At 44.0% G+C, this 115,343-nt stretch carries 112 protein-coding genes and 1 pseudogene (2 of these 113 only partly in view); 55 read left to right on the top strand and 58 right to left on the bottom strand.

The genetic code is table 11. The features are described from left to right. The 5 genes from BCU75_RS23705 to BCU75_RS23685 all read left to right on the top strand — a co-directional run. Window positions 1-116, top strand: the 3' end of a protein-coding gene (locus tag BCU75_RS23705; protein ID WP_102475263.1) for a TIGR01777 family oxidoreductase. It extends 799 nt beyond the left edge of the window; only the last 116 of its 915 coding nucleotides appear in the window; the start codon falls outside the window, past its left edge; its stop codon occupies window positions 114-116. 43 nt (window positions 117-159) lie between these two features. Then, entirely contained in the window at window positions 160-987 is an 828-nt protein-coding gene (locus BCU75_RS23700) for an SDR family oxidoreductase (protein WP_102475262.1), read from the top strand. Between the two features lie 397 nt (window positions 988-1,384). Further along, on the top strand, window positions 1,385-2,239 hold the full coding sequence (locus BCU75_RS23695) for a co-chaperone YbbN (RefSeq protein WP_065110944.1): 855 nt from the start codon (window positions 1,385-1,387) through the stop codon (window positions 2,237-2,239). Window positions 2,240-2,450: 211 nt separating this feature from the next. After that, window positions 2,451-3,380 carry an SPFH domain-containing protein gene (locus tag BCU75_RS23690; protein ID WP_102475261.1) on the top strand — a complete coding sequence of 310 codons (930 nt, stop codon included), beginning with the start codon at window positions 2,451-2,453 and terminating at the stop codon, window positions 3,378-3,380. A 3-nt stretch (window positions 3,381-3,383) separates the two neighbouring features. After that, entirely contained in the window at window positions 3,384-3,833 is a 450-nt protein-coding gene (locus BCU75_RS23685; protein WP_102475260.1) for an NfeD family protein, read from the top strand. Window positions 3,834-4,398: 565 nt separating this feature from the next. Here the strand turns inward: BCU75_RS23685 and cueR are convergent. From cueR to zipA, 5 genes are all read right to left on the bottom strand, one after another. Continuing rightward, on the bottom strand, window positions 4,399-4,791 hold the full coding sequence (cueR, locus tag BCU75_RS23675; protein ID WP_102475259.1) for a Cu(I)-responsive transcriptional regulator: 393 nt from the start codon (window positions 4,789-4,791) through the stop codon (window positions 4,399-4,401). Window positions 4,792-4,913: 122 nt separating this feature from the next. Further along, complete coding sequence (locus tag BCU75_RS23670) at window positions 4,914-5,717, bottom strand: DUF2057 family protein (protein WP_102467356.1); 804 nt, start codon at window positions 5,715-5,717, stop codon at window positions 4,914-4,916. 96 nt (window positions 5,718-5,813) lie between these two features. After that, on the bottom strand, window positions 5,814-6,959 hold the full coding sequence (locus BCU75_RS23665) for a porin (protein ID WP_102467355.1): 1,146 nt from the start codon (window positions 6,957-6,959) through the stop codon (window positions 5,814-5,816). A 524-nt stretch (window positions 6,960-7,483) separates the two neighbouring features. Next, window positions 7,484-9,496 carry an NAD-dependent DNA ligase LigA gene (ligA, locus tag BCU75_RS23655; protein ID WP_102475258.1) on the bottom strand — a complete coding sequence of 671 codons (2,013 nt, stop codon included), beginning with the start codon at window positions 9,494-9,496 and terminating at the stop codon, window positions 7,484-7,486. A gap of 92 nt (window positions 9,497-9,588) precedes the next feature. Continuing rightward, window positions 9,589-10,632: a cell division protein ZipA gene (gene zipA, locus BCU75_RS23650; RefSeq protein WP_102475257.1), complete on the bottom strand. Its 1,044-nt coding sequence runs from the start codon at window positions 10,630-10,632 to the stop codon at window positions 9,589-9,591. Between the two features lie 229 nt (window positions 10,633-10,861). On the opposite strand from zipA, the gene cysZ reads away from it, so the two are divergent. The 5 genes from cysZ to crr all read left to right on the top strand — a co-directional run bounded on the left by cysZ (window position 10,862) and on the right by crr (window position 15,848). Beyond that, window positions 10,862-11,620, top strand: coding sequence for a sulfate transporter CysZ (gene cysZ, locus BCU75_RS23645; RefSeq protein ID WP_102466568.1), 759 nt, complete (start codon window positions 10,862-10,864; stop codon window positions 11,618-11,620). A 223-nt stretch (window positions 11,621-11,843) separates the two neighbouring features. Continuing rightward, window positions 11,844-12,812 (top strand): cysteine synthase A, encoded by a 969-nt coding sequence (gene cysK, locus BCU75_RS23640; protein ID WP_102475256.1) that lies wholly within the window; start codon window positions 11,844-11,846, stop codon window positions 12,810-12,812. A 301-nt stretch (window positions 12,813-13,113) separates the two neighbouring features. Further along, the gene (locus tag BCU75_RS23635; RefSeq protein WP_004734263.1) at window positions 13,114-13,371 is read left to right on the top strand and encodes an HPr family phosphocarrier protein; all 258 of its coding nucleotides are present in this window, start codon (window positions 13,114-13,116) and stop codon (window positions 13,369-13,371) included. A 136-nt stretch (window positions 13,372-13,507) separates the two neighbouring features. Next, on the top strand, window positions 13,508-15,232 hold the full coding sequence (ptsI, locus tag BCU75_RS23630) for a phosphoenolpyruvate-protein phosphotransferase PtsI (protein ID WP_017079443.1): 1,725 nt from the start codon (window positions 13,508-13,510) through the stop codon (window positions 15,230-15,232). A gap of 106 nt (window positions 15,233-15,338) precedes the next feature. After that, on the top strand, window positions 15,339-15,848 hold the full coding sequence (gene crr, locus BCU75_RS23625; RefSeq protein WP_004737851.1) for a PTS glucose transporter subunit IIA: 510 nt from the start codon (window positions 15,339-15,341) through the stop codon (window positions 15,846-15,848). Between the two features lie 600 nt (window positions 15,849-16,448). Here the strand turns inward: crr and BCU75_RS23620 are convergent. The 4 genes from BCU75_RS23620 to BCU75_RS23605 all read right to left on the bottom strand — a co-directional run bounded on the left by BCU75_RS23620 (window position 16,449) and on the right by BCU75_RS23605 (window position 20,586). Beyond that, on the bottom strand, window positions 16,449-17,582 hold the full coding sequence (locus BCU75_RS23620; protein WP_004736189.1) for a flagellin: 1,134 nt from the start codon (window positions 17,580-17,582) through the stop codon (window positions 16,449-16,451). Window positions 17,583-17,879: 297 nt separating this feature from the next. Further along, the gene (locus BCU75_RS23615) at window positions 17,880-19,013 is read right to left on the bottom strand and encodes a flagellin (RefSeq protein WP_102475255.1); all 1,134 of its coding nucleotides are present in this window, start codon (window positions 19,011-19,013) and stop codon (window positions 17,880-17,882) included. Between the two features lie 122 nt (window positions 19,014-19,135). After that, window positions 19,136-20,059: a Dyp-type peroxidase gene (locus BCU75_RS23610; protein WP_102475254.1), complete on the bottom strand. Its 924-nt coding sequence runs from the start codon at window positions 20,057-20,059 to the stop codon at window positions 19,136-19,138. 65 nt (window positions 20,060-20,124) lie between these two features. Beyond that, window positions 20,125-20,586: a DUF2919 domain-containing protein gene (locus tag BCU75_RS23605; protein ID WP_065681339.1), complete on the bottom strand. Its 462-nt coding sequence runs from the start codon at window positions 20,584-20,586 to the stop codon at window positions 20,125-20,127. Window positions 20,587-20,695: 109 nt separating this feature from the next. On the opposite strand from BCU75_RS23605, the gene BCU75_RS23600 reads away from it, so the two are divergent. Continuing rightward, complete coding sequence (locus BCU75_RS23600) at window positions 20,696-21,040, top strand: DUF2956 domain-containing protein (protein WP_102475253.1); 345 nt, start codon at window positions 20,696-20,698, stop codon at window positions 21,038-21,040. Window positions 21,041-21,052: 12 nt separating this feature from the next. Continuing rightward, complete coding sequence (locus tag BCU75_RS23595) at window positions 21,053-21,397, top strand: DUF4156 domain-containing protein (RefSeq protein WP_076674287.1); 345 nt, start codon at window positions 21,053-21,055, stop codon at window positions 21,395-21,397. 90 nt (window positions 21,398-21,487) lie between these two features. On the opposite strand, the gene BCU75_RS23590 is transcribed toward BCU75_RS23595, so the two are convergent. Next, window positions 21,488-21,775 (bottom strand): winged helix-turn-helix domain-containing protein, encoded by a 288-nt coding sequence (locus BCU75_RS23590; RefSeq protein ID WP_004734273.1) that lies wholly within the window; start codon window positions 21,773-21,775, stop codon window positions 21,488-21,490. A gap of 205 nt (window positions 21,776-21,980) precedes the next feature. Here BCU75_RS23590 and BCU75_RS23585 point away from each other — a divergent pair, with 205 nt between their 5' ends. From BCU75_RS23585 to BCU75_RS23570, 4 genes are all read left to right on the top strand, one after another. Next, on the top strand, window positions 21,981-22,328 hold the full coding sequence (locus tag BCU75_RS23585; protein ID WP_102475252.1) for an ArsC family reductase: 348 nt from the start codon (window positions 21,981-21,983) through the stop codon (window positions 22,326-22,328). 96 nt (window positions 22,329-22,424) lie between these two features. Continuing rightward, the gene (gene dapE / locus BCU75_RS23580; RefSeq protein WP_102475251.1) at window positions 22,425-23,561 is read left to right on the top strand and encodes a succinyl-diaminopimelate desuccinylase; all 1,137 of its coding nucleotides are present in this window, start codon (window positions 22,425-22,427) and stop codon (window positions 23,559-23,561) included. Between the two features lie 46 nt (window positions 23,562-23,607). Beyond that, window positions 23,608-24,282, top strand: a complete 675-nt coding sequence (locus BCU75_RS23575) for a M15 family metallopeptidase (protein ID WP_102475250.1) — start codon at window positions 23,608-23,610, stop codon at window positions 24,280-24,282. Between the two features lie 8 nt (window positions 24,283-24,290). Beyond that, a complete protein-coding gene (locus BCU75_RS23570) occupies window positions 24,291-24,500 on the top strand; it encodes a DUF2897 family protein (protein WP_004734277.1) in 210 nt (69 codons plus the stop codon). Window positions 24,501-24,655: 155 nt separating this feature from the next. Here BCU75_RS23570 and bamC read toward each other — a convergent pair whose 3' ends face one another. Both bamC and dapA read right to left on the bottom strand, forming a co-directional pair. Further along, complete coding sequence (bamC, locus tag BCU75_RS23565; protein ID WP_076674282.1) at window positions 24,656-25,702, bottom strand: outer membrane protein assembly factor BamC; 1,047 nt, start codon at window positions 25,700-25,702, stop codon at window positions 24,656-24,658. A 49-nt stretch (window positions 25,703-25,751) separates the two neighbouring features. Beyond that, on the bottom strand, window positions 25,752-26,630 hold the full coding sequence (gene dapA, locus BCU75_RS23560; RefSeq protein ID WP_076674281.1) for a 4-hydroxy-tetrahydrodipicolinate synthase: 879 nt from the start codon (window positions 26,628-26,630) through the stop codon (window positions 25,752-25,754). A 374-nt stretch (window positions 26,631-27,004) separates the two neighbouring features. Here dapA and BCU75_RS23555 point away from each other — a divergent pair, with 374 nt between their 5' ends. Further along, window positions 27,005-27,547 (top strand): glycine cleavage system protein R, encoded by a 543-nt coding sequence (locus tag BCU75_RS23555; protein WP_102475249.1) that lies wholly within the window; start codon window positions 27,005-27,007, stop codon window positions 27,545-27,547. Between the two features lie 12 nt (window positions 27,548-27,559). Continuing rightward, window positions 27,560-28,030 carry a thioredoxin-dependent thiol peroxidase gene (bcp, locus tag BCU75_RS23550; RefSeq protein WP_017079430.1) on the top strand — a complete coding sequence of 157 codons (471 nt, stop codon included), beginning with the start codon at window positions 27,560-27,562 and terminating at the stop codon, window positions 28,028-28,030. A gap of 138 nt (window positions 28,031-28,168) precedes the next feature. Here bcp and BCU75_RS23545 read toward each other — a convergent pair whose 3' ends face one another. Continuing rightward, a complete protein-coding gene (locus BCU75_RS23545; RefSeq protein ID WP_102475248.1) occupies window positions 28,169-29,245 on the bottom strand; it encodes an AI-2E family transporter in 1,077 nt (358 codons plus the stop codon). Beyond that, complete coding sequence (locus BCU75_RS23540; protein ID WP_017107216.1) at window positions 29,238-29,477, bottom strand: sulfurtransferase TusA family protein; 240 nt, start codon at window positions 29,475-29,477, stop codon at window positions 29,238-29,240. Before BCU75_RS23540 ends, BCU75_RS23545 begins: the two co-directional genes overlap by 8 nt. Window positions 29,478-29,655: 178 nt before the next feature. Between BCU75_RS23540 and BCU75_RS23535 the strand changes: the two genes are divergently transcribed. The 4 genes from BCU75_RS23535 to BCU75_RS23520 all read left to right on the top strand — a co-directional run bounded on the left by BCU75_RS23535 (window position 29,656) and on the right by BCU75_RS23520 (window position 32,617). Then, window positions 29,656-31,110, top strand: coding sequence for a beta-barrel assembly-enhancing protease (locus BCU75_RS23535; RefSeq protein WP_102475247.1), 1,455 nt, complete (start codon window positions 29,656-29,658; stop codon window positions 31,108-31,110). Window positions 31,111-31,232: 122 nt separating this feature from the next. Continuing rightward, window positions 31,233-31,583 carry an arsenate reductase (glutaredoxin) gene (arsC, locus tag BCU75_RS23530; RefSeq protein WP_076674250.1) on the top strand — a complete coding sequence of 117 codons (351 nt, stop codon included), beginning with the start codon at window positions 31,233-31,235 and terminating at the stop codon, window positions 31,581-31,583. Between the two features lie 6 nt (window positions 31,584-31,589). Beyond that, on the top strand, window positions 31,590-32,183 hold the full coding sequence (gene wrbA, locus BCU75_RS23525; RefSeq protein WP_017084133.1) for an NAD(P)H:quinone oxidoreductase: 594 nt from the start codon (window positions 31,590-31,592) through the stop codon (window positions 32,181-32,183). Continuing rightward, window positions 32,180-32,617: a DUF2069 domain-containing protein gene (locus BCU75_RS23520; protein ID WP_102475246.1), complete on the top strand. Its 438-nt coding sequence runs from the start codon at window positions 32,180-32,182 to the stop codon at window positions 32,615-32,617. The genes wrbA and BCU75_RS23520 overlap by 4 nt, the downstream gene beginning before the upstream one ends. Before the next feature lie 123 nt (window positions 32,618-32,740). On the opposite strand, the gene BCU75_RS23515 is transcribed toward BCU75_RS23520, so the two are convergent. Continuing rightward, window positions 32,741-34,006 (bottom strand): DUF2066 domain-containing protein, encoded by a 1,266-nt coding sequence (locus BCU75_RS23515; protein ID WP_102475245.1) that lies wholly within the window; start codon window positions 34,004-34,006, stop codon window positions 32,741-32,743. Between the two features lie 278 nt (window positions 34,007-34,284). Here BCU75_RS23515 and BCU75_RS23510 point away from each other — a divergent pair, with 278 nt between their 5' ends. Next, window positions 34,285-35,523, top strand: coding sequence for a uracil-xanthine permease family protein (locus tag BCU75_RS23510; RefSeq protein WP_017107211.1), 1,239 nt, complete (start codon window positions 34,285-34,287; stop codon window positions 35,521-35,523). A 170-nt stretch (window positions 35,524-35,693) separates the two neighbouring features. Here the strand turns inward: BCU75_RS23510 and upp are convergent, their stop codons facing one another. After that, window positions 35,694-36,320 carry a uracil phosphoribosyltransferase gene (gene upp, locus BCU75_RS23505; protein ID WP_004734318.1) on the bottom strand — a complete coding sequence of 209 codons (627 nt, stop codon included), beginning with the start codon at window positions 36,318-36,320 and terminating at the stop codon, window positions 35,694-35,696. 169 nt (window positions 36,321-36,489) lie between these two features. Between upp and purM the strand changes: the two genes are divergently transcribed. Both purM and purN read left to right on the top strand, forming a co-directional pair. Continuing rightward, window positions 36,490-37,530: a phosphoribosylformylglycinamidine cyclo-ligase gene (gene purM / locus BCU75_RS23500; RefSeq protein ID WP_008222945.1), complete on the top strand. Its 1,041-nt coding sequence runs from the start codon at window positions 36,490-36,492 to the stop codon at window positions 37,528-37,530. A gap of 132 nt (window positions 37,531-37,662) precedes the next feature. Beyond that, window positions 37,663-38,337 (top strand): phosphoribosylglycinamide formyltransferase, encoded by a 675-nt coding sequence (purN, locus tag BCU75_RS23495; protein ID WP_102475244.1) that lies wholly within the window; start codon window positions 37,663-37,665, stop codon window positions 38,335-38,337. Window positions 38,338-38,415: 78 nt separating this feature from the next. Here purN and BCU75_RS23490 read toward each other — a convergent pair whose 3' ends face one another. Then, a complete protein-coding gene (locus tag BCU75_RS23490) occupies window positions 38,416-39,261 on the bottom strand; it encodes a class II glutamine amidotransferase (RefSeq protein ID WP_017084136.1) in 846 nt (281 codons plus the stop codon). A gap of 65 nt (window positions 39,262-39,326) precedes the next feature. Further along, entirely contained in the window at window positions 39,327-39,902 is a 576-nt protein-coding gene (gene lpcA / locus BCU75_RS23485) for a D-sedoheptulose 7-phosphate isomerase (RefSeq protein ID WP_004734322.1), read from the bottom strand. 327 nt (window positions 39,903-40,229) lie between these two features. Here lpcA and fadE point away from each other — a divergent pair, with 327 nt between their 5' ends. Next, window positions 40,230-42,695: an acyl-CoA dehydrogenase FadE gene (gene fadE, locus BCU75_RS23475; RefSeq protein WP_102475243.1), complete on the top strand. Its 2,466-nt coding sequence runs from the start codon at window positions 40,230-40,232 to the stop codon at window positions 42,693-42,695. Between the two features lie 146 nt (window positions 42,696-42,841). Here the strand turns inward: fadE and BCU75_RS23470 are convergent, their stop codons facing one another. Next, a complete protein-coding gene (locus BCU75_RS23470; protein ID WP_102475242.1) occupies window positions 42,842-44,089 on the bottom strand; it encodes a TIGR03503 family protein in 1,248 nt (415 codons plus the stop codon). Between the two features lie 9 nt (window positions 44,090-44,098). Then, complete coding sequence (gene dnaQ, locus BCU75_RS23465) at window positions 44,099-44,866, bottom strand: DNA polymerase III subunit epsilon (protein ID WP_017084141.1); 768 nt, start codon at window positions 44,864-44,866, stop codon at window positions 44,099-44,101. A 56-nt stretch (window positions 44,867-44,922) separates the two neighbouring features. On the opposite strand from dnaQ, the gene rnhA reads away from it, so the two are divergent. Continuing rightward, window positions 44,923-45,387: a ribonuclease HI gene (gene rnhA, locus BCU75_RS23460; protein ID WP_004734327.1), complete on the top strand. Its 465-nt coding sequence runs from the start codon at window positions 44,923-44,925 to the stop codon at window positions 45,385-45,387. Between the two features lie 154 nt (window positions 45,388-45,541). Here rnhA and BCU75_RS23455 read toward each other — a convergent pair whose 3' ends face one another. Continuing rightward, window positions 45,542-46,324 carry a class I SAM-dependent methyltransferase gene (locus tag BCU75_RS23455; RefSeq protein WP_102475241.1) on the bottom strand — a complete coding sequence of 261 codons (783 nt, stop codon included), beginning with the start codon at window positions 46,322-46,324 and terminating at the stop codon, window positions 45,542-45,544. Between the two features lie 53 nt (window positions 46,325-46,377). Between BCU75_RS23455 and gloB the strand changes: the two genes are divergently transcribed. The 3 genes from gloB (at window position 46,378) to BCU75_RS23440 (ending at window position 49,464) form a co-directional block, all read left to right on the top strand. Beyond that, the gene (gloB, locus tag BCU75_RS23450; protein WP_076674230.1) at window positions 46,378-47,136 is read left to right on the top strand and encodes a hydroxyacylglutathione hydrolase; all 759 of its coding nucleotides are present in this window, start codon (window positions 46,378-46,380) and stop codon (window positions 47,134-47,136) included. A 70-nt stretch (window positions 47,137-47,206) separates the two neighbouring features. Continuing rightward, the gene (locus tag BCU75_RS23445; RefSeq protein WP_102475240.1) at window positions 47,207-48,781 is read left to right on the top strand and encodes a LysM peptidoglycan-binding domain-containing protein; all 1,575 of its coding nucleotides are present in this window, start codon (window positions 47,207-47,209) and stop codon (window positions 48,779-48,781) included. After that, the gene (locus tag BCU75_RS23440) at window positions 48,778-49,464 is read left to right on the top strand and encodes a YIP1 family protein (protein ID WP_076674226.1); all 687 of its coding nucleotides are present in this window, start codon (window positions 48,778-48,780) and stop codon (window positions 49,462-49,464) included. The genes BCU75_RS23445 and BCU75_RS23440 overlap by 4 nt, the downstream gene beginning before the upstream one ends. Window positions 49,465-49,609: 145 nt before the next feature. Here the strand turns inward: BCU75_RS23440 and BCU75_RS23435 are convergent, their stop codons facing one another. From BCU75_RS23435 to rpsB, 21 genes are all read right to left on the bottom strand, one after another. Continuing rightward, a complete protein-coding gene (locus BCU75_RS23435) occupies window positions 49,610-50,452 on the bottom strand; it encodes an endonuclease/exonuclease/phosphatase family protein (protein WP_102475239.1) in 843 nt (280 codons plus the stop codon). Between the two features lie 61 nt (window positions 50,453-50,513). After that, window positions 50,514-50,852 (bottom strand): nitrogen regulatory protein P-II, encoded by a 339-nt coding sequence (gene glnB / locus BCU75_RS23430; RefSeq protein WP_004738609.1) that lies wholly within the window; start codon window positions 50,850-50,852, stop codon window positions 50,514-50,516. 130 nt (window positions 50,853-50,982) lie between these two features. Further along, a complete protein-coding gene (locus BCU75_RS23425; RefSeq protein ID WP_076656884.1) occupies window positions 50,983-51,294 on the bottom strand; it encodes a c-type cytochrome in 312 nt (103 codons plus the stop codon). A gap of 57 nt (window positions 51,295-51,351) precedes the next feature. Further along, a complete protein-coding gene (gene tilS / locus BCU75_RS23420) occupies window positions 51,352-52,692 on the bottom strand; it encodes a tRNA lysidine(34) synthetase TilS (RefSeq protein ID WP_102475238.1) in 1,341 nt (446 codons plus the stop codon). A gap of 126 nt (window positions 52,693-52,818) precedes the next feature. Next, window positions 52,819-53,778 carry an acetyl-CoA carboxylase carboxyl transferase subunit alpha gene (gene accA, locus BCU75_RS23415; protein ID WP_076674221.1) on the bottom strand — a complete coding sequence of 320 codons (960 nt, stop codon included), beginning with the start codon at window positions 53,776-53,778 and terminating at the stop codon, window positions 52,819-52,821. A 45-nt stretch (window positions 53,779-53,823) separates the two neighbouring features. Beyond that, window positions 53,824-57,303: a DNA polymerase III subunit alpha gene (gene dnaE / locus BCU75_RS23410; protein WP_102475237.1), complete on the bottom strand. Its 3,480-nt coding sequence runs from the start codon at window positions 57,301-57,303 to the stop codon at window positions 53,824-53,826. A gap of 176 nt (window positions 57,304-57,479) precedes the next feature. Then, window positions 57,480-58,100 carry a ribonuclease HII gene (gene rnhB, locus BCU75_RS23405; protein WP_102475236.1) on the bottom strand — a complete coding sequence of 207 codons (621 nt, stop codon included), beginning with the start codon at window positions 58,098-58,100 and terminating at the stop codon, window positions 57,480-57,482. A 33-nt stretch (window positions 58,101-58,133) separates the two neighbouring features. Next, entirely contained in the window at window positions 58,134-59,330 is a 1,197-nt protein-coding gene (lpxB, locus tag BCU75_RS23400; RefSeq protein WP_102475235.1) for a lipid-A-disaccharide synthase, read from the bottom strand. A gap of 129 nt (window positions 59,331-59,459) precedes the next feature. Next, window positions 59,460-60,248 (bottom strand): acyl-ACP--UDP-N-acetylglucosamine O-acyltransferase, encoded by a 789-nt coding sequence (gene lpxA, locus BCU75_RS23395; protein ID WP_102475234.1) that lies wholly within the window; start codon window positions 60,246-60,248, stop codon window positions 59,460-59,462. 1 nt (window position 60,249) lies between these two features. Next, window positions 60,250-60,702: a 3-hydroxyacyl-ACP dehydratase FabZ gene (gene fabZ, locus BCU75_RS23390; protein WP_076674214.1), complete on the bottom strand. Its 453-nt coding sequence runs from the start codon at window positions 60,700-60,702 to the stop codon at window positions 60,250-60,252. A gap of 93 nt (window positions 60,703-60,795) precedes the next feature. Then, window positions 60,796-61,827 (bottom strand): UDP-3-O-(3-hydroxymyristoyl)glucosamine N-acyltransferase, encoded by a 1,032-nt coding sequence (gene lpxD, locus BCU75_RS23385; RefSeq protein ID WP_017093244.1) that lies wholly within the window; start codon window positions 61,825-61,827, stop codon window positions 60,796-60,798. A 4-nt stretch (window positions 61,828-61,831) separates the two neighbouring features. Further along, entirely contained in the window at window positions 61,832-62,332 is a 501-nt protein-coding gene (locus BCU75_RS23380) for an OmpH family outer membrane protein (protein ID WP_004734343.1), read from the bottom strand. A gap of 27 nt (window positions 62,333-62,359) precedes the next feature. Further along, complete coding sequence (gene bamA, locus BCU75_RS23375) at window positions 62,360-64,765, bottom strand: outer membrane protein assembly factor BamA (protein WP_102475233.1); 2,406 nt, start codon at window positions 64,763-64,765, stop codon at window positions 62,360-62,362. Window positions 64,766-64,813: 48 nt separating this feature from the next. Further along, on the bottom strand, window positions 64,814-66,172 hold the full coding sequence (rseP, locus tag BCU75_RS23370) for a sigma E protease regulator RseP (protein WP_076674209.1): 1,359 nt from the start codon (window positions 66,170-66,172) through the stop codon (window positions 64,814-64,816). After that, complete coding sequence (gene ispC / locus BCU75_RS23365) at window positions 66,169-67,377, bottom strand: 1-deoxy-D-xylulose-5-phosphate reductoisomerase (RefSeq protein WP_102467002.1); 1,209 nt, start codon at window positions 67,375-67,377, stop codon at window positions 66,169-66,171. The genes rseP and ispC overlap by 4 nt, the downstream gene beginning before the upstream one ends. A gap of 50 nt (window positions 67,378-67,427) precedes the next feature. Next, the gene (locus BCU75_RS23360; RefSeq protein WP_102467003.1) at window positions 67,428-68,270 is read right to left on the bottom strand and encodes a phosphatidate cytidylyltransferase; all 843 of its coding nucleotides are present in this window, start codon (window positions 68,268-68,270) and stop codon (window positions 67,428-67,430) included. Window positions 68,271-68,285: 15 nt separating this feature from the next. Beyond that, the gene (locus BCU75_RS23355; RefSeq protein ID WP_029222668.1) at window positions 68,286-69,038 is read right to left on the bottom strand and encodes an isoprenyl transferase; all 753 of its coding nucleotides are present in this window, start codon (window positions 69,036-69,038) and stop codon (window positions 68,286-68,288) included. Between the two features lie 98 nt (window positions 69,039-69,136). After that, window positions 69,137-69,694, bottom strand: a complete 558-nt coding sequence (frr, locus tag BCU75_RS23350) for a ribosome recycling factor (RefSeq protein ID WP_076674205.1) — start codon at window positions 69,692-69,694, stop codon at window positions 69,137-69,139. A 98-nt stretch (window positions 69,695-69,792) separates the two neighbouring features. Beyond that, window positions 69,793-70,524 carry a UMP kinase gene (gene pyrH, locus BCU75_RS23345; protein ID WP_017072669.1) on the bottom strand — a complete coding sequence of 244 codons (732 nt, stop codon included), beginning with the start codon at window positions 70,522-70,524 and terminating at the stop codon, window positions 69,793-69,795. Window positions 70,525-70,679: 155 nt separating this feature from the next. After that, entirely contained in the window at window positions 70,680-71,525 is an 846-nt protein-coding gene (gene tsf / locus BCU75_RS23340; protein ID WP_102475232.1) for a translation elongation factor Ts, read from the bottom strand. A 137-nt stretch (window positions 71,526-71,662) separates the two neighbouring features. Beyond that, entirely contained in the window at window positions 71,663-72,394 is a 732-nt protein-coding gene (gene rpsB, locus BCU75_RS23335; protein ID WP_032500394.1) for a 30S ribosomal protein S2, read from the bottom strand. Between the two features lie 458 nt (window positions 72,395-72,852). Between rpsB and map the strand changes: the two genes are divergently transcribed. The 3 genes from map to BCU75_RS23320 all read left to right on the top strand — a co-directional run bounded on the left by map (window position 72,853) and on the right by BCU75_RS23320 (window position 77,094). Further along, window positions 72,853-73,731 (top strand): type I methionyl aminopeptidase, encoded by an 879-nt coding sequence (gene map / locus BCU75_RS23330; RefSeq protein ID WP_004734352.1) that lies wholly within the window; start codon window positions 72,853-72,855, stop codon window positions 73,729-73,731. A 139-nt stretch (window positions 73,732-73,870) separates the two neighbouring features. Next, window positions 73,871-76,492, top strand: coding sequence for a bifunctional uridylyltransferase/uridylyl-removing protein GlnD (gene glnD / locus BCU75_RS23325; protein ID WP_076674202.1), 2,622 nt, complete (start codon window positions 73,871-73,873; stop codon window positions 76,490-76,492). Between the two features lie 218 nt (window positions 76,493-76,710). Continuing rightward, window positions 76,711-77,094, top strand: a complete 384-nt coding sequence (locus BCU75_RS23320; protein WP_004734354.1) for a DUF3461 family protein — start codon at window positions 76,711-76,713, stop codon at window positions 77,092-77,094. Window positions 77,095-77,219: 125 nt separating this feature from the next. On the opposite strand, the gene truC is transcribed toward BCU75_RS23320, so the two are convergent. Next, the gene (truC, locus tag BCU75_RS23315) at window positions 77,220-77,969 is read right to left on the bottom strand and encodes a tRNA pseudouridine(65) synthase TruC (RefSeq protein ID WP_102467005.1); all 750 of its coding nucleotides are present in this window, start codon (window positions 77,967-77,969) and stop codon (window positions 77,220-77,222) included. Further along, on the bottom strand, window positions 77,969-78,283 hold the full coding sequence (locus BCU75_RS23310) for a YqcC family protein (protein ID WP_017107176.1): 315 nt from the start codon (window positions 78,281-78,283) through the stop codon (window positions 77,969-77,971). Before BCU75_RS23310 ends, truC begins: the two co-directional genes overlap by 1 nt. Before the next feature lie 87 nt (window positions 78,284-78,370). On the opposite strand from BCU75_RS23310, the gene BCU75_RS23305 reads away from it, so the two are divergent. Both BCU75_RS23305 and BCU75_RS23300 read left to right on the top strand, forming a co-directional pair. Then, window positions 78,371-79,411, top strand: a complete 1,041-nt coding sequence (locus BCU75_RS23305; RefSeq protein WP_102475231.1) for a DUF3549 family protein — start codon at window positions 78,371-78,373, stop codon at window positions 79,409-79,411. Between the two features lie 99 nt (window positions 79,412-79,510). Further along, complete coding sequence (locus tag BCU75_RS23300) at window positions 79,511-79,819, top strand: DUF3301 domain-containing protein (protein WP_004734358.1); 309 nt, start codon at window positions 79,511-79,513, stop codon at window positions 79,817-79,819. On the opposite strand, the gene BCU75_RS23295 is transcribed toward BCU75_RS23300, so the two are convergent. Further along, window positions 79,785-80,303, bottom strand: coding sequence for a GNAT family N-acetyltransferase (locus BCU75_RS23295; protein WP_102475230.1), 519 nt, complete (start codon window positions 80,301-80,303; stop codon window positions 79,785-79,787). The two genes, BCU75_RS23300 and BCU75_RS23295, sit on opposite strands and share 35 nt — an antisense overlap. A gap of 769 nt (window positions 80,304-81,072) precedes the next feature. Between BCU75_RS23295 and BCU75_RS23290 the strand changes: the two genes are divergently transcribed. From BCU75_RS23290 to BCU75_RS23280, 3 genes are all read left to right on the top strand, one after another. Beyond that, window positions 81,073-81,360, top strand: coding sequence for a hypothetical protein (locus BCU75_RS23290; protein WP_102475229.1), 288 nt, complete (start codon window positions 81,073-81,075; stop codon window positions 81,358-81,360). A gap of 86 nt (window positions 81,361-81,446) precedes the next feature. Continuing rightward, window positions 81,447-81,890 carry a YaiI/YqxD family protein gene (locus tag BCU75_RS23285; RefSeq protein WP_102475228.1) on the top strand — a complete coding sequence of 148 codons (444 nt, stop codon included), beginning with the start codon at window positions 81,447-81,449 and terminating at the stop codon, window positions 81,888-81,890. A gap of 118 nt (window positions 81,891-82,008) precedes the next feature. Then, on the top strand, window positions 82,009-82,764 hold the full coding sequence (locus BCU75_RS23280) for a MipA/OmpV family protein (RefSeq protein ID WP_102475227.1): 756 nt from the start codon (window positions 82,009-82,011) through the stop codon (window positions 82,762-82,764). Between the two features lie 104 nt (window positions 82,765-82,868). On the opposite strand, the gene BCU75_RS23275 is transcribed toward BCU75_RS23280, so the two are convergent. The 3 genes from BCU75_RS23275 to BCU75_RS23265 form a co-directional block, all read right to left on the bottom strand. Beyond that, window positions 82,869-84,455 (bottom strand): AbgT family transporter, encoded by a 1,587-nt coding sequence (locus BCU75_RS23275; RefSeq protein ID WP_102475226.1) that lies wholly within the window; start codon window positions 84,453-84,455, stop codon window positions 82,869-82,871. A 387-nt stretch (window positions 84,456-84,842) separates the two neighbouring features. Further along, entirely contained in the window at window positions 84,843-84,968 is a 126-nt protein-coding gene (gene ykgO, locus BCU75_RS23270; RefSeq protein ID WP_004734365.1) for a type B 50S ribosomal protein L36, read from the bottom strand. A gap of 1 nt (window position 84,969) precedes the next feature. Beyond that, the gene (locus BCU75_RS23265) at window positions 84,970-85,230 is read right to left on the bottom strand and encodes a type B 50S ribosomal protein L31 (RefSeq protein WP_004734366.1); all 261 of its coding nucleotides are present in this window, start codon (window positions 85,228-85,230) and stop codon (window positions 84,970-84,972) included. A 124-nt stretch (window positions 85,231-85,354) separates the two neighbouring features. On the opposite strand from BCU75_RS23265, the gene tsaA reads away from it, so the two are divergent. The 6 genes from tsaA (at window position 85,355) to BCU75_RS23235 (ending at window position 89,912) form a co-directional block, all read left to right on the top strand. Continuing rightward, the gene (tsaA, locus tag BCU75_RS23260; RefSeq protein ID WP_102475225.1) at window positions 85,355-86,050 is read left to right on the top strand and encodes a tRNA (N6-threonylcarbamoyladenosine(37)-N6)-methyltransferase TrmO; all 696 of its coding nucleotides are present in this window, start codon (window positions 85,355-85,357) and stop codon (window positions 86,048-86,050) included. Window positions 86,051-86,151: 101 nt separating this feature from the next. Further along, on the top strand, window positions 86,152-87,870 hold the full coding sequence (locus BCU75_RS23255; RefSeq protein WP_102475224.1) for a proline--tRNA ligase: 1,719 nt from the start codon (window positions 86,152-86,154) through the stop codon (window positions 87,868-87,870). A 202-nt stretch (window positions 87,871-88,072) separates the two neighbouring features. Further along, a complete protein-coding gene (locus BCU75_RS23250) occupies window positions 88,073-88,762 on the top strand; it encodes a tellurite resistance TerB family protein (RefSeq protein ID WP_102475223.1) in 690 nt (229 codons plus the stop codon). A 194-nt stretch (window positions 88,763-88,956) separates the two neighbouring features. Then, window positions 88,957-89,160, top strand: a complete 204-nt coding sequence (locus BCU75_RS23245) for a YaeP family protein (protein ID WP_009847436.1) — start codon at window positions 88,957-88,959, stop codon at window positions 89,158-89,160. Between the two features lies 1 nt (window position 89,161). After that, on the top strand, window positions 89,162-89,353 hold the full coding sequence (locus BCU75_RS23240; protein WP_076675600.1) for a DUF4250 domain-containing protein: 192 nt from the start codon (window positions 89,162-89,164) through the stop codon (window positions 89,351-89,353). Window positions 89,354-89,585: 232 nt separating this feature from the next. Beyond that, window positions 89,586-89,912, top strand: a complete 327-nt coding sequence (locus BCU75_RS23235) for a hypothetical protein (RefSeq protein WP_102475222.1) — start codon at window positions 89,586-89,588, stop codon at window positions 89,910-89,912. 360 nt (window positions 89,913-90,272) lie between these two features. On the opposite strand, the gene glyA is transcribed toward BCU75_RS23235, so the two are convergent. Further along, a complete protein-coding gene (gene glyA, locus BCU75_RS23230; protein ID WP_102475221.1) occupies window positions 90,273-91,523 on the bottom strand; it encodes a serine hydroxymethyltransferase in 1,251 nt (416 codons plus the stop codon). A gap of 347 nt (window positions 91,524-91,870) precedes the next feature. Here glyA and BCU75_RS23225 point away from each other — a divergent pair, with 347 nt between their 5' ends. The 3 genes and pseudogenes from BCU75_RS23225 (at window position 91,871) to BCU75_RS23215 (ending at window position 95,130) form a co-directional block, all read left to right on the top strand. Next, on the top strand, window positions 91,871-92,473 hold the full coding sequence (locus BCU75_RS23225) for a YitT family protein (protein WP_016784986.1): 603 nt from the start codon (window positions 91,871-91,873) through the stop codon (window positions 92,471-92,473). Between the two features lie 82 nt (window positions 92,474-92,555). Next, window positions 92,556-94,116: pseudogene (locus BCU75_RS23220) on the top strand (winged helix-turn-helix domain-containing protein). A gap of 102 nt (window positions 94,117-94,218) precedes the next feature. After that, window positions 94,219-95,130, top strand: a complete 912-nt coding sequence (locus tag BCU75_RS23215) for a hypothetical protein (protein ID WP_102475219.1) — start codon at window positions 94,219-94,221, stop codon at window positions 95,128-95,130. Between the two features lie 145 nt (window positions 95,131-95,275). Here BCU75_RS23215 and treC read toward each other — a convergent pair whose 3' ends face one another. From treC to gmhB, 5 genes are all read right to left on the bottom strand, one after another. Further along, entirely contained in the window at window positions 95,276-96,961 is a 1,686-nt protein-coding gene (gene treC / locus BCU75_RS23210; protein ID WP_102475218.1) for an alpha,alpha-phosphotrehalase, read from the bottom strand. Window positions 96,962-97,098: 137 nt separating this feature from the next. Beyond that, the gene (gene treB, locus BCU75_RS23205; RefSeq protein ID WP_032499611.1) at window positions 97,099-98,523 is read right to left on the bottom strand and encodes a PTS trehalose transporter subunit IIBC; all 1,425 of its coding nucleotides are present in this window, start codon (window positions 98,521-98,523) and stop codon (window positions 97,099-97,101) included. A gap of 204 nt (window positions 98,524-98,727) precedes the next feature. Next, window positions 98,728-99,672 (bottom strand): trehalose operon repressor TreR, encoded by a 945-nt coding sequence (gene treR / locus BCU75_RS23200; RefSeq protein ID WP_102475217.1) that lies wholly within the window; start codon window positions 99,670-99,672, stop codon window positions 98,728-98,730. 88 nt (window positions 99,673-99,760) lie between these two features. Then, on the bottom strand, window positions 99,761-100,102 hold the full coding sequence (locus BCU75_RS23195) for an MliC family protein (protein WP_017110401.1): 342 nt from the start codon (window positions 100,100-100,102) through the stop codon (window positions 99,761-99,763). A gap of 87 nt (window positions 100,103-100,189) precedes the next feature. Beyond that, complete coding sequence (gene gmhB / locus BCU75_RS23190; protein WP_017110402.1) at window positions 100,190-100,741, bottom strand: D-glycero-beta-D-manno-heptose 1,7-bisphosphate 7-phosphatase; 552 nt, start codon at window positions 100,739-100,741, stop codon at window positions 100,190-100,192. A 240-nt stretch (window positions 100,742-100,981) separates the two neighbouring features. On the opposite strand from gmhB, the gene metN reads away from it, so the two are divergent. From metN to BCU75_RS23175, 3 genes are all read left to right on the top strand, one after another. Further along, window positions 100,982-102,016 carry a methionine ABC transporter ATP-binding protein MetN gene (gene metN / locus BCU75_RS23185; protein ID WP_065103078.1) on the top strand — a complete coding sequence of 345 codons (1,035 nt, stop codon included), beginning with the start codon at window positions 100,982-100,984 and terminating at the stop codon, window positions 102,014-102,016. Further along, a complete protein-coding gene (locus BCU75_RS23180) occupies window positions 102,006-102,689 on the top strand; it encodes a methionine ABC transporter permease (RefSeq protein WP_004734372.1) in 684 nt (227 codons plus the stop codon). Before metN ends, BCU75_RS23180 begins: the two co-directional genes overlap by 11 nt. Window positions 102,690-102,755: 66 nt before the next feature. Continuing rightward, complete coding sequence (locus tag BCU75_RS23175; protein WP_102475216.1) at window positions 102,756-103,565, top strand: MetQ/NlpA family lipoprotein; 810 nt, start codon at window positions 102,756-102,758, stop codon at window positions 103,563-103,565. A gap of 120 nt (window positions 103,566-103,685) precedes the next feature. On the opposite strand, the gene BCU75_RS23170 is transcribed toward BCU75_RS23175, so the two are convergent. Further along, complete coding sequence (locus BCU75_RS23170) at window positions 103,686-104,462, bottom strand: Zn-ribbon-containing protein (RefSeq protein WP_102466218.1); 777 nt, start codon at window positions 104,460-104,462, stop codon at window positions 103,686-103,688. A 4-nt stretch (window positions 104,463-104,466) separates the two neighbouring features. Then, window positions 104,467-105,012, bottom strand: coding sequence for a SecY-interacting protein (syd, locus tag BCU75_RS23165; RefSeq protein WP_102475215.1), 546 nt, complete (start codon window positions 105,010-105,012; stop codon window positions 104,467-104,469). 131 nt (window positions 105,013-105,143) lie between these two features. Here syd and queF point away from each other — a divergent pair, with 131 nt between their 5' ends. From queF to xni, 5 genes are all read left to right on the top strand, one after another. After that, a complete protein-coding gene (gene queF / locus BCU75_RS23160) occupies window positions 105,144-105,989 on the top strand; it encodes an NADPH-dependent 7-cyano-7-deazaguanine reductase QueF (RefSeq protein ID WP_102475214.1) in 846 nt (281 codons plus the stop codon). A gap of 58 nt (window positions 105,990-106,047) precedes the next feature. Next, window positions 106,048-108,306, top strand: coding sequence for a tetratricopeptide repeat protein (locus BCU75_RS23155; protein WP_102475213.1), 2,259 nt, complete (start codon window positions 106,048-106,050; stop codon window positions 108,304-108,306). 118 nt (window positions 108,307-108,424) lie between these two features. After that, complete coding sequence (locus BCU75_RS23150) at window positions 108,425-109,990, top strand: GGDEF domain-containing protein (RefSeq protein WP_102475212.1); 1,566 nt, start codon at window positions 108,425-108,427, stop codon at window positions 109,988-109,990. Between the two features lie 376 nt (window positions 109,991-110,366). Continuing rightward, window positions 110,367-111,731: a nucleotide 5'-monophosphate nucleosidase PpnN gene (ppnN, locus tag BCU75_RS23145; protein WP_102475211.1), complete on the top strand. Its 1,365-nt coding sequence runs from the start codon at window positions 110,367-110,369 to the stop codon at window positions 111,729-111,731. Between the two features lie 144 nt (window positions 111,732-111,875). Further along, entirely contained in the window at window positions 111,876-112,649 is a 774-nt protein-coding gene (gene xni / locus BCU75_RS23140) for a flap endonuclease Xni (protein ID WP_076675626.1), read from the top strand. 154 nt (window positions 112,650-112,803) lie between these two features. Here xni and BCU75_RS23135 read toward each other — a convergent pair whose 3' ends face one another. Beyond that, on the bottom strand, window positions 112,804-114,834 hold the full coding sequence (locus BCU75_RS23135; protein ID WP_076675629.1) for a TonB-dependent receptor plug domain-containing protein: 2,031 nt from the start codon (window positions 114,832-114,834) through the stop codon (window positions 112,804-112,806). A gap of 388 nt (window positions 114,835-115,222) precedes the next feature. After that, window positions 115,223-115,343: the end of a 23S rRNA (cytidine(2498)-2'-O)-methyltransferase RlmM gene (gene rlmM / locus BCU75_RS23130; protein WP_004734383.1), read on the bottom strand. It continues 971 nt past the right edge of the window; only the last 121 of its 1,092 coding nucleotides appear in the window; its start codon lies off the right edge, out of view — the gene reads right to left on this strand; it ends in the stop codon at window positions 115,223-115,225.

Below are 115,343 nucleotides of genomic sequence, written 5' to 3'. Positions count from 1 at the left end.
GTTTGCTATTTGACAGCATTCGATCCAAACCCAAAAAGCTCACTGAAATGGGGTTTATCTTTAGTTACTCAAGAATCGAACCAGCACTAAAAAACTTGTTACAACATCAAGACTAATTCTTTACCCTAGAGCGGTAGAGACTCTAACAAAGGATTAAGCGTGAACAAGTCGATTCTAATTACTGGTTGCTCAACGGGTATTGGCTATACATGTGCTCATGCACTTCAAAAGCGCGGCTTTCATGTCATTGCATCTTGCCGAGACCCACAAGATGTTCAACGCCTTCAAGATGAAGGCCTCAATTGTATTCAATTAGATCTTTCCAACCAAGAAAGTATCGAGAATGGCGCCAAGCTTGCAATTGCACTCGCACCCAACGGATTGTATGGCTTATTCAATAACGGCGCTTACGGTCAAGCAGGCGCGCTAGAAGACTTACCGACCCAAGGCCTCAGAGAGCAATTCGAAACCAACTTCTTTGGTTGGCATCATCTTGTTTGTCAGATCCTCCCGCACATGCGCGAACGCGGTGAAGGCCGAATCGTCCAAAACAGTTCTGTATTAGGTTTTGCAGCGATGAAATATCGTGGCGCTTATAATGCGTCAAAATTCGCAATTGAAGGTTGGACGGATACCTTACGTTTAGAGCTACATGGTAGTGGTATAGATATATCGTTATTGCAGCCAGGTCCAATAGAAACCCAATTTAGAAATAACGCCCTGAAAGCTTTCAATAAATGGATCACCATTACTGGCAGCGCTCATCAAGACGCTTATCAACAACAAAAAGACCGACTTGAAAAAGAATCATCGAACAACGCTTTTGTTCTGCCACCTGAGAGTTGTATCGAACCTGTTTTTCACGCACTCACGGCTAATAAACCCAAGCTAAGATATCGAGTTACGACCCCCACCAAAGTGTTCGCGGTATTAAAAAGGATTCTGCCGAGTCGCTTGCTAGACCCTATTTTGAGAAAAGCTGCATAAATTGCTAACTTTGAATGCACGATCGCAAACTTTAATGTAACGATGTAATTTTTCCGTAACAATAAGATGTCATCATTTATCCTATCTCATCAATTATTCCCAATTGGTGAATCTAATCTGGATATTTCATGACTTTAAACCGCCTTAATTGGGTAGGTGTGAGTTTGGCGATTACGTTGTTTATTCTGTTTTGAGAATCTCACGCAATACCTCACAGACCACCTCAATAATAACGCTATGCCTTCTATGTAGAGATAAACATTCTACCAACATCGAAGCATAGCGTTTTTCTATTTTTGTCTCTTTTTATCTGAGATACCCCAGTTAGATCTTGAAGTTACCAAGTTATCCCCCCATATTTGCAACGTATCCATAAAACAAACTCCAAGGAACGTAAATGCAATCTCCGCATATTGTTGAACTTAATGAGCAGAACTTTCGTCAAGTATTAGAAACCTCAATGCAGACGCCTGTACTCATCCACTTTTGGGCACCAATGAGCCAAGAAAGTGCTCAGGTGATCCCTGAACTGCAAACATTAACTCAGCAATACAACGGCGCTTTTACCTTAGCTCTGTTGAATTGTGAACAAGAGCAGGCAATTGCTAGCCAATTTGGCGTACAAGCACTCCCTACTATTGCACTGTTTGTTAACGGTCAGCCTGTCGATGGTTTGGGTGGTCCACAAAGCATCGAAGCGATTGTTGAAATGTTAGGAAAGCATCTTCCTAGCCAAGACGAGCTCGCACTGCGTCAGGCTCTCGAGCAAATGCAAGCAGGCGAGCATGCACAAGCGCTCGCAGCAATGCAACAATTGCCAATAGAGCTGACGGGCAAAGGCGAGGTAAAACTGGCGATCGCAGAATGTTTACTAGAAACGCAACAGTTTGATCTAGCTGAAACTCAACTGTCGACTATCCCTCTAGAATATCAAGACAACTACTACAAAGGCTTAGTCGCTAAACTCGAACTGCACAAACAAGCGGCAGACAGCCCTGAAATTCAAGCGCTAGAAACAACGCTACAGCAAAATCCAAGTGATGCTAAAACGGCCTCAGACCTAGCACTTCAGTACCACCAAGTGAACCGCAGCGAAGAAGCAATGGATCTTCTATGGTCATTCTTGGCAAAAGACCTCAATACCCTCGATGGTGATATGAAAAAAGAATTCATGGATATCTTAAGCGCACTTGGACAAGGCAATGCAGTTGCAAGCAAATACCGCCGCCAATTGTACTCTCTGCTTTACTAATTCGAACGCTAACAAGTTGATAAGTACTGAGGAAAAGTCACGCTGATAAATGATAGAAACCTCAGCAATCTTATCGCATAACACAAAGTAAAATGGGTCATAAAATCAAGGTTTTATGGCCCATTTCTCGTTTATAAATTTGCTCGAATTTTAAATATGAGCCAGTATGAGTAAAGAACTATCAAAAACTCACACTTGCAAAGGATTTCGTATGCCTATTGATACATTGATTACTATTGGCGTCTTTACTGCCGTCGTACTGCTCTTTATTTTCGCTGGTGTCAAAACCGTTCCACAGGGCAATAACTGGACTGTCGAACGTTTCGGTCGCTACACACACACCCTCCAACCAGGCTTGAACCTAATCATTCCATTTATTGACAAAGTTGGTCAAAAAATCAGCATGATGGAACGTGTGCTGGATATTCCAGCTCAGGAAGTCATTTCAAAAGACAACGCCAATGTCATGATTGATGCAGTTTGTTTTGTTCAAGTTATTGATGCGCCCAAAGCAACCTACGAGGTCAACGACCTTGAACACGCTATCCGTAATTTGACCCTCACTAACATCCGTACCGTGCTCGGATCTATGGAGTTGGATGAGATGCTCAGCCAGCGTGACATGATCAATACTAAGCTGCTAAACATCGTCGATGAAGCAACAAACCCTTGGGGTGTCAAAGTTACACGTATCGAGATCAAAGACGTGCAGCCACCAGCGGATCTAACCGCAGCGATGAACGCTCAAATGAAAGCCGAACGTAACAAGCGTGCTGATATTTTAGAGGCAGAGGGCGTAAGACAAGCTGAGATCCTAAAAGCCGAAGGTCATAAGCAATCAGAAATCTTAAAAGCGGAAGGCCAAAAGCAAGCAGCAATCCTGCAAGCCGAAGCTCGTGAACGTGCAGCAGAAGCAGAAGCTAAAGCGACAGAGATGGTATCAAACGCGATTGCTCAAGGCGACATGCAAGCCGTCAACTACTTCATCGCACAAGGCTATACTGATGCTCTGAAATCGATTGGCCAAGCAGAAAACGGTAAGATCATTATGTTACCGTTAGAGGCGACAGGGCTAATGGGCTCAGTCGCAGGCATCGCCGAGATGTTTGCACAAAGCAATGACAAAGGCAGTAAGGACTAACTTATGGTCGAATTACTAGAACAAGTAAACCACTGGCATTGGTTGGCGTTTGGTCTAGCACTATTGGCTCTTGAGCTTATCGGAACGGCTGGTTACTTTCTTTGGATTGGTATATCAGCGATGCTCGTCGGGGCTCTTTTGGGTGCATTACCACTGGGTTGGCAGATGCAATGGCTATCATTCGCTAGCTTCTCGCTCATCACCACTTGGTTATGGTGGAGAAGGCAGTTATCTAATGATAAGCAGTCAGACGCTGGGCGAGAGCTAAATCAAAGAGAAAAACAACTTGTAGGGCAAACTGTTTTTCTTACCGAAGACGTCAAAAGAGGCAACTGTCGAATTAAGGTCGGAGACTCTTCTTGGTCAGCAAGAGCCAGCCAAGATATCCCATCAGGCACAGAAATTAAGATTGTGGCCTTAGACGGAATAATTCTAATAATCCATCCTTTATAGTCAATTGATATATAAAGCCTACATTATCGATCAATGTAGGCTTTGGCAGCCTTAGATGACAAAGAATATTCTATTTATCATTATGATAGATTGAATTGAAAAAAAAATAAGTTCTTATTTCGTAAAGCTAAAATGTTTGATTTAGCTAAAAAGGTATAAGAAAGTCTGATTTCCTATCCAATATGCATATGAATATGTTAGCCCGACTCTTGCTTAATTATAATTATTAAAAATGTTAAGTCCGTCCGGTTTTTGAAATTTTCTTTTCCTTGTCCATACTTTCATTTATCTCAATCAGAGATAAACCTAACGGAGTTCGTATGAGACATATTCTAATAATTTTAACAGCTATGTTCAGCCTGTCGTTTGGAAGCGCTATTGCAGGGACTCAGTCCCCGGGCAATGGAAATATGGGGCCAATTGTTAAGTGTTCAGATGGTAACTCGGTCACTCATGTGCCACTGTTGATCTGTAAACATTACGGCGGAAAAGTGCTGTGATAAGTGAGTAAAGTCAGGCTAATAATATAATTTGCGGCCTGACGACTATTTATAACTGAAACAGCCTAACTACGGCCAGATAGATTATTTAGAATCGGACATTCGGTAGAGGTATCTCCTGGGCAATCATGCACCCAAGATTGCAACTGAGCCTTCATCTTATTGAGTTCGGCAAGCTTCAACTCTATTTCATCTAACTTCTGCGTTGCTTTCTTTTTTACTTCGTAGCTTTCTCTGTTGGGATTCATTGCTAGCTCAACAAGCGCCTTACACTCATCAAGCGTAAATCCAACCATTTTAGCTCTAAGCACAAACTCTAACTGTTCGATGTGAATCTCGCCGTATTGCCTATAACCATTATCGGAACGATGCGGAGGGCTCATCATGCCTTTACTTTCATAAAAACGAATGGATTTCGCTGTTGTACCAACACGTTTAGCTACTTCACCAATATTCACTCTATTACCTACAATTAAAACGTTACCGAAAACAAAGAGCGCGACCTAAAACGAAAAACCGCAGTACTGCTGTTATACAATACTGCGGTTGAAAAACATAGCTAGAGACTCACGTTAGAGGCTTACTCTTGCTCTAACAGCCAAATCATAGTTTGAGATTTTTCTTCACTGTCTAGTTTATTGAACCAATATGAAACCATTTCGATTTCTTTTGAGCCTTCAATTGATGCTGGAGAAGCGTTCTTACGATTTTGGAATGCCCAATCTGTTACTGCAGACTGCTCTTCTTTTGTTGCTTGCCCATACCAGTAAGTCACCATATCTTGAGCTTGAGAAGCTTTTGGTTTTTCAGCAACAACCGTTGCTACAGGAAGTGCGACCGGGGCAACCGCGATCGCAGTATGATTATTTGCGCCGTTATAGATTGTGTCGATATACGCTTTCGGCACAATGAAAGTTGTACTCATGACTGAGTTTTGTCCATCAAGCGTAAATTCTAAGTTATTTTCTCTTGCTTGCTGGATGTCAGCTTCGCTCAATGGAAATTTAATGTATTGAGTCTTTGTGCAGTGTTCGCTGCAGCTCTCTCTTGGAACTTGTCTTTCTTCGAGCTCTATTGTCTTACCAAAAAAGCTAACGGTTTCGTACTCTTTGTAACTTTGAAAGTAACTAACGTCCATAGTGATTGAAGATTCTGGTGCTGTATTCTGTGTCAATTCTTTGTTGTATGTAAAATAGAGCGATGACTTAAGTATGTCCGCCCCTACATTTGATCTGTTTTCAGCTACGTAGGATTGACCCGTAACTTGGACGTAACCACCTTTGGGCTGCACATCAGCAACTGAGTCTGCAAAATTACTTTGTGAATCGAGTGAACTACAAGCTCCCAAAAATAATGATAATACAACTACACTAACTTTATTCATTATGACTAATTCCTTATGTTCACTATGGAAAAACGCTGGCAAAAAATTTACCAGCGTTTTGATTCTTATATAACAGTTTAAGCAGATAACTCTAGCTTAGAAACCGTATTCAAGACCGATACGAGTTACGATATCTGATGATACTTCACCACGGTCATTATCAGTAAAGCTACGGCTTGCTACACGTAGGTAAGGTACAAAACCATTGTTTACGTACATAAGCTGACCAGAAATAGTATCACTCTTATCTGTTGCACTAGCTTTTAGCGATGAATTTGAAGCAGTTTTACCAGATAACTCTGCATCATCATTCGCTGCGTAGCCTAGTTTAAAGCCCCATGGACCGTTCCAGTATTGACCAATAATTGAGTATGAATCTTGGGTATACTTACGAGTACCGTTATCAATTTCTTCGCCTTTGTATGCTGCTGCAATACCAAAGCCTGCCGGTAGGCTTGCTTCAAAGCCAACAATGTATGCAAACGTATCATCATCATAACCAGCTACAGCTGCTGTACAATCAGGCGTACCTGGAGCATCAGGGTCAAACACACAAGATTTTGCAGTGTCTGCGGTTACACGAGTCCCAGATTCAACTCCCCCCATGAAAGTTATCTTTTCAAAGCTGTATTTAGCACTTGCGCCCACGAAGCTAGCATCACGTGTCGCTGCACCACCACCGTTGTCATTATCATCACGACCGACAGAAGCTGCAAAAGAGAAACCACCGAATTTTGGCGAATCATAACGTACTTGGTTAGATTGACGATCGTAGTGACCGTTGATGCCGCCCCAATCGAATACAGAGCCTAGACCAGGGTTAGAGTATGGCCAGTCGACAATTTCGTATAGTGGCGTAAGAACACGACCTACACGAAGGTTACCCCAAGAGCCAGAAGCGCCAACGAACGTATCACGGAAACCAAGCACACCACCTGAAACGCCGCCATGACCCCAGTCTGTACTATCTACGTAACCTGACTCGATTTGCATTGTGATTAATACATCATCAAACATATCTTTATGAGCGCGGAAGCCGATACGAGATTCGTTTTCAACCACATAACCGCTGCTCTTGTCATCTTGATCTGTTGTGTTGTAGTTAACTAGAGAGATAGCTGCAACACCGTATACGTCAACGTTGAAATCAGAGTTGATACCAACTTCTTTCGCCATTACGCCTGTCGATAAAAGTGCAACCGTTGCACCTAATAGAGTACGTTTGAAAATTTTGTTTTCCATGGAATAAAACTCCTAAAAATGGATATAGCTGTTTGAATATTTCCCGCCTAAAGTTGGCCGCCGTAGAGAGAAATACCTTTTCTTGTTTGAGAACCCTAAACTCGAATTCTCTATTTCCTTTCTGGTTATACACATCGTGTGCATCCATGGCATTAAGACTAACTTCGCCCTCAAAAAGATCAATGAGAACTTAATTTTCATCTAAAAAAATATGAGTTGGTGCAAATTTATTAGGTACTTAGTGATCCAGATCGATAAATTGCAAAGCTCGCAGTTAAAAATAATAAAAACAATAAAAATCAAATATTTAATGACAACCACCCTTTATAAAGATAGAAGTGACTCGCATTTTTGATACAACTGGAACGACATTTCATTAATGTTGAACGCCATCACTGTCCTGATTTGATAGTTCGTATAGGTACAAAATTCTCAACAATTAAAAAGCCATCATTTTTATATCAGACACAAAAAAGGCACTCCCTTGTAAGAAGTGCCTTTGAGCTTTTTTTACCTTGATTTACTTACGAGATAAGAGCAATTAGATCTTCTTCCGTTCTTATTTCGATGCCTAAATCTTGTGCTTTAGTTAATTTAGAACCCGCGGCTTCACCAGCGAATAAGATATCCGTTTTCTTAGATACGCTACCGGTTACTTTTGCACCTAAAGCCTGTAAAGCAGCTTTCGCTTCACTACGACCTAATTGAGATAATGAACCCGTCAACACGACCACCTTACCTTCTAATGGCAGTTCTTGATCATCTGCAGCTTCTTCGATTGCAGGCCAGTTAACACCAAGCTCTAGCAACTGCTCGACTACGGCTCTATTTTTCTCTTGTGAGAAGAAGCTCGTGAGGTGACTTGCTACGATGTCACCAATATCTGACACTTCAACCAACTGTTCATGGGTTGCAGCTTGAACCAACTCCAGCGTCTTAAAGTGCTGAGCTAAATTCATAGCCGTCGCTTCACCCACTTCTCGAATCCCTAGAGAATAAAGGAAACGCGCTAATGTCGTGTCTTTGGCTTTATTAAGCGCACTCACTACATTCTGTGCCGATTTAGGCCCCATACGATCAAGAACCGTAATCACGCCAGCACTTAACTTAAATAGATCGGCTGGAGTTTCTACCATTTCACGGTCGACAAGCTGCTCTATCACTTTTACGCCAAGTCCATCAACATCCAGAGCCTTTCTCGACACAAAATGCTTAAGCGCTTCTTTACGTTGTGCCTGACAGACCAAGCCACCAGTACAACGCGCTACAGCTTCGCCTTCTACGCGCTCAACTGCAGAGTTACATACTGGGCAAGCATCAGGGAATACAATGTCTCGAGCGGTCTCAGGACGGCGATCAAGTACAACAGCCACAATTTGCGGAATAACGTCACCGGCACGACGAATGATTACGCTGTCTCCGACTTTCACACCTAAACGAGTAATCTCATCAGCGTTGTGCAGCGTGGCATTACTTACCGTCACACCACCAACGAAGATAGGTTCCAGTTTAGCTACTGGTGTAATTGCGCCTGTACGACCAACCTGGAACTCAACATCGTTAAGTAACGTGATCTCTTCTTGAGCTGGGAACTTATAAGCAATCGCCCAACGAGGTGCTCGTGCAACAAAGCCGAGAGCTTCTTGTGCGGCAATGTCATCAACCTTAATCACCACCCCATCAATCTCATAAGCCAAGGCGTCACGACGAGTCATAATATCTTGATAGTACGCCTTTACATCCTCAAGCGAGCTCAGTTGCTTAGTCTCAGGGCACATAGGTAAACCCCAACCTTTCAGTTGTAGGAAACGTTGATAGTGGCTATTTGAAAGCTCCCCCCCTTGCACAACACCGACACTGTAAGCGTAAAAAGCTAATGGACGCTTCGCTGTAATGCGAGAATCAAGCTGACGTAAACTGCCCGCGGCGGCATTACGTGGGTTCACAAAGACCTTCTCGCCTTTCTTCAATGCCAGTTCATTCAATTTGTCGAAGCCCGCTTTTGGCATAAACACTTCGCCACGGACTTCAATACGTTCTGGCCAACCTTCACCTTGTAACTTAAGCGGAATAGAGCTGATCGTACGCACGTTTTCAGTAATGTTTTCACCCGTCGCACCATCACCACGTGTCGCTGCCTGAACTAAAGTGCCATTCACATAGAGTAGGCTTACCGCTAAACCATCAAGCTTAGGCTCACAACAGAAGGTCTTAAGATTCGCGCTTGGTGCTCTATCAGACATTCGCTTATTAAACGCATCCAAATCTTCATCAGAGAATGCATTGTCCAGAGAAAGCATTGGGATCTCATGAGTCACTTGCGTAAACCCATCTAAAGGCTGCCCACCGACACGTTGGCTAGGCGAATCCACCGTCACAAGCTCTGGGTTCTCTTCTTCGATTTTTAGCAACTGTTGCATTAATCGATCGTACTCAACATCAGGAACCTCGGGGCTATCTTCTACGTAATAACGAACGGCATGATAGTGCAGAGTTTCTCTTAACTGCTCTAAGGTAACTTGAATCGATTCTTTCATATCATTCTCTGTCGTGATTGAAATATCAAAAAGGGCTCCCTTAGGAGCCCTTTTCTATAAATATAGATTATTTATAAGGCTAAACAAGACGGCTAGGCGTTGGCTGCCGTCATAAAGTCTCTGATTTGCTTACGGTAGTCAGACAAGCGATTGGGTGTCATTAAGTTACGTGACTCGTCCAAAACGTTTCCGCCCATATCATCAGCAATTTTCTGTGCTGCACTTAGCATTACATTGAAGTTCTGATCAGCTTGACCATAACAAGGCAGCGTCATGAAGAACGAAATACCTTTGGTTGTAAAATCAGCAGGATCATCATGTTCTAGAGTTCCCGGCTGCATCATGTTCGCAATACTGAAAATAACTTTTGGCTCATCGCTAGATTGTGCAAAGCAGTGGTAGATAGACATCTCACCATAAGTTAAACCGTTGTTCTCCATGCTACGGAAAAGTTCAGTACCCACAAATGGGATCTCTCCAGCACAGTGAACATTGAGAACAATAACGTCTAGGCCAAGTTCTTCATCTGGCTTAACTTCTTCTGTAGGCGCGGGGCTTTGTGAAGCAACGACTTCTTTCTCCACAAGCGGTTCACTTGGCGTCAATGATTCACTGGGAGCGAGTGGCTCGGTAACCGAATCAGAAGCTTCTTCAAACGAACCGTACTGCTCTTGAAAACCAGCATGACTTTCTTTTTGCTCGTCAGTCAATTCAAAGCTTGGAACCTCTGCTTCAGTGGCCTCTTGTATGTCTTCAGGTTCACTCTCGATCTGAATGGGTTCTTCTTTAACGCTGAAGGAAGGAAGATCATTCAATTCGATGTCGTCTTCGATAACTTCTTTCGTTTGTGGCGCTGTAAGTGGATCTGAGTCAATCAGCGGATCAATTTCAGATGGTGAGACTGCAAAATCCGGCTCTTTACGCTCTTTTCGGATTATCTCAAAATCGTCTTCTGGGGCGAATGAACGGTTTGGGATCGTTTCGGCTTCATTTAAGCTATCGTTATCAAGCTTACCAAGCGGCTTATCTCCAAACTTTGCTTTCCCTTCTTTTTTACTCGTCCATAGACCATGGAACAATAATGCGGCGATAGCTAATGCGCCAACAATAATGAGTACAAATCGCAATTCCTGCATTTTTCGCTCTCAGCTTTCTTAGTCAACTAGCTATAAACACGCTGTCACTAAGTTGGGTTAATTTGGCTAATCTCACTACTCTATCAAAAGTAGCCACTGTTTTAGAACAACTTAATACAATTAGTTCCTTACATGGTGTGATTTTCGCCACGCTTTTTTTCTTAATTTCGGTCTAGTACACTAGGGATGTTTGCTATTTAACCAAATTCACATGTGACCTAATTTAAATATGATTATTGAATCTGTTCCCCGCTCAGGCTTTGGCTATTTTATTTTCGGAATAAAAATCGCTTTGTCGCCGAGCATTCGTAAGTTTGTACTAATGCCACTTATTGCTAACGTGTTACTCGTTGGTGGTGCCTTGTTTTATATATTCTCCAACCTCAACACTTGGATTGAGGGCTGGATTGGTGCATTACCAAGCTTTTTATCGTGGTTGTCATACATTCTATGGCCACTACTTGTATTAACCGTCTTGGCCACGTTTTCGTATTTCTTTAGTACGCTCGCTAACTTCATTGCCGCGCCTTTCAATGGATTGCTCGCGGAAAAAGTAGAAGAGTTACTAAGTGGCCAAAAAGTGAATGACGATGGTTTGCTGGATGCACTCAAAGATACTCCACGTATTTTAGCGAGAGAATGGCGCAAGCTTGTCTACATTCTGCCAAAAGCGATAGGTTTATTCCTACTTTTGTTAATTCCAGCACTAGGACAAACTGTTGCACCGTTTTTATGGTTCATTTTCACAGCATGGATGTTAGCGATTCAGTACGCCGACTATCCATTTGATAACCATAAAATCAAATTTGATGATATGAGAAACAATTTGAAACAAAAACAAGGTAAGAGCTACAGCTTCGGCGCACTTGTTTCTGTTTTCACAACGATTCCAATTCTAAATCTGATCGTCATGCCCGTTGCTGTCTGCGGCGCTACTGCAATGTGGGTTGCTGAGTTTAAAGACCAAGCTCTGCGTTCTCGTCTATAAGACTAGTTATCTATTTAACAACGCCTATCTTTTTGAAGTTCCGAACACAATAAAGATAGGCGTGAATTCTGCTACATATCTATATGATATAACTTTTTAATCCTTTTACCTTTTTTTCAACTTGTTTAATCTAAATTCAAGCTAAACAAACATCGAAAGACACTAGACGGTAAAGTGATTGATATACTACGTTTAGTTCTGTCATTAAATGAAGGAATATCGCATGAGCAAGATCTACGAAGACAACACCCTAACGATAGGTAACACACCGCTAGTCCGCCTTAACAAAGTAAGCAAAGGTAACGTCCTAGCTAAGATTGAAGCTCGTAACCCAAGCTTTAGCGTTAAGTGTCGTATCGGTTCAAACATGATCTGGGAAGCAGAAAAAGCAGGAACTTTAAAACCAGGTATCGAGCTTGTTGAACCTACCAGTGGTAATACAGGTGTTGCTCTTGCATTCGTAGCAGCCGCTCGCGGTTACAAGCTAACACTAACGATGCCTGAGTCAATGAGCCTAGAGCGTCGTAAGTTGCTTAAAGCGCTAGGTGCAAACTTAGTACTGACTGAAGCACCAAAAGGCATGAACGGCGCGATAGCTAAAGCAGAAGAAATTGTTGCTTCAGACCCAGAAAAATATCTGCTACTTCAGCAATTCAACAACCCAGCTAACCCACAAATTCACGAGAAGACAACTGGCCCTGAAATTTGGGAAGCAACAGATGGCGAAGTCGATGTATTTGTTGCTGGTGTAGGTACCGGCGGTACGCTTACTGGTACAAGCCGTTACATTAAAGGCGAAAAAGGCAAAGCAATCACTTCAGTAGCGGTTGAACCAGCAGAGTCTCCAGTGATTGCACAAGCACTTGCTGGCGAAGAAATCAAACCAGCTCCGCACAAAATCCAAGGTATTGGTGCAGGTTTTATCCCTGGAAACCTAGATTTGGACCTTATCGACCGTGTAGAGCCAGTAACTTCTGAAGAAGCGATTGAGATGGCTCAACGCCTAATGAAAGAGGAAGGTATTCTAGCGGGCATCTCATCTGGCGCAGCGGTAGTAGCGGCGAACAGAATAGCGGAACTACCTGAATTTGCAGGAAAAACCATTGTTACCGTGCTACCAAGCTCTGGCGAACGTTACCTAAGTACAGCCCTATTTGCTGGCATCTTTACGGAAAAAGAGAACCAACAATAATATGTGGTCAAATCAATTTTTCGTCCAAAAAAGCCCCGTTTAGGGGCTTTTTTGTTGATCCTTGCCCCACCTTTGGTAATATCGGGTCTGTTTTATTTTTCGCTTCAAAATAAAAGAAGCAATAAACAAATTCTGAAAGTCATGAGTACTCACTAAAGATGACCATGGCTGGATAAAAATTTATAACCAGTCTAAGTTCTAACACGAACATGGCGTACTAGCCTCTAGCGCATTTGGGCTAAAGCAGTTAAGCTAATCTGGTTACAAACTTACAAAAAATAAATTAATTGGGGTATATAAAATGTACGAGAAGCAAGTAGAAATCACAGCAGAAAACGGCCTTCACACACGTCCAGCTGCACAGTTCGTTAAAGAAGCAAAATCTTTCGACGCTGACATCACAGTGACTTCTAACGGCAAAAGCGCTAGCGCTAAAAGCCTGTTCAAACTACAAACTTTAGGCCTAGTAAAAGGTACTAACGTTACTATTTCTGCTGAAGGCCCTCAAGCTCAGCAAGCAGTAGACCACCTAGTTGCTCTTATGGATCAACTACACTAATACGGTCTCCTTCTTTCAAAGCCATTTTGCACAGCAAAGTGGCTTTGTTCGAAATAGATAGCGATAAGCGCGACATTAGTCGACGACTTAAAGTCACACATTCTCCCGTTTACAGTTGAACAACTAAGGTAAGGCTATGATTTCAGGCATCCTAGCATCTCCTGGTATTGCTTTCGGTAAAGCACTACTACTTCAAGAAGATGAAATTGTCCTAAACACTCAATCTATCTCAGACGATCAAGTTGAAGCAGAAGTTCAGCGTTTTTTTGACGCTCGTAACAAATCTTCTCAACAACTTGAAGTTGTAAAGCAAAAAGCACTTGAAACTTTTGGCGAAGAAAAAGAAGCAATCTTTGAAGGCCATATCATGCTGCTTGAAGATGAAGAGCTAGAAGAAGAGATTTTAGCACTCATCAAGAAAGACAAAATGCACGCAGACAACGCGATCTACACAGTGATCGAAGAACAAGCTGTTGCACTAGAGTCACTTGATGATGAGTACCTAAAAGAACGTGCGACTGATATCCGTGATATCGGCACTCGCTTCGTTAAAAATGCACTAGGCATCAACATTGTATCTCTAGCAGACATCAATGAACAAGTTATCCTAGTTGCTTACGACCTAACGCCATCTGAAACTGCACAAATCAACCTAGACTACGTTCTTGGTTTCGCTTGTGATATCGGCGGTCGTACATCTCATACTTCAATCATGGCACGTTCACTTGAGCTTCCAGCTATCGTTGGTACTAACGATATCACTAAGCAAGTTAAGAACGGCGACATGCTTGTGCTAGACGCGATGAACAATAAGATCATCATCAACCCTTCTGACGCTGAATTAGCAGAAGCTAAGAAAATCAAATCTGATTTTGAAGCAGAAGCGGCTGAACTAGCAAAACTTAAAGACCTACCAGCTATCACGCTTGATAACCATCAAGTAGAAGTTTGCGGTAACATCGGTACAGTTAAAGACTGTGACGGTATTCTGCGTAACGGCGGCGAAGGTGTTGGTCTGTACCGTACTGAATTCCTATTCATGGACCGTACTGCACTTCCTACTGAAGAAGAGCAATACGTTGCTTACAAAGAAGTAGCTGAAGCAATGCACGGTGAGTCAGTGATTATCCGTACTATGGATATCGGTGGCGATAAAGATCTACCATACATGGATCTTCCACAAGAGATGAACCCGTTCCTAGGCTGGCGTGCAGTGCGTATCAGCTTGGATCGTCGTGAAATCTTACGTGACCAACTACGCGGCATTCTTCGTGCATCTGCACACGGTAAGCTACGTATCATGTTCCCAATGATCATTTCTATTGAAGAGATCCGTGAACTGAAAAAAGCAATCGAAGAGTACAAAGTTGAACTTCGCGCTGAAGGTCATGCATTCGATGAAGACATCGAAATTGGCGTAATGGTTGAGACTCCAGCAGCTGCTGCAATCGCACACCACCTTGCTAAAGAAGTGGCTTTCTTCTCTATCGGTACTAACGATCTAACGCAATACACTCTTGCGGTTGACCGTGGTAACGAGATGATTTCTCACCTTTACAACCCACTATCTCCAGCGGTTCTTCTTGTAATCAAACAAGTAATCGATGCTTCTCATAAAGAAGGCAAATGGACAGGTATGTGTGGTGAGCTAGCAGGCGATGAGCGTGCAACTCTACTTCTTCTTGGTATGGGTCTAGATGAGTTCTCTATGAGCGGTATCTCTATCCCTAAAGTTAAGAAAGTAATCCGTAACTCTAACTTCGCAGAAGTTAAAGCTATGGCTGACGAAGCACTATCTCTACCTACAGCTGCAGAAATTGAAGCTTGCGTAGAAAAATTCATCGCTGAGAAAACTCAGTAATCACCAAGAGCTTAATAAAGTTAGACGGCTAAAAATAGTCGTCTAATTTGTTAGATTGGTATAGTATATTCTACAGAATAAAACTAAACGTTAGGAGCATGACACAATGGGTCTGTTTGACAAACTAAAAAAGCTTGTATCTGATGACAGCGCTGATGCTGGTGCAATCGAAATCATCGCACCTCTTTCTGGTGAGATCGTAAACATCGAAGACGTGCCAGATGTAGTTTTCGCTGAAAAAATCGTTGGTGACGGCATCGCTATCAAACCAGCTGGCGATAAAATGGTAGCTCCAGTTAACGGTACTATCGGTAAGATCTTCGAAACTAACCACGCGTTCTCTATCGAGTCTGACGACGGTGTTGAGCTTTTCGTTCACTTCGGTATCGATACTGTTGAACTTAAAGGCGAAGGCTTCACTCGTGTAGCTGAAGAAGGTCAATCTGTTAAAGCTGGTGACACTATCATCACTTTCGACCTAGCGCTTCTAGAAGAGAAAGCGAAATCTACGCTTACTCCAGTTGTTATCTCTAACATGGACGAAATCAAGGAGCTGAATAAGCTTTCTGGTTCTGTAACTGTTGGCGAAACTCCAGTTCTTAAAGTAACTAAGTAATTTCGATTACTTATCTGCTTTAATTAAAACGCTACCTAAGGGTGGCGTTTTTTGTGCCTGCTATATTTGTTCAATACCTCAGATAGGCATTACTGACTATCACACCGAAACCCTTCTCCTAGCTCCCTCAACCAATGACAACTACACTGACCGTTTATCCCCTGCTATCCGACCTAGTTTTTTACTAAACGTTGTTAAGCGCTATTCAAGGCATTTCGCCTATACATCAAATTACACTTGTGAATTTTAACAAACAGAGATCTCTGATATCTCGTTCTACTCGATTCTGAGATGACGACCAACGACTTCGATTCAGGTAGGCAATGAGTCAAATACCTCTCTATAGCCGTCATTCCCTACAGCAAGGAACGAGCATGATAGGGAATCTCGTTTTTGTTCCTTTCAGCACTGCGGCACTTTCTCCAACTACACACTTAGCCAAATAGCGGGCAATAAAAAACCCAGCCGAAGCTGGGTCTGTTTAGCGCTCATCTCTCACCACGAGCTAATTTGTGGAAGCCTAACGTTAACGTTTATGATCAACAATGCTTATGATCAACAGCGCTTATAACCAACGTGGCAACGTGGCCTTTCAATCGATTAACCTAGTAGGCTAAGTGCCGAGTTCGGTGCTTGCTTCGCTTGAGCAAGAATCGAGCTTGAAGCTTGAGAAAGGATCTGAGATTTAGTCATCTGAGTCGTTTCTTTCGCGAAATCGGTATCTTTAATACGGCTCTTAGATGCGTTAACGTTCTCGTTAATGTTGTCTAAGTTGCTGATAGCGTGGTCGAAACGGTTTTGGAAAGCACCCAGTTCAGCACGGTGGCTGTCTACGTACTTAAGTGCCGCATCGATTACTGCTACAGACTCTTGTGCGCCACCAACTGATGTCACGTCGATAGTATCAACCGTTACGTCTTTGCCAGGTTGCATGCCTAGTTCCCCAGCAAGGCTGCCAGAGAATGCCACTTCGCCTTCAACTTTGTTGTTGCCAGTAAACATTTGCAGCTTACCGTCTTCAGTTACAGACGCTTTAACAGAGTCTTGCTGACCGTTGATGTACGTTGCTAGCTCTTCGATGTCGTCGCCCGCTTTCGCAGACACATCGATTTCTTGTGCTTGGCCGAAGTTATCAGTGAACGACATTTTTAGGTCGTTTGCGCCAGCTTGAACGTTCCAGTCTTTGTCTTTCGCGTTCTCAGTTTGGTAGCTCTTACCACCCATCTGAGCGTTATCAGAGCGCATATCTTTCAGTTGAAGCATTACCGCTTCACCGTTATCCGCACCGATTTGGAATGATTTAGTACCGTGAGTACCGTTAAGCAGCTTGTTGCCACCAAAAGACGTGGTTTCCGCAATACGGTTCAGTTCGTCGTTCAGTGCTGTTACTTCTTCTTGAATCGCTACACGCTCAGATTTTGAGTTTGAGCCGTTTGAAGATTGTAGAGACAAATCACGCATACGTTGCAGGATGTTGGTTGTCTCGTTCATTGCACCTTCAGCAGTTTGTGCAATAGAGATACCGTCGTTCGCGTTACGTACAGCAACATCAAGGCCGCGGCTCTGAACGTTCAAACGGTTCGAGATTTGTAGGCCCGCAGCGTCATCTTTCGCGCTGTTGATTTTAGAACCTGAAGCTAGACGCTCCATTGATGTTTGTTGTGCGCTGTTTGCGTTGTTTAGGTAACGTTGTGCTGTCATCGCTGAAACGTTGGTATTTACATTCACTGCCATGGTGACTTCTCCAATTGATTTTCCGGTATAGCGGTTTCCGACGTCTCGGAAAACCAAGTAGTTATCTCTAAGTTACTATTAATAACGGCGTGAATGCTGAAACCTTTAGGAAAAAAACAACAAAATTAAAGAAATAGCGGTAAAGGAGAAGAAAGCGTGACTAGCAGTAAAATTATCAAAAAAAGATGAGAAAAACGCTAAAGTTGTCGGGATGTCAGTCGAGCGAAAAGTTGTATTTTTATTAACCAAAGGGCTTTAGTTAAGCTGAAATACCTTTATAAGATTCGAAGTGATTTATTAACCCAACAAGGTTAAGGCAAGATTCGGCGCTTGCTTTGCTTGAGCCAGTATTGTGGTGCTCACTTGCTGCAATATTTGCTGCTTGAGCATTTGAGTGGTCTCTTTGGCGTAATCGGTATCTTTGATTCGGCCGTTGGATGTCGCCAAGTTCTCATGAACATTTTCGAGATTATTAATCGCATGATCAAAGCGGTTTTGCATTGCGCCGAGTTCGGAGCGATGACTATCCACGTACTTCATCGCTGTATCCAAAATTGAGACAGCACGCTGCGCTCCACCTACATCCGTCACATTGATGTCATCGACTGATTCGTAATAACCCGCCGACATCGAAAGCTCACTGGCTAATGAACCTGAAAAAGAGATCGTGCCTGCAGTGTCTTCGCCAGACATATAAATCTGAAGCTGCCCTTCATCATTCACAGAAGCCGAGACCTGATCAGTTTGACCATTAATATAGGTCGCCAACTCTTCAATATCATCACCCGCTTTCGCGTTGATGGCGATCTCTTGTGGCTGACCAAAACGATCGGTAAACGACATCGTCATATCATTCTGGTTTGACTTTACTTCCCACGTGTCACTTGCCATGCCATTGGCGACATAGCTAAAACCACCCATATTGATGTCATCGGTACGCATGTTTTTCAAACCTATCTGCACCGCTTCACCAGAACTGCCACCGATTTGAAATGACGAGCTACCAAAACTACCGTTAAGAAGTTTTTTACCGCCAAATGAGGTGGTTTCAGCAATCCTATTCAACTCATCATTTAAGGCGGTCACTTCTTCTTGAATAGCGGTTCTTTCCGACTGGCTATTCGAACCATTACTCGCCTGTAGTGACAAATCTCGCATGCGTTGCATGATATTGGTAGTTTCATTCATCGCCCCTTCTGCAGTCTGCATAATGGAGATTCCGTCGTTAGCGTTCCGAACCGCGACATCAATGCCACTCATCTGCGCTTCCAGTCGATTCGAAATTTGTAAGCCAGCAGCGTCGTCTTTTGCACTATTAATACGACTCCCTGAAGCTAAACGCTCCAAAGATTGGTTCAGCATGTTGTTAGCATTCGACAGATTCCTCTGAGCCACCAGCGCTGAGACATTTGTATTAACAGTTATAGCCATAGACCTTCACTTACAAAAATATGAATAAAACTCACGATTGCTCTTATATCGACCAGTTCATGTAAAGCTTTAACAAAAAAAGGAGCCCTGAGGCTCCCTTTCTTTACTGCAGATGAGGCGATTTACTTAATCGTTAATGCACTCAACATGTCAGTCGACGGTGCAAAGTAGTAAGTGCCAGTTACGGCTTTAGTAAAGCGGAGTAATTGGTCTGTTTTACCATCTGTTGCGCCGTACATGCTCTCTAGCATTGCATCAAAGTTATGACGAACATTACAGTAAGCAATGAACAGTAAGCCGTGATCGCCCGTAGCGGTACCGTAAGGTAGGCTGTGGCGAACAATCTTAAGCCCCTTGCCTTCTTCTTTAATATCCACACGACCAACGTGAGACGCCGCTGGAACATCATCTAGTTCGATAGAGTCAGGTTTAGTGCGGCCAATCACTTTCTCTTGTGCTGACACATTCAATCGATTCCAAGCTGGCAGGTTGTGCACAAAACGCTGCACCATCACATAACTACCACCAGCGAATTCTCCCTCAGGAATAATCGCTACTTCAGCACGTTGTGCGTCTTTCGGGTTTTCAGTACCATCAACGAAATCAGTCATGTCACGAGAATCTAGGAAGCGGTAACCGTAGGTTTCATCAACGACTTCAACGTCAGCCGCTACTTCAGATAGCAATTTACGTAAGATAAAGAAGTGCAGATCATGTCGATTTGAATGACAGTGAATCAGAACGTCAGACAGTGTGCTCGGTGCAGTGACATCACCTTCACCAAGCGCAGGGAAATCAATTAAATCAGACGGAGCAGCTTGCTCGAACTTATCCCAAAAAGCCTTTGAGAACGCAATCGACGCCGTTAAGTTCGCATCTGGTTGAGTTTGGTTTAGCTCATCGATTAAAGTCGGAAGCTTTTGAATTTCCGCTAATACGTTAGCAGCGTTCGCATTCACTTTTAATTGAACGTAAAGAGCGAAAGGCCCAGCTTCTGGCAAGATAGCACTTTGAATTTTAGGCTGCTCATTTGAGATGTTAAGCATAGATTAATCCTTTCATTTTTAGCTTCTAAGTATAATTGTGAATGGGGCAAATGTTTTGATGAGAATCAGTCTTCGTGCTCAACCACTTTAAAGCAATCCCTAGCGGCATGGCTATTAGTTAAATAAAGCGCTAACCATAGGAGCAACAATAAAGTGATAGCATTTGACCAACGGAACCATCCGTTATCTAAATAGATTAAATAAAGTGTATGGGTTCCTTGTGCCAAGATAGCCATCATTGAGACCCAACGCCCCCATGAAACCACTTTATTAAGGCGCTTTCTATCTGGCGTTCTAAGCCCAAACAACCACATGAGTAACAAGCTCGGGATACTCAATGCAATCCCAACATAAAACATTTGATGATCTGGATAGATGATTTCGAGAATATCAGTGCCTGACTCTCGGCTTGCACCTGCAACAATGAAAACGACCAAAGCTTTCGCCAGAAATAGCCAACCTAACCATAATAGGATTGGGGCTTTTAAAAAGCCGTGCTTGTCGTATTGTTCTATGGAGTACCGCACAAATTTCACTTTCACTTATTTTCAAACCAACACTTTAACGCAAATCATTCATACTTAACTAGGTTTGCGTTATCTTATTGGTTAATCCGTTTTAATTATCGAACTCAGTATGAAAAAGAAAACTGATACACCGTCTGTTGAATCTCAACAAGAAGCACTGAAGATAGCCAAAGCGACGCAAAAGCCAGCTCAAACCAAAGAACAAACCAAGTTGATTGCTCAAGGTATCGAGAAAGGCATCGCACTTTACAAGAAACAGCAAAAAGAACGTAGCCGCCAAGCCGATAAAGCCAAGAAGCGCGTACAGAAAGAGAAGCAGACTCAACAAGTCAATCTAGACGAAGAGAACAACGTAGACACGAGTGTTGAAATAACATCAAATCACGCCAGTAAATTGCCGTGGTTACTATTGTTCGCTAGCTGGGTAGGCTTCGCTATTTATTTGATGAAATAACAGGATAAGCGTATGAAAAAGGAATTAATCGCTTTTGCTATGAGTGGCATGTTACTCGGTTGCACGACACCGACATCAATGCCACATAGCGAAGCTGACAGCATCAAAATGGATTACCATGGCGTGATTAATATCGATAAATGTGAGTATAAAGGGGAAGTCACGGGCAGCGAGGGCCATTGGTATAGTTACCTGTTTTACCCAAATGACACCTTGATTCAGGGCGCGATGAATGAGCTCAAGTCAAATACGATTGAGTTAGGTGCAGATACCGTGATATTTACACTTCCCCAAGACTTTTCCACTTCCGTGACGATGTTAGGCACTGCCTATCTATGTAGACAAACGGAAATGTAAATAGATGGAAACCGTAATTAGGTAGTTCACCACGCAGGTAAGCTATTACATCTACATCGACTACAAAAAAGAAAGCCAGCTTTCGCTGGCTTATGCACTAAATCCAAGGCTTGTTGCTATATCGCCTTTACGCTGGATAACCCATTGACTGTCAAATGGACCCCAGTCGGATAACTGGTAATAGCCATCATTATGACGTCGCCCATCTTGAACAAACATAAGTTCGATACCGATCCCCGGTAACGCCTTGAGTACATCTTGAATAGTACGACGAGGCCAACCCGTTTTTTCGATGAGTTTAGGCACATTTGGCCTATCAAGGCTTTCCACTAACAATGCTAAATATAGCCGCCTTGCAAAAACAGGACTCAACTCCATTGACACCTCCTATATATGTGCAACTCAATTATTTCTTTTTTCGCTGACAACATGTTGAGGTTGATCAATAAGTCTCCAATAGTGACATTTTCTTACTGTTTTTTTTCACTCTATGAAATATTCCTCACTCTATTTTGTCTGAATTGCAGCTTCCTGATAGGATTCAACTCATAACAACGAAATAAAATCACCCAAAGGAAGAACAATGACTATCACTATGTTTGGCATTCCAAACTGCGACACCATCAAAAAAGCAAAAAAATGGCTAGAAACTGAAGGTATTGAGTTCGAATTTCACGATTATCGTAAACAAGGCATCAACGAAGAGCTGGTAAAAACTTTTTGTTCAGAACTTGGTTGGGAACTGGTGCTAAACAAACGTGGTACGACTTATCGCCAACTTACTCAAGAACAAAAAGACACGCTAACAGAAGAAAAAGCGGTAGCTCTGCTTGTTGAACAACCCGCAATGATTAAGCGCCCAATATTGAAAGTGGAAGGCAAGCTTCACATCGGCTTTAAAGCGGATCAATATGCGGCTATTTTTGCTTAATCAGCTACATAAAATTAAACAATACGCGGTGAACCTCCCCTATTCAGCGCTCAACAATTAATGACTAGACGTTTTATTTAAACAAGGAATTCAAGGATGACAGATAGCCCAACTTTGGCTCTGGCAAAAGACCTCATTAGCCGCCAATCAGTAACCCCTGAAGATGCAGGCTGCCAAGACCTGATGATTGAACGCTTAAAAGCGCTAGGTTTTGAAATCGAAGTGATGGTATTTGAAGATACGACGAACTTTTGGGCTCGCCGTGGTACAGAGGCACCTTTATTTGCCTTTGCTGGCCACACAGACGTTGTACCAGCAGGCCCAATTGAACAGTGGCACACCAAACCATTCGAACCGACCATCGTAGATGGTTTCTTACATGGTCGTGGCGCAGCAGACATGAAGGGTTCTCTGGCTTCGATGATTGTAGCTGTAGAACAGTTCATTGCTAAACACCCCGATCACACAGGTTCAATAGGTTTCCTTATCACGTCAGATGAAGAAGGTCCTTTCATCAACGGTACGGTACGTGTTGTGGAAGCACTAATGGCCCGTGGTGAAAACATCGACATGTGTATTGTGGGTGAGCCATCAAGTACTGAGTATGTTGGTGACGTTGTGAAGAACGGCCGTCGTGGTTCTATTACTGGCGATCTCACGATTAAAGGCACACAAGGTCATGTTGCCTACCCTCACCTAGCGAATAATCCAGTACACAGCTCTCTGCTTGCGATCAACGAACTGGCAACGACTGAGTGGGATAAAGGTAATGACTACTTCCCACCAACCAGCTTCCAGATCCCAAATGTGAGTGCGGGCACTGGCGCATCAAACGTGATTCCTGGTGAATTTAATGTTCAGTTTAATCTTCGCTTTAGCACAGAGTTAAACAACGACATCATCGTTGAACGAATCACAACTACACTCGACAAGTACGATTTCGAATACGATCTTAAGTGGACGTTTAATGGTGACCCGTTCCTAACAGACGCAGGTTCGCTACTTGATGCAATTGTGGATGCAGTTGGTCACGTTAACGACGTAAAACCGGCCCTACTGACCACAGGTGGTACATCTGACGGACGATTTATTGCGCGCATGAAAGGACAAGTCGTAGAGCTAGGTCCTGTTAATGCAACCATTCACAAGGTTAACGAATGCGTGAAAGTGGCTGACTTAGAGAAGCTAACCGACATGTACGAAAGAACTCTAGTGAACCTGTTCGCTAAATAGTTCTTTTATCAGCGATTCATAGCATCTAATTATTGAGAAACGCGTTATGACACCAGAGCAGCTTACCGGACAATCAGATTCTCATCTGGAACCTAACCTGATCGGCACCAAGACATTCTTGGTCCACAGTGATGTCAAAGATGATCTGAACAATTTGATTGAAGCTGCTCAACTCGCGGGCTTTAAAATGGAGGTTGCCAGTGGCTTTCGCGACTATGAAAGGCAATCTCTGATTTGGGACCGCAAGTTTTCTGGTGAAGTACCGATACTAGACTCACAAAGCCAACCGCTTGATGCTTCAACACTCAGTGAGCAGCAAAAGTTGTCGGCAATCCTGAGGTGGTCTGCACTTCCCGGAGCGAGCCGCCATCATTGGGGTTGTGACTTTGATGTCTTTGCTCGAAATCACTTACCTGAAAGCATACAGCTGCGACTTGAACCATGGGAATACCTTACTGGCCACCAGCAAGCGTTTTACCAATGGTTATCTGTTCATGCTTCGCAATTTGGGTTCTTCTTTCCGTACAGCCAAGACCTCGGCGGTGTGGCGATAGAACCATGGCATATCAGCCATCGTAAAGTATCGGAGTTGTGTTTATCACAGTTATCTCCCACTTTACTTGGCAAGCAACTCCAATCTAAGCCAATATTAGGATATGAGATTATTATGGAGCAGCTAGACGAGATCTATGCGCGCTTCGTGGCGAATATCAGTCATTAGGAGCTCTTATGTTGGAGTGGCTTACAAACCCTTGGGTGATCATCATCATTGTGGTTAGCGTTGTGGTGGGTAATATTGCTGCGCTCAAACAGACCGCCAATATGGATCTGACAGGTCGTAATAAAACAGAGAAAGACTTAGACAAGCTCAATCAATTGGATAAACAGAATCAAGAGAAAGCTCAAAAAGATGAGTCTACGGACAACAAAGACGCTTAATTTTGTAGCTCTAATGAGCCAATCTAATTTGCTAACAAGCCGCTGACGACTAATCAACGAATACAAAAAAAGAGGACACAATGTGTCCTCTTTTTTTATTTACTTAGCGAATCACAGAGCTGATTTAACTCAGCTCTGGAACGACTTAAGTTTTACTACTCAGCTTTCGCTTCTTTGTCATCTTTGGTTTGGTCAGCAATATGTGCTAGTACCGGAACCATTGACTTAAGCAGCGCTTCTTCCACAGGCTTACCTGATGCATCCGTTACGTTGATCGACGTACGGTTGCCAAGATCACCAAATAGGAAGTTGTAAGTACCTGGCGCTAAGTCGATAGGCTGTAGGCCAATTTCTTCCCAGAACTCATCATCTGGCGCGGCGTACTTAGCTTTCACTGTACCCTGAGATTGGTTACGCTCTTCAAGCTCAAAGCCCATCGCCGGTAGCAAGGTAGGCAAACGCTGCCACAATACATTGTATGGAGTACGAGCAATGATCACAGGGAAACCGCTGCGGTCGGCACCCATTGAGATTGGAATTCGTTTAACCAGCTCTTGTGCTTTCAATGCCGCTTCAGCACGAAGATTTTCATCGTACTTAGCCATCACTAGGTTCGTTAAGAACGCGTTGTAACGCTCCTTATTGGTTGCCGATACCGGCTTCTCTTCAGAGCCTTCACGCCAATCGATCAGGTTGATCTTGAAGCCATGGCGGTTGTTAGCTTGGAAACGAGAGATAGAGTAACGACTGCCGATCTCTACTTCTTCATCTTCAGAAACCCAAGTAACCCAATCGGTCTCAATATCGTTTTCTGACTGTTCACGAATACCAATGCCACGTTGTGCCAGCATATCTACAGCCGTTTGCCACACGCGGTCTGCCTCTTCAGCACGAAGAAGCCAAAGTGTCACTTCACCATTTTGACGCTCCGCTCGAGCTCCAGGGATCAGCTCAAGAACCTGCTGTGGCGGACGAATATCCACTTCACGGCCTGTACCACCACTGAACTCACCGCTTGGGATGTCAAAATTTGGATAGAACTGAGGCTGAGCATCTTCAGGCAACTGCCATTGTGAAAACTCAGGTGTTTCTAAGTATTCGAAATCATCTTTGGCTTGGCGACGTTGAGTCGGGCTACCAGAACATGCTGTAAGAACGAAAACAGCCAGTGACCCAATCACTAGCTGGTGAGAATACTTCATTTATACTCCTAAATGCCGAAGGTTCACTTCGGCATCACTTCATACGTTTTTAGTAAATGCACGCTTCAGTCATTGCTTGAGCAACAACGGGTTGAGCTGGCTTTGACAATTCAGTCAACGGTAGACGTAAGCCACCTTCAGCAATCAGACCCATTTTATGAACCGCCCATTTTACGGGAATAGGGTTGGACTCAACGAACAAATTCTTATGTAGAGGCATCAAACGCTCATTGATCGCTTCTGCTTCTTCAAACTTGCCTTCTTTCGCTAACTTGAACATGGTTGCCATATCAGCGGCTGCAACATTGTTTGTTACAGAGATCACGCCATCGCCACCACGCTTAACAAATTCTAGACCTGTTAAGTCATCACCACTGAGTAAGATAAAATCTTCGCCACAAAGTTCACGGTGAATTGCAATTCTGTCGAGATCACCCGTCGCATCTTTAAGTGCAACGATGTTTTCGATTTCAGAAAGGCGAGCAACCGTTTCTGGTAACAAGTCAACGGCAGTACGACCCGGAACATTGTATAGGATTTGTGGAACATCACTGACTTCAGCAATCGCTTTATAGTGTTGGTACAAACCTTCTTGAGTCGGTTTGTTGTAGTAAGGCGTTACGCTCAGGCAACCAGCAATACCAGAACCATTCAGCAAACGGCTGAATAGAACAGATTCGTGAGTTGCATTTGCACCTGTACCAGCGATAACGGGAATACGACCATCAGCAAATTCAACGATCTTATTGACGACTTTGACATGCTCTTCAATAGTGAGCGTAGAAGACTCACCTGTTGTGCCAACCGCAACCAGACCATCACTACCTGCAGCAACATGGTACTCAACCAACTTTTTAAGGCTGTCGAAATCCACTTCACCATCTGTATTAAATGGCGTAACTAGCGCAACGATACTTCCTGAAAACATGTCTATCTCCCTTAATTTATTCTTTTTGCATGTTACTGTAAGCTGATCAATAAACACAAGACATTAAAGTAGCTTACTGGCAACAACTGCATTAAATATTGTCGTATGTTTGAGGTAAAACGACTTCTAACGCCGATCTACCTAGAATTTGGGTAACCTGCGCTCAATCTAGCAGATAACACATCACAAGATGTCAGTAACAAGTAAGCTGTGATCTCTCCACTCAATCTCATTTTCTTAACGTTCTCGATATTCTTATCATTGGTTGCATGTTAGAAGCAAGGTGCCTCATAAAAAGCCCCGCACGCACGCTTATTCCACGGGCTAACTGTGCTAACATGCATGAATCAATGGAATATAAAGAGACGTGATTTATGACTCAACATCTAGTAATCACAGCTGTGGGCACTGATCGCCCAGGTGTATGCAACCAAGTGGTTCATTTAGTCACCCAATCAGGCTGTAACATTATTGATAGCCGTATCGCTCTATTCGGCGAAGAATTTACGCTTATCATGCTGCTGTCTGGAAAGGCAAACAACATCACCCGCGTTGAAACCACCCTGCCCTTGCTTGGACAAGAGCACGACTTGATTACGATTATGAAGCGAACCTCAACTCATGATGTCATTGAGAACTCTTACACAGTAGAGGTGTTCGTTGAGTCAGACGACAAACTCGGCCTGACCGAGCAATTCACTCAGTTCTTCGCAGACCGCAACATCGGTCTCGATTCGCTTAGCGCGCAGACCATCAATAAATCTAAAGTTCAGCTCGATAACGACCAATTCCATATCTCTATTACCGCTTCTGTGCAATCAGAATGTAATTTGATGCAGCTACAAGAAGAATTTGACGCGCTGTGTCAGAGCCTATCCGTACAAGGCTCGCTCAACTTTATCAAAAACAGTTTTTAAAAAGGAAATATCATGAATACGCTAACGGCTGGTGTTCCAGCACCTGCTTTTTCTCTTCCTGATCAAGATGGCAATATCGTATCTCTTGGTGACTTCAAAGGTAAAAAAGTCCTTTTCTATTTTTACCCAAAAGCAATGACTCCAGGTTGTATTGTGCAAGCTGAAGGCCTGCGTGATATCAAAGCACAACTTGATGACCTAAATGTGGTTGTTCTAGGTGTGAGTGTTGATCCAGTAAAACGCCTACCAAATTTCGTCGAGAAGAAATCTCTAAACTTCACACTGCTATCTGATGAAGACCACAGCGTTGCTGAACAGTTTGGCGTTTGGGGCGAGAAGAAATTCATGGGTAAAGTGTACGACGGTCTGCACCGTATTAGCTTCCTAATTGATGAAGAAGGCCAGATTGAACACGTCTTCAACAAGTTCAAAACTAAAACTCACCACGAAGTGGTTCTAGACTACTTCAATCCAGAAGCTTAATGTTGTTTCTAGTGAATTAATGACCTAATTTCATACCTAGATGATCTAAGTTCACAATTGACTAAGCCAAATACAAAAAGGCCGAATATCATGGATATTCGGCCTTTTTAATAGTTACTCAACTGTATTGATCTTCAATTACGATTGATGCTCAGGGTCATCGTCGAGAGCATGACTCGGTAAAGCATTCCAAACCGCTTTTACCAGCGTAGCCAACGGGATAGCAAAGAACACACCCCAAAAACCCCACAGCCCGCCAAACACTAACACCGCTACAATAATCGCTACTGGGTGTAGGTTCACGGCTTCAGAGAACAGAACCGGAACCAACACGTTACCATCTAGCGCTTGGATGATGCCGTACGCAAGTAACAGCCAGTAGAACTGAGGTTCTAGCCCCCATTGGAACAAACCGACAATCGCCACGGGTACTGTTACTGCTGCTGCACCGATATAAGGAATCAATACAGAGAAACCAACCGCGACAGCCAACAGAGCTGAATAACGTAAATCTAGAATCGCAAAGGTCACATAGCTGACACCACCGACGATCAAGATCTCAAGCACCTTGCCGCGAATATAGTTCGAGATTTGTTGGTTCATCTCAACCCAAACCTTGGTCGCTAGACGACGATTTTTCGGTAGCACGCCACTCGCCATGCTGATCATCTCTTCTTTATCTTTCAGTAAGAAGAAAATCAAAAGAGGGACAAGAATCAGGTAAACCGCTAGTGTCGCTAAGCTCACAAGAGACGCTAAAGAGCCTTTAACAACGCTTTCGCCAAAGCCTAGCGCTTTATTCTTCGCGTTAGACATAACTGACTCAACAATCTGCAAGTTTGCCAGTTCAGGGTAGCGCTCTGGAATCGTCGCGATGAACTTTTGTAGGCTGCCATACATGCTTGGAATATCATTGATTAGGTTGCCCACTTGCTCCCAAATGGTCGGTACCAAACCAAATATCGCCAATAGCATCACGCTAAAGAACATTAATATCACCAACATCACTGAAGGGGTTCTTGGAACACCGAGTCTTTGGAGTTGGGTAACAGGCCACTCAAGTAAGTAAGCCAACACAATGGCCACCAATAATGGCGCAATAAGGTGACCAAAGAAGTAGATCGTAACAAAGCCGAATAGAATGATGGCAACCAAACTGACAGCGTGGGGATCAGAGAAACGTCGTTTATACCAACGATTGACCATTTCAAGCATCTGACTGCAATTCCTTTTTAGTGACTAGGATATGATGGTAATTAGAGCAAACCTCGGCGATGACGTCATAAGCTTGCTTAGACAAAAAAGTAACAATATCTTTCATCGAGCTATTATCAGAGACATAAATTGACAATGACTGTCCTACTTCTAACTTTACACTGTGACGCTTGGCTAATAATAAAGCCATTGGACATCGCTCTTGGCGTAAATCTAGAATATTAGGTGTCATTCTTGGGCTCGATGCTTATTATAAGGGTCGTATTGTAATCTGTTTTTGAAAACGCGCCATCATTCATTCATCTTCCTTCATGATAGCGCACGCACTCGGCAAAGGTTACATCAGATAAAGAACCAATTTGCATTGCTCTTGTCTTACTGTCAGAAGAAACGGAGTATTACTGACTAATATGTTTAAACGCGCTCGCTCAATTGCTTGCTTATGCATCGCAGCTACATTAAGCACCCCAACATTGGCAAATACCAATGGTTTGGAGCTACCCGATATCGGCACCGCTGCTGGCGGCACACTCACTATCGACCAAGAACTTATCTATGGTGATGCTTACATGCGCATTATCAGAAGCAGCCAGCCTATCGTAAACGACCCTGTTCTAAATCAATACATTGATACGCTGGGCCATCGCCTTGTCGCAAGTGCGAATGATGTAAAGACACCTTTCCAGTTCTTTATGATCCGTGACCGCAACATCAACGCCTTTGCATTCTTTGGTGGTTATGTTGCTTTGCATTCTGGTCTGTTTCTGCATGCACAATCTGAAAGTGAGTTGGCTTCAGTATTAGCGCACGAAATCGCGCACGTTACCCAACGTCACTTAGCACGTAGTATGGAAGATCAAGCACGTCGTTCTCCAGCGACCATCGCAGCGCTTGCGGCGTCTGTATTATTGGCGATTGCTGCACCTGAAGCAGGTATCGCAGCCCTAACTGCTACAACTGCGGGTAACATGCAAAGCCAGATCAACTACACCCGTAGTAATGAAAAAGAAGCCGACCGCTTTGGTATCAACACGCTTGCGAAAGCGGGGTTCGATGTAAATGCAATGCCGCGCTTCTTCGGTCGTTTGGCTGATGAATACCGCTATGCAAGCACACCACCTCCAATGCTGCTGACTCACCCATTACCAGAAGATAGAATTACAGATTCACGCGCTCGTGCTCGCAGCTATCCGCCACTAAAACTGGCTCCATCACTGGATTACCATTTGGCAAGAGCTCGCATTGTCGCGCGCTATGCGGGAATCAACAATGATGCGGCCTTGGACTGGTTTGAACGTAAGCTGAAGAAAGCACCTACAGCCTTGGTTCCATCATTAGAGTATGGCCAAGCACTGGTTTACCTAGATTCTAAAAAATTAGATAAAGCTGAGCCGATTCTGACCAAGCTCATCAACAGCGACCCAACCAACCTGTTCTACTTAGATGCGATCTCAGATCTGCACATTGAACAGAAACAGCCCGAGATAGCGATCAAAGAACTTAAATCGGCACTAATTCGCCAACCAAACAACCCTGTTCTGACCATTAACTACGCCAATGCACTGATTGAAAATGATGAACTTCAGGAAGCCGTTCGTGTATTACAGCGTTACACGCACGACAACCCGAATGACACCAATGGATGGCATCTGCTTTCAAAGGTAAACACTAGCCTTGGTAATAGCGACGAAGAACTGGCTGCTCGTGCAGAGATATTGGCACTGCAAGCCAACTGGAACAAAGCGATTCAATACTATACGCAGGCTAGCCAAATCGCAGAGCTCGGCAGCCTAAAGCAAGCACGTTACGACGCCCGAATTGATCAACTCATGATTCAGCGTGAACGCTTCTTGTCGTTACAGTAAGTGTGTTTATTGGCAGCGAGTTCGCTGTCAGACGAAAAAAAGCTCAACGTTACATAGTTAAAGAAGCCACTCAGATAGCTTCAACTGAACAATTAAATCAAAAATAATAATGAGGAAGAACCATGTCCGTCGTGATTTATCATAATCCACGCTGCTCAAAGAGCCGTCAAACTCTAGAACTACTTGAAGCAAACGGCGTTCAGCCAGAAGTTATCAAATACCTAGATACGCCTTTAACTATCGAGCAACTTAAAGTGCTTTTCACGCAGCTTGGTTTTGACAGTGTTCGCGAAATGATGCGCACCAAAGAAGCGGACTACAAAGAAGCAAACCTTGGTGATGCTTCGGTTACTGATGAAGATCTTTTCGCCGCGATGGCAACCAATCCAAAACTGTTTGAACGCCCTGTTGTTGTTGCGAACAACAAAGCAAAGATTGGTCGTCCACCAGAGCAAGTGCTAGAGATTCTGTAAGCCGATATGAGCATCAATATTCTTGTTCTCTACTACAGCCGCCACGGCAACACACGAGCGCTAGCAAGGCAAATTGCACGAGGGGTTGAATCTATCCCAAACTGCGAAGCCATGTTAAGAACAGTGAACGACGTATACACAGCAGAAGAGCAGCCTGATTCGCGTTATCAGCCGACCGATCCTATCGCGACATTGCAAGAGCTCCGTTCTTGCGATGGTTTAGCGCTAGGCAGTCCAGTTTGGTTTGGCAACATGGCTGGACCTATGAAGCACTTTTGGGACAGCACAACATCACTGTGGATAAATGGCGATCTCATCGATAAGCCAGCTTGCGTATTTACCTCTTCTTCATCACTGCATGGCGGGCAAGAGACCACACAACAAAGCATGATGTTGCCACTGCTTCACCATGGCATGTTAGTGGTGGGCATCCCCTACTCAGAACCTGCGCTGCATACCACTCAAACTGGTGGCACACCTTATGGTGCGAGTAGTACCGGAGAGAGCGCTTCATTAAGCAAAGATGAAATTGAGTTGGCGCAAAACCTAGGCAAACGCCTAGCGCGCATTGCAATAAACCAGAAGGGAATTTCTCAATGATGTATATGCCAGAGAAGGCGATGTCTCCCACAACTAAGCTATTCCGCTACCTTGCTTTAGCGGGCAACTTGTCGCTTTTATTCTGGGTGATTGCTTGGCAGATGACACTTTCGCCGCACCCTAATCTAAGTAATGTAACGCTTGCGATTGCTTGGGCTATACCACTGTTACTGCCATTGCCAGGCATTCTAGCAGGTAAACCTTATACGCATGCTTGGGCTAATTTTGTCTTAATGCTCTACTTCCTACACGCATTAACTATTTTGTATGTAGACGGTGGCGAGCGCTTGTTAGCGGCTGTAGAACTGCTTCTGACGACTCTAGGTTTCGCGGGCAATATCTTATTTACTCGCTTTCGAGCCAAAGAATTAGGCATCAAACTTAAGCGCCTTTCAGAAGTAGAAAAGAACGAAAAAGCTAAGTTCGAGCAGTAACCCAGATTAGGTTATGATCAGCTAGTACCAATAGAAAAAGTAACAACAAAAAGCCCTGCGAGATTTCTCTTGCAGGGCTTTTTTCATGAATTCATTTCAATCGGTCATGTCAGAAGACAATCACTAGCGAACCCATTCGTATACGAGGCTTGGCTTAGCATGTACTGGCGCAACAACTGTTAGCTCTTCCGAGCCAGACGTATTCGTTAGCTCAGCATCCGCTTCAGTTGATAACTCACTACCTTTGATGACTTGAACACCTGGGTCTGCTTCATTAGCCGTCGCTTCTGCGCCATCGTTCACGGTCGTATCAGTAACAGCTGCTGAATCATCGCCTACCGACATGGTGTTGTCTTGCGTTTCAAATTCAGGGCTCACTTCAGGTTCAATGTAAGATTCTTCAACCTTCGCGACTTGGCGAATGCTTTCCACTTCTTGCTCAAACTCTTGTTGAGTCGACAATAAATGAATTCGGAAGGTCACTTCATTGTTTTGAATCTTAAGGATATCTAAGCCTGCAACCGAGTTTAGACGCTTAAGTGCATTCTCCAATTGGAAGAAGTCTTGCGCGTTATTCAGGCTAATAAATTGCGTTAGAATCGACTCTGATGATTCACTTGCTACTGTAACCGCACTTTTACCTGCGTAGTAGTTACTGATTTGGTCGACAAGTTTCTTAGAAGTCGTCGCGCTGTTGCCCGATAGCGAACCACTGACTGGCGATTTTGGTGCGCTCGTCAATTGGTTTGGCTTTTGATCGTATAGAGTCCAACGTAGACCTGAAGATTGAGCTTTTATCACCAGAACAGCATCAACCGGGTAACGCTGACTCGCTTTACTGATTGGCGTAACAAAGCTACCCCAAAGATCAGAGGTCGCAATACCGGTAATATCGTCAAAATCACCAACAGGTAGCGTCAGAGGTAAGCCTCGCTCTTTTGCATTGGCTTGTAAGCTTGCTGCCAACTGTGAGTTAGAGTGTTCCCACACAATATTCTTGTCGTAGTTCTGTTCTTCCACCAGCCAAACAAGGATATTTGAGCGAGTATCAGGCCAGTACGGCAACTGTGCTTGAGTCAATAGCGAACGGATTTGAGCGCCGTTAAAACGCATGCGCAATGTTGATTGGTCATTGCTTTCACCAAAACTCATTTGAGACATGTACTGCGAACTCTTACGCATCGCCTTTTGAATCGTCTCATTCGAAGCGACATCAGTTTGACCAGTCGCACGGATCAATACCTGCTCCATGCCGGTATTTCTTGCCACTTGTTCTGGCTGTTTGTTTTCAGCGTTAATCGCAACTTCAGCACTAAAGATATCTACTAGAGTTAATGCATAACTCGGAGAGGCTAATAGTGCCATTAACAACAATGCTATGTAGCGCATACTGATCCTAATATTCAAATCTTGTGCCTAGATGATAAGCAACTATGGATTGAGGGGCAAGGTCGATAGCGCTCACTGTGTTTAATAACCACAAAATATCACCTGACCATGATAAATCGATCACCTACAAACTGAATTTTTCGCGCTTTGGCGAATGTCAAATATCACTAAGATAAATAAATTTGATCTATTTAGTGTGGCAATCGATTGCTAAGTGATAGAATCCCGCGAATTTTATTTTTCACTTTTCATATAACGACCATTTTTAAGGACATAACATGAAGAATGCTCTGCAAGGTGCGCAAATGCTGTTTGTAGCTTTTGGTGCGCTTGTATTAGTGCCGCTACTGACTGGACTCGATCCCAACGTTGCACTCTTTGGCGCGGGTATCGGTACCCTTTTATTCCAACTTATTACACGCCGTTCAGTGCCAATCTTCTTAGCGTCTTCTTTCGCATTCATCGCGCCTATCATGTTTGGTATTCAAACTTGGGGCGTAGGTGCAACCATGGGCGGCCTAATGGCGGCAGGTGTTGTGTATGTATTAATGGGTGCCTTAATTAAAGTACGTGGCGTAGCCTTCATCCATAAACTGCTTCCACCCGTCGTGGTTGGCCCTGTGATCATGGTTATCGGCTTAGGTCTTGCGCCTGTTGCGGTAAACATGGCGCTAGGTAAAACTGGCGATGGCGCAGTTCAACTTATCGATGCAGACGCCGCGTTATGGATTTCTTCTATTTCATTGCTAGTGACGATTGTCATCAGTGTGTTCTCAAAAGGCTTCCTTAAACTGCTACCAATCTTCGGTGGCATTGTCGCAGGTTACATCACAAGCTTGGTTTACGGTGTCGTTGATTTTACCCCTGTAGCTCAAGCTGCTTGGTTAGCTCTACCTAACTTCACCGCGCCAGAATTCAACATCAACGCTATCTTCTTTATGGTGTTTGTTGCGATTGCACCAGCCGTTGAACACGTTGGCGACATGCTTGCTATCTCTAACGTAACCGGTAAAGACTACCTTAAGAAGCCAGGCTTACACCGCACTATTACTGGTGATGGTGTGGCAACGATTGCCGCTTCTATGCTGGGCGCGCCACCCAATACAACCTACAGTGAAGTAACGGGTGCTGTAATGCTGACTAAAGCATTCAACCCAGTAATCATGACTTGGGCTGCAGTAACAGCGATTGTTCTAGCATTGGTCGGTAAGTTAGGTGCTCTTCTGCAAACGATCCCAGTCCCTGTAATGGGCGGCATCATGATTCTACTGTTTGGTTCAATCGCAACAGTTGGCCTGAACACCCTAATTCAGAGCAAAGTTGACCTACACAAATCACGTAACCTTGTGATTGTCGGTATTACGTTAGTCTTCGGTATTGGCGGCATGGCATTTGGCATCGGTGACTTTAGCCTTCAAGGCGTAAGCTTATGCGGTATCGTGGCGATTCTACTGAACCTAGTCCTTCCAGAAGAATTAGGCGACAACACCGTAGTAGACAAAGCTCAAATCGACTAACTGTACATCAACTAACGGGTTGGCTTGTGATCCTCATTAAAGGGCATCACAACCTAACAAGATCAAAAAAGGGAGAGCATCGAATGCTCTCCCTTTTATTTATGCGGCTAATTAAGCAGGCCCAGTTAAGTTTAAAAAAACTCTTTAAATTAACTTAAACCAAAACTGAATTACTTAGTACCGAAGATCTTATCACCAGCATCGCCAAGACCAGGAACAATGTAGCCCTTGTCATTTAGCTTCTCATCGATTGCAGCCGTGTATAGCTCAACATCTGGGTGCGCTTTTTCTAGAGCAGCGATACCTTCAGGAGCAGCAACAAGCACAAGAATCTTAAAGTGCTTACAACCTTTCTCTTTCATAAGGTCGATAGTCGCGATCATAGAACCACCTGTCGCAAGCATTGGATCTACCACTAGAGCAATACGCTCGTCGATGTTAGATGCAAGCTTGTTGAAGTATGGTACTGGCTCAAGCGTTTCTTCGTCACGGTAGATACCCACAACGCTGATACGTGCACTTGGGATGTGCTCAAGAACGCCGTCCATCATGCCTAGACCAGCACGTAGGATTGGCACTACAGTTACTTTTTTACCTTTAATTTGGTCAACTTCTACTGGACCGTTCCAACCATTAATAGTTACACGCTCAGTTTCAAAGTCTGATGTCGCTTCGTATGTTAGAAGGCTACCCACTTCTGTCGCTAGCTCACGAAAACGCTTAGTGCTAATGTCACCTTCACGCATCAGGCCAATTTTATGTTTTACTAGCGGGTGTTTCACTTCAACAACTTTCATTTCCAACTCCGGCAATATTTAAACAAACCTGTAGATTATACACGAACTGTGGGGTTATTTCAGAATCTTTATTCTATTAAAAAAAACCGCGCAAACGTTTGCTCTTGGTAATCAAGCCCTGTTAGAATAGCGCCGTTTTCACATCCAACTTAAGTTCGAGGACTATCCCGTGAGTGGTAATACTTCTTCTCTAAGCTACAAAGACGCTGGTGTTGATATCGACGCAGGTAATGCACTAGTAGACCGTATCAAAGGTGCTGTTAAACGCACTCGTCGCCCTGAAGTAATGGGCGGTATTGGTGGCTTTGGCGCCCTATGTGAACTTCCAACGAAATACAAAGAGCCAGTACTTGTTTCAGGTACTGATGGTGTTGGTACTAAACTTCGCCTTGCTTTGGATCTGAAAAAACACGACACCATTGGTATCGACCTAGTGGCAATGTGTGTGAACGACTTAATCGTTCAAGGTGGTGAGCCGTTATTCTTCCTAGACTACTACGCAACAGGTAAGCTAGATGTAGATACAGCTGCAGACGTTGTTTCTGGTATCGCTGAAGGTTGTGTTCAAGCTGGCTGTGCACTAATCGGTGGTGAAACGGCTGAAATGCCTGGCATGTACGAAGGCGATGACTACGATGTTGCTGGCTTCTGTGTTGGTGTCGTAGAAAAAGCTGACATCATCGATGGCACTAAAGTAGCTGCAGGCGACGCACTTATCGCTGTTGGTTCAAGTGGCCCACACTCAAACGGTTACTCTTTAATTCGTAAAGTTCTAGAAGTTTCTGGTGCTGATAAAAGTGAAGAGCTAGAAGGTCGTACTATCGGTGAGCACCTTCTAGAACCGACTAAGATTTACATCAAATCGGCACTTAAGATGATTGCAGAGCATGACATTCATGCTATCTCGCACATCACTGGTGGCGGTTTCTGGGAAAACATCCCACGCGTACTTCCTGAAGGCACTAAAGCAGTGATTGACGGAAAAAGCTGGGAATGGCCTGCTATCTTCAACTGGCTACAAGAGAAAGGGAATGTGGAAACATTTGAAATGTACCGCACTTTCAACTGTGGTGTAGGCCTTGTAGTTGCTCTACCTAAAGATCAAGCAGACGCTGCTGTTGAACTGCTGAAAGCTGAAGGCGAAAACGCTTGGGTTATCGGTGAGATCGCAAACGCTGAAGCTGGTGAAGAGCAAGTTGAAATCAAATAAGTGATGCGTTCGCTTACTTAGTTAATCAATGAGGACCTTATGGTCCTCATTTTGCTATTTAGCCCGCATAAAACCTTAGTTTATGTAGGTAAATTGTAAACTCTCTCGTTAATCAACCGCATGACCCACTCTATGAAAAACAATCACTCAAATAAAACCAATCACTCTAAGAAAAACATCGTTGTATTAGTTTCAGGAAGCGGAAGCAATTTACAGGCAATTTTGGATGCCTGCGATACCGATATGATTGATGCGTCGGTTAAAGCTGTCTTCTCAAACAAAGCAGAGGCTTTTGGATTAGAGCGAGCGAAAACCGTAGGTGTTGACGCTCATTCAGTGAATCCAAAAGACTTTGGTTCACGTGAAGAGTTTGATCATGAATTGATTGTTCAGATCGATGCTTACCAACCCGATCTAATCGTACTCGCTGGCTATATGCGCATTCTGAGTTCAGAGTTTGTTCGCCATTACGCAGGAAAAATGGTCAACATCCACCCTTCTCTACTTCCTAAATACCCCGGCTTACACACCCACCAGCGTGCCATTGATGCGCAAGACAAAGAACACGGCACCAGCGTTCACTTTGTTACCGAGGAACTCGATGGTGGCCCTGTGATCTTACAGGCTAAGGTGCCAGTATTTGAAGATGATGATGCTGACATGTTAGCAAGTCGAGTGCTGACTCAAGAACACCGCATTTACCCTATGGTCTGTAAATGGTTTGCCGAAGATCGTTTATCGATGGTAAACGGGCAAGCTGTCTTAGACGGTAAAATATTAGGTAAGCACGGTTACGCAGAAGAGTAGTGCCAAGAATATAGAACAAAAAAGGCCGTTAACTGATTGAGTCAGTGAACGGCCTTTCTTTTATCAGTAAACAGATGTTTAGCTCAATGGCTCAGTCGGTGCTTGACTTGCAACCTTTTTAGGTGCATAAGCAACATCTTCCAATGCTTTATGATTATTGCCGATCAGCTCACCAAAATGAAACAACGCGTATTCGCCCGGCTTCATTCTAAACCACTCTTCATTGCATGTTAGAGGCTGAGTTGCTACCACCGTGACCACATCATTCGGCGTGGTCTCTTCTTGGAAGTTTATCTCAACATCTTCATCAATCAGGCTCGCATTACCAAAAGGCGCTCGTCTTGTTATCCAGTACAAATGATTCGTACAGTAGGTCATCACGTACTCGCCATCACTGAGTAACATGTTGAAGACGCCTTTATCTCTTAGCTGATCACAGCATTCAGCGACAAAGCGAAACATACCTTCCATGTCTTGAGGTGGCTCAGGAAAACGATCTTCTAGTTGTTTCACTAACCAACAGAAAGAAAGTTCACTGTCCGTCTCACCGACCGGTCTAAAGCGACCACTAACCAGATCATCGTAATCCGTTAATTGGCCATTATGAGCGAAAGTCCAGTATCGTCCCCAAAGCTCACGGGTAAATGGGTGAGTATTTTCTAGATTAACGCCACCACGATTGGCTTGACGGATATGACTGACAACAGCTTGACTTTTAATCGGGTAGTTTTGAACCAACTCAGCGATCTTGGATTCACAACTAGGGTTAGGATCTTTAAACGTACGGAAACCCTTTCCTTCATAGAAAGTAATACCCCAGCCATCGCGGTGCGGGCCGGTATTGCCTCCACGCTGCATAAGACCAGTAAAGCTAAAACAAATATCAGTTGGCACATTCGCGCTCATACCGAGCAATTCACACATGGTTTAATCTACTCCCTATCAAAACCAATGGAGCCTAAGTTGGGCTCCAAATGTCTTTAAAACTATTATTCCATCTCTTTTTCAACAAGCTGAATCACAATATGGATGATCTTAATGTGAATCTCTTGGATGCGGTCAGCGTAACCAAAGTGTGGAACTCGGATTTCAATATCCGCACAACCTGCCATTTTGCCGCCATCTTTACCCGTTAGCGCGATAGTTTTCATACCTTTAGCTTGAGCAGCTTCAATCGCTTTTAAAATGTTGGCAGAGTTACCAGAAGTCGATAAACCAAACAACACGTCCCCTTTACGACCTACCGCTTCTACATAACGAGAAAATACGTGGTCGTAGCCAAAGTCGTTACTTACACAAGATAAGTGGCTAGGATCTGAAATCGCAATACCAGCGTAACCTGGACGATTTTCACGGTATCGGCCAGTAAGCTCTTCCGCGAAGTGCATCGCATCACAGTGTGAGCCACCGTTACCACAAGAAAGTACTTTACCCTCTTGCTTAAATGAATCTGCAATCAGTTTTGCGGCTGCTTCAATTTGGGCAATGTTATGGTCATCACTCAAGAATTTGTTAAGAACGTCAGCAGCTTCGTTCAATTCACTTTTGATTAGGTCATGGTACATAAGGCTTATCTCTTATTTTTTGACGCAACTTAAAGTGCGCGAAATGAGAACTGGGGGGGTTCCCCCTCTTTATCACTGAGTTTACCCACAAACATGAAATAGTGTCGACACTTAAGCCCAAAGATTGCCACCTTTATTAACCTCTCACTGTCGATTCGTCCAAATATTCGCCACCAACCTCTCACAATTAGAACTTTAGCTCTATTGAGATCACTTTTTATCCACTTTGGAGTTTTACAAATATTTAATATTTTGTTTACACTTGACTGGTTAGACCTCTTACCTAAACTTAATAACAATAAGTGATCTCTGAAAAGGAAATCGATCATGAACATATTGCTCTCCCTACTCGGCATGACAGCTGTCTTAAGCGTCTGTCTTTACCATAGAGTTAGCCTAGTACGCGCTTTAATCGTATTAACTGGCGCAATGGTAGCATTGACACTGTTTGGCGGCGTAGCTGTCACTGGCTGGCTTTGTTACCTCTTAGCCATTGCGATTTTTGCTGTACCTGCAATTCGTCAGACCATCATCAGTCAAAAATCGCTTTCTTTGTTTAAGAAAGTACTGCCTGCAATGTCTCAGACAGAAAAGGAAGCATTAGAAGCTGGTACTGTATGGTGGGAAGCAGAGCTGTTCAAAGGCAAGCCTGAATGGAAGAAACTTCAAAACATCGCTGACCCGAAGCTGTCTGAAGCTGAGCAAGCATTTTTAGATGGTCCAGTAAATACAGTGTGTGAAATGGTCAATGATTACCAAGTCACTCATGAGCTGGCTGATTTGCCACCAGAAGTATGGCAATACCTGAAAGACCACAAATTTTTCGCCATGATCATCAAGAAAAAGTATGGCGGTTTAGAATTCTCGGCTTACGCTCAGTCTTTAGTGCTACAGAAGCTAACTGGCGTTTCTAGCGTATTATCATCAACCGTTGGCGTGCCTAACTCGTTAGGCCCTGGTGAGCTATTGCAACACTACGGTACAGAAGAACAAAGAAACCACTACCTACCCCGCTTAGCGGAAGGTAAAGAGATCCCTTGTTTTGCCTTAACCAGCCCGGAGGCAGGCTCAGATGCTGGCTCAATCCCCGACTACGGCATCGTATGTAAAGGTCAATGGCAAGGCGAAGAAGTTCTAGGAATGCGCCTAACATGGAACAAGCGTTATATCACCCTAGCGCCTGTCGCGACCGTTTTAGGCTTGGCCTTTAAACTGCGTGACCCAGAAGGTCTGCTTGGGGACCAAAAAGATCTCGGTATCACGTGTGCCCTTATCCCAACCGATTTAAAAGGCGTAGAGATTGGCAACCGCCACTTCCCGCTAAACGTACCATTCCAAAATGGTCCAACCCAAGGTGATGATCTCTTCGTTCCTATCGATTTCATCATTGGTGGCCAGAAAATGGCAGGCCAAGGCTGGCGTATGCTGGTTGAGTGTCTATCTGTTGGTCGAGGTATCACACTGCCTTCAAACTCAACGGGTGGCATTAAATCAGCCGCGCTTGCAACCGGTGCTTATGCTCGTATTCGTCGCCAGTTCAAACAACCTATTGGTCGTATGGAAGGGGTTGAAGAGCCGCTTGCACGACTAGCAGGTAATGCCTACGTGATGGATGCAGCGAGTAACCTAACCGTTGCAGGTATCGACCTTGGCGAAAAGCCTTCGGTTATCTCGGCAATCGTGAAATACCACTGTACTCACCGTGGTCAACGCAGCATCATCGACGCGATGGATATCGTCGGTGGTAAAGGTATTTGCTTAGGCCCATCGAACTTCTTAGCTCGTGCTTACCAAGGCTCGCCAATCGCGATTACGGTTGAAGGTGCAAACATTCTGACTCGTTCAATGATCATCTATGGTCAAGGCGCAATTCGTTGTCACCCTTACGTACTAAACGAAATGGAAGCCGCTTATTCTGAAAGCAGTGATGCACTGGATAAATTTGATTCTGCGTTAGCTGGACACGTTAGCTTTACACTCAGTAACCTCGTTCGTAGTTTGTGGTTTGGTTTAACCGATGGTCGTGGTTCTGATACGCCAACGCCAGCCAATAAAACAGACAAACAAACACAGCGCTACTACCAAAAATTGAACCGCTACAGTGCCAACCTAGCGCTACTGTCTGATATTTCAATGGCAGTTCTAGGCGGTTCACTAAAACGCAGAGAGCGCCTATCAGCAAGATTAGGCGATATCCTAAGTCAACTTTACCTAGGCTCAGCAACACTTAAGCGCTTCGAAAGCGAAGGCAGCCACGCTGAAGATTTACCGTTAGTTCACTGGGGGATGCAAGACAGTTTACGTCAGACTGAAGTTGCTATTGATGAGTTCCTAGCGAACTTCCCTAATCCTGTTATTGGTCGTTTACTTCGTGTTGTGTTGATGCCATTCGGTCGCATTCGTCGTGCACCAAACGACAAACTGGATAGCCAAGTCGCGCACATTCTACAAACGCCAAGCGAAACACGTTCTCGTATCGGCCGTGGCCAATACTTAGAAGCGACTGAATACAACCCAGTAGGCAAGATAGAGAAAGCACTAGAAGTCATTCTTCAAGCAGAACCTCTATTCGACAAAGTCTGCAAAGAGACACATCAAAAACGTGCCTTCTTACGTCTTGATCTTGTCGCTCAATTGGGACTTGAGAAAGGTATCTTAACGGAGAAAGAAGCTGCGTTGCTTGTCAGTGCAGAGGAACATAGACTGTACACGATTAACGTTGACGACTTCTCTCCTGAGAAGCTTTCAGCAAAGTCTCAGTACCCAGACCAATCGATTGATAACGTCGCTTAAGGTTAGAAAAAGAAACAAAAACGGGACTCCTATGAGTCCCGTTTTTTTGTTCATGACATCATTATCACAAATTTTAATGCTTACATTCTCGAGGCTTACTTTCTCGATATTTGTTCTCTCAAGACAACTCTAATGATATAGGCGAGTTACTTTGGCGCCTTAAGTTGCATCTCTGGTTGAGCTTTTTTCTTCGCCGTCACTTTACGAATCACAAACCAGATCAACAAGCCCAATAAAATTGCGACCACATTACCCACCGCAATAATGATCATACTGCGCTGTCTGTCATCTTCACGCTTCTGAAGTATCATCAACTCTGCTGCGATACGCTTCTGCTCAGCAAGCGCTTCTTCTTGCAGGCGTCGTGACTCCGCTAAGTCGATATCTTCAACAACGCTGTACGAGTGCTCGGAAATTGGAAAGATCAGTGAACGTTGGCTTGAGGCATCAGTAGCGTAAACCATCCCCGACCAACTATAGATCCCTAAATCACCATTGTAAGGCACCTCTAAAGTGACTTTCATTGCATCGGCTTCAGCTTGGCTCTGCTTATACATTTCGTATTCATCCGGAGCCTTGTGTTCAACATGAACCGCTAACGAACTCGGCGCAATCATGCCCGGTTCTCCTGATACGACTATCGTATGAGGCTGCCCTTCTTTGCGAGACTGAATAAATGTTGTGGTGAGCGGTGTTGGATAGACTAAGACCTCTTGCTCTTGCGCTCGAAGGAACACACCATTGCCAGAAGTAATACGCGCACGGTATTTACCTGGCTCAATATCAACCGGCAACGACACAGTGAAAACGCCATCTCCGGCTTTTTCATCAAGACCACTGCCATCGTCGGCAAACTCGCCCATCACAACCGGAACTGGGCGCGCCTCTCTCACTAAAGACTCTTCATTTTCAACAAACTTAGTAAAAGTGACCTTAAGCTTCACGCGATCTAAAAAATCACGCAGTACCAAAGGGTTACCATCGGATGTCAATCGAGCTGTGAATTTAATACGTTCTGTTTGATACAACTTATCTGGGAATTCATTGGCATCTAAAACAAGATGAGACAATAACTTGATGTTGTTCTTAGGTGAGACTTTGCCTACCGCTTGCCAAGGGCCTGGCATCGGATTGTCGATAGAGATAATGTCCATGGACGATTCTTCATACCAACGGACATTATCTGCATTACGCCAAGAGTAGTATTTCTTGCCATCCGGACGAACCAAAACGACAGGTTTAGAGTTATCGGCTCGATAAATCACAAAGGTGACTTGTTCAATACTGGGATCAACTCGAAAACGGTTGTCCAATAAACTCATTACGGACTCTGTTGCTGCGTGTAAGCTAAAGCTTAACAGCAATAAGTAACCGGTAGCCAATACCCTTAACATACTTTCTCCCTACTGACGCCAGAGGCAGCTTCCGCTTTTCTCGACGAGATCTAAACGACTTTGATGCGCTTCTACTTCATCGGCCGTAGCTCGTAAAACCTTTAGGGATTTTCTGCCACTTTCTGCTCTTCGTATACTTTCACCTTCACCTTCCTTTTGGCCTGCGTTAAATTGCAGTGAAGTTTGCCCACCTGTCATCAATAAATAGACGTCGGCTAGGATCTCCGCATCGAGCAATGCGCCGTGGAGGGTACGGTGCGAGTTATCAATACCGTAACGATCGCATAAGATATCTAGGTTGTTTCTTTTGCCTGGAAATATCTTCTTCGCCATGGCCAAGGTATCGGTAACTTTACAGTAGTCATCCGTTTTACCTATCGCTGGGTTTAGCTTCTCAAACTCATAGTCCATAAAGCCCGTATCGAAGGGCGCGTTATGAGCTACCAGCTCAGCACCTTTGATAAAGTCGAGAAACTCTTTATGTATATCTTGGTATTCTGGCTTATCAATCAAGAATTCATCAGTAATACCGTGAACGCCAATCGCCTCTTCTTGAATCGCACGATCGGGCTTTATATAGACGTGGAAGTGACGCCCGGTCAGCCTACGGTTGATGATCTCTACCGCACCAATTTCAACGATGCGATGCCCCATATAGTGAGGGCCACCTTCTGTATTCATACCGGTGGTTTCGGTATCGAGTACAATGATGCGCTTATTTTCGTCCGAACTGTTTTTTTCGTTCGTGTTTTGTTCTGGAGTGCTACTGGTATTCATAAGGATAACTGTGTCAGACTATGCCGATAATGTGCTTGAGGTAATAGTATCAAATCATGACGAAACAAGTTGAAATTTTCACTGACGGTTCTTGTTTAGGCAACCCTGGCCCTGGTGGCTATGGCATCGTACTTCGCTATAAAAAAGTAGAAAAGACACTAGCCGAAGGTTTTACACTCACGACCAACAATCGTATGGAAATGCTTGCAGCTGTCATCGCTCTCCAAGCACTCAAAGAACCTTGCTCTGTGATTCTGACCACGGATAGTCAATACGTGCGTCAAGGCATCACACAATGGATCCACAACTGGAAAAAGCGTGACTGGAAAACCGCAGACAAGAAACCGGTTAAAAACGCCGACCTGTGGCAAAGACTCGATAAAGAAACCGCTCGTCATAGTGTTGATTGGCGCTGGGTTAAAGGACACGCTGGGCACCGAGAAAATGAAATGTGTGATGATCTAGCAAGAAACGCAGCTGAGAACCCAACTCAAGAAGATACGGGGTATCAACCAAGTTAACTGTCTTTTAAATGAGATGTGGATTTCAGAAACAGATTTATTCCCTAATCTGACAGATAATTTCCTACCTGATAGATAGTTTCCTAACCTGATTGATAACTTCTTAAACTAATTGACAATTTCTCAACCGAATTAACAGATGAAAAGCCGACAACTAATCGGCTTTTTCTGTTTTTAACGGATACGAAGTTTTAGCTGAATCCATGGTATGCCGCGTATTGGTTCTAAAACTTGCTCCAACCGGAGAGAAACGTCGCTTAAGGTGCCAATGTGGTTTGATAGGCTTAAGTGGGTAAGTACGTTTACGAGCAACAATAAAGTATTGGCTGCCTGCGAAAGATGCACAACCACCTAAACTATTCTCCAACCACGTCCACATTGCTTGATACTTACTCATTGGGAAAAGCGCATAGGTATCGCAATGAATCACTTCATAATTAAGAACGCCTAGCCAGTCTTTGATTCGGTTTGGCGTATACATACGTCCACTCCAAGGCAAGCTGTTCTTTCGCCATGGCATCAAACTGGCAAGCCCAGTTACACTGGTAGGGTTAAAGCCGGTGATAATAATATAGCCATCGTCCATCATCACTCGATCGACTTCTCTCAATAATCGATGCGGGTCATTGCTATAATCTAACTGATGACTCAGCACCACAACATCAAAGCTTTTCTCCAAAAAGGGCAAATTATAGCCATCCGCTATCACATTATGTAATGGGTTCTGGATATCTAGGTTTACTTGATGTTGAATGTTGCATGTGCAGCTAGAAATCTCACTACTGAGGCCGCCAAGCTTGAGCATATGGTAACCAAATAGCTTTGGGCACCATTCATCGAGTCGAGTTTGAATAGATTCTCTCAACCAGTCCCCATTGTGCAATTGTGCCCAAGTGTAAGGACGCTCAAACTTCTTTCTGCTACGCGCTGGCTTCATCAATAACCTGTCTCACTTATTCTGTCTCACTAAAAGTGACTGGAGAATCAATAATGTTACATATCAAAAGCATACCTGCATTTAACGACAATTACATCTGGCTGATTCAAAATAGCGATCGCCGTTGTGCTGTCGTCGACCCTGGTGATGCGGCTCCAGTATTAGAGTACTTAGCACACCATGAGCTAACTTTAGATGCAATCTTGATTACACACCACCACCATGATCACATTGGTGGCGTTCCAGAATTAGTCAGACAGTTTCCAACCATAGATGTTGTGGGTCCAAGAAATGAACCGATCCCGACCTTAACTCACCCTGTTGATGACGGTGACCAATTAGAACTGTTTGGTGAAGTATTCCTCGTACTAGGGCTCAGTGGCCACACTGCTGGCCACATTGGTTATGTGGGTGATGCGAAACTGTTTTGTGGCGATGTGTTATTTTCTGCAGGTTGTGGGCGAATCATGGAAGGCACACCACAACAGATGTTTGATGCATTAAATAAGATTACTGCCCTTCCCCAAGAAACCGAGGTTTACTGTGCGCATGAATACACCGCCGCAAACATCGCTTTCGCATTAGCGGTTGAGCCTGACAACCAACATTTGCAGCAATATCGCGACCAAGTGAATCGACTGCGAGCTCAGAATAAGTCGACCATCCCCACAAATTTGAGACAAGAGAAGTTTGTGAACCCTTTCTTGCGCTATACCGAGCCAAGTGTAGTTAAATCAGTATCTAATCGTACTGAGCAGACTGATCCTTTATCGGTATTTACCGCTTTACGTGCGTGGAAGAACGAATTTTAACAAATACAGACTTGTCACTCATAGGGGGTGGCAAGTATTATCACCGGCCGTTAATTAAAAAGGCTGTAACATGCGAGTTAAGTACAGCTGGGCTTTGGTATTACTACTTTCTGGTTGCCAATTAACTCAGTCAGAGAATCCAGACCAAGCTTCCGAGCAAACCAACACATCTCCTACTAAAGAAGTTTCTCAAGCGAACGCTTCATCAGAAGCCGCTGCCAAAGAAAATCAAAAAGTTGAAGCTCCTGTCGTTACTCCACAAACACAAGAAGATGTTTGGAAACGCATTGCAATGCAACTTGAAATGGAAGTACCCGACCAAAAGAAGGTCGATTACTACCGGACGTGGTATTTAAAGCACCCTAGCCATCTAAAAACTGTCTCACAACGCGCTGAACCTTTCCTTTATCTGATCACAACTAAGATTGAAGAAAAAGGCTTACCACTAGAATTGGCATTGTTGCCCGTTGTAGAAAGTTCTTTCGATGCGTTTGCCTACTCTCATGGCAGCGCGGCAGGTCTATGGCAATTCATTTCTGGTACAGGCAAAGACTACGGACTTGAACAGAACTTCTGGTACGACGGTCGTCGTGATGTCGCTGCCTCTACTGACGCTGCATTGGATTTCCTATCAGACCTTAACCGACGCTTCGATGGCGATTGGAACCATGCCATTGCTGCCTATAATAGTGGAGGCGGTCGTGTAAACAGTGCTATCCGCAAGAACAAAAAACTGGGTAAACCAATCGACTTCTTCTCTCTAGATTTACCGAAAGAGACCAGCAGCTATGTTCCTAAGCTACTCGCGCTGGCTGATGTAATCGCAAATCAAGAGAAATATGGGATTGATATTCCAGCTATACCTAACAAGCCCGTATTAACTCTGGTGAACCCAGATGAACAGCTCGATCTCGCGATTGCTGCTAGCTACGCAGGTATTCCAGTTAAAGAACTGCAAGGCTACAACCCCGCTTATAACCAATGGGCGACGGCACCTGAAAAGCATCAGCAATTATTGCTTCCTCTAGGCTCTGTTGAGAAGTTCAACAAAGAAGTGGCGGCCAATAAAGGCAAAGGTATGAAATTGGTGCGCTATAAAGTGCAATCTGGTGATAGCGTCAGCGTACTGGCGAGTAAATACAACACCACCAGTAAAGTGATTCGCTCTGCAAACGGGATGAGCAACAACAATATCCGTATTGGTCAGCACCTGCTTATCCCAACCTCAACCAAAGACGACAAAACGTATGCACTAAGCGCTTCAAACCGCCTAGCAAGCACGCAATCGAAGAGTCGTGGCCAATATAAGCTTAGTCATACGGTAAGAAGTGGTGACAGCTTATGGACGATTGCACGCGCAAATAAGGTATCTCACCAATCACTGGCTAAGTGGAATGGCATGGGACCACGCGACACACTGCGTATTGGTCAAGAACTAGTCATTTGGAAGAATAGTTCAGACGGTGCCATCATCCGTACTGTCTTTTATAACGTAAGATCAGGTGACACAGTCAGCGGTATTGCATCAAAGTTCAAAGTAAAAAGTGCAGATGTTGTAAAATGGAACACTTTGCAGAACAAGAAATACCTACAGCCAGGACAAAAACTGAAGCTGTATGTTGATGTAACTAAGGTAAGTGTATGAACCCGTCAAGTAACCCACTCGTCATGCTGTTGGATATATTCCGTTCACCAACAGCTTGTTTCTTAGCGCTTTATCAGCGAAGTGCTTGGGGATGGCAACCCTACGTCGTATTAATGCTCAGCCCATTTTTATTCTGGGGTGCTTATTTTTCGAATGTAGATTTTGCATGGTTAAGTGCAGAGTTGTCACAACAACTGGCTCAAACGAACCCTGACCAGTTGGCGTTACTTGACAGTAATACCTTACTCGCGAGTGAAATCATTAGCGACGTGTTTGGCCGAACGCTAACCATCATTCTGTTGGCATTCTGGTTTAACCTAGCAACCAAACCAAGCCAGCATCAACATAGCTTTTGGCGATGGTTTGCAGCGGCATCGGTTGTCATATTCCCGGCTGTTTTAGGTGATGTAGCAAGCTACGCAAGCCTGATACTCAAGCATGGGCACGTCATGAGCTACGCTGCTGATTTGAATAGCTTAAACGGCTTAATCAAGTTACCACTAACCAATGATTGGTCGCAGTTTGCCAGCTCACTACCACTGTTGTTGCCTTGGTACATCGTACTAGGTTATGCAGCGGTATTAACGTGGACTGAATTTGAGCGTGGTCAAGCATTGGTCATCTCTGGCTTGCCATGGGTTGGCTACTACCTAATCTGGGCGATCTACATTTTAATCTTTTAAGTCGCAGAGATAAGGCTAATGAAGCTCACTGGCCTTATCTATCCCATTAGCCTATTTATTCAAAGTAACGACTGTGCGAATAGTTAATGGTTAATGGTTGGAAGCTAATGCGAATAATTAATAGCGAATAACCATTGGCTTCTTACTATTTAGCCTTAAACGTCACTCGCATTGGGTTATGATCAGAAGCGTCCGTGATGGGCGCTTTTGCTTTTTCTACCTCTAACCCTCGATAGAACACATGGTCGAGCACCAATCCCGTCATGAACTGAGTGCGGTCATCTGGGTTAAAAGCAACCTCCATCAAACCGACCTGTTCCAACGCGCCTTTCAACACTGCAAAGCGAGCTTCACTCCAGCTATTAAAATCCCCTGCGAAGATAACAGGCCCACGATACTTTTGCAGATTGTCGGTTAAGCTCTTGAGCTGAGCTTCGTAATCTTCCGTACCAAATGTAAAGTTCACAGCATGGATATTAATAACAGCCAGTTCTTCACCATTACTCAGCTGATAACGAGACCAAAGCGCTGATTTAGGTAATTGAAGCCAAGGTTCTTCATGAGTATAAGCACAAGCTTCGATCGGTAAATGTGTCGCTAAGTTAAGTACACCAGCACTTTGCTCAAAGGCTTCAAACGCATTAACACGAGTGCTTCCCCACTGACCGCTTGTCACCCATTGGCGAAGCCCTTCTGTCATACTCGCTTCTTGCAGCAATACTAAATCGCTTCCTGCCGTCAGTTTGTTCAGTTCACTCTGCCAATTACTGCGATTTTGCTTGTAGATATTCCACACGGTAATGCTTAGTCCATCAGACACATCAATCGCTTTCGGTGCAGAGTTTTGATAGCAGCTGTAGATATCGTTACTGGTACCTTGAGAAGATGTGATCAGGTTGGGCTTGTTCGGGATCACGAAGACCAGATGAAAACTAACGACAACAAGCGTTATCAGTAGCGTGATAACAATGATGGTTTTCTTAAACATACAGCACCCTACCAGAAATGAAAAAGGAGCGATAAACGCTCCTTTTAAGGTAATAGTTTTTTTATACGGCGTCTTCGTCTTCTTCGCCAGTACGAATACGTACCACACGTTCAACGTCAGTAATGAAGATCTTACCGTCACCAATTTTACCGGTTTGGGCCGTTTCGATAATAGTATCAACACATTGGTCAGCTACTTCGTCGGTCACAACAATTTCCAATTTCACTTTAGGTAAAAAGTCGACCATGTACTCTGCGCCGCGGTATAGCTCAGTATGACCTTTCTGGCGTCCAAAGCCTTTAACTTCAGATACTGTCATACCCGTAATGCCCACTTCTGCAAGTGCTTCACGTACATCATCAAGTTTGAATGGCTTGATAATGGCTTCAATCTTTTTCATGTTCATCCCTTAAACTGTGCGAATAGCTCATTATCGGTTAGCTATAGTAAACATTCAATGAAAAAAGCCAGAGCTTTAAAGCTCTGGCTCGAAATTTATCATCTTGCTTAATCAGCGCTTTGAGAAGGTTTTACTTAAGGCTTGCGTAGTAAGCGGCTAGATTCGCGATGTCTTCGTCGCTCAGCATAGAAGCTTGAGCCTGCATCACAGCAGCCAAGCCACCATTACGTTGCTTTGTTTTGTACGCTTTGATTGATGAAACGATGTACTGTTCGTTTTGACCCTTCAGGTTTGGGTAGCCAGGTATCATAGCGATACCATCGGCGCCATGACAAGCTGCACAAATTGCGGCTTTAGCCTGACCCGCAGCAACATCACCCGCCAGAGCGTTACCACTCAAAAGTCCTAAGCCAAGAACTAATCCTAGTGTAATTTTCTTCATTGCATATTCCATTGATTATTTTTATTAAAGTAGTCCAAATTGTGACACAAACTTATTCTACTTGCTCCAAAGCGCTTCACAATCTTGACCTTCGTAGTTTTTATCTACGAATAAGCCTAAAACAGCGATCACTCGATCGCCATCCATTAATATCGGTGTTCTACGTCTTAACCAACTGGGTACTTGGTATTCCTGAAAAAGCTTCTTAAGCTTTCTGCTATGACCGCGTCCAACAGGGTGAGCCGACAACCCTTCCGGATTAAAAACCACTCTTAGTGTTCCGCTTGTATCCGACCAACTAAAGCTTTGCAGATCACGGTTGTTCGATTCGCCATCACTCAGTGTTGAATTTAAGCGTAGCTCGCCTAAGCCATCGGGTAGCGTCAAACTCTCTCCCATTGAAAGATCGCTTTGCCAGTCAGATAGGTCGTTAGTCTCTCTCACTAAATAGAGCTGATGATTAAAGCGTCGAACTTCGGCATCATTCAACACTAGCTTAGGGTTGGCGTCCGCCTGAGCGCATGCGACTTCATCCCAAATAAGCTTGAGCTGTTTTTGACTCGGCATTGATTGCTTACAGTGGCTAAGCCACATTCTTAACAAACGTGCGCGCAACAAATCAGAATGCTGAGATAGCGCCTCAACGCTTAAGCTTTGGTTTTGACTGCTACTTAGCGCTTTCTGGAAATGTGGTTCAAGCAACTCATCGAGCAGTAGCTCTTGCTCTGCGCAAAGCTGAGCGCTGCGACTGACCGACTCTCTAAAACTAGGCCAGCGCTCGGTCAGCGTTGGGGTTACTTGGTGGCGAATAAAGTTACGGTCAAAACGCAGATCTTGATTACTCTCATCTTCAACCCAAGTTAACCCCATGTCGTGAGCCGATGCTTCAATATCAGTTCTAGTCACAGACAGCAGAGGGCGAATAATAAAAGCTTCGCCAAACGACATTACTTTTGCCATTGAAGAGAGCCCTTTCGGACCACTTCCACGCTTCAGCGCTAACAAGAAAGTCTCAAGTTGATCATCGATGTGTTGACCTGTAACTAGAACGTCACCAAAATTCAGGTGCTTCTGGAGCGCATTATAGCGTGCGTCTCGAGCCAGCTTTTCTACGCTCTCACCACTGTCGATATCCAGCGAGACTCGTTCTATAGCTAACGAAACCGACAAAGCATCACACCAGATTTGGCATTGCTCAGCCCATTGATCAGCATTCTTGCTTAAACCATGATGAACATGCACCGCGCAGCATTCAGTACCATGTACTTTGGCGTATTGAACGGCTAATTCCAACAACACTCTGGAGTCAACACCACCACTGAAAGCGATGAGCAACCGACGAGGGTTAAGTGCGCTTTGATGGAGTACAGAAGTAAAAGTTTCGATTAATTGAGTCATGAGGCTTAATGAACCGTGAGTTCGAATGAGAAAGGATAATGTTTTAATAATAAAAAAGGGTTGGCACTGAGTCCAACCCTTTCATCATCTTGTTACTTCAATCTGCCTTGTTTTAAGGCACGCTTATCAGCAGTAACCGTAGCTCATTAGACGTTGGTAACGACGCTCAAGAAGTGCTTCGTTATCAAATTGCTCTAGCTCTTCTAGCTGTTTAACTAACATGTCTTTCATGTTCTGAGCAGTTTGTACTGGGTCACGGTGCGCGCCACCTAGAGGCTCAGGGATGATTTCATCGATAAGCTCAAGCTCTTTAAGGCGAGGAGCAACTAGGCCCATCGCTTCAGCAGCTTGTGGTGCTTTATCTGAATCACGCCATAAGATTGAAGCACAACCTTCTGGAGAGATTACTGCGTACGTAGAGTACTGAAGCATATTCACGTAGTCACCAACACCAATCGCTAGTGCACCACCAGAACCACCTTCACCCACAACGTTACAAATAACTGGAACTGAAAGACCAGCCATCACTTTTAGGTTTTTAGCGATAGCTTCAGATTGGCCACGTTCTTCTGCACCAACACCTGGGTAAGCACCCGCTGTGTCGATAAAAGTAATGATAGGCATGTTAAAACGTTCAGCTGTTTCCATTAGACGTAGCGCCTTACGGTAACCTTCTGGCTTTGGCATACCAAAGTTGCGGATCACTTTCTCTTTAGTCTCACGACCTTTCTGGTGACCAATAACCATAACAGGACGACCATTTAGACGAGCCATACCACCCACAATTGCTTTGTCGTCAGCGTAAGCGCGATCGCCCGCCATCTCTTCAAACTCTGTGAATGCATGCTCCAGGTAATCTTTGGTGTAAGGACGTTGAGGGTGGCGAGCAAGTTGAGCTACCTGCCACGCACCTAAGTCACTAAAGATTTTCTGTTTAAGCTCTAAGCTTTTTTTCTCTAGTTGTTCGATTTCTTTGTCTAGATCTACCGTTGTGTCACCACCGTGACGCGAAACGTCACGTAGCGCTTCGATTTTTGCTTCAAGTTCAGCGATAGGCTTTTCAAATTCTAGAAAGTTCAGGCTCATCTATGAATCCTTGTTGATTCAGCTCCGCATTCACGAAGCTAAATTTTAGTTAAATTCGAGTTCTACTTGGCTATTTCCAAGCAGCTGTTTTAATTCGTCTAGTAATGTATCACTTGGCGTCACACGCCATTCTGTGCCCAATGTTAACCGCGCTCTAGCGTCGGCACGCTGGTAGTATACATTGACTGGGACCGTTCCGGCTCTATAAGGTTCTAAGATTTGACTAAAGCGTTCAAAAAATTGACCGTTAATTTGGGATTGATCGATAGATATCGACACCCCACGAGCATATTTCTCACGGGCGCTTCCTAAGTCCATGACCTCGCGCGCGGACATTTTAAGCCCCCCATTGAAATCATCAAAGCTGACCTGTCCAGAAACGACAACAATTTTGTCTTTTTCGAGCAATTCTGCGTAGCGATCAAGCGCATCAGAGAACAACATCACTTCCATTCGTCCCGATCGGTCGTCGAGGGTCATCAGACCAATTCGAGTTCCACGCTTCGTGGTCATTACCCTGGCAGCAATGACCAAACCTGCAATCGTTAAAGACTGATCACGACGAGTTGGTGTCGCATCTTTCAAACGACAGCTAGTGTATTTGGCTAACTCTTTGATGTAAGCATTAACCGGGTGACCTGTTAAATACAAGCCCAGCGTTTCACGCTCACCTTCAAGCCAAACCTTTTCAGGCCACTTCGGTACTTGAGTGTACTTGTGTTCCACCTCTTCCGGAGCGTCAGTCAAAACACCAAACATATCCGATTGACCAAAAGACTCAGCGTGGTGATGTTGGCTTGCCGCCTTAACCGCATCTTTCAATGATGCCATCATCGCAGCTCGGTGAGGACCTAATCTATCTAAGGCTCCGGATAGAATCAACTTTTCAATAACACGTTTATTGACCTTCTTCAGATCGAGTCGTGCACAGAAGTCGAATAAATCTTTAAAATACCCGCCCTTGTTACGCGCTTCGATAATGGCTTCAATTGGGCCTTCACCAACCCCTTTAATCGCACCGATGCCATAAACAATCGCGCCATCTTCATCCACATTAAAGCGGTATAAACCGGAATTAATATCGGGTGGAAGAAGCTTGAGCTTCATACGGAAACACTCATCGACAAGGCCAATAACCTTTTCGGTGTTATCCATATCCGCGGTCATTACTGCTGCCATGAATTCCGCAGGGTAATGCGTTTTCAACCACAGTGTTTGATAAGAAACCAGTGCGTATGCGGCCGAGTGAGATTTGTTAAAGCCGTAGCCCGCAAACTTCTCTACCAAGTCAAAGATCTTCATGGACAGTTCGCCATCAACACCATTGGCTTCTGCACCTTCTTTAAAGGTACCGCGCTGCTTTGCCATCTCTTCGGGCTTTTTCTTACCCATCGCACGACGCAGCATATCGGCTCCACCAAGCGTATAACCCGCAAGGATCTGAGCGATTTGCATTACCTGCTCTTGATACAGGATGATGCCGTAAGTCGGTTCTAGAGTTTCTTTTAACGATTCGTGTTGCCACGTTTCATCAGGATACGAAACCGCCTCTCGACCGTGTTTACGGTCGATAAAGTTATCTACCATGCCTGATTGCAGAGGGCCCGGACGGAACAAAGCTACCAATGCGATGATATCTTCAAAAGAATCGGGTTGTAGACGCTTGATCAGATCTTTCATACCGCGAGATTCCAGTTGGAACACCGCAGTCGTTTCAGAATTTTGTAATAGGTTAAATGACGCTTGGTCATCAAGAGGTATAGATTCAATACGAACCGGCTCTTTACCCTCTTTCTTCAATCGTGGGTTTACTAGGCCTAACGCCCAATCGATGATGGTCAGGGTACGTAGACCCAAGAAGTCGAACTTAACCAAACCGGCGGTTTCAACGTCATTCTTATCGAATTGCGTTACTGGGAAGTTGCCTTCTGCGTCGGCATAGATAGGTGCAAAGTCGGTAATCGTGGTGGGTGAGATAACAACACCACCCGCGTGCTTACCGGCATTTCGCGTACAACCTTCTAAGATGCGACATTTATCAATCAGTTCGCGTACTTCTTCATCACCGTCGTAGAGTTCTGGCAATGCTGGCTCAGCAAGGAAAGCTTTCTCTAGCGTCATCCCCGGATCTGGTGGAACCAGCTTAGAAATACGGTCAACGAAACCAAACGGGTGACCCAGAACACGGCCCACGTCACGAATTACCGCTTTTGCCGCCATAGTACCAAAAGTGATGATCTGAGAAACGGCATCACGACCGTACATCTCGGCTACGTGATCAATAACTTGGTCGCGTTTATCCATGCAGAAGTCGATATCGAAATCGGGCATAGATACACGTTCTGGGTTCAAGAAACGTTCGAACAGCAAGTCATATTCAAGTGGATCAAGATCGGTGATATCCAATGCGTAAGCCACCAAAGAACCGGCACCAGAACCACGACCAGGACCTACTGGTACGTCATTATCTTTTGACCACTGGATGAACTCCATCACGATCAAGAAGTAACCCGGGAACCCCATATTGTTGACAACTTCTAGCTCGATTTTAAGGCGTTCATCGTATTCAGGCCTGCGCTCAGCACGAACTTTCTCATCAGGGAATAGAAACGCTAAACGACGCTCAAGGCCTTCTTCTGATTTTTTAATCAAGAAGTCTTCAATCGCCAAACCTTCTGTTGGGAAGTTAGGTAGGAAGTACTCACCTAAACGAACAGTAACATTACAACGCTTGGCGATCTCAACACTGTTCTCTAGTGCTTCTGGGATGTCTGAGAACAACTCACACATCTCTTCTTCACTACGCAGGTATTGTTGTGAGCTGTAGTTTTTCGGTCGACGTGGATCAACCATCGTAAAACCGTCATGAATCGCCACACGGATTTCATGGGCGTCAAATAAGTCTTCAGAGATGAAGACCACTTCGTTGGTCGCGACAACAGGCAGGTCTTCTTGTTCGGCAAGCTCTAGCGCAAAGTGCAGATACGACTCTTCATCCGGGCGCCCAGTACGAATTAGCTCCAGATAAAAACGGTCTGAGAAATGTGTTTTGTAAAACTCAACGCTGCTTGCAACCAATTCACGGTTACCTTTCAGCAACGCCTTACCAATCTCACCTTCTTTTGCTCCCGATAGAAGAATCAGGCCTTCGGCATGCTCAATCAGCCATTCTTTATCAATCACAGGTTGATGCTGTACATGGCCGCGAAGGTAAGCTTTTGAAATCAATAACGTTAGGTTGTTGTAGCCTTTATTACTTGTTGCAATAACGGTGAGTTTAGTCAATTCGTCGCCAAACTCAGGAGACTGCATCAGGAAATCAGCACCAATAATGGGTTTAATCCCGCACCCGTGGGCAGTACCGTAGAACTTCACCAAACCACATAGGTTGGTAAAGTCGGTCAGTGCTAGTGCGGGCATACCCATCTCAGCAACTTTCTTAACGAGTGGTGGTACCTTAGAGAGGCCATCCACCATAGAAAAGTCACTGTGTACGCGAAGGTGAACAAATTTTGGATCTGACATTATTTTTCCTGAGTTCTAGACGTGAGCCTAGGATTACAACTGGATGTATTCTATTTTTTTCTACTGCAAGTAGGCAACTTTATTCGATGCCCTGCCCCGTTCAACATGAAATCTAAGCAATATAAAGCTCTAACCAATATTAAGCCCTCATCAATATAAAGCTTTAGTCAAAGAGCTTAATCGAGACCTAAAATGCGCTTTACTGGCTTAAAACTTTTGCGGTAATGCTCGGTTACACCATGTTTTTCAATCGCTTCGAAATGCGCTTTGGTCGGGTAACCTTTATGTTTAGCAAAGCCAAACTCTGGATGAAGTTTATCAAGTTCTTCCATCTCTTGGTCACGAACTACTTTAGCGATGATAGATGCCGCACTGATTTCAGCAACTCGCAAGTCACCTTTCACAATAGCAAGACCATCCATAGGTAATTCTGGAACACGGTTACCATCGATCAGAGCCATGTCTGGCTGAACGCTTAGCCCTGCGATAGCTCGCTGCATAGCAACCATGGTCGCTTGTAGAATATTTAACTCATCAATTTCTTGTGGAGAGCAACGGCCAACCGACCACGCCAATGCTTTTTCTTTGATTTCCGGAAACAGAGCTAGGCGCTTCTTCTCAGACAGTTTCTTTGAGTCGTTCAAACCTTCGATAGGGTTATTAGGATCGAGGATAACGGCCGCAGTCACGACATCACCTACTAATGGACCACGACCCACTTCATCCACTCCAGCAAACAACTGGTAACCTTGAGGGTATTCAAACGGAGGAAGCTCTTTTTTCTCTTTTACTGCCATCATTCTTCTCTTAATGTTTTGTAAACAAGCGCTTTATGACTCAACGAACGGTCGATTTATCAATTTTAATACAGCATTAGCAGCTTGTTTATCCGCGTCTTTACGAATCCAATGATGCATCTCGGTAAAGCGTTCGATTAATGCGCTGTTGTCAGCGGATAGCATCTTATCAACAGACGGAAATAAGAAGTCTGGGTGACACTCTTCAAGAATATGTTCTTTCACAATCTCTTCGCCAGCCAAAATGTTCGGCAGTGATACAAACTCGGTAATCGATAATTTCTTGACAATATAACCCGTCAGTTTATTTACTTTGTAGCCAACGACCATCGGGCGTTTCAGCAACATGCACTCGAGAGCAACAGTACCAGAAGCTAACAGAACAGAATCAGCAGCGGTTATCACATTGGTGGCGGTATCTTCTACCAGCGTAAATTCAAGTTCAGGCGCCGTCGATTGCCAGATTTCAGTGAACTGCTTTTTACGTTGCTCATTAACGAGCGCAACCACAAAGTTGATATTAGGGTATTTCTGCTTAATACGCTGACAAGTCTCAATAAATGGTTGAGCAATCAAACTCATTTCACCACCGCGACTACCCGGTAATACGGCTAACCAAGGCTTATCTTGATCTAAACCTAAAAGCTCGCGAGCCTCTTTTTTATTCGGTTCTAGTGGAATGGTGTCTGCCAATGTATGGCCAACAAATTCACAAGCAACATTATATTTATCGTAGAACGCCTTTTCGAACGGCAAGAAAGCCAATACCAAATCGGTTGCTTTATCGATTTTAAAGATACGCTTTGGACGCCATGCCCATACTGAAGGGCTGACATAATGAACGGTCTTAATGCCTGCTTTCTTAAGATCCAATTCAAGTCTCAGGTTGAAGTCAGGAGCATCAATACCAACAAACACATCTGGTGGGTTTTGAGTAAAATACTTAACTAGGCCCGCTTTCACTTTTAACAAGCGAGGCAAGCGACCAAGCACTTCTACAAGTCCCATCACGGCAAGCTCTTCCATTTCGAAAAGAGACTCACAACCCAACGCTTTCATTTTTGGTCCGCCAATACCCACGAATTCAGCATTCGGATATTGTGATTTGATCGCTTTAATAAAGCCCTCACCAAGCGTGTCACCTGAGAGTTCTCCGACGACGATACCTACGCGCAGAGGTTCATTCGAAACAAAGTTCGAGCTATTGGTTGCTGCTTCTTGCTGTGCCATAGTTTTCCAATTCCCTTCTTGCCTAAAACAAAAAAGACCGCCCAATGAGTAGCGATCTTTTTGTTATACCAATCTGATTAAGTAACTATTGTCATACTTGCACAGATTGGTACACAGTCATATCCGGTATTAACGAATAATACCGCGCTCAGAGTTCTCTAGCATTTCTAGCATAGGAGTAACCGAAGTAAACTCTTTCGCCATTTCAACTAAAGCCGCTTTCGCTTCTTCAAGTGTTTTACCTGAACGGTATAATTCTTTATACGCTTTCTGTAGTGCACGAATTTCTGGTTTCTCAAATCCGTTACGCTTCAAGCCCACTAGGTTAAGACCAAATGGAGCTGCATGGTTACCCTGTGCAAGCACGTACGGCAGTACATCTTGAACAACAGCAGAACAGCCGCCAATGTAAGCGTAAGCGCCAATTGAACAGAACGGGTGAATCGCAGAAAGTGCCATTACACCAGCGTAGTCACCCACAGTTACGTGACCGCCAAGGATAGCATTGTTACCAATATGAGTGTGGTTACCGACAATAACATCGTGCGCTACGTGAGCATTAACACAAAGTAAGTTGTCATCACCAATCACTGTAGTTGCTTTGTCTTGAGTTGTACCACGGTGGATTTGAACCGCCTCACGAATCACGTTTCGATCACCGATCACAACCGTAGTATCTTCGCCACCGTATTTCTTATCTTGGTTCTCTTCACCAATAACAGCATGTGGGAAGATGCGATTTTCTTTACCAATGGTTGTGTGACCTTTGATCACCACATGCGACATCACTTCAGTGTCGTCACCAATAGTCACGTTACCAGCAATGTAAGTGAAAGGCCCAACCGTCACGTTAGCACCGATAGTTACATCACCTTCGATTACTGCTGCCGGGTGAATTTTCGCTGTTTCATGAATCATATTAAAACTCTCTACGAGCACATTTAAGTTCAGCTGAACATACAACCACGCCGTCAACTTTAGCAACACCGTTAAACGATGCAATACCACGACGCTCTTTTAAGAACTCAACTTCGATAATCAGTTGGTCACCTGGCACGACTGGTTTACGGAATTTTGCTTTATCCACACTTGCAAAGTAGTAAAGCTCGTTACCAGAAGGGGCACCAAATGATTTAAATGCTAGAAGACCTGTTGCTTGAGCCATTGCTTCTAAGATCAACACGCCTGGGAATACAGGAAGTTGAGGGAAGTGGCCAGTGAACTGAGGTTCGTTGACAGTGACATTCTTAATCGCAGTCAGTGTTTTTTCTTTTTCAAAGCTAGTCACACGATCAACCATTAAGAATGGGTAGCGATGAGGTAATAGTTCCTGAATTTCAGTAATGTTCATCGTTGTCTGTTCAGTAGTCAAAGTCGTATTCCTATGTATATTCTTTATTTAATTAGAAGGATTATAAACGAAAAAGACTCGCTGTACGCGAGCCTTTTATTAGAAATGCTGGAATTATGATTCCGCGCTCTTCTCGATAAGTTTTTCAACGGTTTTCAAACGCTTGTTCATTTCATCAATACGATGCACACGCGTTGCTGTTTTACGCCAATCTTTATTTGGCTGTAAAGGAATACCCGAAGAGTACATGCCTTTCTCAGTGATGCTGCGCATTACCATCCCCATACCGGTGATTGTAACGCCGCCAACGATTTCAATATGACCATTAATCACACAACCGCCACCAATAATACAGTACTTACCTATCGTGGTACTGCCTGCGATGATAGTACCACCTGCAATAGCAGAACCATATCCGATGTGAACATTGTGAGCAATTTGAAGCTGGTTATCTAAGATAACGTTATCTTCAATGATTGTGTCATCTAATGCTCCACGGTCGATGGTTGTACACGCGCCAATTTCGACACGGTTACCAACGCGAACTGAACCGACTTGTGGGATCTTAACCCATTCACCTTTCTCGTTCGCATAACCAAAGCCATCAGAACCAATAACAGTGCTTGATTGAATCAAACACGCGTCGCCGATCACTACTTCATGGTAAACACTTACGTTAGCCCATAGCTTAGTGCCTGTGCCAATATTTGCGTTTTTACCAATAAAACAACCAGCTCCGATGATCACATCATCACCAAGTACCACACCAGACTCAATCACAGCGTTCGCACCAATAGACACATTTTGTCCAATGGTTGCATCGCTTGAAATTGAAGCAGAATCAGCAATAGCCGCTGCGGGTGCAGGAGTAGTATCAAGCGCTTGAGCAACTTTAGCAAAAGCAACGTAAGGGTCACTGACCACAATAACGTTGGTCTTACACAGTTCGCGCTCACTCTCTTTAACCATAATAGCGGATGCTTTACAGTCACCAAGATGCTTGCTGTACTTAACGTTCGAAAGGAACGTGATGTTACCTTCTTGCGCTTTATCCATAGGAGCAACTGCTGAAACGGTAACCGTACCGTCTCCGTGTAGCTCTCCCCCGGTAATCGTTGCCAATTCGGCTAAAGTCAGGTTCTTCATAAACTTATTTCAGTGATTTAATTACTTGCTCAGAGATGTTGTATTCCGGCTTGCCGTACTGCAGAGCTTGAATATCAACAATCATGTCGTAGCCTTCTTTCTCTGCAACTTTAGTTACAGCATCTTGAATCACTTTGAATAGCTTCTGCTTCTCTTGTGCTTCACGACGTTGGCTTGCTTTTTCTAGTGCTTGAGCTTTGATTTTGTACTTACTGTCTAGTTGACCGACTTCGATACGAAGTTTCTCAACTTCATCAGGGCCTAGTAGTTCGCCATCGCGCTTAAGCTTTTCAATCTTGGTTTTAGCTTCAGCTTGAATGCTCTGCAGCTCAGCTGCTTTATCTTTGAACTCTTCCTGCATTTTTTGAAGAACAACTTCGCGTTGAGGTAGAGCCTGGAATACTTGTGCAGTGTTTACATAACCCACTTTTTGCGCAGCTTCAGCAGCTGTTGCAAAGAAGGAGGAGCTAAGAACTACAAGGCCTAAACCTGCTGCTTTAATCATATTTTTCAAAATATTGTCCTTTAAATATTAGAAAGTTCTACCAATAGTAAATGTGAAGAATTCCTCATCATCACCTTCGTAAATTTTAACGGGTTTCGCTAGAGAGAAAACTAATGGGCCCATCGGCGACATCCATTGAAGGGCTGCACCATAAGATGAACGGTAATTTGTTGGATCAGAGTAATCGTAATAATATTTCCCACCATTAGTCGGCTTACCTCTATGAACAAACTCAGTATCCCACACGCTTGCCATGTCGAAGAAGACACTGGTTCGAATCTGGCTGCGCGCTTCATCAGAGGCAAAAGGCGTAGGTACAATTAACTCTAAGCTCGCCAATGCAACAGCATTGCCACCAACCGAATCATCGGTAGCTGTATCATAAGTTGGGTTATTACCTACACTACTTTCGTAAACAGCTTTTGGACCCGCTGAGTTAGAGCCAAAACCACGTAATGTTGTGAAGCCACCTGCGTAGTAATTCTCGTAGAATGGGAACAAGTTATCATTACCATCCGTTTGACCATAACCATTACCATAGCCTAATCGGCCACGCATCAATAGTGTAAACTCATGCTTTTTGGTCAGCGGGATGTAATGTTTCACATCGTACTGTGCTTTAAAGTATTTAACGTCAGAACCAGGTACCGTCATTTTATAGAAAGCACGTTGGTGATTACCCTCAGTTGGGAAGAAACCACGGTTAAGGTTGTTACGAGTCCAAGAAATATTGATATCGAAGTCATCGGTTAAGATGTTTTCATCGCCAGCTTGATCGATACTCTCCGCAAACTGTTGAGCTTGTACATACGTAGGAACATTACCAATCTTGTTATGCGTGTAACCGACACCAAATTCGATACGATTCAACTCATCCATAGGAAAGCCCCATGTTAGGCTGGTACCGTAACTTTGGTTGGTATAGTCGACAATATCCGCTTCAGAGGCTTCGAATTCGTTGTAGAAGATCTTACCGCCTAAGCTCACACCATCAAGGTTCCAGTATGGGTCACGATAGTCTAAGCTCACGTTCTTTTGGTAATCGTTCATCATGGCACTTACGCCAACACGGTTACCTGAACCCGCAAAGTTATCTTGCTGCAAACCAACTTGGAAGCTGACACCTGATTCAGTACCGTAACCAACACCAAAGTTGATGCTGCCTGAGTTTGCTTCCTTAACGTTGTAAACCAAGTCAACTTGGTCTTCACTGCCAGGAACACGTACCGTTTGCACATCAACCGTTTCAAAGAAACCTAAACGGTTAAGACGACCCTTACCGGTATCAATTGACTTAGAGTTAAGCCAGCTGCCTTCCATTTGACGCATTTCACGACGTAATACTTCATCTTTTGTCGAGTTATTGCCGGTGAATCGAATATCACGAACGTAGATACGGCTGCCCGCTTCTACATTAATAACCAATGACACTTCTTTAGTCTCATCGTCAAATTCAGGAATAGTACGCACTTGTGGGTACGCATAACCAGATTCACCAAGAATACGTTTTACACCCTCTTCTAGTGACGTCACAGAAGAGCCGTTGTACGTATCGCCGTCTTCAAATGGTACTAATGCTTCAAAATCAGCCTCACGGCCAATCAGCTCACCACGAAATGCGACATCTTTAACGGTGTAGGCTTCGCCTTCATCAATACCAAGCGTGATGTAAACGCCTTTCTTATCTGGAGAGATCGCTACTTGTGTAGAATCCACCTTAAATTTAAGGTAACCACGATCAAGATAGTACGATTTCAACGCCTCAATATCGCCAGCTAGCACTTGCTTCTGGTATTTTTCATCCGCAAGGAAATTCCACCATGCAACATCAACATTCAGGTTGAAACGGCTTAGTAGATCAGCGTCAGAGAAAACTTCATTACCGATAAAGTTGATTTGTTGAATCTTAGCGGATACGCCTTCAGTAAATACAAACTTAAGGTCAGAACGGTTACGTGGCAAAGGCGTTACAACCGCTTTTACTGTCGCGTTGTACTTACCAACACTGTAGTAAAAATCTTCAAGGCCTTTCTCTATGTTACTCAGCGTTGTGCGGTCAAGGGCTTCACCTTCACGAACACCAGATGCATCTAGGTTCTGCTGAAGTTGCTCTTCTTTGATCGCTTTGTTCCCTGAGAATGAAATGCTTGCGATGGTCGGTCGTTCTTTTACTTGAACAACTAAAACACCTTCATCGCGAAGGACCTTAACATCCTCAAAGTTACCTGAAGCATACAGTGCACGAATGATCTCAGATACATCGCCTTCATCCACTTCATCGCCAATACGCACTGGCATTTTCAGTAGAGCTGCACCAAGTGCAACACGCTGTAAACCTTCGATCTTGATATCTTGAACTACAAAGTTTTGTGCTCCGTTCGCAGCCACACTAGTGGCCAATAGACTTGCGAACAGAATTTGCTTAATCGCCATACTTATTCTAATTATTCCTTGCTACTACCAATGCCTGTGAGAAACCATTCACAGACGAGTAAAATCATTAAATATTGCCAGAGCCATCAAAGAGAAGAGGATTGCTCCTCCCACTCTGTATCCCATTTCCTGAATTTTTTCAGGAACCGGTTTACGAGTTATGGCCTCAATAGCGAAAAAGAGCAAATGTCCGCCATCAAGCATAGGCAGCGGAACCAAATTAATAATACCCAAATTGACACTAATCAGAGCTAAAAAGCCTAAGAAGTAAACCAAACCGTAATCGGCGGTTGTACCTGCACCTTTAGCAATTGAAATCGGGCCACTCAAGTTGTTTAAGCCGACATCACCAACGATGAGCTTCTTGAGCATTGTCAGCGTCAAACCAATAATTTGACCTGTTTTATCAAATGCTTTTCCTACAGACTCAATTACACCAAATTGTAACTCAAAGCGATAATCTTCTGGCCATTCTGCGACTTCTGGAGCAATACCCGCATAGCCGATTATAGAACCATCAGAAAGCTCTCGACTTTTGGGCGTCATAGATAACGACTGCTCAGAACCATTGCGAAGTACAATAAGGCTCATGGATTTCATCGGGTTCGAGCGAATTAACTCAACAACCGACTGCCACTGTTCAATTGGCTGCCCATTAATCTCAACAATTTTGTCGCCGGCTTCTAGCCCCGCAGAGTATGCAGCGCCATCATCAATGACTTGAGCAAGCACTGTTGATATCTCTGGAGAATACGGTCTAAAACCAAGCGTTGTCATTGCAGACTCAGTTTCTGGGTTGAACGACCAGTCTGAAATATCCAATGTCATCTGTTGCTCAAAACCAATATCGTCTTGAGAAGAAACCGTTACGGTCATGGACTGATCACCAATATGTGATATCAAACCCATATTAACTGATTCCCAATCTGCGGTTTTGATTCCTGAAATAGATTTAAGTTCCATTCCAGTTTCAATTCCGGCTTGTGCAACAATAGATTGAGGGGTCACTTCACCTATCACCGGTTTAACCGCTGGCACACCGATCAAAAAAACCAACCAATACGCAAACACTGCAAAGATAAAGTTAAATGCTGGGCCTGCACCCACTATCGCCGTGCGTTTCCACAATGGCTTCTTGTCAAAAGCGTATTGCTGTTCTTCTTCAGAAAGGTCGTCAACACGCCCATCGAGCATCTTAACGTAGCCGCCCAGCGGAATCACTGACAAGCTGTATTCAGTACCATCACGGCCGATCTTACTCCAGATTGATTTACCAAAACCAATCGAGAATTTTTCTACTTTCACACCACAACGACGAGCAACCCAGAAGTGTCCAAATTCATGAACAGCAACCAGAATACCAAGCGCTACAATAAAAGATGCGAAGTTCCACAGAATTCCACTCATGTTAGCTGCTCTTTAATAAATTGAATGGCTATTTGACGAGACATATTATCTAGCTCAAGCAGGCTTTCCAAGCTATCTAAGCCCTCAGAGCTATATTGTTCACATACTTTGCTCATAACATGCTCGTTAATGACAGCAATATCGGTAAACTTAACTCGATTATTCAAGAAAGCATCAACTGCAATTTCATTGGCAGCATTAATTGCTGTTGTTGCATGTTGCCCTAGGTAGCACGCTTCAATTGCCAACCTTAAACATGGGTAACGGCTCAAATCGGGTTCTAGAAAAGTAAGTTCGCCCACTTTGGTGAAATCCAGAGGTTTAACGCCAGCTTCTGTACGATCAGGGTAAGACATCGTCAAAGCGATTGGCGTCGCCATATCGGGTTCGCCCATTTGAGCAAGCACCGAGCCATCCTTGTACTGGACCATAGAATGAATCACAGACTGAGGATGAATAATGACTTTTAACTGTTCTTGAGAAGCATTAAATAGCCACTTAGCTTCAATGTACTCAAGACCTTTATTCATCATGGTCGCAGAGTCAACAGAGATCTTAGGGCCCATAGACCAGTTAGGGTGTGCAATAGCGCGAGCCGGTGTTACCGATTCTAACTCTGCAACATCCGTGTAGCGGAAAGGGCCACCAGAACCAGTCAAGAGAATATGGTTGATACCGTTCTCTTCCAGATTGCAACGACCTAGATGGGTTTGTACATTTTTCGGTAGGCATTGGAAGATAGCATTATGCTCACTGTCTACAGGAAGTAGTTCAGCACCGTACTTTTCCACGGCATCGATAAACAGTTGCCCAGACATCACCAAGGCTTCTTTATTAGCAAGCAAGATGCGCTTACCAGCCTTAACCGCAGCCATTGTAGGAAGTAAACCTGCCGCTCCTACAATCGCAGCCATTACCGTGTCCACTTCATCTAAAGAAGCAATCTGACACATGCCCTCAGAACCTGAAAGAACTTTGATATTTGGGTATTTCACAGATAACACATCGGTCAGCTGAGATGCTGCATCAGGGCAAGCCATAGCAACATAGCTTGGTTGCCACATTTCAACTAACGCCAGCATCTTTTCAACATTCGAGCCAGCAGCCAGTGCCAAGACCGAATAGAGATCTGAGTTTTGTTCAACGACTTTTAGTGTACTTGCACCAATTGAGCCGGTAGCGCCAAGAATAGTTAGATTTCGCATCACATATGACCGTAGAAATGAAATAAAGGGCAGAATCACTGCCCTTTTTATTAGAATGCTAAATAAAGAAGAGCAAAGACAGGGAATGCAGCCGTTAAGCTATCTATTCTATCAAGTATACCTCCATGACCAGGAATCAGATTACTGCTGTCTTTCACCCCAGAAACACGCTTAAACATGCTTTCAACAAGGTCGCCAAGAACAGAAATAACAACCGTCACAAGGGTAATAACAATCATGTGAAGAGGACTTGAGAATTGGATATCAAACAAGTCAGCAAAAATCCAAGCTATGATCACCGCTGTAATAATGCCACCAATAAGACCTTCAATCGTCTTATTCGGGCTTACCGCTGGTGCCATTTTACGCTTACCAAAACTCTTTCCTGAAAAATAAGCACCGCTGTCAGCTGCCCAAACGAGCAAACAAACAAACATTACCAATTTTGCACCGTGATAAGGATCAACATCGATACCGTTAGCACGCAGGATAACCACACTCCAGAAGAATGGTAGCAGAGTCAGCACGCCAAACGCGTGACGGAGGAGAGAGGAATCTTTCCATGCAGGCATAGACTTAGGATAAGTCACCGCCATACCACTCGCGATTACCCACCAAATAGAGCCAATCGTTAGAATGGTGTAGTGAGCGCTAGATAAGTGATTAAGGCTAAATGCATCAAAAGGGATAAAAGCAAAACTTGCAGCACTGACTACAACCGTTGGAATTAGTGCTAAATAACGCGATTTGCTTTCAACAAACTGAGTCCACTCCCAAAAGCCCAGTAGCGAAATTACCGCTAATGAAAGAATAAACGTGGGAAGTGATAACTCGAAAATACCTAGAATAACTAGGGGAGCTAAAATCAACGCCGTAATAATTCGTTGTTTCAAACCAAAAAATCCTTATTAACTGTCCATCAGAGCTTTAATTTGCTCACCTGTGCATCCAAAACGACGCTCGCGGTTTACAAACCAAGTCACAGCTTCGACTAAGCTGTCTTCATTAAAGTCTGGCCAGAATTGTTCAGTGAAATACATTTCAGCGTAAGCCAACTGCCAAAGCATAAAGTTACTAATTCGGCATTCACCACTGGTGCGGATAAGTAGATCAACTTCAGGAATATCTGCCATAGTCAGGTGCTGTGTAATCATAGCTTCATCAATGTCGTCTACATTAATATCGCCAGACTTTACCTGTTGAGCAATTGAGGTCATTGCCTGTTGGATATCCCACTTGCCGCCATAGTTGGCCGCAATATTAATAACCATACCCGTATTGGTGCTAGTCAAAGCTTCTGCTTCTTCTATCTTCTTTTGTAGTCGATCATTGAAACGACTTTTATCACCAATAACACGCAGTTGTAGATTATTTTTATGAAGTTTTTTTACTTCACTCGATAGCACTGAAATAAACAGTTCCATCAAGATACCAACCTCTTCTTCGGGACGACGCCAGTTCTCGCTACTAAACGCAAAAAGTGTAACGGCCTTAATGCCAAGTCTGGCAGATGAAGAGATGGTTTTACGAACGGCTTGAACACCGTTTTTATGACCAAAGACGCGAGGCTTGCCCTGAGCTTTTGCCCAGCGGCCATTACCATCCATAATGATAGCGATGTGTTTAGGAAGAGAGTCTGTGAACGCTTGAGAATTATGCATAAAAGAGTGAATCAAATTCTAATAGTCGGACAGAGTAGCATAAAAAAACGCTGAACCGTGAGTACAGCGTTTTTCCGGAAAGAAAAGATTATGGAAAGTTAAACTTCCATCAACTCTTTTTCTTTAATTGCTAGAACTTCATCTACGTTCTTAACCGCAGCGTCAGTTAGCTTTTGAATTTCGTCTTGTGCTTTACGATCTTCATCTTCAGAGATTTCTTTGTCTTTCAGAAGTGCTTTTAGATCGCCATTCGCGTCACGACGGATGTTACGGATAGCAACACGGCCACCTTCAGCTTCACCACGAACGATTTTAACTAGGTCTTTACGACGCTCTTCCGTTAACGCTGGAAGTGGTACACGAATAACCGTGCCAGCAGACATAGGGTTTAGGCCTAAGTCAGATGTCAGGATTGCCTTTTCAACTAGAGGCGTTAGTGTTTTATCAAACACTGTAATTGCTAGTGTACGTGCATCTTCTGCAATAACGTTAGCAACTTGAGCCAAAGGCGTTGGTGCACCGTAGTACTCTACAGTAAGGCCAGACAGTAAGCTTGGGTGAGCACGGCCTGTACGAATCTTTTGCAGGCTATTTTTAAGTGCATCTACACTTTTATCCATACGCTCTTGAGCGTCTTTTTTGATTTCGTTAATCACAATTTCACCTTGATTATGTTCTTTCTTCAAGAAAGCTTTTTATTTGGAGTGATAAGGATAAGCTTACCAAAGCATCACACCTCAGTAAGCCCGAAAAATTAGTCAGCGTCGCTGATTAATGTACCTTCAGTTTCACCCATAACCACGCGACGTAGTGCGCCTGGTTTATTCATGTTAAATACACGGATTGGCATTTTGTGATCACGAGCTAGCGTAAATGCAGCCAAATCCATCACTTTAAGTTCTTTTTCAAGAATCGTGTTGTAAGACAACGTATCATACAGCTCTGCGTCTGGGTTTGCTACTGGGTCAGCAGTAAATACGCCATCTACCTTTGTCGCTTTTAGAACTACGTCAGCTTCAATTTCGATACCACGTAGACACGCAGCAGAATCTGTAGTGAAGAATGGGTTACCAGTACCAGCAGAGAAGATCACAACACGACCTTGACGTAGTTGGCTGATTGCATCTGCCCAGTTGTAGTCGTCACACACACCTTTAAGAGGGATAGCTGACATTACACGTGCATTTACGTAAGCACGGTGCAGAGCGTCACGCATTGCAAGGCCGTTCATTACCGTAGCTAGCATACCCATGTGGTCACCAACAACGCGGTTCATACCTGCTTCAGCAAGGCCTGCACCACGGAAAAGGTTACCGCCACCGATAACAACACCTACTTGAACACCTAGTTCAACCAATTCTTTTACTTCTTGAGCCATACGATCAAGGACCGTCGCGTCAATACCAAAACCTTCTTCGCCTTGTAGTGCTTCGCCGCTAAGTTTTAACAGAATACGTTGATATGCTGGTTTAGGGTTCGTAGTCATGGAGTTTACCTTCCAAAGAGTTGATGATTAACAGTCATGGATAAAAACTGAAGAGCTCAGTTTGCATTCATAACAGCTAACAGCCGAAAATAATTCATTATTCATAAAAAGACCGCAGCATTTGCCACGGTCTTTTTCAATCAATACGCTAAGGATTAACCTTGTTGTACCGCTGCAACTTCGTCTGCGAAGCTCATTTCAGCTGCTTTCTCGATACCTTCACCAACTTCTAAACGAACGAAGTTAGTAACTGATGCGCCTTTCTCTTTAAGAATGTCAGCAACAGTTTTCTTAGGTTCCATGATGAAAGCTTGACCAGTAAGAGATACTTCGCCCGTGAATTTCTTCATACGGCCGATAACCATTTTCTCAGCGATCTCTTGTGGTTTGCCTTCGTTCATAGCGATTTCAACTTGAACAGCTTTTTCTTTTTCTACTACGTCTGCAGGTACGTCAGTTGGGTTAACGTACTCAGGCTTAGAAGCAGCAACGTGCATAGCGATGTGCTTAAGCGTTTCAGCTTCGCCTTCACCAGCAACAACAACACCGATTTTCTCGCCGTGACGGTAAGAAGCTAGTGCAACACCTTCAACAAGCTCAACACGACGGATGCTGATGTTCTCACCGATCTTAGTTACTAGAGCGATACGTGCGTCTTCAAATTTAGCTTGAAGTGCAACGATGTCTAGACGTTCAGCTAGAGCAGCTTCAGCAACTTCGTTAGCGAATGCAAGGAAACCTGCATCTTTAGCTACGAAATCAGTTTGGCAGTTCACCTCAAGAAGAGCAGCAACGCCAGCGTCTTCTTTAATGATGATTGTGCCTTCAGCAGCAACGTTACCAGCTTTTTTAGCTGCTTTCGCTGCGCCAGATTTACGCATGTTTTCAATTGCTAGCTCGATGTCGCCTTCAGCAGCAACAAGCGCTTTTTTACATTCCATCATGCCCGCAGCTGTGCGTTCACGAAGTTCTTTAACTAGAGCTGCAGTTACAGTTGCCATTCTCTATTCCTCAGTAAATTCTAAAAAAGATAAAAAACAGGGGCCTAATTAATTGGCCCCTGATATTGACTGTATTCAGTTCTTAAGCCATCGATTATGACCGCTTAATATGAACTAAATATGGCTCAGAGCCGCTATTATTCAGCTTCTACAAAACCGTCTTTTTCAGCAGCTACAGCAGCAACATCTTTGTTACGACCTTCTTTAACCGCGTCTGCAGCAGCGTTTAGGTAAAGCTGTACTGCACGGATTGCATCATCGTTACCTGGGATAACGAAATCAACACCGTCTGGGTTAGAGTTAGTATCAACTACAGCGTAAACTGGGATACCTAGGTTGTTTGCTTCTTTAACTGCGATGTGTTCGTGATCAGCATCGATAACGAATAGAGCGTCTGGAAGGCCGCCCATGTTCTTGATACCACCAAGAGATTTCTCTAGCTTCTCCATTTCACGAGTACGCATTAGAGCTTCTTTCTTAGTAAGCTTGTCGAAAGTACCGTCTTGAGCTTGCGCTTCAAGTTCTTTCAGACGCTTGATAGACTGACGAACAGTTTTGTAGTTCGTTAGCATACCGCCTAACCAGCGGTTGTTAACGTAAAACTGGTTGCTGTTGATAGCAGCTTCTTTAACAGCTTCAGATGCAGCACGCTTAGTACCAACAAAAAGAACTTTACCTTTCTTCTCGCCAACTTTAGCAATTTCAGCTAGAGCTTCGTTGAACATTGGTACAGTTTTTTCTAAGTTGATGATATGAACTTTGCTACGAGCACCAAAGATGAATGGCTTCATTTTTGGGTTCCAGTAACGAGTTTGGTGACCGAAGTGAACACCAGCTTTAAGCATATCGCGCATTGATACAGTTGCCATTTTAAAATCCTCTATGGGGTTAGGCCTCCACACTCCCCATGAATCCGACCCCTAACAACTAACCACTTTTCAGCCGTTATCTGTGTTGTTGAGGCACCCCGGAACATGTGTCGGAATGTGTGTGATTTAAAGAAATAAGTTAGTGGACACAAAGCTTGTTTCGCCAAATGGAGAAAACAGTCCTGATGTCCGGCGCGCTTTATACCATATTTTGTCTATCTATGGCTAGAAAAAAATCTAAAAATGGCGACTGCTATACTGATCTTTGACGCTGTATTTCTCTTATAAATAGTATCAATAACACAAGAAGCAAACCGTCTAAATTTGAACACTATTCAATCATGCTTAGTAATATCCACCAGCATTATATGGGTATCAGAATGTTGCGCTAAAATGCTGCACTGCTAGAATAGCCCCAATATGCACACTTAGGTGCTACCAAATTTAAGAGATATGCAATGGCTGTAAAAATTAAAACTGCTGAAGAAATTGAAAAAATGCGCGTCGCTGGCAAGCTGGCTTCAGAAATTCTAGAGATGATTGAACCTCACATCCAAGTGGGTACAACGACAGAAGAGCTAAACCAAATCTGTCATGAGTACGCCCTAGAAAGAGGCGCATATTCAGCACCACTTGATTACCACGGTTTCCCTAAGTCAATCTGTACATCTATCAACCACATCGTGTGTCACGGTATTCCAGCATCACAAGATGAGACTGGTAGCACCGGTCAATTCAAACCTGCAGTACTAAAAGATGGCGACATTTTAAACGTTGATATCACTGTGATTGTTCCTGATGACGAAAATGCTGATCTAAGTGTTCGTCCACAAGGCTACCACGGTGACACATCTAAGATGTTCCTTGTGGGTGAAGTTTCTCCAGCAAACAAACGTCTGTGTATGGTTGCTCAAGAAGCACTTTACGAAGGCATGCGTCAGGTTAAACCAGGTGTTCAACTTGGCCAAATCGGTACTGCTATTGAGAAGTACATCAAAACAAACAACAAGAACAACCCACGCGCTAAATTCTCTATTGTAAAAGATTACTGTGGCCACGGTATTGGTTCTGAGTTCCACGAAGATCCACAGGTCGTTCACTACAAAAACAGTGACCGTACCGTACTGAAAGCAGGCATGTGTTTCACAATCGAGCCTATGATCAATGCGGGTAAATTTGGCTGCCGTCTAGATGACGAAGATAGCTGGACAGTGTACACAGCCGACAGCAAGAACTCAGCTCAGTGGGAACACACTCTGGTTGTAACGGATACTGGTTGCGAAGTACTAACACTACGCAGCGACGATACGATTCCACGCATCATGAAGAACGCTTAGTTCAAGAAGCTAAATACCTCAGACTTTTAAAAATATCCTCGCATTGTCGAGGATATTTTTTTATCCGCTCAATTTCGATTTTCCATCAGCTTCTGTTAAATTGTTTACTATTCTCATTTGCTTGCACGGATAGCAGACTATGCCTTATCAATGCCCTCTTACGTTCAATGACGAACAGATTGAAATCTGCGAAATAAAAAATCAGCTCGAAATCTTCACGCAGTATCAAAAAAGTGAATTTCTGAATCATCACCCAGTTACCGACTTGGTGCTGCTTCGTTCCGAATACATGGATTTGCTTCTCAATCGTTTATGGGAGCATTTCGGATTCAACAAACTGCCGCATATCGCGCTGGTAGCTGTAGGCGGCTATGGTCGTGGTGAGCTACATCCTTTGTCCGATATTGATATCCTCATCGTCTCGCAAAAAACGTTGCCCCCCGCAATGGGTGAAAAAGTCAGTCAATTCATCACCCTTCTGTGGGATTTAAGATTAGAAGTCGGCCACGCTGTGCGTACTATTGCCGAATGTATGGATATCGGCATCGATGATTTAACGGTTGCGACCAACCTACAAGAGTCTCGTTTACTTTGCGGCAGTGAAGACACCTTTCAAGAGTTAAAGCTAAAGATTCATTCCGATTCATTTTGGCCAAGTGAGACCTTTTACAAGGCTAAGATTCAAGAACAGAGAGAGCGTCATGCTCGCTACCACGACACCACCTACAATCTAGAACCGGACATCAAATCAACACCAGGTGGATTAAGAGACATCCACACCCTGAGTTGGGTAGCACGTCGCCATTTTGGTGCCACATCTCTACTTGAGATGAGCAAATACGGATTCCTAACCGATGCTGAATATCGCGAACTAGTCGAATGCCAAGATTTCTTATGGCGCGTTCGCTTTGCATTACATATCGAACTGCGCCGGTACGACAACCGCCTCACGTTTGCCCATCAAGCTCAAGTAGCGGAACACCTGGGTTACAGTGGAGAAGGTAACCGTGGCGTCGAGATGATGATGAAAGAGTTCTATCGAACACTTCGTCGTGTAGCAGAGCTCAACAAAATGCTCCTTAAACTGTTTGACCAAGCGATCATCAACGGTGGTCAAACGCAAGAAGCGGAAATTCTCGACAACGACTTCCAACGTCGAGGCTCACTGATCGAAGCCCGTAAGCCTGCCCTATTCCAAGCTCGTCCGGAAACGATTCTCGATATGTTTATCCATATCGCGAATGACTCTTCCATCGAAGGGGTCAGCCCACCAACCTTGAGACAGTTACGTACCGCACGTCGCCGATTGAACCGCTTCTTGCACACCATTCCTGAAGCGCGTGACAAGTTCATGGATTTGGTTCGCCACCCAAATGCACTACACAAAGCCTTTAGCTTGATGCACAAATTGGGCGTACTATCGGCCTATTTGCCACAATGGAGCCAAATTGTCGGCCAAATGCAGTTTGATCTGTTTCACGTATACACCGTGGATGAACACAGTATTCGCCTACTCAAACACATCAACCGTTTTGGCCAAATCGAGAACCACGATAAGCACCCTATCTGTTGTGAAGTGTATCCACGAGTTCAAAAGAAAGAGCTGTTGATTCTGGCGGCAATCTTCCACGACATAGGTAAAGGCCGCGGCGGAGACCACTCAGAAATTGGCGCTGTTGAAGCTTACTCTTTCTGTATTGAACACGGCTTGTCTAAACCCGAAGCCAAACAAGTCGCGTGGTTGGTGCAAAATCACCTATTAATGTCAGTAACGGCTCAACGCCGTGACATCTACGACCCTGATGTGATCACCGAGTTCGCTAAGAAAGTTCGCGACGAAGAGTCATTAGAACTGCTGGTGTGCCTAACGGTAGCCGATATCTGTGCGACCAACCCAGAACTATGGAACAGCTGGAAACGTACCCTACTCGCAGAACTGTTCCATTCTACGCAGCGCGCACTGCGTCGCGGCTTGGAAAACCCAGTCGATGTCAGAGACCGTATTCGTCATAACCAGCAAATGGCATCTGCACTGCTGCGTAAAGAAGGCTTCACGGCTCGTGAGATTGAGGTGTTGTGGCAGCGTTTCAAAGCTGACTATTTCTTGCGTCATACACACACTCAAATCGCATGGCACTGTGAACACTTACTTCGCTTAGAAGATCCGAGTCAACCTTTAGTGCTTATCAGCCAAAAAGCGACACGTGGCGGCACAGAGGTATTCGTTTACTGTAAAGACCAAGCTGCACTTTTTGCGACTGTGGTTGCCGAGCTCGATAGACGCAACTTTAACGTTCACGACGCACAAGTCATGGTCAGTAAAGATGGCCACGTTTTGGATACCTTTATCGTACTGGATCAGCACGGCGAAGCGATTGATGAGGCAAGACACAAAGCCGTCGCTAAGCATCTAACTCATGTTCTGGCTGATGGCCGCCCGACTAAGATTAAGACTCGTCGTACGCCACGTAACTTGCAGCATTTCAAGGTAAAAACCTTGGTTGAGTTCTTACCAACCAAAAGCAAGAAACGCACCTTGATGGAATTAAGAGCTCTTGATACGCCGGGATTGTTGGCTCAAGTCGGTGCAACCTTTGCAGAGTTAGACATCAATTTGCACGGTGCGAAAATCACCACCATAGGTGAGCGAGCTGAAGATTTGTTTATTCTGACCAGTGACGCGGGAGGAAGACTGTCTGAAGAACAAGAACAAGCACTAAGAGAAAGGTTAACTGAGCATGTTTCAGAACTCGCACCTTAGAAAACTAATTTAGTACTAAAAGTCAGTTATAACGAGGAAACAAGTTTAGCTCTAAGAACAGCTTTAATAGCCAAATAAGTGTGGGCAAAGATAGAGAGCGATCTTGCCCACAACTTACAATCAATTCACAGATATCAACTATCTAGCTCGTCGTTAGGCTGCTACATTGATCAAGTCAATTACATAAAAGTATTACATTCATAACCTAGAGGTCGCTTATGTATCCAAACCTCACTGGCTTAGGTATCCACGAACCTAAACAGATTGAACGTTACTCCCTTCGCCAAGAAGCTCATAAAGATATCCTGAAGATTTACTTTCGTAAGCAGAAAGGTGAACTGTTCGCGAAAAGCGTTAAGTTTAAGTACCCACGACAAGTAAAAAGTGTGCTTGTTAGCGGCGGCAATAATCAATACAAAGAAGTGACAGAGATTAACCGCAACCTCACTCTTGTGATTGATGAACTCAACAAGATCACCAAACCTACGCCAACCGCTGAGGTCGATGTGAAGCAGAAGATCCTTACCGACTTACGCCACTTAGAGAAGGTTGTATCAAGTAAGATCGCAGAGATCGAAGCCGATCTAGAAAAGCTGAAATGATCCCGCGGTGAGCGACTAACTAACATTAGTTTTACCGCTAAGATTGCATAGACACAAAAAGGGCTGATATCACTATCAGCCCTTTATTTTTATTCTATTTTCTATGTTTACTAGACGCCTGGTCTTTACTTAGACGACCGTGCTTCAGCATTCACCAAGCTGGTATCCCACTCAAAGGTTTCAAACAACCTTAGCCACGTTTCATCTAGGCTGGCCTTCATTACTAGTTCTTTCTTTGTAAAAGGATGAATGAAACGCAACTCAGAAGCGTGCAACAACAAACGGTGCGAATCTAAATCATCGCGGAACAGTCGGTTGTGCTTACCATCACCATGTGAAGTATCACCAACGATTGGATGTCTTAGATGAGCCATGTGACGACGCAGCTGATGTTTACGTCCTGTCTTTGGCATCATCTCGACTAAGCAGTAACGACTGGTAGGAAAACGGCCTGTTGAATACGGCACTTCGACTTTCGCTAACGGCTCGTAAACGGTGACGGCTTCTTGTGGTTCTTTGTCTTCTTTCGCGAACTTATCGGCGATCTTATCCAGTTCAACCTTAAGCGCATAATCGAGCGTATCGCCCTCTTCTATCCACCCACGCACAATCGCATGATAAGTCTTTTGCATCTCATGGTTGGCGAACATCGGCATCACCTCAGAGGCAACCTCACTCGACAGTGCGAACACCAACACACCAGATGTCGGTCGGTCTAAACGATGCAGAGGAAAGACGTGCTGACCAATTTGGTCACGCAGAGTCTGCATCACAAACTGAGTCTCGTGTTTATCCAACCATGAGCGATGCACTAGCATACCCGCAGGCTTATTCACAGCGACAAAATACTCATCTTGATAAATGATCTCTAACATTACGCGCATACCTCATCAATGCTCAGAATCGTCACTAGCAATTCCGCTTTCTCTGCCTCATTTTTCCACACTTCACCAAAATAAGGATGAATAGCAAAGCCTTTAGGTAGGCTCATTTGTGCATCCATCATTGCATTGATCTTAACGATAAAGATCCACTGCAACCACTCTTCCGGTTGTAGCGAATCAATCGCAAAAGGCTCTACGCTCGCCAGAGCTTCATCCGAAGGCGAAACATCGCTCCATAGGGAACATTGGCGCATTTGTTGTTCTAATTGTTGAAGTAAAAGAGGTAACTTTGTGGCAGCTGTCATTTTTCACCAAGTTATTTATCTAGTGACCTTGAAATTGGGGCATAGAGTACCATCTATTTAGGAAAGAAAGTTAGGAGCTTTATTACTATGGAAACGATTCACACGCTCACTCAGTTATTAAAGAATAGCGGTTGCCAATACGATATTTACGACCTAGGTCGCCGTATCCAGAAGATCGACAACACCCTATTCTCTGATGTTGAGCAGGGGAAACAGCCGTACCCATTTCCACTTCAGAAACAAGCTCACTTAGCGATTAGCTACTGGAACGAACACAAGCAACCGTGGATCTGGTTTCTAAAATTCAAACTCGATGAGAGAGGCTTACTGCATCAAGGAGATGTGGGTAATTTCCTCAAGTTTGTTATTGAAGCAATGGGCACACGCTTGAACGGCGAAATCAGCGAAGAGCAACAACAAAAGCTGTCAAACAACCCTTATACCTTCAAGCCTTCTGAAGACAAAATGGCGGTCTTCCATAGTCAAGTAAGATCAGGTTTAGACCTTGCGACGAGCCAATACTACGAACACGCTCAACACTACTTCACGGGTGAGCTAGGTTGGGATAACTGGAAAACGGTTGGGCTACAAGGCATCACTGATATGTGTGCTCGCCTAGGCAGCCAACAAAACGGTGTTGCAATTCGTAAAGCCATCAATAAGCTGCCATCAGAACCGCTATACGCGACACTCGGGGCGCTTGAGCACACACAAATCAATGACAAACTCGCGCAACGCTTACAAGAGATGGCTGACAATGAGATTCACAGTCAAGAACCGGATCTGTTCTTACTCTCAGCACTGGTTCGTGCCCTGTCCGGTGCAGAACAAGGGATCGCGAATAACATCATTAACCAAGTTCTCGCTAGTCCACGCTTGAGCCACCAAGAAGTGTTGATTGGTTTAGCAGGTCGCAGTTGGCACGCACTACAAGACCCTGCTATTGCTGAGCAATTCTTACTGCGTCTCGCACAAACGGGCAATCAAAACCTGTTCAATCAGTTATTTGCAGATTTAGTGATGATTCCGACACTAAGAATGGTATTTTTACCCTTGTTGAATTCGAACCCATCACCTGAGCTCGCAAACGCATTGATTGAGTTACAACAAGCGGCTAAGTCTCAATAACGAACTGACGACTAACTCAGGAACGGGCTTGCTCTATAGCTCGTTGAAATACGCTGTAATTACCAATTGGAATAGAGATAAAAAGGAAGTATGGATTAAATGATAGATAACTTATTGGCTATTTTGATGCTGTGCTTCTTTTGCTTTTTCTTTTGGCAGCAGCGCAGGCAATCAGAGCTTGCGAAAACTGCCATTGCTAGAAAATGTAAAGAGCTCGACTTGCAGCTATTAAGCGTTGCCTTCAGTGGTCATAAATTTAAGATGCGCCATGAGCTAACCACCATTTGGCGCTGGCATACTGTGTACCAATTTGAGTTTTCAGCATTGGGTGATGACCTGTACCAAGGAAAACTGACCATGGTGGGTTTCCGCTCTATGCGGTTTGAGCTACAGCCTCATAGAATGTAACGTCGCAAAACTCGGTATAACGATATTCATGATAAGGGCCAAACTGATCTTGTCTGGTCTCTTTAAATGCAAAGCCTAATTTTTCCAATAGTTTAATGGATGGGTTGTGGCCGACATTCACAGTCGCAACAACATTCGTTAAACGCTCTTCAAAGCGCACCAAACTAAAGAAAGGTTTTAGTACCTCACTAGCAAAGCCTTGATTCCAGTATTTTTTATCCAAAATAAAGCCAAGTTCATGCTTACCCTTTTCCGATGAAACAAAGACATGCCCAAGATATTCACGGGTTTGGTTGTGGATGATCGCGCGGCAGAAGCCTACGTTATCTTGTAGTATTTCTTGAAAAAGATGCTTCGCAGAGGCAAAAGAGTGAGGCCCGTTCATTTCAGCACGATTAATGGGGCAGCAATTTAACTTGATAAAGTCGAGTTGTAACTGTTCGGTATAAGGTACCAACAGCGTTCTTGAGGTTGCTATCGTCATAAAACACTCCTTGTGTTGACCATTAGCAGAAAAGCAGATGTCGCGCTCTTAGATAAAAGCTCCTGAATTAAAGAGAGCCCCTAGATAGAGAAAAAGCCTTAGGAAAAGAAAAGCCCCGACACCGAAGTGTCAGGGCTAGGGTCTTACTCGCAGCAGTCCGGCTACTAATTAATGCTCCATGCATCATCCATAATAGTGGCTGTAATCCTTCAGCTCTTTCCTTTACTTCGCCGTCCTAGCGGTGTCCAATCATCCTAAAAGCTAACAATCCTAGTTAGCGCACATCACTTGTTCCGTGAGCGGTGTCCTTTACATCGTCCTGATGCTAATCCAACCCTTTAAATCCTAAAGGTGTCCATTGTCATTCCGTTGCAGCTAACTTCCTGTTAACTGACTGTATCCCTACAATGTCCTTACGCTCCATGCTTGACTACTCAATCCTAAGTAACCAAATCTTCATCCTGAAGATAACCAAATCCTTGGTGCTTTCCTGTTCCGTGTCAGAATCCTTCCGACAAGGTTTAATTTACGCGATTTAAGATTTCGGACAATAGATTTGCATCACATTTTGAATTCAATAAAGTTGTTAATTATATAAAACAATTAAAATTCAAAAACTTAGCCATATGCATATCAATCTCTCTAGAGAACTATTTGTGTTATCTCACAGCCTTTGTAAGAGATCTCTCACACGCGATGGGCTGTTTTATGATTCGCTATCATTCACTGGAGCGAGTAAAATGACCAAATACTAAAAATGGAGGTCAACATGCTGACAAAAGATGTGTCTGAAGAGTTGAAATCAGTGCTTGAAGGACTGCAAGCACAAGGGAAAGAGCCGACTGTTGCTTTAGTTAAAGCTCGCATGAGCACATCTGTGCCGATGCCAGCTTTGATCACAACCATCAAGAGCTGGAAAAGTGCGAATCGTGTACCTAAAGTGGAAGTCGCGACACAAGAAGAGCCGGCACTTGATCGTGTTAGCCAACTGGAAAAGCAAATCCTTGAACTTACCGCTCGCGTTGCCACGCTAGAAACCAAGTTAACTGATCAATAAATTAACGGAACAATAAGTTAACTGGTCAATAAGGCAACTGAGCAATGAGTTGACCGATAAATAAGCTAACAGAGAAATAGAACACTATGAAGATATGGGTTGATGCGGACGCTTGTCCCAAGGTTATCCGAGAAACAATCGTACGCGCAGCTGAACGCACAAGGGTCGAATGTACCTTTGTCGCGAACCATTTAGTTCCCGTTCCCAAGCGTAATAACATTCACTCAATTCAAGTCCCAAGCGGATTTGATATTGCAGATGATGAAATCGTAAAACGCACTGAACCCGGCGATCTGGTGATTACCTCTGACATTCCTCTGGCTGACGAAGTGATCACCAAAGGTGCGCTTGCTTTAAGCTCTCGCGGCGAGCTTTACACCAAAGAGACCATTAAAGCGCGTCTCAACATTCGTGACTTTATGGATACTATGCGTTCAAGTGGTATTCAAACTGGCGGACCAAGCACCCTTTCTCAAACCGACCGTCGTGAGTTCGCAAACCACCTCGATCGCCTGCTAGCTAAACGCTAACCGTAGCCTTTCTAATGACGACAACTTTAGAAGTCGTCATTTAGTCGCTATAACCCCGATGAAATTTTAATCGACATACTCCGTTCTTGATATTTATTATAATAACGGAGTATTGCTTATGATTCGTCGAATCGCCCTCTCGCTATCCATTGTTTTTGGCAGCACCCAACTTTCTTTTGCTGATGAAGACTTTGCCGATGAGCTCTTTGCTGAACAAGAGTACGGAATCATCGGAGGCAGCATCACCTATGGTGAAAGTGTTTTCTCGACTAAAAGTGCCCCTCAATTTGGTGCGACACCCAACCTATTCTATTCAGGTCCAAAAGGCTTTATCGATGGTAGCTTAGCCAATTGGCAATTGCTGCCTTACGTCGGATTATCTGGAAATTGGCGCTTTGCTGAAGTGTCAGACACTTTTGTAGACCTACCTAACGGCATTCAAAACAGAGATGGTAATGGAGAACTGGGGATAACCTTAGGAACGGTAGGCGCACGCCTCACCTACTTACACGATGTGACTTCAGAACATGATGGCTACGAAGTTCAGCTTCACTTAGGCAGAACGTTAGAAACCTGGACACAGCCATTCACCATTACGCCCTACCTAGAAGTCGATTATCGAGACAAGAAACTGTCCAATCACCTTTATGGTATTTCTAACACCGAATCTTCTGCCTCAGGGTTAAGTTCGTTTGATGCGGGGTCGACCTTTGTTTATCAAGCGGGATTAATCGGGCTTTATGAGTTCACGCCAACTTGGATTGGTATCGCTCGAGCAGACCTAATTCATCACGACAGCGACAGCGCATTAATACAGCGAGATTTAGGCTGGTCATTCGAACTAGGCGTCACCTATCGGTTTGCGGGATTGTAAGTTTACGACTCAACTAAAAAGAGCCTGCATCAATGCAGGCTCTTTCGTATCTCGTCTTTTATTCAGTTGATAAGCGAATCGAAATGTCCGCCCATTACTGTTAACTAAGGCGTGTAGAAAGTTGCCGCGCCTGGACCTACTGGCAGACCGAATACGAAGACCCATAGGTAGAACAAGATGCTCCAACCGAACATGAATACCATGGAATAAGGCAACATGGTCGCGATCAGTGTACCAATACCAAGGTTCTTCATGTAGCGAGTTGCTACAGCAAGGATAAGGCCGAAGTAGCTCATCATTGGTGTAATGATGTTCGTTGTTGAATCACCGATACGGTAAGCCGCTTGAATCGTTTCAGGTGCGTAACCTACTAGCATCAACATTGGAACAAAGATTGGCGCTGTTACTGCCCACTGTGCAGAAGCTGAACCGATCATCAGGTTAATGAAGCCACACATTAGGATGAATGCGAAGAACAACATTGGACCCGTTAGGCCGATATCCTGAAGAAATGTTGCGCCACCTACAGCGACCACTTGACCAAAGTTCGTCCACTTAAAGAAAGCAACAAACTGTGCAGCAAAGAATACAAGAACGATGTACATGCCCATTGAAGACATAGACGTTGCCATTGCATTGATCACATCACGGTCATTCTTCATTGAACCCGTAACTTTGCCGTAAACAAAGCCAGGAATAGCAAAGAATACAAAGATAAACGCGACGATACTTTTCAGGAATGGAGAACCTGAAATCGTACCTGCCTCTGAACGCAGAACACCGTCAGCAGGAACCACAGTCCAAGCTAAAAGCGCACTCACGATTAATACAGCAACACCCGCTAGCTTAAGGGCTTTCTTCTCAATAGCAGTAAGCTTACCCATTGAGTCATTTGAAAGATCTTCAGACGCGTCTTCGTCGTTGTATTTACCCAATTTAGGTTCAACAATCTTCTCTGTTACCAATGCACCGGCAATCGAAATAAAGAAGGTCGAAACAAACATGAAGTACCAGTTTGATTCAGGGCCAACAGAGTAAGAAGGATCAAGCATTTGTGCCGCTGTTTCTGTAATACCAGAAAGCAGTGGATCAACCGTACCGATAAGTAGATTTGCAGAGTAACCACCAGAGACACCAGCAAATGCTGCCGCTAGACCTGCTAATGGGTGACGACCCAATGAGTGGAAAAGCATTGCTGCAAGAGGGATAAGAACTACGTAACCCAGCTCAGATGCCGTGTTAGAGATAATACCGGCAAATACCACGGTTACAGTAACCATGCGCTGAGATGCGCCCATTACCATGCCGCGCATTGCCGCAGATAATAGACCTGAGTGTTCAGCAATCGTAACACCTAGCATTGCAACAAGCACAGTACCAAGTGGCGCAAAGCCAACAAAGTTCGAAACTAGATTCGTTACGATTAGTTGTAAGCCTTCAGCATTAAGTAAGCTTACAACGTGGATCATGCCATCAGCAGCACGACCGCTAGCACCTTCTGGGCGAGGATCCATTACAGACACTTCGAAATAACCAGCAATTCCTGAAGAGACTAGAATTGCGACACAGAAGATTGCGAAAAGAGTGATCGGGTGGGGTAAAAGGTTCCCCAAATATTCAACGCCATCGAGAAAGCGGGTAAAAATAGGTTTCTTTGGCGAGTTGTTTTTTATTGAAGCTGATGAACTCATCAGTTCCCTCCTTGTAGTGATTCCTGTGCAATTGTGACAAAAATGTTCAAATTGCCAGCGCAGAGTACGCGACAAAATTATCAATTAGAAATTCGAAATGTTACAAAGTGTGTAACAAATGAATACTTTTAACTCTATTTGAACAATTAATTAGCAAATAAATCTATATTAAATACAAAAACTAGATTTATAATTCACAAAAACACATTCACTACAAAAATAACTGGCGATATAACTCATTGATTCATTTGAAAATAAAACACAGCATACGCTAATTTAACGCGCGATATTTTGCAAGGTTCCTCTCGAAGGAAAAGAAAAACAGACAAATGAATGAAGTTTGACTTTCCCCTCGTTTTTACACTCGTGTCACATCAATTTGACTGACTATTTCTGAACCGCTTTGAATCTCGGATTGGTTTTGCAGATAACATAATGACGACCTCTGCGCTTTACTATCTGGCAATCAGGATGACGACTTTTCGCACTTTTAAGTGATTTCACAACTTTCATTCTATTTCGCTCCCTTACCTAATTGACCAAAGCGACGAGTAAAGTTAGCAACACGTCCCTCTTTATGTAGCACTCGCTGTTTACCCGTATAGAAAGGGTGCGACTTTGCAGACACTTCAATCGTGAAATAAGGGTAAGTATTGCCATCTTCCCATTCGATAGTACGTTCTGTTTTTAAGGTTGAGCCAATCAAGAAATACTCATCAACACTGGTGTCGTGAAACACCACTGTGCGGTAGTCAGGGTGGATATTCGGTTTCATTGTGTTTCCCTAAATATTAAAATTGATATGTTATAACATATCAAATGATAATTATTATCAAAAGAAAAACAAGCGATTTTATGATATTTTTCTGCCATAGATTGTAATTAGAGAACGTCCACTCATGTACTCCATTGAACCTATTGGCTTTATAGAGTCTCCCTATAAAGAGAAGTTCGCAGTACCCAGGCAGCCTAGATTGGTGCCAACATCCACCTCACGAGTCAGGTTGGTTGACGCAGCAAACTGCCTTGAGTCTGTTCGAGATATTGAGCAATTTAGCCATGTGTGGTTGTTGTTTTTGTTCGATAAGAACCTTGAAGCAGGCTGGAAACCAACCGTGAGGCCACCTCGACTTGGTGGTAATGAACGCATTGGTGTCTTCGCATCACGTGCCACCTTTAGGCCGAATGGAATAGGCATGTCTGCGGTTGAACTCAAAGGTGTATTTCAAGAAAAGGGACAAACTTGGTTGGACTTAGGCAGTGTTGATCTCGTTGACGGCACACCGATCATCGACATCAAACCTTATATCCCCTACTCGGATTCGATTCCCGATGCACTAGGAGGTTTTGCCGCCGATGAACCTGAAGTGTTAGATGTGAACTTCTCGCAGCAAGCCCAAAGTAAGTTGTCTGGTCACCCGCAGGCGCGCCATATCATTCAGGTGATCAAAGAAGTGCTAGGCCAAGATCCACGCCCCGCCTATAAGAAAGGCAAACCAGACAGTAAAGAATATGCGGTAAATTTGTTCGATCTCAACGTGAAATTCGTTGTTGAAACGCTTTTCATCAATGTTACCGACATTGAACGCTTTTGAGATCCCAAATAGGCTGATATTATATGCGGCTATATCAGATTTGCTGTCGTCACTCACTGCAGCAAATTTTCTTTTATCAATGATGAAACGGATACCATAGAATGCGTACCAGTAACTACCTTCTTTCTACTCTGAAAGAGACTCCAAACGACGCAGAAGTTATCAGCCACCAGCTGATGCTACGTGCAGGTATGATCCGTAAGCTAGCTTCAGGTTTATATACTTGGCTACCTACTGGTCTACGTGTACTGCGTAAAGTCGAAAATATCGTTCGCCAAGAGATCGATAATGCAGGTGCCGTTGAAATCTTGATGCCCGTAGTTCAACCGTTTGAGCTTTGGGAAGAGACTGGCCGTTCTGAAAAGATGGGCCCTGAGCTACTTCGTTTCACAGACCGTCACTCTCGTCCATTCGTTCTTAGCCCAACAGCTGAAGAAGTAGTGACGAGCCTAGTACGTAACGAGATCAGCTCTTACAAACAGCTACCTCTAAACCTGTACCAAATCCAGACTAAATTCCGTGATGAACGCCGCCCTCGTTTTGGTGTAATGCGTGCTCGTGAATTCTCTATGATGGATGCGTATAGCTTTGACATCGATAAAGAAGGCTTAGAAAAGTCTTACCAAGCGATGCACGATGCTTACTGTAAAGCATTCGATCGCATGGGCCTTGAGTACCGTCCAGTATTGGCAGACTCTGGCGCAATCGGTGGCAGCGGCTCTCAAGAATTCCACGTTCTTGCTGAAAGCGGCGAAGATCTGATCGCATTCTCTACTGAATCTGATTACGCAGCGAACATCGAGAAAGCAGAAGCACTAGCTCCTACTGAAGAAGTTGCAGCGCCTACTCAAGAGATGGAACTGGTTGATACGCCAAACGCAAAAACAATCGCAGAACTTGTAGAGCAACACGGTCTAGCAATCGAGAAGACAGTTAAGACTCTATTCGTTAAAGCTTCTGATGAAGTAGATGCAGACATCATCGCGCTTATTATCCGTGGTGATCACGAGCTTAACGAAGTGAAAGCTGAAAATCTTCCACAAGTTGCTTCTCCGCTAGAGATGGCTTCTGAAGAAGAAATCCGTGCACTTGTTGGTGCTGGTCCTGGTTCACTTGGCCCTGTTGGCCTAGAGCTACCATTTATCGTTGACCGCTCTGTTGCTGTAATGAGTGACTTCGGCGCTGGCGCAAACGTCGACGGTAAACACTACTTCGGTATTAACTGGGGTCGTGACGTTGAGCTTACTCAAGTTGAAGACCTACGTAACGTTGTTGAAGGCGACCTAAGCCCATGTGGTCAAGGTACTATCCAGCTTAAGCGTGGTATCGAAGTTGGTCACATTTTCCAGCTAGGTAATACTTACTCTAAAGCAATGAACTGTAACGTGCTTGGTCCTGATGGTAAGAGCGTAATCCTAGAAATGGGTTGTTACGGTATCGGTGTTTCACGTGTTGTTGCATCAGCTATCGAACAAAACCACGATAAGTTCGGTATCACTTGGCCAGACGCACTAGCACCATTCCAAGTTGCTATCGTACCAATGAACATGCACAAATCTGAGCGCGTTAAAGAAGCAGCTGAGAAGCTATACGCTGAATTAAAGGCTATGGGAATCGAAGTACTATTTGATGACCGTAAAGAGCGCCCAGGTGTTATGTTTAAAGATATCGAGCTAGTGGGTATCCCTCACACTATCGTTATCGGTGATCGCAGCATGGACGAAGGTAACTTCGAATACAAAAACCGTCGTACTGGTGATAAAGAAGCTATCGCTATGGACACGGTTATCGAGCACCTTAAGGCTCAACTAGCTAAGTAATCCTATTGCTTGCTAGCTAATAAATATTTAGTTAGATATTGAAAGGCTGCCGTTAGGTGGCCTTTTTTGTGCCTGTCATTTCTCTTCAAACTCCCTTCTATTTATCAGTAGAGTAAATAACGTAAGTTAATCCCCTGTTCATCTTTAAATCCGTATATTGGTGCCATCAACTTTTTGGACATGCTCACCATTGGAGGTATCGATGGATATCAAAAGCTTACTGAACCAAGCACTTAAATCAGATCTCGTTAAACAAGGCACTCAGAAACTTTCACAAGGGTCTTCAAGTTTAAGTGGCCTTTCTAAAGGCAGCAATGGCAAGAGTAGCAGTAAAAGTACACTCGGAGCCTTCGGTGCAGGCGCAGTTGGCGGCGGACTCTTAGGTGCGTTAATGGGCTCGAAGAAGACTAAGAAAATGGGTAAGAAAGCCGCAGGTATTGGTGGCGCAGCAGCTCTTGGCGCTCTCGCTTACAAGGTCTACAACGACTACCAATCTAAACAAGGCCAAACACCGAATGCCGAACAAGCTCAATTTGATGAGAACAACTCAAACCATAGTGTGCTGATTCTAAGATCGATGATTGCTGCGTCCAAAGCCGATGGTCATGTCGATGAGGAGGAAATGGCCAAGATCGAGCAAGCGGTCGAAAATATGGGCGCGGACTATCAACTGACTAAATTGGTCTCTGAAGAGCTGCACAAACCACTCGATCCAAGTGAAATTGCTCAGCTCGCTACTTCACCTCAACAAGCGAGTGAGATCTACTTAGCCTCTTTGATTGTGGCTGACGAGCAGAACTTTATGGAGAAGGCCTACCTCAAAGAGCTAGCTAAGCAACTCAACCTTGCTGATGAAGTTACTTATCAACTTGAACAGCAGATATCTGGTTAAACGGTAATATTAGGCTAATCAGTAAATATCACGCTAAGTAGCAAAGTAGCAAGTTAACAAAGTGATATATTGAGCATTAACAGAATGAGATATTGAGCAAGAACAAACTAACTCTGAACTTAATCAGATCAACTTTGTTTTTGCTTATCTCTATGTGTATATTGAGATCAGTTATCATTTGGTTAGGTATAAAAATGAAAGTATACGATTGTTGTGATTTGGTGCGTGAACTGTATTCTCAAATTGGCAGTGGCGACCAAGGCTATATCCCTAAAGCGATCACCTGCGCTGTAAAAACATTGAACGACCTTGCTGCGGATGAATCTCTTCCTAAAGAAGCACGTGATCGCGCTGCATTTGCCGCAGCTAACCTATTGATCTCAGATTTCGAGGACTAATATGAACCTCGCTAACTTTGAAAAGATGGACTCTGTGATGTTGATGAGCATCGTCAACATGAAGCTCCGTGACGACTTCGGCGGTGATTTGGATCGAGTAGTCAACTTCTACGAAATCGACAAAGCAGCATTGGTCGCAAAACTTGCGTCTGCTGGTTTTGAGTATCTTCCAGAAGCCAAACAATTTCGATAATAGTTGAAAACAAGCTTCCTATTAAAAGACCAAACTCTGCTTTGGTCTTTTTTATTGCTGATACGTAATAAATAAACATGCATTAAGCCAGTTATAAATTATCTGTCTACACCTATACTTTTATATCTTAGAGTCAACTAACGCTCCTTGAACCGAAGCGTATTGTTGTATAGGCTACCTCAAATAGCATATAAATCTCATCATTCAACTTGATGATAGCGAAGGATTAACAATGAAAAGACTTGGACTTTTAGCCGTTATTGCAGCCACATTCACCGCCGGTTGCGCTTCAAATACTCAGCAAGACAACTTTCGTGAAGCCTCTTTTGAGCTGTGTAATACCGAAGTCGATATCTACTCAGTAAGCCATGATGAGAGAATTCGTATCGTCTGTTCTGATGGTTCTAAATTCGCTTTGAACAGCGAAGACACACTAGAAGTAATGCGAGATATCAACATCGACTACTGCGATGGCGAAGGCTTAGGAAAATTCAACGAAAGCCGCAGCTACTACTCGTTTAGATGTAAGTCAGGTACTTTACTGAGCATCAAAAAGTAAAATCGATACCAACAAACAGCAAAGGGTTGATGTGCAAACATCAACCCTTTTTAGTACCCGCCTTTCGGTATTCTCAGATAACCCAACGCTCATACCTACAAATACAAAAAAGGCCCCAAAGGGACCTTTTAGATCATTTTTCAAAGTAGCCGTTTGAAATTCTAGGAGAGCACGCGGAGCTTACGGATGTAAGTGAGCATACTCGACAGCGTAGTACCTCAAAAACAAAAAGGCTCCCAACAGGAGCCTTTCAAATCGTATTTTTCAATCAAATAGCTTTAGTTCAAGGAAAAGGCGCGGAGTTTACGAATGTAAATGAGCACCTTTGACACAGAAATTAAGCTAATTGATCCAGAAAAATTAAGCGTAAACTGGTAGACGCTTACAGATTTCTAAAACTTTTGCTTTCGTTGCTTCGATAACAGACTCATCGCCCATGTTATCTAGGATGTCACACATCCAACCTGCTAGCTCTTTCGCGTCTGCTTCTGAGAAACCACGACGAGTAATAGAAGGAGAACCGATACGGATACCTGAGGTAACGAACGGGCTACGTGGGTCGTTTGGTACTGAGTTCTTGTTAACTGTAATGTTAGCTGAACCTAGTGCTGCGTCGGCTTCTTTACCTGTGATGTCTTTGTCGATTAGGTCAACTAGGAACAGGTGGTTCTCTGTAGAACCGGAAACGATGTTGTAACCGCGAGCTAGGAATTCAGCAACCATTGCTTTTGCGTTAGCAACTACGCGTGCTTGGTATTCTTTGAACTCTGGCTCTAGAGCTTCTTTGAACGCTACTGCTTTACCAGCGATAACGTGCATTAGAGGACCACCTTGGCCGCCTGGGAATACTGCTGAGTTCAGCTTCTTGTATAGATCTTCGCCTTCGTTAGAAACTATAAGACCACCACGAGGACCAGCAAGCGTTTTGTGCGTTGTTGTTGTAACAACGTGAGCGTGTGGAACTGGGTTCGGGTAAACACCTGCAGCGATTAGGCCAGCAACGTGAGCCATATCGACGAAGAAGTAAGCACCTACTTTGTCAGCGATTTCACGCATGCGCGCCCAATCACAAACTTGAGAGTAAGCTGAGAAACCACCGATGATCATCTTAGGTTTGTGCTCGATAGCTAGCGCTTCCATCTCTTCGTAATCGATTTGACCTGCTTCATCGATACCGTAAGGGATGATGTTGTAAAGCTTACCAGAGAAGTTTACTGGAGAACCGTGAGTTAGGTGACCACCGTGCGCTAGGCTCATACCTAGAACAGTATCGCCAGCATTCAGTAGTGCCATGTATACAGCGTTGTTTGCTTGAGAACCTGAGTGAGGTTGTACGTTCGCGTATTGAGCGCCAAACAGTTCACATGCACGTTCGATTGCTAGAGTTTCAACTTTATCTACGAACTCACAACCACCGTAGTAACGCTTACCAGGGTAGCCTTCAGCGTATTTGTTTGTAAGTTGAGAACCTTGAGCTTCCATTACACGTGGGCTTGTGTAGTTTTCTGAAGCGATAAGTTCGATGTGCTCTTCCTGACGAAGAGTTTCTTCTTGGATAGCTGCGAATAGGTCCGCATCGTAATCAGCAATGTTCATGTCACGCTTAAGCATCTGTATCTCCTGACTCAGATTGTACTGAAAGTTTCAAAAAAACCACACAACGACCGAAAGCAAACGTTTCCGTCACCGTTTTGATGTGACGCATTCTACATAATTTGATCTAGGTCATAAAGAGCTAATTGCAATTTTATCATGCAGTTTTTTCATAATCACATATAAGATTCATCATGGTTATTAAGCTTATCCAACCAAAGATGACGCTTACTGTCAATTTTACGCTTTACACCCTGTAAAACGCAGATTACATAGGTTTACCTTAATTTTACCCCTCAAGCTACCGAAAGCTAAGGTTTTTCTCTACTATGCACGCCTTTATTGGTTAGGTAATTATAAAAACGATGGAAAAACACTCACGTAAAGAAGATTGGGTAGCGATTCTCACTGGCACGTTTTTAGTGGCGTTAGGCGTCTTCTTTTTACAGTCAGCGAACCTGCTTACCGGTGGTACTACTGGCTTGGCTCTGCTTTTGAGTCAATTCTTACCTGTAACCTTCGGTATTTTGTACTTTGTGGCCAACTGTCCATTCTATCTATTGGCGTGGAAACGATTTGGCCGTAGCTTTGCCATTAGCAGTGCAATTGCTGGTGCGTTAGTTTCTGTGTTTGCCGATCATTTATACCTCGTTATCTCACTAGAAGTTCATAACGAGATCTACTGTGCTGTTGCCGGTGGCTTATTAATGGGCTTAGGTATGTTAATCCTATTCCGTCATCGCTCAAGCTTGGGTGGCTTCAACGTATTATGTTTATTCATCCAAGACCGCTACGGCATCTCTGTGGGTAAAACTCAAATGGGCATTGATGCCTGTATTCTGTTTGCGTCTTGCTTCTTCGTATCGCCTTGGGTAATTGCTGTTTCAGTATTGGGCACCGCAGTATTGAACATCGTATTGGCAATGAATCACAAGCCTACTCGTTACTCGGTGAACTACGCGTCTTAATACCAATCACCCTGTGAATTACTAGCTGTTTTTAATAACAAAAACAGCTAGAATTTAGGTTTTATAAACCATCGCCTTTTCTATGCAAGATTACCTCTCTAGCGCCAAAGACCAACAAGTCTCTATTTACATTGAAAGCTTGGAGTTCAACCCCAATACACGAGTCTTAAGCTGCGACGAGCAGGTCATTGATTTAGAACCTCGTTCTATCGAGCTCTTAGAGTTATTTCTTACCAGCGTTGGTCAGCCGCTCGCTGCCGAGCACATCATTGAATCTGTATGGCAAAGTAACTTCATTTCAAAAAATGTTCTTACTAACCGAATCAGTACCTTACGTTCCGTACTTCAAAAATATTTGCCTGATAGCGACGCAACCAAAATACTGGTGACTTACCCACATAAGGGCTACTTCCTTAACCCCGGTTCAATTAGCTTTGCCACAGGCTCTCCTGAAACCGCACCTAATAATGCCGCCATAGAACCTCCAATCAGTAAAAAAGGGGTTGGCTCCAATCCAGTTAACCCTTGGTTTGTTGTGGTGTCTTTGGCTTTGCTGATCAGCACTGCGGTAATGGGTTATATGCTTTGGCAATCTTCGACTCGTGCTTCCGAAGTCGAACGAGACCAACGATTGATTCCTAAAGTCGAACTTCTGCTGAATCGATTGGACGCCATTGGTGATAATTCCAGAAAATACCGAAAAGTCGTAAAAGCATTATTACTTCAACAGCAGATTGAATACGCCTACACCGATCTTGCTAACCAAGATGCGCCAAGCTACTTCCTTGATCCGATAGACAGCTCTCCCTTCTTTCCGGGAGCCAAAAACATGCGTACCAGTGATTACCTGCTTAATATCCAGCTGAAAGATCAAGAAGTAGATAAACGTCTTATCGCTAAAATAAGCCTGATTTACCCAAACTCAGGGAAGCTGGCGTTTGGTGGGGTTTACTCTATTGATGTTAATAATATCAGCAGCAGCGTTATGGAGATCAACCGCGAGTTAGCTAACTACTTTGCTCTGCCCGCACCATTGTCTCCAGAATGGTCAGTCGACAACACCGAAATCAGCGAATGGCTAAGTGGAAAAAAAATCACGTTTGATGACATCAAGTTCAACACCATGACTTCAACTCTGATTGCGCGACAACTTGCTCTATTTGAAACGGATCAGAAGAAGCTCATTGCCTTCACTAATCTTGTTCAAACTCGATTTAAGTTACTACCGGACGAACTCAAACTGTGGCTTGGTATCATTCATTTCAAACTGAGAGACCTACAAACCGCAAAAGAATTCCTGACCAATACCTCAGGAAACTCTACGATCGAAAATGCGTTGGTTTATATGATGGTTTCTCACATTGCTTATAAGCAAGGCAACATGGAGAAATTCCGCCTGAACTACATGGAGTCTCTGGTTGCGTTATTAAGAGTGGTTCCATCCGAAGATCTATTCGCTCGACTATCTAAACCTGAATCCAAATCGACCTGCCTACAACCTTGGAAGAGCTTAAAGCTAAGCGTTAAGGACCCATTGATCATAAAACAGTGGGAAAGCTTAATGCTGAATTACTGCACCGCCGTTGGTCAACAGATCTCAAACCAAAAAACCATTTAAAATAAATGACTTAAACATAAATTAAGATCTTATGTGACTTTGTTTTTTGCCCTATTTACTCTTCAGACAATAGCATTCCTAAAAACATCAGGCCTATCAAAGGCTTTCAACTTTAGGAATGTTCAACATGAAAAAAACAATGACGCTGCTAGCGACCTCTCTCTTCGCTCTCTATGGTTGTGGCGGCGGAGGTGGCTCTTCTTCTGGTTCAACCGGTGGTAACAAAGGTCCAAGCAGTCAGGTGGATTACCCGATTGCGAGCTCTGCATTTGCCCCTAAACCAGAAACAACATTGGGCTACTCATTTACCAAAGATGATCAGATTGAAGGCGTGAAGACAATGAACTTCACATCTTCAAGCGGTGCACTCATTGTTGCTGGGTTAGAAGAAGAGAGAGGCAATGAAGCGCTCGTTCAAGTTATCAATGACCTCATCAATTACGGCGGCATCACCGAATTTTATGTTTCTAAAGACATCATAACAAACGTTGAAGGTACACAAGAAGACGGCAGCATTTATTTTGCAGGTCCTGACCGCAGTCTGCACGAGATCACCGAGGCCTACTTTATTGGTAGCCCATACATCACAACCGTTATGCGCAGCAGCCCAATTTTCCGTTTAAAGGGTGCTGACGTAAAAGAGAGTGACCCAATCATTGATATCAGTAAGGCAACCGTTTCATTGCAAGTAACGTTAGATGGCGAAGCTATCGCTAACTTGCTGAATGACTTTGAAGACCATTCGTGGGTATCAAACCTTCCAACTGATGCCTCATGCCTAATCTTATGGCAACAACAGATTGAAGAAACAGGCGTGCGTAAGAGTTTCAATATCTCTGATAAATCAATCGAAGCTGCAAACCTAACAGAAAAAAACACCTACAACATCAACTGTGAAGGCATGGATTCAGCAGAATTTGGCACATCATCAGAGCGCTGGTTCAATCCAGGCATCGGCTTGATTGAACAGATTGAATTGATTTCTGTAGAGCAATCTAATATCGAAGAATCAGCAGCAAGACTGACCTCGATTAGCTAGCCTTGACTTAGGTTAACTAAACCTAAGCTTAACCGAGGGCTAACCGCAAACAATAAAAAAGGCTTTGGGAGCACTCCAAAGCCTTTGTTCAAACCTAAATCTTTAGGGGGCACTGAGAATTAGGTTTATTGAAATAGTAACGAGGCTAATCTTCAATCAAGATAATACGAGTCTCGTAAGGTCGTAGTACTTGGTGATGAGACGTAACTAAACTCTCGCTCACTTGATAATTGGATAACAGGCTCTTAGCCTTCATCATCTCAAAACGCTCAGGTAAAACGCACTCGGTTTCTTCGCCATAATAGTTATTAATGCACAACAGAGTTTGCCCTTCACTCTCACGAACATACGCAAAAATGGATGGATGCTCAGGTAGAAGGTCTTGATAGCGACCATGAGTAATCACCGGTACTTGTTTACGTAACTCAATCAAGCTCTTGTAGAAATAGAAAACAGAGTCTTTATCTTCGAGCGCTTGCTCAGCGTTGATCTCAGTGTAGTTATTCGCAACATCTAGCCATGGCTGTGATTGTGAGAAGCCTGCGTAAGCTTCACTATTCCACTGCATTGGCGTACGAGAGTTATCACGAGATTTCTGCGCCAAGATCGCCATCATATCTTGATGAGCCACACCATCACGGTTCACCATGATGTCGTACATGTTAGTGCTCTCTACATCACGATACTGGCTGATATCGGTATAACCCGGGTTAGTCATCCCAATCTCTTCACCTTGATAGATATACGGTGTGCCTTGCATCATGTGGACAGAAGCGGCAAGCATCTTGGCCGACTCAACGCGATATTGTTGATCGTTACCCAAGCGGCTCACGACTCTTGGTTGGTCATGGTTACACCAAAATAGCGCTCCCCACCCTTTGCCGTTCAAACCGGTTTGCCAGTGATTGAAGATCGACTTGAGCTGTAAGAAATCAAATGGTGCATTGGTCCACTTCTCACCATTGGTGTAATCAACCTTAAGGTGGTGGAAGTTAAACACCATCGACAGTTCGCTGTTATCAATATTTGAGTATTGCTGACAATGTTCCAGTGTCGTTGAAGACATCTCACCAACCGTCACGCTACCGTATTTCTGGAATACTGCTTCGCTGATTTCTTTCAGGTATTCGTGCACTCGTGGGCCATCGGTATAGAAACGACGACCATCACCGATATCATCATTTGGGAAATCTTGCTGCTTTGAAATCAGGTTGATTACATCTAAACGGAAACCATCAACGCCCTTCTCAGCCCAGAAGCTGATGACGTCTTTTACTTCTTCGCGTACAACAGGATTCTCCCAGTTAAGGTCAGCCTGTTCTTTGGCGAATAAGTGTAGGAAGTATTGCCCAGTCGCCTCATCCATTTCCCAAGCATTACCACCGAATTTAGACTGCCAGTTGGTTGGTGCTTGACCGTTTACTGGGTCTTTCCAGATGTAGTAATCGCGGTATGGGCTGTTTTTGTCACCTAATGCAGACTGAAACCATGCATGCTCTGTTGAAGTATGGTTGACCACAATATCCATCACGATACGGATGCCACGTTGGTGCGCTTCAGACAATAATAAGTCGAAGTCTTCCATAGTGCCGAATTGAGGGTTAATCGTGTAATAGTCTGAAATATCGTAACCATTGTCGATCATAGGTGACGCGTAAACTGGGGTTAACCAAATCGCATCAACACTCAAACGTTTTAGGTAATCCAGTTTCGAAATGATCCCTTTGATATCGCCAGTACCTTTGCAGCCACTGTCACAAAAGCTCTTTGGGTAGATTTGATAGATGGTTGCGGTTTTCCACCAGCTTTCATCATGTTCAGTCATCGCCATCTCTAACACTCACTTACCAGAAAATATAAATAAAAAATCACCATGCTTACATGGTCGAATAGCCGTTATAACTAAGAGAAAAAGCTATAACTAAGAGAAAAGCGATGACTCACTTGAGTCATCGCTTATTAAATGCATTACGCGTTGGCGGTTTCTAGCTCGCCTTTCATCTGTGCTCGTTTATAGAAGAACAATGTCAACGTTATCGGCAGTACAACCGCCACCAGCATCGCGACTAAGTAAATCGACCAATATTGAGGTTGAATCGATAAGATACCCGGCAAGCCACCAACACCGATACCATTCGCCATCACACCTGCACTACCACAGATTGCAGCCGCTGCGGCACTGCCGATCATTGCGCTCAGCATTGGGAATTTGTATTTAAGGTTGATGCCGTACATCGCTGGTTCCGTCACACCTAAGTACGCAGAGATTGCCGCAGGTACTGAGATGTCTCGTTCACCTTCGCGCTTACTCAAAATGATGATGCCGACAACCGCTGAAGCTTGTGCAATGTTTGATAAAGCAATCAAAGGCCAGATTGGTGTGCCACCTAAGTCTTGCATCAGTTGTAGATCCACAGCGTTGGTTGTGTGGTGAATACCCGTGATAACCAAAGGTGCGTATAGGAAGCCAAATACAACTGAACCAAGAATCGCGAAGTCACCTGTCATCGCCACTTTGGCCGCGAATGCCACACCATCACCCAACATACGACCGAATGGACCAATAAAGGCGTGAGCCAAAATCACAGACAAGATAATCGAGACAAATGGCACGACAACAAGATAAAGATAAGAAGGAACAATGCGCTTAAGGTTGGTCTCAATGAAAGCCAGAGCCACGCCCGCTAACATCGCAGGGATCACCTGAGCTTGATAACCGACTTTCTCAATCACGAACAAACCAAAGTCCCACACCTCTGGTACCGATTTACCTATCATGTAAGCGTTCATCAGTTGTGGGGAAACCAAGGTCACACCGAGCGTGATGCCCAAAATAGGGGTTCCACCAAGTTTCTTAACCGTCGCCCAACACACACCAACCGGTAAGAAGAAGAAAATCGCTTCGCCAATCAACCATAGGAAAGAATGAACGGTTGCCCAGAACTGGCTGATCTCAACCAAGGTTTTGCCGTCGAACATGCGAATGTCGCCAATCACATTACGGAAACCAAGAATCAAACCACCAGTAATAATGGCAGGTAGCAGTGGTACGAAAATTTCGGCTAAATGGGAGATACCACGCTCAAGGAAATTCATATTTTGACGAGCAGCCAACTTCGCCTCATCTTTTGATGATGCATCTTTACCCGTTTGCTCAATCAAAAGTGCGTACACCTCATCAACCTCGGTGCCAATAACCACTTGGAATTGACCTGCGTTAGTAAAGCAACCTTTTACCAGCTTAAGCTTCTCTAATTCTGCTTTGTTCGCTTTTTCTGTATCATTCAATACAAAACGCAGTCGAGTCAGACAATGGCTGACACTCGCAATATTCTCTTTGCCACCGACTAACTCGATAAGACGCGCAACGTCTTGCTTCGCTATCTTACTCATACTACCCCACCCTGGTTTCATTCAATTACTCATCTAAACCATGCAGCTATAACCACTCGGATTTAGATTTATGGGAACATTCCCAATTACGGTTATTATAATGCCCACATGAATGATAAATTAAAATGGGAACAGTCCCATTAATTGAAAGAGATCACACTCTAATTTTAATCTAAGCGGTTCAATTTCGCTTGATTGAGTGGATTATAGAATAGGTGATTGAGTGTGATGAGAGATCTCTGCATTGCCTAAAAGCTGAGAGATCAATAAATTAGCGGCCAACTTACCCGCAGATTGATACCCAGGATCAATGCTAAATACTCGCGGGAACAAGAAAGAGAGAAGATCATTGCCACCAACACCGGTCACCACTACATCTTCACGTTGCAGCTCTTGCAGACGTTTGATTACGCCAAGAGCCAATGTGTCACTGGCACAAACAATCGCTTGAGTCGCAGGATCGAGCACCTCATCCACCAACTGATAAGCACTTTCGTGATGAAGTTGACCAGTACGATAGTTGGCAACTGAGCCTGTGTTTTCACACCACTCGAGATAAGCCTTAAGACGCAGTTCACCGGTTGATTTATCGCTAGGATCGACGCCAATGAAGCCAACATCAGTGATTCCCTGATCCGATAGATGCGTTAACGCACTATTGATCACCTGTTGGTTATCATAGTTAATCGACGTCACGTTTTCGGTATCCAGAGCAATCACAACCGCTTTGTGTTCCCAAGCTTCAATCGCAGGAATATCGCAATCAGTAAAGCCAAACACGATTATGCCGTCTACATTGCGGCGCTTGAGAACCTGAAGGTGCTCATTGGCTTTTTCTCTATCTAGCTGGCTTTCCATGATCACGACATCGTAATCCGCTCGATACAACTCAGCCAACATAGTGCTAACTGCTTTGTTTTCAGAAGGAGAGTCCAAACGAGAAATGATGACACCGATGACTTTTTGACTGCCACCACGCATCGACTGCGCAGACTTTGAAGGCGTATACCCAGATTCTTGAATTACTCTTTCCACCCTTTCACGGGTTTCAGGTTTCACTTTTGGATCATTGGTCAGAACACGAGATACGGTTGACTTACCAACACCGGACAGCTTAGCAATATCGAGAATAGTGAGTTTTTTGCTCATAAAAAGTCTAACGTTAAAGGGAAGAGAAGAAAAAGTGAGGGTGTAATCCCTCACTTAACTGTTTGTAAATCCTAGCAACTACTATGACTTACTTTTGGCAATTTCGATAGACGACACGACCAAGTTCTAGACGTGCGTTGTCACCTTTAGTACGTAAAGTGACGCTGTTAATCAGTTCAGAGGTTCCATCATCTAAGATGTATTTCGTTCCTGAACCTGCTGGAACTTGAGTCAGACGGTATTCATTCTCAGGGAGACGTAATACCGCTTTTTCATTATCAAGGTAAGCCACTTCAAACGAAACGTCAGACTCACATTGATAAGTCACGAATTGATTATCCGATGCTGCGCTCTCAGTCTCAGGAGCTGCTGATTTAGAGCACCCGACTAATGCAACTGAACATAGAGATGCTACTAACATAGCTTTCATACTTCGTTCCTCATCTTTATTCATCTTTATATAGTGGGCAAATATGGTGGACAACACTCATTTGCATACTGAGCGATAGGTCTGTGTTTAGCCTTTCAAATATGCGGGTACATCTTTAATGCTATCCAGCACGACACTGGCAAGTGCCTCGCCCTTTTCAGTCACGGGTTTACCGGTTCTCACCAAGACTCGGGTACCAACACCAGCGGCTTCTGCTGCCATCATGTCTTCAGCTTTATCGCCGATCATGACAGAGTTCGCCATATCAATTTTCAGAAAGTCACGAGCAGAAATGAACATACCTGGTTTGGGCTTGCGACATTCACAATCTTGCTTGTAGTCGCCAATGCCGTGTTCAGGGTGATGAGGACAGTAATAGATACCATCTAACTCAACGCCATTATCGACAAAGTTCCAATCCATCCACTGCGTCAAAGAAAGAAAACGATCTTCGCTAAACTTGCCACGAGCAATACCAGATTGGTTGGTCACAAGTACCAATAAATAGCCCATATCTTTAAACGCTTTTGCCGCTTCAAACACACCATCGATGTATTCAAAGTCATGCTCATCATGTACGTAGCCGTGATCAACATTAATCACACCATCACGATCTAAAAAAACAGCCGGTTTAGACAAAATTCAGTTCTCTATCAACTCTCTATTAATCATTAATTATTACACGCTTTATTTGCTTCATCACTATCTATTTAGTTTTGCGTTCGTTAACGATTTGTTTCTACCCTAGCAACACGATCGACGTTTAGCCGTCTAGACGTAAAAATATCTATTGACTTAGATCATAGAACACCATAGCATCATCTGTAAATCGAACGAGCTATCGATATATTATTCTGTTTTACCTGCACGAGTTTCCCTATGATTAAAGTGAATCAAGTCAACAAGGTTTTTTATCAAGGCACTAAAGAAATCAATGCCTTAATTGATATCAACCTCCACATTCCTCAAGGTCAAATCTTTGGAGTCATCGGCTCTTCAGGTGCAGGCAAAAGTACCCTAATCCGCTGTGTAAACATGTTGGAAGCTCCAACGTCTGGTGAAGTGATTGTTGACGGTATTGACCTAACAACACTCAGCAAATCAGAACTCAGCGAAGCGCGTCGTAACATCGGCATGATCTTCCAGCACTTCAACCTGCTGTCTTCTCGTACTGTATTTAACAATGTAGCACTGCCTTTAGAGCTTGCTGGTAAAGATAAAGCAGCGATTGAAGCAAAAGTGAGTGAGCTACTTGAACTTGTTGGCCTATCAGACAAGCGCGACACCTATCCAGCCAACTTGAGTGGCGGTCAAAAGCAGCGTGTTGCGATTGCTCGCGCACTGGCCTCAGACCCGAAAGTACTGCTATGTGATGAAGCGACCAGTGCACTCGATCCCGCGACTACTCAATCTATTCTTGAGCTACTGCGTGAAATCAACCGCAAGCTGAACATCACTATCCTGCTTATTACTCATGAAATGGATGTAGTGAAAAGCATTTGTCACGAAGTGGCGATCATTGGCGGTGGTGAATTGGTAGAGAAAGGGACTGTCGGTGACATCTTTGCACACCCTAAGACAGAACTGGCACATCAATTTATTCGCTCAACCTTGGATCTTACGATTCCTGAAGATTACCAAGCACGCTTGCAAGAAACTCGCGTAAACAGCAGCTACCCGCTGGTACGCCTTGAGTTTACTGGCGCAACGGTCGATGCTCCGCTGATGACGCAAATCGCACGTAAGTTCAACATCGATGTCAGCATCTTAAGTTCAGACCTGGATTACGCCGGCGGCGTTAAGTTCGGCATGATGGTTGCTGAACTATTCGGTAATGAAGCCGATGATAATGCTGCTATTCAATTCCTACGCGACAACAATGTAAAAGTAGAGGTACTTGGCTATGTCCTTTAGTTTCAACGAGATTGCTGACTGGATCAGCCTTAACGGTAACCTTCTATTAGGCGCAACAGGCGAAACCCTTTACATGGTTGCTGTAGCAGGCATTGTTGGCTTCGCTGTCGGTATCCCATTAGGCGTGATTCTACATACGACTAAAAAAGGTGGTCTGTTAGAGAACACCAAGTTAAACAAAATTCTCGGTGCGGTTGTGAACGTGGGTCGTTCAGTGCCTTTCTTAGTACTGATGGTTGCGATCATCCCACTGACTAAGATGCTGATTGGTACCTTCATAGGTACAACAGCAGCGATTGTTCCACTTACCATTGGCGCTATCCCATTCGTGGCTCGACTTATCGAAAGTGCGCTACTTGAAGTACCAACAGGTCTAGTGGAAGCAGCTCAGTCAATGGGCGCAACACCAACACAAATCATCAATAAGGTTCTGCTTCCTGAAGCACTACCGACTATCATCAACTCAGTAACGATTACGCTAGTGACTCTTGTAAGTTACTCGGCAATGGCAGGAACTGTTGGTGGTGGCGGCTTAGGTGATGTCGCGATTCGTTACGGATTCCACCGTTATGATGTGACTATCATGGCTGTGACGGTAGTGATGTTGATTGTGCTGGTACAAATTATTCAATCAATCGGTGATTCATTAGTTCGCCGTGTTGACCACAGATAACGACTTACAGACCAAACTCAAAGTCGTCTGAACCAAATTAAATAGATTTATTAAAAGGAGATTATTATGAAATTTAACCTTAAAGGTTTACTGACTATCGCAGCAGCGGCATCAGCGCTAGTACTAGCAGGTTGTGGTGATAAAGAAGTGGATACTTCTAAAATCAAAGTTGGCGTAATGGCGGGTGCTGAAGCACAAGTTGCAGAAGTTGCGGCTAAAGTAGCAAAAGAGCAGTACGGCCTAGATGTTGAACTAGTAACTTTCACAGATTACGTAACACCAAACGCAGCACTGGATGACGGCTCTATCGACATCAACGCATTCCAACACGCACCGTACCTAGATCAGCAAGTGGCTGACCGTGGTTACAAGCTAACTATTGCTGGCAACACGTTTGTTTACCCAATTGCGGGTTACTCTAAAGAAGTTAAATCTGTAGACGAAATCCAAGACGGTGCGCGTATTGCAGTACCAAACGATCCAACAAACCTAGGTCGTTCTCTGCTTCTACTTGAGCAACAAGGTCTTCTTGAGCTTCGTGAAGGTGCAGGTCTTCTAGCAACCGTTCGTGACATCGTGAAGAACCCTAAGAACCTAACAATTGTTGAACTAGACGCAGCACAACTGCCACGTTCTCTTGATGATGTAGCACTGTCTATCATCAACACAACTTACGCGAGCTCTATCAACTTGACTCCGCAAAAAGATGGTATCTTCGTTGAAGACAAAGATTCTCCATACGTAAACCTAATCGTTTCTCGTGAAGAAAACCTAAACGCTGAAAACGTACAGAACTTCGTTAAAGCTTACCAAACTGAAGAAGTGTACAACGCAGCTTCTGATATCTTCCAAGGTGGCGTAGTTAAAGGTTGGTAATCAACTAAACGACAGCAATCTATAGATACCCGAAGGGGCTGACATAACGTCAGCCCCTTTTTTATTGAGGATGGTGACCTAAAAAGCGGGCTTTACTAGGTTTAAGAAAAACGAAGTCGATTACTTCAGGTGATCCCAAGAGATGTTTGACACCAAGCGGCAGTCATCACACTTGAAATAGAAAATATCGTGAATAGGCGAATCAAGCAGCCATTCACCACCGCACTGAGGGCATTTACGCTCTTTTTCAGCTTTCAGGCTGATCCCACCGACACGATATAAGTAGTAATAAGTTGGAATCTTAGTCAGAAACTCAATTCGCCCTCTCAAGCCCCAGCCGCGTTTAAACAATACGCTTTTGGTATCGCTAATCTCGGTCAGCGTTGCATGTTCAGCACGGCAACCCCCGCCCATTTGTACTTCATCACAGGCTTGCCATTCAGTCTGCCATTTCAACACGGCCTTGTGGTCCCCATTGAAAGTCGGAGGATTGCGATATAAAGGGATCGGCAGCAAGCTATCGCCACTACGCAGCGGCGAACAGGTATGCACGAATGTCGTGTATAACACCTGCCAACTTGGCGTTTCATCTTCTGCCACTTCTTCTGAGTTCAGATCTCGACCAAGCAGACGCATCTTAGGCGCTAATAAACTCGCAGCTGATAAGCGTTCAAAACAGACCTTTACGAAATCTGAATGATTACGTGGGTGTAAGCTGTCTTGCTCTGGGCACACAACGCGAACATAGAATTCGCCGTCGCCCATCACGATTGGAAACTCACGGCCTAGCACTTGTCCGTTATAACGAAGTGCATCCATCAAACCATTAACTGCCTTATCGACAGCGCTGACCGTTGTGTTATCAAAACACTCAAATTGAAGTTCTAGTACGTACATCTATTTATACCGCTGGTTGTAACTTTTCTAAAAATTCTGCCAATGTCTCGGCTAGTACATCACGATTTTTGGTACCTAAGCGCTCTAGGATCACGTTACCCGTCAGATTACAGATCGAGATAACATCCAATTCAGCATCGGTAGCTGCAATAAACACTGTCGGTTTTAGCTTCAAACGACGCTGAGTCACTAAGTGACCTAAAATGTTTTCTTGCAGGCATTCGAAGTCTTCATCACTCCAAATCTGTAACAAAGTCAGTTCATTGCCGTCAAAAGTCGCGTTCATGTCTGCGCTAAATTGTGCGCCATAGAAAGTCTTGATGTCTTCATGCAGCGTCAACTCGATGCCCGTTTCAACATTGGTGAAATCCGCGAATTGCTCACGTGGATAGTGTTTCCACAACACGGCGTCGCTGCTCTTTTCTTCTACGCATGGCGATATGATGTCCACCAACTCCTCGTTACGAGGTAAGCTTTGGTGTTGCTGCTGCCACGCGTCAACGTATCGCTGACTAAAAGAAAGTAGTGCGTCTTGAGCACGTTGAGTCATGAAAATCTCCTAAACACAAAATAATAAATAGAATCCGAGCCCTTTAAGCATCGATTAAGCGATGACTTAATGACAGGGTAATAGGGATTCAGTAAAATCGACCCCATTCTAATCGAATTTGAAACGAAAGTATGAGCAAATATTCTGACGCAAAAGAGCTAGCGGGTTTAACCCTAGGCCAAAAAACTGAGTACTCTAACCAATACGATGCAAGTTTATTGCAGCCAGTACCTCGTAGCCTGAATCGTGATGACCTTGCGCTAAACGGTGACCTGCCTTTTGTTGGCCATGATATTTGGACGATGTACGAGCTTTCGTGGCTAAACACCAACGGCCTACCACAAGTCGCTGTGGGTGAAGTATTCATCCCTGCAACCAGTCCAAATTTAATTGAATCAAAATCTTTCAAGCTGTATTTAAACAGCTACAACCAGACTCAATTTGAAAATTGGGACCAAGTCACTGAGCGCCTAACCCAAGATTTGTCGGCATGTGCGGGCGAAACAGTAATTGTGAATGTAAACTCAGTAACGGATTACACCAACCAGCCTATCGTAACGATGGAAGGCGACTGTATCGACAACCAAGACATCCAAATCACTAGTTACGACTTTGAAGCGTCACTGCTTGAAGGGGCTGCTGGCGAGCAAGATGTTGAAGAAACACTGCACAGCCATCTGTTGAAGTCGAACTGCTTGATCACTAATCAGCCAGACTGGGGCAGCGTTGAGATCGCATATTCAGGTAAGCAAATTGACCGTGAAGCTCTGCTACGCTATTTAGTTTCTTTCCGTGAGCACAATGAATTCCACGAACAATGTGTTGAACGTATCTTCACTGATATCATGAAATACTGTGGCCCATCGAAGCTAACCGTGTTCGCACGTTACACGCGTCGTGGTGGTCTGGATATCAACCCATACCGTTCAACCGAGCAAGATAGACCAAGCCACAATAAGCGTATGGCTCGCCAATAATCAGGCGTGAACCACCCACACTTATTTGAACCTACCAAATCTTTAAAGGGACATTGAAATGCGTTGGTTATACGTTGTTAGTCTATTTATTTTAAGCTTAAGCACATCGGTTAATGCGTCGGTTTATTCATCGGCGCTACTCAATGAAGCCAATAACTTGGTTGAGATTGAGCCGAGCCAAGCAAAAAAAATGGCCAACAGCTACCTAACGCTTCGTGTCCTTTCTGATCAACGAGAAAAAAGCCCTTCAGCGATTTCTCGCGAAGAGACTGACTCTTCAATTAGAACACCAAATAGCAGTATCGATGCCTATAAGATCTTAGCTAAAGCTGAATACAATCTTGGCAACATTCGTATTGCGATTAAAAACATCGACAAAGCCTCTGAGCTAGCAAAAACCTATAAGCTTAATTACTTAAAACTGGACCTTCAGATCCTAAAAGTTCGCTTACTTTGGCTTAGTGACAGAAAGTCGGCCACAGCAACAGCAGAACTGACAAGTATCGAAGCAAACCTAGAATCGGTGAATAAAACCTTACGTTTAACTGAAGGCATTACCTATCGTTTGATCATGCTGAAAGCTGATATCGCCTCTTATGAAAATAAGGTCGACGAAGCCGAGAAGTTCTATCAAGAAGCGAAGACCTACCTCGATCAGCGTTACTCAGAAAAAGTGACTATCGACTACCACATCGCGGTCGGTGAATTTTATCTGACTCATAAAGAATACAACCACGCACTATCTGAGTTGTTGTATGGCTACTGGAAATCAGTAGAGGGTAATCTGAGTTCACGCTTAGCCAAAGTCAACCGCCTGCTTGCACAGCTTTTCTTTGAACGCCAAGTGTTAGACAAGGCATTAGAACACCTATCTCAAGCTGCTGATTTTTATGATAACTTTGAAAACTCCCCCATATTAGCTCAAGTACTTAAAAAGATGGGTGATGTGTACTTCTTGCAAGGTAAATATAACCTTGCTCTTGTGCATTTTTTCAACGTCCTTGACCACGAGAGTACCGACAGAGATATCCACCAAGTCATCGATATTCGTCTAAGTCTATCGGCAACTTACTTACGCCTCTATAACTACCCTCTAGCTGAGCAGTACTTAACCCGTGCCCTTGAACTACTAGAGTACACCGACATTCCAAAACTGGAAGGTCGTGCTGCGCTATTATCAGCAGGATTGGCTTACCACCTGCAAGAGAGCGAAGATGTGATCAAACATGCGACACGTGCACTTGAGCTCTCACGTCAGGTAGAAAATATGCACCTGTCGCAACGCTCATACTATTTACTTTCTTTGGGTTATGAACAAGCAGGTCGTCCACAGCAAGCGTTGGCAAACCTCAAGCAATACAACAGCCTTGTTTCTTTAGAGCAGCAGAAACTCAACCGTGTTGGGGAAGACGCATTCCGCCAACAAAAGGAGTTTGCCGAACAAACCTTGCACTATGCCGGCCAAGAACAAGAGCTAGAGAAATACAAACTAGAACATCGTAAGTTCCAAAAGATTTCGTTTGCCCTATTCTTGTTCAGCATTGTCTTATTCTTCTTTGTACTGCGCCGAGGCTACCTCATTCAAACCTTAGCCAAAGAGGTCGATTCACTGCGTACTGACCTCTTTACGCATTCGCGTTCTAAGCTTCCTAATCTAAGAATGCTGAATGCGAAACTCTCAAATTCATTGGAACAAACTAGCCAAACCTTTGAGCAGTGGCAGCTTGGTGAATTGATTCATGAACCGCTCAACGACCGTTTACGCTTCGTGATGATTGACTTACCTTTCCTACGTAACATGTACACGCAAAACGGTTACAAAGCGGGTCTAGAACTCGAAGATGCTTTTGGCGATTTCCTCAAATCTAAGCTTGAAGGCCCAGCTCGTGTCTACCATTTCTCGGATGCGAATCTGCTTTATATCGAACCTAACGCTGACCGTGATTTATCACCTGAGGCCCTGTTCAGAAAGATTCAATCTTGGATTAATACCTTCGAACCAGAGCGGAGCATCAACCGAACAGTCCGTATGGGCATAGCTGACTATCCGTTCTTGCCACGCGCTTATACTGCAATTAACGACCAAGAACTGCTCGATGTATTATTGATGTCAACTAACCTCGCGCGTGAGATCAGTCTCAAAGAACGCAGCAGCCAATGGGTATACTTAAAAGCTATCGATAATGCGCCCGCAGCTAGCCTTGCAACGGGTAACATAAGAGAAGCGTGTAAACATGCGATTAATCAAGGGTTAATAAAAATACAATCATCGTACCAGAATGAGGACAACATCAAAAAAATGCTAAAAGATGACTGATTTGCGAGCGGTTAATAGCAGCAAGCCGTGACCTTATTTTTAGTTTTGTTATTATCGGTGTAACGGAATTTCATCAAAATGATCGATCTCGGTCTACGCGGCGCTAATTAATACATCTATGGGCATTCTTGAAAAAGACATTCAGGCGCAACTCCACCAGCTGAAAATTCAGTTGGAGCAGGTTCGTTTGACGCAAAGAGACACCTCGTTCAAATTTATTAGAGAACAAAAAGTTCTAAAGCGTATCGTCACATCTTTAAGTGATGCATGTGTTGGCAGTAACAGCCATTTAGATGAAAACCTCATAGCCCTTCGGGAAGAGCTAGAAAAGCAAAAAGACATTAGCTCGATGATCCCAAAGCTGGCAGTATTAGAAAGGATGCTTAAGCAGAAGACGTTGGCTATGGATAAACAGAACGGATATCTGGACGATAGCATTAAGCACAGTGGGGAAACGCTGCAACGCATAACAGGCCTTCCAGCGCAGCTTAAACGCGACCTACGAAACTTACTTAGCTTCTCCGAATGCAATGGCAGTCAGAAAGTCGACCATGCCATGAAACTTCTCGGTATTTATGAGCGTGCCATTAAGATTATGGTGAATAACTCACGCTCTCATTTTGCCGATGCTACGCATTCTCCAGAACAAGAACTCCTTTCTGACCTATCAAACGAATTACAACATCTGATCACTGAACTCGATTTCGAGGGCGAATCGGGTGATTTACTTACCGATATTCGAGCGAAACTGCTACTTGGTGTTTCCACACAAAACCTGCTTGAGCTGACACTTCAAATCCTCAAACTGGTTATCGAAGGTACCAATCTAGAGCGTAAGAAGTCTGAACAATTTATCGATCAGCTAAACTCCTCGCTGGCTTCCAGTATTAAAACGGCAGACCAAAATGCCGATCAGAGCCAAAGTTACTTTGAGCACCGTCAAGGCCTTAACTCTGAGTTGAATGAGCTTGTCACTAAGAGCCAGAATTCTGTAGAGAAAGCGAAAGATATTGATAGTTTAAAGCGAACAATTAATCCGCTACTCACTGAAATAGCCTCTCTTTCAGAAAGACTGAATCACGCAGAGCAGAAAGAAAAAGCTCTAATAGAGAGGATGAGTTACGGAAAGACTCAGTTAGATTCACTCTATGAAGTCACCCAAGATTACCGCAAGCGCTTAGAAGATCAGGCTCAGCGCATGCTGCTTGATCCGCTGACTAAGGTTTACAATCGCACCGCCTTTACTGATCGCTTAGAGCTTGAGTATCGCCGTTGGATTCGAGCACAACACTCATTACGCGTGGTACTACTCGACATCGACAACTTCAAAGCCATTAACGACAGCTTTGGTTATACTGCTGGCGATAAGGCACTTAAAATCATCGCTAGAACGATTACTAAAGAAGCAGGCACAACCGATACCGTGGCTCGCTTTTCTGGTGAAGAGTTTGTCTTGCTGTTGCCAGAACAAACCGATGAATATTGCCACCAGGTGATTCAAAACATCCAAGCTCAAGTAAGCCGCCTACCCTTTAAGTTCCGTGACCAACAAATCACGATTACCTTGTGTGCGGCAAGTACTCAGTTTAAAGAGTCTGATACGCCTGAAGAAGTATTAGAGAGACTTAATAAGACGCTAAACAAAGCAAAGCAACGCGGTACCAACCAACTTGTTTGGAACTAAGTCAGCCTTAGATTTAATTTATTTCATTTTTTCAAATACTTATCACATACCATTTCCCTCAATGTTTGCTAAGCTAATGATTAACATTCGCTTAACAAGCATTCTTGGCAAGCAATGCTGTATATACGCTCTTAATTTATTTTATATTAGCTCTTAAACATCTATACATCTGCTATTAATCACCCATGTATATACTGTTAAGCACCTGCATATAGACTGTTAAACAAGATTATATAATCCATTAAGCAACGCTGTCGTAACCGTTTCGTCTGGTTAACTCTCTCCCCTTTAACCAAACACTTTCAACGTTTGCTTCTCACTCTCGAGCCAGAGGGTCACTTCAACGTCCCCCTGCTCTTTTCAACAAGGAGGCACTATGATCACTCATATCAGCCCTGCCGGTAGCATGGATTTACTCTCTCAACTTGAAGTTGAGCGTCTTAAGAAAACCGCGTCTAGTGATCTGTACCAACTGTATCGCAACTGTACATTAGCGGTACTCAACTCTGGTAGCCACACCGACAACTCGAAAGAGTTACTCGACAAATATCAATCGTTTGATGTTGAAGTCGTGCGACGTGAGCGTGGTATCAAGCTCGAACTAAGCAACCCACCAGAGCATGCCTTTGTCGATGGTGAAATCATCAAAGGTATCCAAGAGCACCTATTCTCAGTGTTGCGTGACATTGTTTACGTCAACATGCATCTTGCAGACAACCAAAGACTCAACCTAACTAATGCCACTCATATTACCAACCTCGTATTTGGTATTTTGAGAAATGCAGGTGCACTCACACCGGGCATCGAACCTAACCTGATCGTGTGTTGGGGTGGTCACTCAATTAATGCTACTGAATACCAATACACTCGTGAAGTAGGTAATGAACTTGGCCTACGTGAACTCAACATCTGTACTGGTTGTGGGCCGGGTGCTATGGAAGGGCCAATGAAAGGCGCGGCGATTGGTCACGCGAAGCAGCGCTATACTGATCATCGTTACTTGGGGCTTACCGAACCTTCAATCATTGCGGCTGAGCCACCAAACCCGATTGTGAACGAACTGGTGATCATGCCAGATATCGAGAAGCGTCTTGAGGCATTCGTTCGTATGGCACATGGCATCATTATTTTCCCTGGGGGCCCCGGTACGGCTGAAGAGTTGCTGTATATTTTAGGGATCATGATGCACCCAAATAACGTCGACCAACCCATGCCGATTGTATTAACGGGTTCAAAAGAGAGTGAAGCTTACTTCCGCTCTATCGATAAATTCATCGGGGAAACCCTTGGGGAAGAGGCTCAGAAACACTACGAAATCGTGATTGATGATCCAGCACGCGCTGCGAAAATCATGAAACAAGCGATGCCAGATGTACGCTCTCACCGTAAAGAGACCGGCGATGCATACAGCTATAACTGGTCACTGCATATTGAGCCTGAGTTCCAACTACCCTTCGATCCGACACATGAGTCTATGGCGGCACTTGATCTTCATATGGACCAGAAAACAGAAAGCCTTGCGGCTAATTTACGTAAAGCGTTTTCTGGCATTGTGGCGGGGAACGTCAAAGCCGAAGGTATTCTAGAGATAGAGAAACACGGCCCATTCTTGATTGATGGCGACAAAGAGCTGATGACCAAAATGGATCAGCTGCTGAATGACTTTGTTGAACAACATCGAATGAAACTGCCGGGTGGCACTGACTACGTTCCTTGCTATAAAATTATGCCTAGCACTTAATAGCGACAAGTAACTGATAACAGGTCACAAGCATAAAGCTAAACAAGTCATGACGTTTACGTCACCAACGTTTCAACTCACCAAGTGATACGTTACTATAAGGGGCTAGCAGCCCCTTATTTATTGCCTATTTAGTGGAAACTTATGTCTATCCATCTTGTTATTATCGATGCCTTGAACCTAATCCGACGCGTTCACTCTGTTCAGCCGGACCCAACCGATATTGCAAGAACCATCACCACTACTGCTCGTACTCTTAATCGCATCCTAAAAGAATCAAAGCCAACTCATATCATTGCTGTATTTGATCACCATTTACAAGATCGAGGCTGGCGCGCTGAAGTCCTTCCGGCCTACAAGCAAAACCGCAAACCGATGCCTGAACCATTAATGAAAGGGCTTGATGCTATCCAACAAGCTTGGTGGGAGCTGGGTATTGATTCATTGCTTTCAGACGGCGATGAGGCGGATGATCTAGTCGCAACACTCGCGAAGAAAGTCGCTGACCACGGCGAAAAGGTCACCATCATCTCGACGGATAAGGGCTATTGCCAACTGTTGTCACCAACGCTACAGATCCGTGATTATTTCCAGCACCGTTGGTTAGATAAACCCTTTATCGAAGCGGAATTTGGCGTAAAACCTGAACAGCTCGCGGATTACTGGGGGTTAACGGGCGTCAGCTCAAGCCAAGTGCCGGGGATTCCTGGAGTTGGACCAAAAGCTGCCAAAGAGATATTAACAACGTATCCAGATATAGAAGCGGCATTCTTAGCTGAAGACCTGCCGAAAAAATATCGAAAAAAATTCGATGAGCATATTGAATCGGCACGTGTGTGTAAGCAAGTCTCTGCACTCAAAACCGATATTGATCTTGGATTCAACCTGCAAGATATTCGTTACGAAACGAACGCTTAACGTCGCGTTTATTTGGAATGGCCATTATTAGTCCCCAATGTGTAAACACATTTCAGGACGGGACAGACACAGAAACAAAAAAGCCTTAGTGAAGAATGAACTAAGGCTTTTCGTTATTTATGACTGTATCGCGTAATCTAATTCAGTTTGCAAATTAGAAGTTATATGCGATAGAAGCTTTGAAGTTACGACCCGCTTCGTAGCTGGTGTACTTATCTGAGCCCCAAGAGATACCGAAACCAGTATGCTCTGCGTACTTCTTATCAAGTAGGTTATCAACACCAAGATTCACCTCTAGATCTTTAGCAAACGTAGGTGTGTAAGCTGCCCAGATGTTATGAGTTGCGAAACCTGCGCGTTTAATTTCATCACCATCTTCGTCCGTGTAATCATTACCCGGAACAAAGCGTGAATCCCAACCAAACACAAATTCACTGTTTAGACTGTAGTTGAAGCCCGCCTTAAAGTTATGAATCCCGGTTTTACTCATGTGGCTAGTTTTGCCATTTTCTAGGTCTTTCTGATCGCCATCTGAGTACGAGTGGTTAGCGTAAACACTTAACGCATCTAGTTCATAGCTCAATACGGTTTCTACACCCCACACTTCAACATCATACTGGTTTGCTAATGTTGAGTTGTTCTTAGTTGGGTGCATTTGGTTATCAAGGTTGTAGGTGTAAGCTGTAAAACCTAAGATAGCGTAATCCGCTGCAAGTAAACGTGTCAGCTCATAATCAAAGCCCGCTTCGTAGTTGTTACCCGTCATCGCCTTAGTATCAGACTGATCAACATCAGGTGCTGCTTTCATCGTTAATGCTTCAGGTAATGACGCACCTTTAAATAGGCGGCCGTATCCTATACGAAGCTTTAGGTTATCCGTAGTTTGGTATTCACCCTTGAACTTTGGAGACAGCTGATCAAAATCACCCGTATAAACACCGCCCAGCTTGTGAACATCGTAACGCAAACCACTCGTTAAGCGGAAATCGCTGAACTCGTACATGTCTTGCACGTAAAGACCGTAAGCCGTCACCGTACCACCATCCATGCCGTACTTCTTGGATTCACCTTGTTTAGAACCGCTTTGGTATACCCCATCGCCAGCATCAATCCATTGCTCAGCTTTGTAACCATCAAGGCCGTACGTTAACTCATGCTGACCTACCCAAGAGATGTTACGGATATCACCGCCGATGGTCGTCACGTTGTATTCACGATCTGGAATAGCAATCTTGCCGTCTTTAATCCATTTGTCGTTCGCGTCTTTATCCCAAGCGTCATCAACAAGTGCATCACGTTCCATGTACTGACGGTTGTAGTAAACATTGGTTTTCAAGTGTACCAAATCACTGCCCGCGTCATACTCATGTTGCAGAGTTACAGTATCGCGGTTTAGTGAATGGTAGTTATGCTCATCATCAGCATACAGCGCACCGGCCTTCTCACCAGAAAGCTGGCGCTTACCGCCATCGTTGTAACGGTTGAAAGTCAGTTTAAATTCGTTGGCATCGTTCGGGATGAAAACAACCTTAGCCAAACCAGATTTAAGCTCGCCCTGCTTCGACGTTACCGCTTCTTGATCTGGAATATGCAGGTCACCATCTTCCGAGTAATTTGCAATACCCATGAATTGCAGTTTGTCGTTCACTTTTGCATACACAGCGACGTTGGTTGCGAAGCGCTCATAAGCCGTTTGGTAGCTTGTTTTTACTCGAGCACCAACACTTTCACCCGGCTTAAGAAGATCGCTCGGATCTTTGGTTTCGTAGCTAAATGAACCATTAATCGCACCAGAACCCGAAAGTGCTGAGTTACCGCCAAGTTCAATTTCAGCACGCTTAAGCATCGCAGGATCAATCGCCTGATCGCCCGAGTGGTGGAATAGCTGACCTTCTTGACGAGCACCATCAATTGTCACAACAGCAAATTTGTCTTCCATACCACGTACATAAACTTTACGTGAGTAGCGTGCGTTTCCATCGACAGTCACACTAGGCATGGTGTTCAGAACATCTTTGATGTCTGACGCTTGTTTCTTTTCAAGGGTGTCAGAATTGATTTCAGTCTGAACAAGTTGATCTAGAGCGGAACCGATAACAACTACGGTTTCTTGTTCGTCGGCAGCAAGCGCTGTAAATGAAGTTAAGGCAACCGTAACGGCCACTGATAATGCTTTAAGTTTCATATTGTGTTTTTATAGTTTATAGAATTAAGTAAGGAATCGTGAATATTACACACTTTGAATGATAATTCTTATCATTTACATTCTTTACTTACATTCACTTACTTTTAATAAAATTACTTTTGGCTAAGATGTTCTTGTTGTAAAACTTACTTAGTTTTGCCGCTGAATTATTAAATAAACCCTTCTTCGTATCATCCTTGAATTAGGTAGCCGTAAGTCTCGATCTCTTACGGCTTTTTTAGGCTAAAATTGCAGAGATTAATTACAAATCGGCGAAGGTAACCAAACCGTTGGTCAAAAACGCCCCCGTTCACATAACTAAACTGCAGATACAAAAAATGCCCCTTAAAGGAGCATTTTCTTTATCACTGACACACTAACGTAAATTTTAGTACGGTGAGATATTCGAAAGCGACTGAATATGAACCGTGATCTCTTCGCGATCGTGGTAAAGGTGCTTCGCCTGCATTTTGAATTTAACTTTATTATCAATCAGGAACTGTTTTAGG

Source organism: Vibrio splendidus, from assembly GCF_002873455.1.
GTDB classification, from domain to species: Bacteria; Pseudomonadota; Gammaproteobacteria; order Enterobacterales; family Vibrionaceae; genus Vibrio; species Vibrio splendidus_J.
Note: the sequence above shows the minus strand (reverse complement) of the source record. Positions and strands in the feature narration are given on the sequence as shown.

Excerpts from the sequence above, each read along its gene's own strand:
- BCU75_RS23695 (WP_065110944.1), top strand. The coding sequence starts at position 1,385 with ATGCAATCTCCGCATATTGTTGAACTTAATGAGCAGAACTTTCGTCAA.
- BCU75_RS23690 (WP_102475261.1), top strand. The coding sequence starts at position 2,451 with ATGCCTATTGATACATTGATTACTATTGGCGTCTTTACTGCCGTCGTA.
- BCU75_RS23685 (WP_102475260.1), top strand. The coding sequence starts at position 3,384 with ATGGTCGAATTACTAGAACAAGTAAACCACTGGCATTGGTTGGCGTTT.
- BCU75_RS23670 (WP_102467356.1), bottom strand. The coding sequence starts at position 5,717 with ATGAATAAAGTTAGTGTAGTTGTATTATCATTATTTTTGGGAGCTTGT.
- BCU75_RS23665 (WP_102467355.1), bottom strand. The coding sequence starts at position 6,959 with ATGGAAAACAAAATTTTCAAACGTACTCTATTAGGTGCAACGGTTGCA.
- ligA (WP_102475258.1), bottom strand. The coding sequence starts at position 9,496 with ATGAAAGAATCGATTCAAGTTACCTTAGAGCAGTTAAGAGAAACTCTG.
- zipA (WP_102475257.1), bottom strand. The coding sequence starts at position 10,632 with ATGCAGGAATTGCGATTTGTACTCATTATTGTTGGCGCATTAGCTATC.
- cysZ (WP_102466568.1), top strand. The coding sequence starts at position 10,862 with ATGATTATTGAATCTGTTCCCCGCTCAGGCTTTGGCTATTTTATTTTC.
- cysK (WP_102475256.1), top strand. The coding sequence starts at position 11,844 with ATGAGCAAGATCTACGAAGACAACACCCTAACGATAGGTAACACACCG.
- BCU75_RS23635 (WP_004734263.1), top strand. The coding sequence starts at position 13,114 with ATGTACGAGAAGCAAGTAGAAATCACAGCAGAAAACGGCCTTCACACA.
- ptsI (WP_017079443.1), top strand. The coding sequence starts at position 13,508 with ATGATTTCAGGCATCCTAGCATCTCCTGGTATTGCTTTCGGTAAAGCA.
- crr (WP_004737851.1), top strand. The coding sequence starts at position 15,339 with ATGGGTCTGTTTGACAAACTAAAAAAGCTTGTATCTGATGACAGCGCT.
- BCU75_RS23620 (WP_004736189.1), bottom strand. The coding sequence starts at position 17,582 with ATGGCAGTGAATGTAAATACCAACGTTTCAGCGATGACAGCACAACGT.
- BCU75_RS23615 (WP_102475255.1), bottom strand. The coding sequence starts at position 19,013 with ATGGCTATAACTGTTAATACAAATGTCTCAGCGCTGGTGGCTCAGAGG.
- BCU75_RS23610 (WP_102475254.1), bottom strand. The coding sequence starts at position 20,059 with ATGCTTAACATCTCAAATGAGCAGCCTAAAATTCAAAGTGCTATCTTG.
- BCU75_RS23600 (WP_102475253.1), top strand. The coding sequence starts at position 20,696 with ATGAAAAAGAAAACTGATACACCGTCTGTTGAATCTCAACAAGAAGCA.
- BCU75_RS23595 (WP_076674287.1), top strand. The coding sequence starts at position 21,053 with ATGAAAAAGGAATTAATCGCTTTTGCTATGAGTGGCATGTTACTCGGT.
- BCU75_RS23590 (WP_004734273.1), bottom strand. The coding sequence starts at position 21,775 with ATGGAGTTGAGTCCTGTTTTTGCAAGGCGGCTATATTTAGCATTGTTA.
- BCU75_RS23585 (WP_102475252.1), top strand. The coding sequence starts at position 21,981 with ATGACTATCACTATGTTTGGCATTCCAAACTGCGACACCATCAAAAAA.
- dapE (WP_102475251.1), top strand. The coding sequence starts at position 22,425 with ATGACAGATAGCCCAACTTTGGCTCTGGCAAAAGACCTCATTAGCCGC.
- BCU75_RS23575 (WP_102475250.1), top strand. The coding sequence starts at position 23,608 with ATGACACCAGAGCAGCTTACCGGACAATCAGATTCTCATCTGGAACCT.
- BCU75_RS23570 (WP_004734277.1), top strand. The coding sequence starts at position 24,291 with ATGTTGGAGTGGCTTACAAACCCTTGGGTGATCATCATCATTGTGGTT.
- bamC (WP_076674282.1), bottom strand. The coding sequence starts at position 25,702 with ATGAAGTATTCTCACCAGCTAGTGATTGGGTCACTGGCTGTTTTCGTT.
- dapA (WP_076674281.1), bottom strand. The coding sequence starts at position 26,630 with ATGTTTTCAGGAAGTATCGTTGCGCTAGTTACGCCATTTAATACAGAT.
- BCU75_RS23555 (WP_102475249.1), top strand. The coding sequence starts at position 27,005 with ATGACTCAACATCTAGTAATCACAGCTGTGGGCACTGATCGCCCAGGT.
- bcp (WP_017079430.1), top strand. The coding sequence starts at position 27,560 with ATGAATACGCTAACGGCTGGTGTTCCAGCACCTGCTTTTTCTCTTCCT.
- BCU75_RS23545 (WP_102475248.1), bottom strand. The coding sequence starts at position 29,245 with ATGCTTGAAATGGTCAATCGTTGGTATAAACGACGTTTCTCTGATCCC.
- BCU75_RS23540 (WP_017107216.1), bottom strand. The coding sequence starts at position 29,477 with ATGACACCTAATATTCTAGATTTACGCCAAGAGCGATGTCCAATGGCT.
- BCU75_RS23535 (WP_102475247.1), top strand. The coding sequence starts at position 29,656 with ATGTTTAAACGCGCTCGCTCAATTGCTTGCTTATGCATCGCAGCTACA.
- arsC (WP_076674250.1), top strand. The coding sequence starts at position 31,233 with ATGTCCGTCGTGATTTATCATAATCCACGCTGCTCAAAGAGCCGTCAA.
- wrbA (WP_017084133.1), top strand. The coding sequence starts at position 31,590 with ATGAGCATCAATATTCTTGTTCTCTACTACAGCCGCCACGGCAACACA.
- BCU75_RS23520 (WP_102475246.1), top strand. The coding sequence starts at position 32,180 with ATGATGTATATGCCAGAGAAGGCGATGTCTCCCACAACTAAGCTATTC.
- BCU75_RS23515 (WP_102475245.1), bottom strand. The coding sequence starts at position 34,006 with ATGCGCTACATAGCATTGTTGTTAATGGCACTATTAGCCTCTCCGAGT.
- BCU75_RS23510 (WP_017107211.1), top strand. The coding sequence starts at position 34,285 with ATGAAGAATGCTCTGCAAGGTGCGCAAATGCTGTTTGTAGCTTTTGGT.
- upp (WP_004734318.1), bottom strand. The coding sequence starts at position 36,320 with ATGAAAGTTGTTGAAGTGAAACACCCGCTAGTAAAACATAAAATTGGC.
- purN (WP_102475244.1), top strand. The coding sequence starts at position 37,663 with ATGAAAAACAATCACTCAAATAAAACCAATCACTCTAAGAAAAACATC.
- BCU75_RS23490 (WP_017084136.1), bottom strand. The coding sequence starts at position 39,261 with ATGTGTGAATTGCTCGGTATGAGCGCGAATGTGCCAACTGATATTTGT.
- lpcA (WP_004734322.1), bottom strand. The coding sequence starts at position 39,902 with ATGTACCATGACCTAATCAAAAGTGAATTGAACGAAGCTGCTGACGTT.
- fadE (WP_102475243.1), top strand. The coding sequence starts at position 40,230 with ATGAACATATTGCTCTCCCTACTCGGCATGACAGCTGTCTTAAGCGTC.
- BCU75_RS23470 (WP_102475242.1), bottom strand. The coding sequence starts at position 44,089 with ATGTTAAGGGTATTGGCTACCGGTTACTTATTGCTGTTAAGCTTTAGC.
- dnaQ (WP_017084141.1), bottom strand. The coding sequence starts at position 44,866 with ATGAATACCAGTAGCACTCCAGAACAAAACACGAACGAAAAAAACAGT.
- rnhA (WP_004734327.1), top strand. The coding sequence starts at position 44,923 with ATGACGAAACAAGTTGAAATTTTCACTGACGGTTCTTGTTTAGGCAAC.
- BCU75_RS23455 (WP_102475241.1), bottom strand. The coding sequence starts at position 46,324 with ATGAAGCCAGCGCGTAGCAGAAAGAAGTTTGAGCGTCCTTACACTTGG.
- gloB (WP_076674230.1), top strand. The coding sequence starts at position 46,378 with ATGTTACATATCAAAAGCATACCTGCATTTAACGACAATTACATCTGG.
- BCU75_RS23445 (WP_102475240.1), top strand. The coding sequence starts at position 47,207 with ATGCGAGTTAAGTACAGCTGGGCTTTGGTATTACTACTTTCTGGTTGC.
- BCU75_RS23440 (WP_076674226.1), top strand. The coding sequence starts at position 48,778 with ATGAACCCGTCAAGTAACCCACTCGTCATGCTGTTGGATATATTCCGT.
- BCU75_RS23435 (WP_102475239.1), bottom strand. The coding sequence starts at position 50,452 with ATGTTTAAGAAAACCATCATTGTTATCACGCTACTGATAACGCTTGTT.
- glnB (WP_004738609.1), bottom strand. The coding sequence starts at position 50,852 with ATGAAAAAGATTGAAGCCATTATCAAGCCATTCAAACTTGATGATGTA.
- BCU75_RS23425 (WP_076656884.1), bottom strand. The coding sequence starts at position 51,294 with ATGAAGAAAATTACACTAGGATTAGTTCTTGGCTTAGGACTTTTGAGT.
- tilS (WP_102475238.1), bottom strand. The coding sequence starts at position 52,692 with ATGACTCAATTAATCGAAACTTTTACTTCTGTACTCCATCAAAGCGCA.
- accA (WP_076674221.1), bottom strand. The coding sequence starts at position 53,778 with ATGAGCCTGAACTTTCTAGAATTTGAAAAGCCTATCGCTGAACTTGAA.
- dnaE (WP_102475237.1), bottom strand. The coding sequence starts at position 57,303 with ATGTCAGATCCAAAATTTGTTCACCTTCGCGTACACAGTGACTTTTCT.
- rnhB (WP_102475236.1), bottom strand. The coding sequence starts at position 58,100 with ATGGCAGTAAAAGAGAAAAAAGAGCTTCCTCCGTTTGAATACCCTCAA.
- lpxB (WP_102475235.1), bottom strand. The coding sequence starts at position 59,330 with ATGGCACAGCAAGAAGCAGCAACCAATAGCTCGAACTTTGTTTCGAAT.
- lpxA (WP_102475234.1), bottom strand. The coding sequence starts at position 60,248 with ATGATTCATGAAACAGCGAAAATTCACCCGGCAGCAGTAATCGAAGGT.
- lpxD (WP_017093244.1), bottom strand. The coding sequence starts at position 61,827 with ATGAAGAACCTGACTTTAGCCGAATTGGCAACGATTACCGGGGGAGAG.
- BCU75_RS23380 (WP_004734343.1), bottom strand. The coding sequence starts at position 62,332 with ATGATTAAAGCAGCAGGTTTAGGCCTTGTAGTTCTTAGCTCCTCCTTC.
- bamA (WP_102475233.1), bottom strand. The coding sequence starts at position 64,765 with ATGGCGATTAAGCAAATTCTGTTCGCAAGTCTATTGGCCACTAGTGTG.
- rseP (WP_076674209.1), bottom strand. The coding sequence starts at position 66,172 with ATGAGTGGAATTCTGTGGAACTTCGCATCTTTTATTGTAGCGCTTGGT.
- ispC (WP_102467002.1), bottom strand. The coding sequence starts at position 67,377 with ATGCGAAATCTAACTATTCTTGGCGCTACCGGCTCAATTGGTGCAAGT.
- BCU75_RS23355 (WP_029222668.1), bottom strand. The coding sequence starts at position 69,038 with ATGCATAATTCTCAAGCGTTCACAGACTCTCTTCCTAAACACATCGCT.
- pyrH (WP_017072669.1), bottom strand. The coding sequence starts at position 70,524 with ATGACTACGAACCCTAAACCAGCATATCAACGTATTCTGTTAAAACTT.
- tsf (WP_102475232.1), bottom strand. The coding sequence starts at position 71,525 with ATGGCAACTGTAACTGCAGCTCTAGTTAAAGAACTTCGTGAACGCACA.
- rpsB (WP_032500394.1), bottom strand. The coding sequence starts at position 72,394 with ATGGCAACTGTATCAATGCGCGATATGCTTAAAGCTGGTGTTCACTTC.
- map (WP_004734352.1), top strand. The coding sequence starts at position 72,853 with ATGGCTGTAAAAATTAAAACTGCTGAAGAAATTGAAAAAATGCGCGTC.
- glnD (WP_076674202.1), top strand. The coding sequence starts at position 73,871 with ATGCCTTATCAATGCCCTCTTACGTTCAATGACGAACAGATTGAAATC.
- BCU75_RS23320 (WP_004734354.1), top strand. The coding sequence starts at position 76,711 with ATGTATCCAAACCTCACTGGCTTAGGTATCCACGAACCTAAACAGATT.
- truC (WP_102467005.1), bottom strand. The coding sequence starts at position 77,969 with ATGTTAGAGATCATTTATCAAGATGAGTATTTTGTCGCTGTGAATAAG.
- BCU75_RS23310 (WP_017107176.1), bottom strand. The coding sequence starts at position 78,283 with ATGACAGCTGCCACAAAGTTACCTCTTTTACTTCAACAATTAGAACAA.
- BCU75_RS23305 (WP_102475231.1), top strand. The coding sequence starts at position 78,371 with ATGGAAACGATTCACACGCTCACTCAGTTATTAAAGAATAGCGGTTGC.
- BCU75_RS23300 (WP_004734358.1), top strand. The coding sequence starts at position 79,511 with ATGATAGATAACTTATTGGCTATTTTGATGCTGTGCTTCTTTTGCTTT.
- BCU75_RS23295 (WP_102475230.1), bottom strand. The coding sequence starts at position 80,303 with ATGACGATAGCAACCTCAAGAACGCTGTTGGTACCTTATACCGAACAG.
- BCU75_RS23290 (WP_102475229.1), top strand. The coding sequence starts at position 81,073 with ATGCTGACAAAAGATGTGTCTGAAGAGTTGAAATCAGTGCTTGAAGGA.
- BCU75_RS23285 (WP_102475228.1), top strand. The coding sequence starts at position 81,447 with ATGAAGATATGGGTTGATGCGGACGCTTGTCCCAAGGTTATCCGAGAA.
- BCU75_RS23280 (WP_102475227.1), top strand. The coding sequence starts at position 82,009 with ATGATTCGTCGAATCGCCCTCTCGCTATCCATTGTTTTTGGCAGCACC.
- BCU75_RS23275 (WP_102475226.1), bottom strand. The coding sequence starts at position 84,455 with ATGAGTTCATCAGCTTCAATAAAAAACAACTCGCCAAAGAAACCTATT.
- ykgO (WP_004734365.1), bottom strand. The coding sequence starts at position 84,968 with ATGAAAGTTGTGAAATCACTTAAAAGTGCGAAAAGTCGTCATCCTGAT.
- BCU75_RS23265 (WP_004734366.1), bottom strand. The coding sequence starts at position 85,230 with ATGAAACCGAATATCCACCCTGACTACCGCACAGTGGTGTTTCACGAC.
- tsaA (WP_102475225.1), top strand. The coding sequence starts at position 85,355 with ATGTACTCCATTGAACCTATTGGCTTTATAGAGTCTCCCTATAAAGAG.
- BCU75_RS23255 (WP_102475224.1), top strand. The coding sequence starts at position 86,152 with ATGCGTACCAGTAACTACCTTCTTTCTACTCTGAAAGAGACTCCAAAC.
- BCU75_RS23250 (WP_102475223.1), top strand. The coding sequence starts at position 88,073 with ATGGATATCAAAAGCTTACTGAACCAAGCACTTAAATCAGATCTCGTT.
- BCU75_RS23245 (WP_009847436.1), top strand. The coding sequence starts at position 88,957 with ATGAAAGTATACGATTGTTGTGATTTGGTGCGTGAACTGTATTCTCAA.
- BCU75_RS23240 (WP_076675600.1), top strand. The coding sequence starts at position 89,162 with ATGAACCTCGCTAACTTTGAAAAGATGGACTCTGTGATGTTGATGAGC.
- BCU75_RS23235 (WP_102475222.1), top strand. The coding sequence starts at position 89,586 with ATGAAAAGACTTGGACTTTTAGCCGTTATTGCAGCCACATTCACCGCC.
- glyA (WP_102475221.1), bottom strand. The coding sequence starts at position 91,523 with ATGCTTAAGCGTGACATGAACATTGCTGATTACGATGCGGACCTATTC.
- BCU75_RS23225 (WP_016784986.1), top strand. The coding sequence starts at position 91,871 with ATGGAAAAACACTCACGTAAAGAAGATTGGGTAGCGATTCTCACTGGC.
- BCU75_RS23215 (WP_102475219.1), top strand. The coding sequence starts at position 94,219 with ATGAAAAAAACAATGACGCTGCTAGCGACCTCTCTCTTCGCTCTCTAT.
- treC (WP_102475218.1), bottom strand. The coding sequence starts at position 96,961 with ATGGCGATGACTGAACATGATGAAAGCTGGTGGAAAACCGCAACCATC.
- treB (WP_032499611.1), bottom strand. The coding sequence starts at position 98,523 with ATGAGTAAGATAGCGAAGCAAGACGTTGCGCGTCTTATCGAGTTAGTC.
- treR (WP_102475217.1), bottom strand. The coding sequence starts at position 99,672 with ATGAGCAAAAAACTCACTATTCTCGATATTGCTAAGCTGTCCGGTGTT.
- BCU75_RS23195 (WP_017110401.1), bottom strand. The coding sequence starts at position 100,102 with ATGAAAGCTATGTTAGTAGCATCTCTATGTTCAGTTGCATTAGTCGGG.
- metN (WP_065103078.1), top strand. The coding sequence starts at position 100,982 with ATGATTAAAGTGAATCAAGTCAACAAGGTTTTTTATCAAGGCACTAAA.
- BCU75_RS23180 (WP_004734372.1), top strand. The coding sequence starts at position 102,006 with ATGTCCTTTAGTTTCAACGAGATTGCTGACTGGATCAGCCTTAACGGT.
- BCU75_RS23175 (WP_102475216.1), top strand. The coding sequence starts at position 102,756 with ATGAAATTTAACCTTAAAGGTTTACTGACTATCGCAGCAGCGGCATCA.
- BCU75_RS23170 (WP_102466218.1), bottom strand. The coding sequence starts at position 104,462 with ATGTACGTACTAGAACTTCAATTTGAGTGTTTTGATAACACAACGGTC.
- syd (WP_102475215.1), bottom strand. The coding sequence starts at position 105,012 with ATGACTCAACGTGCTCAAGACGCACTACTTTCTTTTAGTCAGCGATAC.
- queF (WP_102475214.1), top strand. The coding sequence starts at position 105,144 with ATGAGCAAATATTCTGACGCAAAAGAGCTAGCGGGTTTAACCCTAGGC.
- BCU75_RS23155 (WP_102475213.1), top strand. The coding sequence starts at position 106,048 with ATGCGTTGGTTATACGTTGTTAGTCTATTTATTTTAAGCTTAAGCACA.
- BCU75_RS23150 (WP_102475212.1), top strand. The coding sequence starts at position 108,425 with ATGGGCATTCTTGAAAAAGACATTCAGGCGCAACTCCACCAGCTGAAA.
- ppnN (WP_102475211.1), top strand. The coding sequence starts at position 110,367 with ATGATCACTCATATCAGCCCTGCCGGTAGCATGGATTTACTCTCTCAA.
- xni (WP_076675626.1), top strand. The coding sequence starts at position 111,876 with ATGTCTATCCATCTTGTTATTATCGATGCCTTGAACCTAATCCGACGC.
- BCU75_RS23135 (WP_076675629.1), bottom strand. The coding sequence starts at position 114,834 with ATGAAACTTAAAGCATTATCAGTGGCCGTTACGGTTGCCTTAACTTCA.